General features: G+C 58.9%; 121 protein-coding genes, 1 tRNA gene and 1 other RNA gene (2 of these 123 cut by a window edge). 56 read left to right on the top strand and 67 right to left on the bottom strand.

Annotation, left to right across the window (positions count from 1 at the left end; genetic code table 11):
* Positions 1-293, bottom strand: partial view of an adenylosuccinate lyase gene (locus JNM28_04640; GenBank protein ID MBL8067714.1) — the 5' end (the start) only. The gene continues 985 nt to the left of window position 1, outside the view; the window shows 293 of its 1,278 coding nt (coding positions 1-293); the start codon lies at positions 291-293; its stop codon lies off the left edge, out of view.
* An 85-nt stretch (positions 294-378) separates the two neighbouring features.
* Between JNM28_04640 and JNM28_04635 the strand changes: the two genes are divergently transcribed.
* Positions 379-813, top strand: coding sequence for a DUF4870 domain-containing protein (locus tag JNM28_04635; protein MBL8067713.1), 435 nt, complete (start codon positions 379-381; stop codon positions 811-813).
* On the opposite strand, the gene purD is transcribed toward JNM28_04635, so the two are convergent.
* The 11 genes from purD to trpD form a co-directional block, all read right to left on the bottom strand.
* Entirely contained in the window at positions 810-2,057 is a 1,248-nt protein-coding gene (gene purD, locus JNM28_04630; protein MBL8067712.1) for a phosphoribosylamine--glycine ligase, read from the bottom strand. The two genes, JNM28_04635 and purD, sit on opposite strands and share 4 nt — an antisense overlap.
* A gap of 5 nt (positions 2,058-2,062) precedes the next feature.
* Complete coding sequence (recR, locus tag JNM28_04625; protein MBL8067711.1) at positions 2,063-2,656, bottom strand: recombination protein RecR; 594 nt, start codon at positions 2,654-2,656, stop codon at positions 2,063-2,065.
* Between the two features lie 3 nt (positions 2,657-2,659).
* On the bottom strand, positions 2,660-2,995 hold the full coding sequence (locus JNM28_04620; GenBank protein ID MBL8067710.1) for a YbaB/EbfC family nucleoid-associated protein: 336 nt from the start codon (positions 2,993-2,995) through the stop codon (positions 2,660-2,662).
* On the bottom strand, positions 2,982-4,652 hold the full coding sequence (gene dnaX, locus JNM28_04615; GenBank protein MBL8067709.1) for a DNA polymerase III subunit gamma/tau: 1,671 nt from the start codon (positions 4,650-4,652) through the stop codon (positions 2,982-2,984). Before dnaX ends, JNM28_04620 begins: the two co-directional genes overlap by 14 nt.
* Positions 4,653-4,723: 71 nt before the next feature.
* Positions 4,724-4,821, bottom strand: an RNA gene (gene ffs / locus JNM28_04610) — signal recognition particle sRNA small type.
* Positions 4,822-4,859: 38 nt separating this feature from the next.
* Complete coding sequence (locus JNM28_04605) at positions 4,860-6,236, bottom strand: tetratricopeptide repeat protein (GenBank protein ID MBL8067708.1); 1,377 nt, start codon at positions 6,234-6,236, stop codon at positions 4,860-4,862.
* A 3-nt stretch (positions 6,237-6,239) separates the two neighbouring features.
* Positions 6,240-7,031, bottom strand: a complete 792-nt coding sequence (locus tag JNM28_04600) for an ABC transporter permease (GenBank protein ID MBL8067707.1) — start codon at positions 7,029-7,031, stop codon at positions 6,240-6,242.
* Positions 7,028-8,047: an ABC transporter ATP-binding protein gene (locus JNM28_04595; protein ID MBL8067706.1), complete on the bottom strand. Its 1,020-nt coding sequence runs from the start codon at positions 8,045-8,047 to the stop codon at positions 7,028-7,030. Before JNM28_04595 ends, JNM28_04600 begins: the two co-directional genes overlap by 4 nt.
* A 145-nt stretch (positions 8,048-8,192) precedes the next feature.
* Complete coding sequence (locus tag JNM28_04590; protein ID MBL8067705.1) at positions 8,193-8,810, bottom strand: phosphoribosylanthranilate isomerase; 618 nt, start codon at positions 8,808-8,810, stop codon at positions 8,193-8,195.
* 5 nt (positions 8,811-8,815) lie between these two features.
* Positions 8,816-9,595, bottom strand: a complete 780-nt coding sequence (gene trpC, locus JNM28_04585) for an indole-3-glycerol phosphate synthase TrpC (protein ID MBL8067704.1) — start codon at positions 9,593-9,595, stop codon at positions 8,816-8,818.
* A complete protein-coding gene (trpD, locus tag JNM28_04580; protein ID MBL8067703.1) occupies positions 9,596-10,597 on the bottom strand; it encodes an anthranilate phosphoribosyltransferase in 1,002 nt (333 codons plus the stop codon).
* A gap of 47 nt (positions 10,598-10,644) precedes the next feature.
* Between trpD and ndhC the strand changes: the two genes are divergently transcribed.
* The 12 genes from ndhC (at position 10,645) to JNM28_04520 (ending at position 19,468) form a co-directional block, all read left to right on the top strand.
* On the top strand, positions 10,645-11,103 hold the full coding sequence (gene ndhC / locus JNM28_04575; protein MBL8067702.1) for an NADH-quinone oxidoreductase subunit A: 459 nt from the start codon (positions 10,645-10,647) through the stop codon (positions 11,101-11,103).
* Positions 11,104-11,108: 5 nt separating this feature from the next.
* Complete coding sequence (locus JNM28_04570) at positions 11,109-11,708, top strand: NADH-quinone oxidoreductase subunit C (protein MBL8067701.1); 600 nt, start codon at positions 11,109-11,111, stop codon at positions 11,706-11,708.
* Positions 11,709-11,920: 212 nt separating this feature from the next.
* Positions 11,921-12,853 (top strand): prepilin-type N-terminal cleavage/methylation domain-containing protein, encoded by a 933-nt coding sequence (locus tag JNM28_04565; GenBank protein ID MBL8067700.1) that lies wholly within the window; start codon positions 11,921-11,923, stop codon positions 12,851-12,853.
* Positions 12,854-12,868: 15 nt separating this feature from the next.
* Complete coding sequence (locus tag JNM28_04560; protein ID MBL8067699.1) at positions 12,869-13,066, top strand: hypothetical protein; 198 nt, start codon at positions 12,869-12,871, stop codon at positions 13,064-13,066.
* A 271-nt stretch (positions 13,067-13,337) separates the two neighbouring features.
* A complete protein-coding gene (locus JNM28_04555) occupies positions 13,338-14,273 on the top strand; it encodes a prepilin-type N-terminal cleavage/methylation domain-containing protein (GenBank protein ID MBL8067698.1) in 936 nt (311 codons plus the stop codon).
* A 22-nt stretch (positions 14,274-14,295) separates the two neighbouring features.
* Positions 14,296-14,499, top strand: coding sequence for a hypothetical protein (locus tag JNM28_04550; protein MBL8067697.1), 204 nt, complete (start codon positions 14,296-14,298; stop codon positions 14,497-14,499).
* 103 nt (positions 14,500-14,602) lie between these two features.
* A complete protein-coding gene (locus tag JNM28_04545; protein ID MBL8067696.1) occupies positions 14,603-15,817 on the top strand; it encodes an NADH-quinone oxidoreductase subunit D in 1,215 nt (404 codons plus the stop codon).
* Positions 15,818-16,078: 261 nt separating this feature from the next.
* Positions 16,079-16,396: a GNAT family N-acetyltransferase gene (locus JNM28_04540; protein MBL8067695.1), complete on the top strand. Its 318-nt coding sequence runs from the start codon at positions 16,079-16,081 to the stop codon at positions 16,394-16,396.
* 63 nt (positions 16,397-16,459) lie between these two features.
* Positions 16,460-17,413 (top strand): PEP-CTERM sorting domain-containing protein, encoded by a 954-nt coding sequence (locus JNM28_04535; protein MBL8067694.1) that lies wholly within the window; start codon positions 16,460-16,462, stop codon positions 17,411-17,413.
* Positions 17,414-17,497: 84 nt separating this feature from the next.
* Positions 17,498-18,109, top strand: a complete 612-nt coding sequence (locus JNM28_04530) for an NAD(P)H-dependent oxidoreductase subunit E (protein MBL8067693.1) — start codon at positions 17,498-17,500, stop codon at positions 18,107-18,109.
* Positions 18,110-18,321: 212 nt separating this feature from the next.
* Entirely contained in the window at positions 18,322-19,245 is a 924-nt protein-coding gene (locus JNM28_04525) for a prepilin-type N-terminal cleavage/methylation domain-containing protein (GenBank protein MBL8067692.1), read from the top strand.
* Between the two features lies 1 nt (position 19,246).
* On the top strand, positions 19,247-19,468 hold the full coding sequence (locus JNM28_04520) for a hypothetical protein (GenBank protein MBL8067691.1): 222 nt from the start codon (positions 19,247-19,249) through the stop codon (positions 19,466-19,468).
* A 44-nt stretch (positions 19,469-19,512) separates the two neighbouring features.
* On the opposite strand, the gene JNM28_04515 is transcribed toward JNM28_04520, so the two are convergent.
* Positions 19,513-19,713, bottom strand: coding sequence for a hypothetical protein (locus JNM28_04515; GenBank protein ID MBL8067690.1), 201 nt, complete (start codon positions 19,711-19,713; stop codon positions 19,513-19,515).
* Positions 19,713-20,606: a prepilin-type N-terminal cleavage/methylation domain-containing protein gene (locus tag JNM28_04510; GenBank protein ID MBL8067689.1), complete on the bottom strand. Its 894-nt coding sequence runs from the start codon at positions 20,604-20,606 to the stop codon at positions 19,713-19,715. Before JNM28_04510 ends, JNM28_04515 begins: the two co-directional genes overlap by 1 nt.
* A gap of 189 nt (positions 20,607-20,795) precedes the next feature.
* Between JNM28_04510 and nuoF the strand changes: the two genes are divergently transcribed.
* Positions 20,796-22,127: an NADH-quinone oxidoreductase subunit NuoF gene (nuoF, locus tag JNM28_04505; protein ID MBL8067688.1), complete on the top strand. Its 1,332-nt coding sequence runs from the start codon at positions 20,796-20,798 to the stop codon at positions 22,125-22,127.
* Between the two features lie 2 nt (positions 22,128-22,129).
* Here the strand turns inward: nuoF and JNM28_04500 are convergent, their stop codons facing one another.
* Positions 22,130-24,496, bottom strand: coding sequence for a beta-galactosidase (locus JNM28_04500; protein ID MBL8067687.1), 2,367 nt, complete (start codon positions 24,494-24,496; stop codon positions 22,130-22,132).
* 306 nt (positions 24,497-24,802) lie between these two features.
* Between JNM28_04500 and JNM28_04495 the strand changes: the two genes are divergently transcribed.
* Together JNM28_04495 and JNM28_04490 are read left to right on the top strand one after the other, a co-directional pair.
* On the top strand, positions 24,803-25,549 hold the full coding sequence (locus tag JNM28_04495; protein ID MBL8067686.1) for a hypothetical protein: 747 nt from the start codon (positions 24,803-24,805) through the stop codon (positions 25,547-25,549).
* Between the two features lie 111 nt (positions 25,550-25,660).
* Positions 25,661-25,736: transfer RNA gene (locus tag JNM28_04490), tRNA-Arg, on the top strand.
* Between the two features lie 5 nt (positions 25,737-25,741).
* Here the strand turns inward: JNM28_04490 and JNM28_04485 are convergent.
* Positions 25,742-26,917 carry a hypothetical protein gene (locus JNM28_04485; protein MBL8067685.1) on the bottom strand — a complete coding sequence of 392 codons (1,176 nt, stop codon included), beginning with the start codon at positions 26,915-26,917 and terminating at the stop codon, positions 25,742-25,744.
* Between the two features lie 75 nt (positions 26,918-26,992).
* On the opposite strand from JNM28_04485, the gene JNM28_04480 reads away from it, so the two are divergent.
* From JNM28_04480 to JNM28_04430, 11 genes are all read left to right on the top strand, one after another.
* A complete protein-coding gene (locus JNM28_04480) occupies positions 26,993-27,616 on the top strand; it encodes a TetR/AcrR family transcriptional regulator (protein MBL8067684.1) in 624 nt (207 codons plus the stop codon).
* Positions 27,606-27,965 carry a biotin/lipoyl-binding protein gene (locus tag JNM28_04475; GenBank protein MBL8067683.1) on the top strand — a complete coding sequence of 120 codons (360 nt, stop codon included), beginning with the start codon at positions 27,606-27,608 and terminating at the stop codon, positions 27,963-27,965. Before JNM28_04480 ends, JNM28_04475 begins: the two co-directional genes overlap by 11 nt.
* A gap of 15 nt (positions 27,966-27,980) precedes the next feature.
* Positions 27,981-29,051: an HlyD family efflux transporter periplasmic adaptor subunit gene (locus JNM28_04470; GenBank protein ID MBL8067682.1), complete on the top strand. Its 1,071-nt coding sequence runs from the start codon at positions 27,981-27,983 to the stop codon at positions 29,049-29,051.
* On the top strand, positions 29,041-29,997 hold the full coding sequence (locus tag JNM28_04465) for an ABC transporter ATP-binding protein (GenBank protein ID MBL8067681.1): 957 nt from the start codon (positions 29,041-29,043) through the stop codon (positions 29,995-29,997). The genes JNM28_04470 and JNM28_04465 overlap by 11 nt, the downstream gene beginning before the upstream one ends.
* On the top strand, positions 29,994-31,073 hold the full coding sequence (locus JNM28_04460; protein ID MBL8067680.1) for an ABC transporter permease: 1,080 nt from the start codon (positions 29,994-29,996) through the stop codon (positions 31,071-31,073). Before JNM28_04465 ends, JNM28_04460 begins: the two co-directional genes overlap by 4 nt.
* Before the next feature lie 21 nt (positions 31,074-31,094).
* Entirely contained in the window at positions 31,095-31,697 is a 603-nt protein-coding gene (locus tag JNM28_04455; protein ID MBL8067679.1) for a DUF1211 domain-containing protein, read from the top strand.
* Between the two features lie 13 nt (positions 31,698-31,710).
* On the top strand, positions 31,711-33,015 hold the full coding sequence (locus JNM28_04450) for an AAA family ATPase (GenBank protein MBL8067678.1): 1,305 nt from the start codon (positions 31,711-31,713) through the stop codon (positions 33,013-33,015).
* Positions 33,016-33,175: 160 nt separating this feature from the next.
* On the top strand, positions 33,176-34,090 hold the full coding sequence (locus JNM28_04445; GenBank protein MBL8067677.1) for a prepilin-type N-terminal cleavage/methylation domain-containing protein: 915 nt from the start codon (positions 33,176-33,178) through the stop codon (positions 34,088-34,090).
* A gap of 1 nt (position 34,091) precedes the next feature.
* Positions 34,092-34,316 carry a hypothetical protein gene (locus JNM28_04440; protein MBL8067676.1) on the top strand — a complete coding sequence of 75 codons (225 nt, stop codon included), beginning with the start codon at positions 34,092-34,094 and terminating at the stop codon, positions 34,314-34,316.
* Positions 34,317-34,406: 90 nt separating this feature from the next.
* On the top strand, positions 34,407-34,598 hold the full coding sequence (locus JNM28_04435; protein ID MBL8067675.1) for a hypothetical protein: 192 nt from the start codon (positions 34,407-34,409) through the stop codon (positions 34,596-34,598).
* Positions 34,599-34,646: 48 nt separating this feature from the next.
* The gene (locus tag JNM28_04430) at positions 34,647-35,834 is read left to right on the top strand and encodes an ABC transporter permease (GenBank protein MBL8067674.1); all 1,188 of its coding nucleotides are present in this window, start codon (positions 34,647-34,649) and stop codon (positions 35,832-35,834) included.
* Positions 35,835-35,837: 3 nt separating this feature from the next.
* Here JNM28_04430 and JNM28_04425 read toward each other — a convergent pair whose 3' ends face one another.
* Entirely contained in the window at positions 35,838-36,182 is a 345-nt protein-coding gene (locus tag JNM28_04425) for a prepilin-type N-terminal cleavage/methylation domain-containing protein (GenBank protein MBL8067673.1), read from the bottom strand.
* Positions 36,183-36,244: 62 nt separating this feature from the next.
* The gene (locus JNM28_04420) at positions 36,245-38,104 is read right to left on the bottom strand and encodes a threonine--tRNA ligase (protein ID MBL8067672.1); all 1,860 of its coding nucleotides are present in this window, start codon (positions 38,102-38,104) and stop codon (positions 36,245-36,247) included.
* A gap of 106 nt (positions 38,105-38,210) precedes the next feature.
* Between JNM28_04420 and JNM28_04415 the strand changes: the two genes are divergently transcribed.
* Positions 38,211-38,993, top strand: a complete 783-nt coding sequence (locus JNM28_04415) for a hypothetical protein (protein MBL8067671.1) — start codon at positions 38,211-38,213, stop codon at positions 38,991-38,993.
* Here JNM28_04415 and JNM28_04410 read toward each other — a convergent pair.
* On the bottom strand, positions 38,968-39,330 hold the full coding sequence (locus JNM28_04410) for a hypothetical protein (protein MBL8067670.1): 363 nt from the start codon (positions 39,328-39,330) through the stop codon (positions 38,968-38,970). The two genes, JNM28_04415 and JNM28_04410, sit on opposite strands and share 26 nt — an antisense overlap.
* Positions 39,330-39,989 carry a TIGR00266 family protein gene (locus JNM28_04405; GenBank protein ID MBL8067669.1) on the bottom strand — a complete coding sequence of 220 codons (660 nt, stop codon included), beginning with the start codon at positions 39,987-39,989 and terminating at the stop codon, positions 39,330-39,332. The genes JNM28_04410 and JNM28_04405 overlap by 1 nt, the downstream gene beginning before the upstream one ends.
* Positions 39,990-40,087: 98 nt before the next feature.
* Here JNM28_04405 and JNM28_04400 point away from each other — a divergent pair, with 98 nt between their 5' ends.
* Together JNM28_04400 and JNM28_04395 are read left to right on the top strand one after the other, a co-directional pair.
* Positions 40,088-41,512: an MATE family efflux transporter gene (locus JNM28_04400; GenBank protein MBL8067668.1), complete on the top strand. Its 1,425-nt coding sequence runs from the start codon at positions 40,088-40,090 to the stop codon at positions 41,510-41,512.
* 90 nt (positions 41,513-41,602) lie between these two features.
* Positions 41,603-42,292: a DUF3800 domain-containing protein gene (locus JNM28_04395; GenBank protein MBL8067667.1), complete on the top strand. Its 690-nt coding sequence runs from the start codon at positions 41,603-41,605 to the stop codon at positions 42,290-42,292.
* Positions 42,293-42,472: 180 nt separating this feature from the next.
* Here the strand turns inward: JNM28_04395 and JNM28_04390 are convergent, their stop codons facing one another.
* From JNM28_04390 to JNM28_04380, 3 genes are all read right to left on the bottom strand, one after another.
* Positions 42,473-43,666, bottom strand: coding sequence for a glycosyltransferase family 4 protein (locus tag JNM28_04390; GenBank protein ID MBL8067666.1), 1,194 nt, complete (start codon positions 43,664-43,666; stop codon positions 42,473-42,475).
* Between the two features lie 32 nt (positions 43,667-43,698).
* Positions 43,699-44,688, bottom strand: a complete 990-nt coding sequence (locus tag JNM28_04385; GenBank protein ID MBL8067665.1) for an NAD-dependent epimerase/dehydratase family protein — start codon at positions 44,686-44,688, stop codon at positions 43,699-43,701.
* Positions 44,689-44,879: 191 nt separating this feature from the next.
* Complete coding sequence (locus JNM28_04380; protein MBL8067664.1) at positions 44,880-46,145, bottom strand: Gfo/Idh/MocA family oxidoreductase; 1,266 nt, start codon at positions 46,143-46,145, stop codon at positions 44,880-44,882.
* A 55-nt stretch (positions 46,146-46,200) separates the two neighbouring features.
* Here JNM28_04380 and JNM28_04375 point away from each other — a divergent pair, with 55 nt between their 5' ends.
* From JNM28_04375 to JNM28_04365, 3 genes are read left to right on the top strand one after another with little or no spacing between them, the layout of a single operon-like run.
* A complete protein-coding gene (locus JNM28_04375; GenBank protein ID MBL8067663.1) occupies positions 46,201-46,593 on the top strand; it encodes a hypothetical protein in 393 nt (130 codons plus the stop codon).
* Positions 46,594-46,644: 51 nt separating this feature from the next.
* Complete coding sequence (locus JNM28_04370) at positions 46,645-47,316, top strand: response regulator transcription factor (GenBank protein MBL8067662.1); 672 nt, start codon at positions 46,645-46,647, stop codon at positions 47,314-47,316.
* Positions 47,317-47,321: 5 nt separating this feature from the next.
* On the top strand, positions 47,322-48,827 hold the full coding sequence (locus tag JNM28_04365) for a HAMP domain-containing protein (GenBank protein ID MBL8067661.1): 1,506 nt from the start codon (positions 47,322-47,324) through the stop codon (positions 48,825-48,827).
* Between the two features lie 62 nt (positions 48,828-48,889).
* Here JNM28_04365 and JNM28_04360 read toward each other — a convergent pair whose 3' ends face one another.
* On the bottom strand, positions 48,890-49,645 hold the full coding sequence (locus JNM28_04360; protein ID MBL8067660.1) for an SUMF1/EgtB/PvdO family nonheme iron enzyme: 756 nt from the start codon (positions 49,643-49,645) through the stop codon (positions 48,890-48,892).
* Positions 49,646-49,687: 42 nt separating this feature from the next.
* On the opposite strand from JNM28_04360, the gene JNM28_04355 reads away from it, so the two are divergent.
* Positions 49,688-50,560: an FAD:protein FMN transferase gene (locus JNM28_04355; protein ID MBL8067659.1), complete on the top strand. Its 873-nt coding sequence runs from the start codon at positions 49,688-49,690 to the stop codon at positions 50,558-50,560.
* Between the two features lie 25 nt (positions 50,561-50,585).
* Here JNM28_04355 and JNM28_04350 read toward each other — a convergent pair whose 3' ends face one another.
* A complete protein-coding gene (locus JNM28_04350) occupies positions 50,586-51,848 on the bottom strand; it encodes an adenosylhomocysteinase (GenBank protein ID MBL8067658.1) in 1,263 nt (420 codons plus the stop codon).
* Positions 51,849-51,890: 42 nt separating this feature from the next.
* Positions 51,891-52,985, bottom strand: coding sequence for an exo-alpha-sialidase (locus tag JNM28_04345; GenBank protein MBL8067657.1), 1,095 nt, complete (start codon positions 52,983-52,985; stop codon positions 51,891-51,893).
* A 65-nt stretch (positions 52,986-53,050) separates the two neighbouring features.
* Here JNM28_04345 and rfbB point away from each other — a divergent pair, with 65 nt between their 5' ends.
* From rfbB to rfbC, 3 genes are read left to right on the top strand one after another with little or no spacing between them, the layout of a single operon-like run.
* A complete protein-coding gene (gene rfbB, locus JNM28_04340) occupies positions 53,051-54,109 on the top strand; it encodes a dTDP-glucose 4,6-dehydratase (GenBank protein ID MBL8067656.1) in 1,059 nt (352 codons plus the stop codon).
* The gene (rfbA, locus tag JNM28_04335) at positions 54,106-54,975 is read left to right on the top strand and encodes a glucose-1-phosphate thymidylyltransferase RfbA (GenBank protein MBL8067655.1); all 870 of its coding nucleotides are present in this window, start codon (positions 54,106-54,108) and stop codon (positions 54,973-54,975) included. Before rfbB ends, rfbA begins: the two co-directional genes overlap by 4 nt.
* Positions 54,972-55,529 carry a dTDP-4-dehydrorhamnose 3,5-epimerase gene (gene rfbC / locus JNM28_04330; GenBank protein MBL8067654.1) on the top strand — a complete coding sequence of 186 codons (558 nt, stop codon included), beginning with the start codon at positions 54,972-54,974 and terminating at the stop codon, positions 55,527-55,529. The genes rfbA and rfbC overlap by 4 nt, the downstream gene beginning before the upstream one ends.
* On the opposite strand, the gene JNM28_04325 is transcribed toward rfbC, so the two are convergent.
* Positions 55,513-56,229, bottom strand: a complete 717-nt coding sequence (locus tag JNM28_04325) for a hypothetical protein (GenBank protein ID MBL8067653.1) — start codon at positions 56,227-56,229, stop codon at positions 55,513-55,515. The genes rfbC and JNM28_04325 overlap by 17 nt on opposite strands.
* A gap of 71 nt (positions 56,230-56,300) precedes the next feature.
* On the opposite strand from JNM28_04325, the gene eno reads away from it, so the two are divergent.
* The 3 genes from eno to JNM28_04310 all read left to right on the top strand — a co-directional run bounded on the left by eno (position 56,301) and on the right by JNM28_04310 (position 59,162).
* Positions 56,301-57,593, top strand: coding sequence for a phosphopyruvate hydratase (gene eno, locus JNM28_04320; GenBank protein ID MBL8067652.1), 1,293 nt, complete (start codon positions 56,301-56,303; stop codon positions 57,591-57,593).
* Positions 57,594-57,816: 223 nt separating this feature from the next.
* Positions 57,817-58,473 (top strand): PEP-CTERM sorting domain-containing protein, encoded by a 657-nt coding sequence (locus tag JNM28_04315; protein MBL8067651.1) that lies wholly within the window; start codon positions 57,817-57,819, stop codon positions 58,471-58,473.
* Between the two features lie 14 nt (positions 58,474-58,487).
* The gene (locus tag JNM28_04310; protein MBL8067650.1) at positions 58,488-59,162 is read left to right on the top strand and encodes a PEP-CTERM sorting domain-containing protein; all 675 of its coding nucleotides are present in this window, start codon (positions 58,488-58,490) and stop codon (positions 59,160-59,162) included.
* Positions 59,163-59,235: 73 nt separating this feature from the next.
* Here the strand turns inward: JNM28_04310 and JNM28_04305 are convergent, their stop codons facing one another.
* A complete protein-coding gene (locus JNM28_04305) occupies positions 59,236-59,709 on the bottom strand; it encodes a DinB family protein (GenBank protein ID MBL8067649.1) in 474 nt (157 codons plus the stop codon).
* A gap of 162 nt (positions 59,710-59,871) precedes the next feature.
* On the opposite strand from JNM28_04305, the gene JNM28_04300 reads away from it, so the two are divergent.
* The 5 genes from JNM28_04300 (at position 59,872) to msrB (ending at position 63,422) form a co-directional block, all read left to right on the top strand.
* The gene (locus JNM28_04300; protein MBL8067648.1) at positions 59,872-60,477 is read left to right on the top strand and encodes a superoxide dismutase; all 606 of its coding nucleotides are present in this window, start codon (positions 59,872-59,874) and stop codon (positions 60,475-60,477) included.
* Positions 60,478-60,587: 110 nt separating this feature from the next.
* On the top strand, positions 60,588-61,076 hold the full coding sequence (locus JNM28_04295) for an RNA polymerase sigma factor (GenBank protein MBL8067647.1): 489 nt from the start codon (positions 60,588-60,590) through the stop codon (positions 61,074-61,076).
* Positions 61,073-61,234, top strand: a complete 162-nt coding sequence (locus tag JNM28_04290) for a hypothetical protein (protein MBL8067646.1) — start codon at positions 61,073-61,075, stop codon at positions 61,232-61,234. Before JNM28_04295 ends, JNM28_04290 begins: the two co-directional genes overlap by 4 nt.
* A gap of 14 nt (positions 61,235-61,248) precedes the next feature.
* On the top strand, positions 61,249-63,015 hold the full coding sequence (locus tag JNM28_04285; protein ID MBL8067645.1) for a hypothetical protein: 1,767 nt from the start codon (positions 61,249-61,251) through the stop codon (positions 63,013-63,015).
* Positions 63,012-63,422 carry a peptide-methionine (R)-S-oxide reductase MsrB gene (gene msrB, locus JNM28_04280; GenBank protein ID MBL8067644.1) on the top strand — a complete coding sequence of 137 codons (411 nt, stop codon included), beginning with the start codon at positions 63,012-63,014 and terminating at the stop codon, positions 63,420-63,422. The genes JNM28_04285 and msrB overlap by 4 nt, the downstream gene beginning before the upstream one ends.
* Before the next feature lie 45 nt (positions 63,423-63,467).
* On the opposite strand, the gene JNM28_04275 is transcribed toward msrB, so the two are convergent.
* The 12 genes from JNM28_04275 to JNM28_04220 form a co-directional block, all read right to left on the bottom strand.
* Positions 63,468-63,956: a hypothetical protein gene (locus JNM28_04275; protein ID MBL8067643.1), complete on the bottom strand. Its 489-nt coding sequence runs from the start codon at positions 63,954-63,956 to the stop codon at positions 63,468-63,470.
* 102 nt (positions 63,957-64,058) lie between these two features.
* Positions 64,059-64,853, bottom strand: a complete 795-nt coding sequence (locus tag JNM28_04270) for a triose-phosphate isomerase (protein ID MBL8067642.1) — start codon at positions 64,851-64,853, stop codon at positions 64,059-64,061.
* A gap of 23 nt (positions 64,854-64,876) precedes the next feature.
* Positions 64,877-65,332, bottom strand: a complete 456-nt coding sequence (locus JNM28_04265; protein ID MBL8067641.1) for an OsmC family protein — start codon at positions 65,330-65,332, stop codon at positions 64,877-64,879.
* Between the two features lie 38 nt (positions 65,333-65,370).
* Complete coding sequence (locus JNM28_04260) at positions 65,371-66,015, bottom strand: polysaccharide deacetylase family protein (protein MBL8067640.1); 645 nt, start codon at positions 66,013-66,015, stop codon at positions 65,371-65,373.
* A 32-nt stretch (positions 66,016-66,047) separates the two neighbouring features.
* Positions 66,048-66,437 (bottom strand): hypothetical protein, encoded by a 390-nt coding sequence (locus tag JNM28_04255; GenBank protein MBL8067639.1) that lies wholly within the window; start codon positions 66,435-66,437, stop codon positions 66,048-66,050.
* A 49-nt stretch (positions 66,438-66,486) separates the two neighbouring features.
* Positions 66,487-68,688 carry a DNA translocase FtsK 4TM domain-containing protein gene (locus tag JNM28_04250; protein ID MBL8067638.1) on the bottom strand — a complete coding sequence of 734 codons (2,202 nt, stop codon included), beginning with the start codon at positions 68,686-68,688 and terminating at the stop codon, positions 66,487-66,489.
* Between the two features lie 52 nt (positions 68,689-68,740).
* Positions 68,741-69,859 (bottom strand): rod shape-determining protein RodA, encoded by a 1,119-nt coding sequence (locus JNM28_04245; GenBank protein MBL8067637.1) that lies wholly within the window; start codon positions 69,857-69,859, stop codon positions 68,741-68,743.
* Positions 69,856-70,542 carry a hypothetical protein gene (locus JNM28_04240; GenBank protein MBL8067636.1) on the bottom strand — a complete coding sequence of 229 codons (687 nt, stop codon included), beginning with the start codon at positions 70,540-70,542 and terminating at the stop codon, positions 69,856-69,858. The genes JNM28_04245 and JNM28_04240 overlap by 4 nt, the downstream gene beginning before the upstream one ends.
* Before the next feature lie 17 nt (positions 70,543-70,559).
* A complete protein-coding gene (locus tag JNM28_04235) occupies positions 70,560-71,237 on the bottom strand; it encodes a hypothetical protein (GenBank protein MBL8067635.1) in 678 nt (225 codons plus the stop codon).
* Between the two features lie 26 nt (positions 71,238-71,263).
* Complete coding sequence (locus JNM28_04230) at positions 71,264-71,992, bottom strand: hypothetical protein (GenBank protein MBL8067634.1); 729 nt, start codon at positions 71,990-71,992, stop codon at positions 71,264-71,266.
* A 14-nt stretch (positions 71,993-72,006) separates the two neighbouring features.
* Positions 72,007-72,711, bottom strand: a complete 705-nt coding sequence (locus JNM28_04225; GenBank protein ID MBL8067633.1) for a hypothetical protein — start codon at positions 72,709-72,711, stop codon at positions 72,007-72,009.
* A gap of 10 nt (positions 72,712-72,721) precedes the next feature.
* Positions 72,722-73,828, bottom strand: a complete 1,107-nt coding sequence (locus JNM28_04220) for a hypothetical protein (GenBank protein ID MBL8067632.1) — start codon at positions 73,826-73,828, stop codon at positions 72,722-72,724.
* 97 nt (positions 73,829-73,925) lie between these two features.
* Here JNM28_04220 and JNM28_04215 point away from each other — a divergent pair, with 97 nt between their 5' ends.
* Together JNM28_04215 and JNM28_04210 are read left to right on the top strand one after the other, a co-directional pair.
* Entirely contained in the window at positions 73,926-74,873 is a 948-nt protein-coding gene (locus JNM28_04215; GenBank protein MBL8067631.1) for a MoxR family ATPase, read from the top strand.
* A 4-nt stretch (positions 74,874-74,877) separates the two neighbouring features.
* Complete coding sequence (locus JNM28_04210) at positions 74,878-75,864, top strand: hypothetical protein (protein ID MBL8067630.1); 987 nt, start codon at positions 74,878-74,880, stop codon at positions 75,862-75,864.
* An 88-nt stretch (positions 75,865-75,952) separates the two neighbouring features.
* Here the strand turns inward: JNM28_04210 and JNM28_04205 are convergent, their stop codons facing one another.
* The 12 genes from JNM28_04205 to JNM28_04150 all read right to left on the bottom strand — a co-directional run bounded on the left by JNM28_04205 (position 75,953) and on the right by JNM28_04150 (position 88,145).
* Complete coding sequence (locus JNM28_04205; protein ID MBL8067629.1) at positions 75,953-76,906, bottom strand: GDP-L-fucose synthase; 954 nt, start codon at positions 76,904-76,906, stop codon at positions 75,953-75,955.
* 106 nt (positions 76,907-77,012) lie between these two features.
* Positions 77,013-78,362, bottom strand: a complete 1,350-nt coding sequence (locus JNM28_04200) for an aspartate kinase (GenBank protein MBL8067628.1) — start codon at positions 78,360-78,362, stop codon at positions 77,013-77,015.
* Positions 78,359-78,910 carry a hypothetical protein gene (locus JNM28_04195; GenBank protein MBL8067627.1) on the bottom strand — a complete coding sequence of 184 codons (552 nt, stop codon included), beginning with the start codon at positions 78,908-78,910 and terminating at the stop codon, positions 78,359-78,361. Before JNM28_04195 ends, JNM28_04200 begins: the two co-directional genes overlap by 4 nt.
* 78 nt (positions 78,911-78,988) lie before the next feature.
* Positions 78,989-79,936, bottom strand: a complete 948-nt coding sequence (locus tag JNM28_04190) for an aldo/keto reductase family protein (protein MBL8067626.1) — start codon at positions 79,934-79,936, stop codon at positions 78,989-78,991.
* A gap of 5 nt (positions 79,937-79,941) precedes the next feature.
* Positions 79,942-80,955 (bottom strand): hypothetical protein, encoded by a 1,014-nt coding sequence (locus JNM28_04185; GenBank protein ID MBL8067625.1) that lies wholly within the window; start codon positions 80,953-80,955, stop codon positions 79,942-79,944.
* A 36-nt stretch (positions 80,956-80,991) separates the two neighbouring features.
* On the bottom strand, positions 80,992-83,013 hold the full coding sequence (gene ligA, locus JNM28_04180) for an NAD-dependent DNA ligase LigA (GenBank protein ID MBL8067624.1): 2,022 nt from the start codon (positions 83,011-83,013) through the stop codon (positions 80,992-80,994).
* A 17-nt stretch (positions 83,014-83,030) separates the two neighbouring features.
* Complete coding sequence (locus JNM28_04175) at positions 83,031-84,032, bottom strand: hypothetical protein (GenBank protein MBL8067623.1); 1,002 nt, start codon at positions 84,030-84,032, stop codon at positions 83,031-83,033.
* 37 nt (positions 84,033-84,069) lie between these two features.
* Positions 84,070-85,281, bottom strand: a complete 1,212-nt coding sequence (locus JNM28_04170; GenBank protein MBL8067622.1) for an AI-2E family transporter — start codon at positions 85,279-85,281, stop codon at positions 84,070-84,072.
* A 20-nt stretch (positions 85,282-85,301) separates the two neighbouring features.
* Entirely contained in the window at positions 85,302-85,538 is a 237-nt protein-coding gene (locus tag JNM28_04165; GenBank protein MBL8067621.1) for a YtxH domain-containing protein, read from the bottom strand.
* Positions 85,535-85,903: a hypothetical protein gene (locus tag JNM28_04160; GenBank protein MBL8067620.1), complete on the bottom strand. Its 369-nt coding sequence runs from the start codon at positions 85,901-85,903 to the stop codon at positions 85,535-85,537. The genes JNM28_04165 and JNM28_04160 overlap by 4 nt, the downstream gene beginning before the upstream one ends.
* Positions 85,904-86,980: a tRNA 2-thiouridine(34) synthase MnmA gene (gene mnmA, locus JNM28_04155; protein MBL8067619.1), complete on the bottom strand. Its 1,077-nt coding sequence runs from the start codon at positions 86,978-86,980 to the stop codon at positions 85,904-85,906.
* Between the two features lie 4 nt (positions 86,981-86,984).
* Positions 86,985-88,145 carry a vitamin K epoxide reductase family protein gene (locus JNM28_04150; GenBank protein ID MBL8067618.1) on the bottom strand — a complete coding sequence of 387 codons (1,161 nt, stop codon included), beginning with the start codon at positions 88,143-88,145 and terminating at the stop codon, positions 86,985-86,987.
* Positions 88,146-88,241: 96 nt separating this feature from the next.
* Here JNM28_04150 and miaB point away from each other — a divergent pair, with 96 nt between their 5' ends.
* A complete protein-coding gene (gene miaB / locus JNM28_04145; protein ID MBL8067617.1) occupies positions 88,242-89,624 on the top strand; it encodes a tRNA (N6-isopentenyl adenosine(37)-C2)-methylthiotransferase MiaB in 1,383 nt (460 codons plus the stop codon).
* Between the two features lie 59 nt (positions 89,625-89,683).
* Here the strand turns inward: miaB and JNM28_04140 are convergent, their stop codons facing one another.
* The 9 genes from JNM28_04140 to JNM28_04100 form a co-directional block, all read right to left on the bottom strand.
* Complete coding sequence (locus JNM28_04140; GenBank protein ID MBL8067616.1) at positions 89,684-90,547, bottom strand: PEP-CTERM sorting domain-containing protein; 864 nt, start codon at positions 90,545-90,547, stop codon at positions 89,684-89,686.
* 140 nt (positions 90,548-90,687) lie between these two features.
* A complete protein-coding gene (locus JNM28_04135; GenBank protein MBL8067615.1) occupies positions 90,688-91,401 on the bottom strand; it encodes a hypothetical protein in 714 nt (237 codons plus the stop codon).
* A gap of 41 nt (positions 91,402-91,442) precedes the next feature.
* Entirely contained in the window at positions 91,443-92,324 is an 882-nt protein-coding gene (locus tag JNM28_04130; protein MBL8067614.1) for a hypothetical protein, read from the bottom strand.
* A 35-nt stretch (positions 92,325-92,359) separates the two neighbouring features.
* Positions 92,360-93,691: a hypothetical protein gene (locus tag JNM28_04125; GenBank protein MBL8067613.1), complete on the bottom strand. Its 1,332-nt coding sequence runs from the start codon at positions 93,689-93,691 to the stop codon at positions 92,360-92,362.
* Between the two features lie 34 nt (positions 93,692-93,725).
* The gene (locus tag JNM28_04120) at positions 93,726-94,238 is read right to left on the bottom strand and encodes an inorganic diphosphatase (GenBank protein MBL8067612.1); all 513 of its coding nucleotides are present in this window, start codon (positions 94,236-94,238) and stop codon (positions 93,726-93,728) included.
* A 52-nt stretch (positions 94,239-94,290) separates the two neighbouring features.
* Positions 94,291-95,421 (bottom strand): tRNA guanosine(34) transglycosylase Tgt, encoded by a 1,131-nt coding sequence (gene tgt, locus JNM28_04115; GenBank protein MBL8067611.1) that lies wholly within the window; start codon positions 95,419-95,421, stop codon positions 94,291-94,293.
* A gap of 60 nt (positions 95,422-95,481) precedes the next feature.
* A complete protein-coding gene (locus JNM28_04110) occupies positions 95,482-96,165 on the bottom strand; it encodes a PEP-CTERM sorting domain-containing protein (protein ID MBL8067610.1) in 684 nt (227 codons plus the stop codon).
* Between the two features lie 217 nt (positions 96,166-96,382).
* Complete coding sequence (locus JNM28_04105) at positions 96,383-96,910, bottom strand: PepSY domain-containing protein (GenBank protein MBL8067609.1); 528 nt, start codon at positions 96,908-96,910, stop codon at positions 96,383-96,385.
* 4 nt (positions 96,911-96,914) lie between these two features.
* Positions 96,915-98,324 (bottom strand): Sapep family Mn(2+)-dependent dipeptidase, encoded by a 1,410-nt coding sequence (locus JNM28_04100; protein MBL8067608.1) that lies wholly within the window; start codon positions 98,322-98,324, stop codon positions 96,915-96,917.
* 139 nt (positions 98,325-98,463) lie between these two features.
* On the opposite strand from JNM28_04100, the gene galK reads away from it, so the two are divergent.
* The 3 genes from galK to JNM28_04085 all read left to right on the top strand — a co-directional run bounded on the left by galK (position 98,464) and on the right by JNM28_04085 (position 100,694).
* The gene (galK, locus tag JNM28_04095; protein MBL8067607.1) at positions 98,464-99,615 is read left to right on the top strand and encodes a galactokinase; all 1,152 of its coding nucleotides are present in this window, start codon (positions 98,464-98,466) and stop codon (positions 99,613-99,615) included.
* Between the two features lie 92 nt (positions 99,616-99,707).
* Positions 99,708-99,974, top strand: a complete 267-nt coding sequence (locus tag JNM28_04090; GenBank protein ID MBL8067606.1) for a response regulator transcription factor — start codon at positions 99,708-99,710, stop codon at positions 99,972-99,974.
* 333 nt (positions 99,975-100,307) lie between these two features.
* Complete coding sequence (locus JNM28_04085) at positions 100,308-100,694, top strand: ComF family protein (protein ID MBL8067605.1); 387 nt, start codon at positions 100,308-100,310, stop codon at positions 100,692-100,694.
* Here the strand turns inward: JNM28_04085 and raiA are convergent.
* The 4 genes from raiA to JNM28_04065 are packed head-to-tail and all read right to left on the bottom strand — an operon-like array spanning position 100,691 to position 105,138.
* Complete coding sequence (raiA, locus tag JNM28_04080; GenBank protein MBL8067604.1) at positions 100,691-101,203, bottom strand: ribosome-associated translation inhibitor RaiA; 513 nt, start codon at positions 101,201-101,203, stop codon at positions 100,691-100,693. The genes JNM28_04085 and raiA overlap by 4 nt on opposite strands.
* 56 nt (positions 101,204-101,259) lie before the next feature.
* Positions 101,260-102,360, bottom strand: a complete 1,101-nt coding sequence (locus JNM28_04075; protein MBL8067603.1) for a 2-C-methyl-D-erythritol 2,4-cyclodiphosphate synthase — start codon at positions 102,358-102,360, stop codon at positions 101,260-101,262.
* A complete protein-coding gene (locus JNM28_04070; GenBank protein MBL8067602.1) occupies positions 102,347-103,717 on the bottom strand; it encodes a hypothetical protein in 1,371 nt (456 codons plus the stop codon). Before JNM28_04070 ends, JNM28_04075 begins: the two co-directional genes overlap by 14 nt.
* A gap of 8 nt (positions 103,718-103,725) precedes the next feature.
* On the bottom strand, positions 103,726-105,138 hold the full coding sequence (locus JNM28_04065; protein MBL8067601.1) for a transglutaminase domain-containing protein: 1,413 nt from the start codon (positions 105,136-105,138) through the stop codon (positions 103,726-103,728).
* A gap of 197 nt (positions 105,139-105,335) precedes the next feature.
* Between JNM28_04065 and topA the strand changes: the two genes are divergently transcribed.
* The gene (gene topA, locus JNM28_04060; GenBank protein MBL8067600.1) at positions 105,336-107,996 is read left to right on the top strand and encodes a type I DNA topoisomerase; all 2,661 of its coding nucleotides are present in this window, start codon (positions 105,336-105,338) and stop codon (positions 107,994-107,996) included.
* A 1-nt stretch (position 107,997) separates the two neighbouring features.
* On the opposite strand, the gene JNM28_04055 is transcribed toward topA, so the two are convergent.
* Both JNM28_04055 and recG read right to left on the bottom strand, forming a co-directional pair.
* The gene (locus JNM28_04055) at positions 107,998-108,321 is read right to left on the bottom strand and encodes a rhodanese-like domain-containing protein (protein ID MBL8067599.1); all 324 of its coding nucleotides are present in this window, start codon (positions 108,319-108,321) and stop codon (positions 107,998-108,000) included.
* A gap of 66 nt (positions 108,322-108,387) precedes the next feature.
* A complete protein-coding gene (gene recG, locus JNM28_04050; protein ID MBL8067598.1) occupies positions 108,388-110,541 on the bottom strand; it encodes an ATP-dependent DNA helicase RecG in 2,154 nt (717 codons plus the stop codon).
* A 70-nt stretch (positions 110,542-110,611) separates the two neighbouring features.
* On the opposite strand from recG, the gene JNM28_04045 reads away from it, so the two are divergent.
* The 4 genes from JNM28_04045 to atpF form a co-directional block, all read left to right on the top strand.
* Positions 110,612-111,013, top strand: a complete 402-nt coding sequence (locus JNM28_04045; protein MBL8067597.1) for a hypothetical protein — start codon at positions 110,612-110,614, stop codon at positions 111,011-111,013.
* 297 nt (positions 111,014-111,310) lie between these two features.
* Positions 111,311-112,096, top strand: a complete 786-nt coding sequence (locus JNM28_04040; GenBank protein ID MBL8067596.1) for a F0F1 ATP synthase subunit A — start codon at positions 111,311-111,313, stop codon at positions 112,094-112,096.
* Positions 112,097-112,149: 53 nt separating this feature from the next.
* Positions 112,150-112,350 carry an ATP synthase F0 subunit C gene (atpE, locus tag JNM28_04035; protein MBL8067595.1) on the top strand — a complete coding sequence of 67 codons (201 nt, stop codon included), beginning with the start codon at positions 112,150-112,152 and terminating at the stop codon, positions 112,348-112,350.
* An 82-nt stretch (positions 112,351-112,432) separates the two neighbouring features.
* Positions 112,433-112,879, top strand: the 5' portion of a protein-coding gene (atpF, locus tag JNM28_04030) for a F0F1 ATP synthase subunit B (GenBank protein MBL8067594.1). Its footprint extends 186 nt past the window's final position; only the first 447 of its 633 coding nucleotides appear in the window; it begins with the start codon at positions 112,433-112,435; its stop codon lies off the right edge, out of view.

Here is a 112,879-nt window from a genome sequence, read left to right as displayed (position 1 = left end):
ATCACGTCATAGCTGGTCACACCAAAGTGCACCCACTTGCCGGCCGGGCCGATGTTCTCTTCCAAGTTCCGGACAAATGCCGCCAAATCGTGGCGGGTTTCCTTTTCGATCTCGTCGCAACGGGCAATGTCAAAGGCTGCCCGCTCCCTGATTTGCGACATGTCGTCAGGGGGGATCGTCCCCGCCGCACAGTGGGCCTCGCAAATCGCCACTTCCACCTCCATCCACCGCCGGTATTTGGATTCGCGATCCCAAATCGCGGTCATGGATGGCGTTGTGTAGCGGTCGATCACGGGTTCAATTTACCTGCCTCCCAAGCACGGCCCGTTTGGGTCCGTGCAACCCGGGCCCCCTGACCGGTGTCAAACATCACAACCCATGGCCCAGCAGCCCAATGGCCCGGAAACCACGGCACACGAGCGGAGTGCCGCCGCCGCAATCCACCTCGCCGGGATTTTTGCCCCGCTGTGGGTGCCCGCGCTCTGTTGGATCGCTTTCCGCAAGTCCTCACGGTTCATCGCCTCCCATGCATGGCAAGAGGTCGTTGACGGGATTCTGTGGAAGGCCCTGTTGCTGGTTGCCATGCTGGGCAGCCTGGCTTGGACGCTCATCCGGTTAGCCCACCACATCCAGACCAACTGGAAGGAATTCACGTGGCAAGAGCTGGCCCTCAAAGTTGGCGTGAGCTTGGCCCTGATGGCCACGCTCTTTGTCTGGAACCTCGTCCAGGCCGTGGTGCAAGCCAAGAAGGCCCATGCCGGCCAGTGGCCCAAGCGGGAACTGAAAAAAATCGCCAAACGGGCCGGGGCTTAAAGCCCGATGTCCCGGCGGTAGTGCATGCCGGCAAAGCGGACGGCCCCGACCCCCGCATAGGCTTTGGCCCGGGCTTCTTCTGCCGTGGAGCCCGTTGCCGAAACCGCGGCCACGCGTCCCCCATTGGTCACAAGCCCGTCATTGACCACTTTGGTGCCCGCGTGGAAGATTTCAACGCCGTCCAAAACCTCGCCGATTTCCAGAGGGCAGCCCTTTTCGTAAGGGCCTGGATAGCCTTCGCTAGCCACCACCACAGAGCAAGCCGCCACATCGAGGACGGGCACCGGTGGGATCGGTTCCCCATTCGCGCAGGCCAAAAGGGCTTCGGCGAAGCCGTCCCCCAAACGCCGGACGATGCTTTGGATTTCCGGATCGCCAAACCGGACGTTGTATTCCAAACAGAACGGCATGCCGTCCTGCACCAGGATCCCACTGAACAGCACGCCGCGAAAATCGATGTCCAAGTCGCTGAGCGAATTCAGAATTGGCCGGACAATGTCGCGCTCCACTTGGGCCACTATGTCGCTGCCAACCCAATCGACCGGCGAATAGGAGCCCATCCCACCCGTGTTTGGACCGTCATCGCCATCTAAGATTCTCTTGTAGTCTTGGGCCACCGGCAAACTGTGAATCGATTGGCCGCTGACCAGGGTCATCAACGAGAATTCACGGCCAGAAAGCCGCTCTTCCACAACCACCGTCCGCCCGGCTTCGCCGTGGCTAAGATCGACAAGCATGGACTCGATCGCCGCATGCGCCTCCTCCACCGAATCACACACGACCACCCCTTTGCCAAGGGCCGCCCCGCTCGCCTTGACGACCACCGCCCGCCCCTGGTTAAACTCGTCCTCGGCGTACTGTTTTGCAGCAGAAGCATCGCTGAACGTCTGGTGGCGAGCCGTTGGGATTCCCGCCCGTTTCATCAGGTCTTTGCTAAAGGCTTTGCTGCCCTCCAGCCGGGCGGCATCCTGTCCGGGCCCGAACACGGCAATTCCATGTTCGCGAAACATGTCGGCCATACCGGCGATGAGGGGATCTTCTGGGCCGACGACGACCAAATCCGGGGCGACGCCGGTCACCCAATCCAAAACGGCCTTGCGATTGTTGGCCTCGTGCGGGACCGTTTCGGCGACTTCACCGATCCCCGGGTTGCCCGGGGCACAAAAGACTTCATGGCCCTCTTGGGCGAACTTCCAACACAGGGCATGCTCGCGGCCGCCCCCGCCGATAACACAAATTCGCATGATGGCTATATCTCCCTCCGGTATTCCAGCGCGCTGAGCAACGTGGCCGTGTCGGCGTAATCCAATTCGCCGCCAACCGGCATGCCGTGGGCCAGCCGGGTCACGCGAACTCCCAGCGGCTTGATGAGTTTGGCCAAATAAAAAGCGGTGGTGTCGCCTTCCACGGTCGGATTGGTGGCCACGATAACTTCTTTGACGGAATCGCCGAGTCGGTGGATCAATTCCCGGACTTTGAGTTGCTCGGGCCCGATGCCGTCGACCGGATTCAACAGGCCATGCAAAACGTGGTATTTGCCCCGGAACTCGTTGAGTCGCTCCATGGCGGTGATGTCCCTGGCTTCACCCACAACGCAAATCACGTCTTCTGTCCGCCGCGGGTCGGAGCAGATTTCGCAGCGTTCCCCCTCACTGATGTTTTGGCAAACGTCGCAAAGCCGCAACGACCGCTTGGCCGTCATCAAGCTCTCACCCAGCCTGCGGACATCGTCTTCGGGCATGCGCAAAATGTGGAACGCCAACCGCTGTGCCGATTTGGGACCGACACCCGGCAACTTCTCCAGATGCAGGATGAGGTCTGCCAACGGCCGGGCGAACTGCATGCTTTAAAGGCCCAGCTTGTCCAAGCCGGGAACGTTGGGCATGATCTCTTGGACTTTAGAATCCCGGGTTTCCGTTGCTTTGGCAAAACCGTCCTTGATTGCCGCCACGATCATGTCCTCCAACATTTCCAAATCGTCTGGATCCACCATTTTCGGGTCGATCTTCAGGGCTTGGAGCTCGCCAAGGCCGTTGAAAGTGCACTTGACGCCGTTCTTGTCGATATCGAACCGCTCATTAGCCAGTTCGGCGTCGAGATTCTTTGCCCGCTCCATGGCCTGCTGTGCCTGGGCCATCATCCCGGACATGCTTTGCCCGCCAAAATTCTTAGGGAGTTTCATTCTGTTGGTCCGATGCGCCACCTGGGCCGAAAATGCGCTTGGCGGCTTCGGCGAGGCGGTCGCCTTGCAGTGGGGATTCTACCGAAACGCCCTCCATCTGGGGGGCCGCTTTCTCGCGTTTGCCATTCCCGGCAAACTCGAAATCCAGTTCTTCGCCCGTGTGGTGGTGCCAGCTTGCCCTTATGGCCTGGATCAGCTTGGGTTTGCCCTTCACCCAATCCGCGTTGACTTGGGTCCGGAATGCGATGGTGACCGTGTTACCAGACCGGCCGGACGCGTAGCTCCCGTTCAAGTGGACGCTCGCCGCTTTTGAAAGCTCCATCATTTCTGCGCAAACGGCATTCCACACGGCATCCACCGATGCCTCTGGCCCCACCTTCGCCGTTTTCCGGATCTTGGGGTTGGCTTCTCCGGTGCCGGGAGAGCTTGCCGGGGGTTGGGGTTCTGCTTCCACAACCGGATCCTTTTCGATCACAGCCGTCGGGGCCGGCTTGGGCTGCGCCACCGTTGCGGCTTTTGGCAGCTCTTCGGGCTCGGAGGGCATGACGCGGCGCGTGGTCTGGGCAGAATGGCCGGCCCGCAAGTCTAGCGCGACCTTGATCAATTCCGCCTCCAGCCATACCCGTGGCAACGTCACCTCACGGACAGCCCGGTGCCTTTGGGAGATTTCCGTCCTCAACCGCAGCAACGCCTCTTGCCCAATCCGGTTGGCGGTCGCGGCCAATGCAGCTTCAACGGCCGCATCCCCGGTTCCGCCCGTCGAAACCAAAACCCGTGTCATATCGGCCAAGCGGTACATCAAGCTTTCCAAAATCGCCTGGGGGTCTCGGCCCTGCTGGTAGATCGATTCTAACCCCTCGATGATGGCCGCAATGTCGCCCCGCGCCGCTGCTTGGAGCAATTCGTCCGCCGATTCGTCGCCGACCAAACCCAATTGCGCATAGACATGCTCCAAGGTGATTGCCCCGTCCGCAGTCACGATGGCCTGTTCCAACAGCGTCAAGGCATCGCGATAGCCGCCGTCGCTCATACGGGCAATGGCATTGAGCGCCGCCTGGTCGATTTCGATCCCTTCTTGCCCGGCAACGTAGGACAGCCTCTTCACCAAGTTCGAAACCGTTCCCCGGTGGAACTCGAATTTTTGGCACCGGCTCCGGATTGTGGGCGGCACTTTGTGGAATTCCGTCGTCGCCAGGATGAACACCGCATGGGAGGGCGGCTCCTCGATTGTTTTGAGCAATGCGTCGAAGGCCTTTGCGCTTAAATCATGGACTTCGTCGATGATGAACACGCGGTACCGGCATTCATTGGGGCGGTATTCGCTGGCTTCAACGATATGTTCGCGGACTTTTTCAACCCCCGATTCGCTCGCCGCATCCATTTCCACCACGTCCAGGCAATTGCCGGAGGCGATGTCGGCACAAATCGGGCAGTCCGCCGGCGGTTCGGGGCTCGGCCCCCCGGTGCAATTGAGCGCTTTGGCCAGCAGCCGGGCCGTCGATGTTTTGCCCGTCCCCCGCGGGCCCGTGAACAAGTACACCTGGGCGATCTTGCCTTTGAGGATCGAATTTTTCAGGGTTTGGACGACATGGTCTTGGCCCACCAGATCCTCAAAGGATTGGCTTCGGTATTTGCGGAAGAGGGCCTGGTAGCTCACGTGTGTCCACGCCTGTTTTACTTGAAATCGCCGCCCGGACCAAATCCGGAATCCCCAAAATGGAGCCGGCAAAGCGCCGGGAATACTGCGTCGCCCAGTCCTCTGATTACCGTTGCTGCCTTCCGGCCCTGGCGGGGTTCACCAAATTCCTGCCGCACAGCTCCCGGCGCCGGGGCAAATGCCCCGGCGCCAAAGGCGCTTTGCCTGTTAGTTGCCGGTTGTCTCTTCCCGGTCGCTGCGCAGGGTCGGGATTTTGATGACGTCCGTCGATTGGTTGGTCCCCGTCGTCACAAAGCCGTCGGTTTGAACCACCGGCACTTTAGTCGCCCACTCGCCTTGGCGGAGCAACTGGTCGCGGGTGAGTTCCAGCTTGGCATAAATCACCCGCTGGCCGGGCCGGACTTCGGTGTTCATGTAGCGCGCGTCGGTCATCCCTTCACCGCTATAGCCGAACCGGTCTTGGAGGTGCGGCGGGCCGGAGCGGATGTTGTAATAGAACTCAACCACGTACTTGTCCGTTGTGAACGGGTACATCGTCGGGTCGCGGGACATGTCGATCCGCCGGTAAAACGCTTGGTTCTTGACGAACAAACCGTCTTGCATGAACGTCGCTTCGCGATCGGGGTCAAGGTCGACTTTGTCGCCCCGCTCCCAAACCATCTCGGCCGGGCGTCCGTTCGGGTCGTCGGCATCCCGCAACACAATCCGGATGCGGGTGCCAACCGGCTGGACTCCCCACGTGCCTTCAACCCGCAACACCTTGCTGTCTTCAACCGTCACCCGTGCGGAAAAACCGACGTCATAGGGCGGTTTGGTGTCGTAGTCGCCTTGATCGTAGTAGCCGCCTTTCAGGGCAAAGTTGCCGCGTTGGGCCAAGCGAACCAACACGTTGTCCAAGTTGGTTTCCAAGGTGTCGCGCTGTTGCCGGGCCGCAAAGTCGTTGGGCGTTTTCTGGAAAGCCGTTTCGGCTTCGCCAAGCAACTCTTCGTAGTGGGCGATTGCCTTGTCAAAATCCCCGGATCGGAGATAAGCCATCGAAAGGATGTTCCGCCGCGCCGTTTGGATGTCCTTCTTTGTGCTCGCCTTTTCCCACCAACTGACGGCCTTGTCATAGTCGTCGTCGATCTTGTGGTACCAAAGCCAACCGGTTTCGAAGTACAGCTCGTACGTGTAATCGTTGTTTTGGGATCCTTCCGCCCCCAAGGCCAAGGCACTCGGGATGTACCGGCGGTCAGACCGGTTCTGCTCGTCGGTGAAGTTGTAGGCGATGTGCCACATCCCCGTCGCATACACGTCGATCTGTTTGGGGTCCAGCATGGTCACAAGCCGGATGATCGGCAAGATCGCATCGTAGTTCCCTTCGTCGAAAAACGTGTCCGCCCGAACCCACAGGATCCCCGCCACCATTTCCCGGAAACCGGCGAGGGCGATCAAGAGCTGGTCGCCGCTAAGGCCGCGGAGGTCGCTGTTTTTGCGGGGGGAAAAGTTCACCCGCCACAACGGGTAGGCCCAGCGGTTGATACCGCCCGCCACCGTCAAGCAGGCGACGAGCGCAATCGACATGGCTGTGCGGTTGAGTTTCATGACCTAAACCTCTTTCCGGTCAAAGATCATCATGCCGGCGATCAGGAACACCGCGATGTAGAACACCGCATAGAGCACGATCTGGGCATAGTAGAGCTCAACCGAGCGCAACTCCGGACCTTGGTTGATGATGCCGCCTTGGATGTTGTACTGGGCGAAGTTGGGAACCACTGTGTGGATGAGTGTCGCCGCACCTTTCACCGGGGCCGCCAAAGTCTTGTTCTCGCTGAGATCCTGGAAGACCGGGCTGAACAAAGTTCCCACCAAGTAAACACCACCGGAAAGGAAGAAGTTGACGATCGGCGAAACGAAGGTTGAGAAGAACATCGCAACCGCCGCCAGCAGGCTCATTTGGACGAAGAAGAAGAACGGCGCGGTAGCCAAGCGGCTCACGTCTTCCATCGAGGCCTCACGCTGCATGATCTTGAACACCAAAACCAAAACCGTGGACATCAACAGCATCATCATGCCCAAGGCACCGACGGCACCCAGGTATTTGCCCAACAAGAAGTGCCACCGGTAAACCGGCTTGCTCAAAATGGTGTAGATCGTCCGTCTCTCCACCTCGTTCGGCAGCAGGTAGACGGTCAAAACAATGGCGATGACCGCACTGGTCAACTGGATGACACCCAAAGTGAAGCTCGTCAGAACCGTGTAGTTTTGACGGGCAGACAGGACGCTGAGACCAGGTGCGATAACCAGGAACAAAACCCCGATCAAAAGGATGACCAAAAGCACGCGGCGGCGGATTGCCTCACCGATCGTCGTTTTGGCAATGGAGAAGACGGCGTTCACGAACCCACCTCCTCGCCTTCGGCAGCCTCTGCGGCAGATGAACCGCCTTTGTGGTCGTCGTGGTCGTCAGTCATTTTGCTGAGTTTTCGCCCCTTAGCAACGTTGTCGCCGGCAACCGATTCCAAGAACAAGTCTTCCAGCCGCTTGCGGCGAGGGATCACGCTGACGACTTCGCCGCCCGCCGACCGAATCGTGTCCAAGATCGCGTTGGGGCTCTCGCTGTCGGCAATGTCGGCGATCAAGCGACCAGCCCGGAAGCTAACCGTCGTGTCTCCGGTGCGGAATTTGTCCGCAAGCGATTCGTCCACGTTGTCCGCAGTGACTTCGATGCGGCCACCGCTCAACAATTGATCCAAGCGACCCTGGTGAACCATTTCGCCTTTGTTGATGATGGCCACCCGGTCGCAAATGCGTTCGACATCGCTCAATTCGTGCGAACTGATGAAAACTGTCCGCCCTTCATCTCGGAATTTGAGGATGAGGTCGCGGATCTCGATGTGGGCAATCGGGTCTAGACCGCCCGTCGGTTCGTCGAGGAACAGCAGCTCGGGGTCGTTCAGCAGGCTCTGCGCCAATCCCACCCGCTGTTGCATCCCTTTCGAATATTGGCTGATCGGGCGATTCATGTCGTTGCCAAGGTTCACCCGGTTCAAAAGGCGCTCGCACAGGTCGCGGTCTTTGATGCCGAACAGACTGGCGTAAAACTGGGTGATTTCGAGCCCTGTCATGTGCTCGTAGTAGTACGGCTTTTCGGGAAGGTAGCTGAGCCGGCGGTGGCTTTCGATGTCGCCTGCCGGGTTGCCAAGAACCGTCGCCTCCCCACTTGTGGCTTCGATGATCCCCAAAAGGATCTTGATCGTGGTCGTCTTGCCGGCGCCGTTAGGCCCGAGGAAGCCGAAAATCTCGCCGCGCTCAACCTGCAAATCGAGATCTTTGACCACGCTTTGCGGGCCAGAGCTCGTCTTGTAGGTTTTTGTGAGTTGTTTTGTTTCGATTGCCAGGTTCAAAAGAAGCACGCCTCCGGGAAAAATGCGTTGGCGATTATACCAACGAGTCCAGCAGGGAGGGCCGCCAAGAGCCCGCCCCGCCGGGATACAACGAAAAGCACGGGACTTCCGTGCCCACGAAATTCAAAATTCTGCAGCGGACCGGGGCGGAACCTCACCGGATTCCGGATCCATGAACCCGGAAAAGCGCATCTTTGGCGTTGCGGATATATCCAAAGACTTTAGACTCGTCCTTCTTGCCCGGAAACTCTTCTAGCCCACTGCTGGCATCCACGCCATAGGGCCTGACCCGCTCAACCGCCTCGCCGACATTTTCATCGTTGAGACCACCAGCCAGTATAACTTTGCCGGCAAATTTCTTTACAAAATCAGCAGCCAGATCCCAATCCAACCGAGTCCCCGAACCTCCTTGGGCCACCACGCTGAACGGGTCCAAAGCACACCACTCCCAGCCGGAAGTCGCGGCCAGCCAATCATCGACCGGCTGATTGTCACGGGGCCGGAAGACTGGCATCCACGCCTTGCCCACTTTTTGGTCGGGCCCAAATGCCTGGACCGCGTCAAACACTGTTAGATCGGCAGGGGAATATTCGCCGAAAACCGCAACCGTTTGCGCGCCCAAGAGCTTGTGCGCCTGGTTTAAAAAGGCCCAATCGGCCACAAATCTCGGGCTTTTGGGCTCCAAAACGAACCCGAGGGCGTCTGCCCCCTCTTCCCACGCGAACTCGGCATCTTCCAAATTCGTCAACCCGCAAACTTTGACCCGCCACATCACTATCACCAACCCATGATCGACCTTACCGCCCCGCCGGGGTCGTCGGACCGGCAAAATGCAGTCCCAATCAAAACGCTCCGGGCCCCCGCCGCGGCAACCCGGTGCACATCGGCATTTAATTTGAGCGAACTCTCGCTCACCAACAGGCTTTCCCGGCTCAACCGAGGAAAAATAGACTCTGTCGTTTCCAAATTTTCGACAAAATCATGGAGATTTCTATTGTTGACGCCAATCATTTTTGCGCCGCTCGCCAACGCGATCTCGGCTTCACCTGCCGTGTGGACTTCGACGAGCACATCCATGCCTAACTCCCAGGCCAGGCCCTGAAAACCTGAAAGTTGGCCCAGGGTCAGGCCGGCGACGATCAGGAGGATCGCATCGGCACCCATGGCCCGCGCCGCATAAACGTCGTATTCGTCAACCACAAAGTCCTTGCGGAGCATCGGCAGCGCCACCGTGGGGCGGATCGCCCGGAAAACCTCCTCGCTCCCGCCAAACCACTTTTCATCCGTTAAGACGCTCAAACAGTCCGCACCGACCGACTCGAATGCCGCGGCGATTTCCAACGGCCGGAAATCGGGACAGATGACGCCTTGACTGGGGCTCATTCGTTTGACTTCGGCGATCAGTGAAGGTCGGTGCGCACTCGACAGCAGCGCGGCCGAAAAAGGGCGGACAGGGCCGGCGTCGGCCGCGCGGGCTTTGACATCATCCAGTCCCGAAGGCTTGCAAGAGGCGACCCGCGCCCGCTTTTCGGCAAAGATCTCTTCTAGGATAGACATTCAGCCCGCCAACTTCCCAAGCAGACGGGCCGCGTCGCCCGATGCCACCGCCGCCCGAGCCCGCATGGCGCCGTCGGCCACATCGACCGCAATCCCCGCCAAGACCAGAGTCACAGCGGTGTTGGGGATCAAGGCGGCTGAACGCGGGCTGTCCTTCTCCGTCAGCGCTTCCCTTAAAATGGCGGCGTTTTCGCCAATATCGGCCCCGTGGGCGAGTGCCGGGCCATCCAACGGGAGCATGGCGAAGTCGTTGGGTGACCAAACCCCCGCCGTGACCCGGCCGCCTTTGACCTCCCGGAATTCGGTTTCGGTGCAAGGGCTCACTTCGTCCATCCCGTCGCGGCCGTGGACAACAAATGCGTGCTCAATGTCGAGCTTCGTTAAAGCCTCGGCGACGCGGTCGAGGTCTCGCGGGTCGTAGATGCCAATAAGTTGGCGGTTGGCCCCCGCCGGGTTGCTCAGGGGCCCCAGCAAGTTAAAGAATGTCCGCATTTGCAACGCCTTGCGGACCGGGGCGACATGCCGCATTGCCGGATGGTGGTTGGGGGCGTAAAGAAAAACAAGTCCTGTCTCGTCCAGTCGCCGCCACTGCTCTTCCAAAGTCCCCTCGATCGGGATCCCTAATGCTTCCAAAACGTCGGCGCTGCCGCAAAAGCTCGTCACCGCCCGGTTGCCATGCTTGGCCACTTTGGCCCCGCAAGCCGCCGCCAAAATGGCCGCTCCCGTGCTCAAGTTGAAGCTGGCCCGCCCCCCTCCGGTTCCGCAAGTGTCCACCAGATCCGGTGTATCGAATTCATACCGGACAGCCCTTTTCCGCATCGCCGTTGCAAATCCGGCCAGTTCGGCACCGGTCACCCCTTTGACTTGCATGCCGACCAACAAACCGCCGATCACGCCGTGGTGGACCTCGCCGATCATCAGAGTGCCCATCACTTGCTCGGCTTCTGATGCCGTGAGATCCCCTCCACCAGCAATCCGGTTCAATGCGTCATAGACCGTCATCGGGACAAGTTTACTTCTGACCTCGGACAGGCTGGTAACATCCGGCCATGTTCGGGGAATACCTGCCGATCCTCATGATGATGGCCATTGCCGCCGTCGTCTGCTCGGTCATGGTCGTCGGAAGCTACATCCTTGGCCCAAAAAGGGTGACGAAATACAAACAGTCGCCCTACGAATGCGGGGTTGCACCACTGGGGGACGCCAATGAACGGTTCCCCATCAAGTTCTATCTTATCGCCATCCTGTTCGTCTTGTTCGACATCGAAGTCGTCTTCTTGTGGCCTTGGCTCTCCGTCTTCAAAAACGCCTCGCTGGAATACAAAATCTTCACCGGCGTCGACATCCTCATCTACATGGGAATCTGGATCGTCGGCATGGCCTATGTCATCAAAGTCGGAGCGATCGACTGGGATGAATCCAGTTCGCTGGCTCCCGAAAAACTCGTCGGTTCCGAATCCGCCGCCCCCCTGGCCACCAGCCCGGCCGAGGCCCGCAACCCCATCTAAAAGCCATGTCCGCCGATACTTCCCGCCAAGACATCACCCTGCTGGCCGAAAAATTCGGCCCCAAAATCATCAAACAGTTTGAAAACCGAGGGGATCAATACCTTTGCGTGGCCCCCGCTGACCTGTGCGCCATCGTCGAGGAACTCAAAGAAAACGCCCTCACCCGGTACGACTACTTTGTCGAATGCGTCGGCGTCGACTACTCCGCGTGGAAGCACAGCCGCGACCTCGATGGCCGGTTCGAAGTCGTCTACAACCTTTTTTCGACCCACTTCAACACTAGGCTCTTCATCAAAGTGGCCGTCGACGACGGCCAATCAATCCCCACCCTCAAACACCTCTTCCTCGGGGCCGAATATCCGGAGCGCGAGATCCAAGACCTGTACGGCGTCGTTTTCCAAGGCAACGAGGCGACCCCCGGCGAGCGGTTCCTGCTCCCCGACGACTGGGTCGGGTTCCCACTTCGCAAAGAAGTTCCGCTCGGGGGAGAAGATGTTGTCTTCCATGCCGGGACGGAAGGTCCGGCCGTCGAAGACATACAAATGCCCCACGCCGGAGAGTCGTTCGAAGGAACGACCGGCAGCGGCTCTGTCTCAGGGCGCTGATTTTCCAAAAATCAAGGAACTCTATCCTTAACCGACTTGGTAAGTGTTGAAGGAGACAGTCATCTGCGGCACACCCTGCCCAGAAGAGCTGTCTTTTTTTGTTTGTGCCTGGTCTGGCGGAAGCAAAAAGAGCAGCACCAGAGCCGCCACAGGCTCATGGTATGCCCTTTTCACCCGGCGACCGGGGGCAAACAAATGGAGCAATCATTACCATGAAGAAAGCCTTCACATTGATCGAACTGTTGGTGGTTATCGCAATCATCGCCATCCTTGCCGCCATCTTGTTCCCGGTGTTCGCCCAGGCCAAAGAAGCTGCAAAGAAGACTTCGACCCTGAGCAACGTCAAGCAAATGGGGACCGCCTCGGCCATCTATATGGCCGACTATGACGACACCTTTGCCCTGAGCTACTCCATCCGGGCCAACGGAACCGTGCGCTGGAGCACCATCGTGCCGTTCCCCGCCGATGCCATCACAAGTGGAGGTTGGGACACGCTGGTACCCGAAGTCCAAGTCCACTGGTCAACTTCCATGCTCCCTTATATCAAGAACAAGGAGATGTATGCCAGCCCGTTACAATTGACCCAATCCATCGCCGGCGACACCTACAAGGGGACGGAGGGCGTGAGCGGCCTCACGATGAACGGCCTGCTCAGCACCTACAGCGGCACGGCCATTGAAAACCCTTCCTTGGTGCCAGCGTTCTGGACCGGTATCGGGAACTGGCAATACAAGGGCCGGGCGTTCACCAACCCGTCGCTCCGGTGCAACTCAACAGCCAACGCTCCCGAGTGCCGGTTTAACCCGGGTGGGGCTCCGCAATCGGGGGCCGTTCCCAGCGGGGTCAACTACTCGGCATTCTTCGGTTACGGCGCCGGCTGGCGGCCCTGGACCTATGGCAAGGATGAAAAAGGCGGCGGCGTCCTCATTTCGCGATCCGACACCTCGGCAAAGACAACCCGGGCCGGAACCGTGCTGAGCCCATCCTTCCACACGTCGGCCGTCACCGACATGTATGCCAACGTCAACCCAGCGACCAGCGGGTTCGGCTATTGGAGCACCAGCACCGGCGACTGCACCAACCCTGGCGCCGATACGGGCACAATCATGTATGTGTGCTACTTCCGGCCTGACCGGACGAAATAGGCTGGCTGGACGCCCATGCTGAAAATTGCACCGATCCTCATCGCTGCCCTCCTTCTCGCCGGATGCGCATCTGGCCCTGAGGAGGCAGACGGCGCGGTCAACAAGGACGTCTCGCACGACGCGGCACCCGCCCAACTCCAGAGTTCCGACTCGGCCGGCGGGACAGGCGGCACGCAGGCGACCACCGACAAACCGACGACCTCTCCGGATTAACCGGCTGAGGACAGCCTCCCCGCCTCACAAGAGGGTGGGGAGGCCATTATAGGCCCTTAGTCCTAGTCCCATTGAACTTGAATGCCCTGGCGACTGAACTTCCCGCCGTTTTGCCGGTTGAAAACGCCCACCTTTTTGCGAGTCTCTGAAAATCCGGGAACAAAGGAATAGGTCTTGCGCCATACTGAATGGTGGTTACGGGTCTTTCGGCCCCTAGCCAGCAATCATATGGATCGACATCGATCGAGCCATAGTTGGAGACAGCCATCTAATGAAAAAAGCATTCACTTTGATTGAACTGCTGGTCGTTATCGCGATCATCGCAATCCTTGCGGCCATCCTCTTCCCGGTCTTCGCCCAAGCGAAGGAAGCCGCGAAGAAAACCCAAGCCTTGAGCAACACCAAGCAAATGGGTACCGCCTCCGCCATCTACATGGCCGACTACGACGACAACTTCCCCCTCTCCTACTCGATCCGCGCCGCTGGTACGGTTCGCTGGAACACCATCGTCCCGTTCCCCGCTGACGCCATCACGAGCGGCGGTTGGGACACGGTCATCCCGGAAGTCCAAGTCCACTGGTCGACCTCCATGCTCCCGTACATCAAGAACAAGGAAATGTACTCGAGCAACCTCCAGCTGACCCAAACCGTCGCTGGCGACACCTACAAAGGCACCGAAGGCATCTCCGGTATGGCCATGAACGGCCTCCTGAGCACCTATAGCGGCACCGCGATCGAAAACCCGTCCTTGGTTCCGGCCTTCTGGACCGGTATCGGTAGCTGGCAATACAAAGGCCGCGCGTTCTCCAACCCGTCGCTCCGCTGCGACGCAACGACGAACTCGCCGAGCTGCCGCTTCAACCCGGGTGGCGCTGCCCAAACCGGTAGCTCCGTCGCTGCTGGTGGCAACAACTCCGCGTTCTTCACCTTCGGCACCGCATGGCGCACCTGGACCTACGGCAAGGATGAAAAGGGCGGCGGCGTCCTCATCTCCCGCTCCGACACCTCGGCTAAGACCACCCGCGTCGGCACCGTGTTGAGCCCGGCCTTCCACACCTCCGCTGTCACCGACCCGTATGCCTACGTCGTCGCCAACAGCGGTAGCTTCGCCTACTGGACCACCAGCCAAGGCGACTGTTCCAACCCGGGTGCAGACACCGGAACGTACCAGTACATCTGCTACTTCCGCCCCGACCGCACCCGCTAAGGAATTGGCACAGAAAAGCGACATGAAGAAGCTGATCAGCCTCCTCGTTCTCGGAATCGTGGCCTTCTCGGTCATCGGTTGCGCAGCCGGAGAGTCCGCCGATGACCACAAGGCTAACGCCGACATCGGAAAAGGACCCTTGCCAGAAAAGCTGCAACAACCCGACTCGGCCGGCGGCGGCGGCAGCGCCCCCGCACCGGACACCCCGAACACGTCGCCGGACTAGTCAAAACCTGAGACTAAAAGGGAACAAGCCCCCAGTGCCTGCACTGGGGGCTCTCTTTGTCCCAAACATCACCCCAAATAGCGTAGACTCTTAACTGACGCTCATGAGCCAGACTTTCATCCCCAGTACCGAAACCGTGTTCGAAAAAACCGGCGAGAACACGATGATCGTCAACATGGGGCCCCAACACCCATCCACCCACGGTGTGCTCCGCGTCATTTGCGAACTCGAAGGCGAAACCATCATCCGCGCCAAGTGCGTCATCGGCTACCTGCACACCGGTATGGAAAAGGAGGCCGAATACCAGACCTACCACAAATGCGTCGTGATGACCGACCGCATGGATTACCTCAACGCCAATGGCAATAACCTGGCCCATGCGCTGGCCGTTGAAAAACTCATCGGGTGCGAAGTGCCCAAGCGCGGCCAATACCTGCGCGTCATTCTCGCCGAACTCAGCCGGATCGCCAGCCACTGCATCTGGCTCGGCACCGGTGCCCTCGACCTGGGTGCCATGAGCCCGTTTTTCTACATCGTCCAACAGCGCGAACTCATCCTGGACATGTTCGAAATGTTCAGCGGAGTGCGCATGATGCCCAGCTGGATCGTCCCTGGCGGGCTGCGGGGCGACATGCCCGCCGGGTTCGAAGTCAAACTCCGCAAGTTCCTCAAGGAGTTCCACGGCGAACTCAAAGTCGTTGAAGATTTGCTTGTCGAAAACCCGATCTTCAAGGAACGCACCCAGGACGTCGGCATCCTGACCGGCGCCGAAGCCTTGGCCCTCGGCTGCAGCGGACCCATCGCCCGGGGGAGCGGGGTCGCTTTTGACCTCCGCAAAGCCCAGCCCTATTCCAGTTATGAGGATTTCGATTTCGATATTCCCATCGGCCACGTCGGCGATGTCTACGACCGGTTCCTTGTCCGCATCGCGGAAATGAAGGAATCCTGCCGCATCATCCAACAAGCCATCGACGGGTTGCCAGAAGGGCCGGTCAGCACCCTCGACCGCAAAATCGCCCCCCCGCCCAGGCAAGAACTCGACAACAGCATGGAATCGGTCATCCACCACTTCAAGCTCTACACGGAAGGGTTCCATGCGCCAGCCGGCGAAGCCTACGCCGCGGTCGAAGGATCCAAAGGTGAACTCGGGTTTTATGTGGTGGGCGACGGGACCAACCGCCCCTACCGCTGGCACGAAAGGCCGTCGAGCTTTATGAACCTCAAGGCGCTTGAAGTGCTCGCCGTGGGCCGGCTGATCGCCGACGTGATCGCCATCATCGGTTCGATCGACATCGTGCTTGGCGAAATTGACCGGTGATGGTTCAATTTCCTTCCCCAAATCTGGGAAGGGCTAGGGTGGGGTTGTCATGACGATCCGCCCCGCCACTTCGGATGACGCCCGAGGGATCGCCACGGTCAAAATCGCTTCTTGGCGAGAGGGGTACGCGCACATCCTCCCGGCCGAATATCTGGCCGCCCTCGACCTGGAGAAGCAAGAAAGACGATTTTTTGAGGACATCTTGGCTGGCGGCCACTTCCTGGTGGCAGAGGAGCACGGGGCGGTTGCCGCGTTCTCCTTGTGGCAAGAATTCCTGGCGCCAAACGCGGTTCAAACGGATTGGCCCCACAAAACACGGTGGCCAGCCTTTATGTGCATCCTGATTTCTACCGCCAGGGGTTGGGCACCGCCCTACTGCGGGCCTGCGCCAACAAGGCCCTGGAAAGAGGGCACGAAGGCATGATGATCGGCGTGTTCCGCGATAATGTCCGAGCCAAAAACTTCTACCTGAAACTTGGGGCGGAGCTGTTCAAAGCCGGGTGGTTTGCTGTCGATGGCATCAAATATCCGGAAGAAATCCTCATCTTTACTCGTGGGTCTGAAATCTTTTTGCCTTAGGAGTTGATATACTGGTTTTGCTTTGGGGCGGTTAGCCCCGGCAAATGGAAGGAGCACAAACAAATGAACGTCTACAAAATCGGGGCCCTGTCGGGCCTTGCCACCCTTGCTTTGGCGGCCAACGCCTCGGGCAGTTACTCCACCGGATTCGAAGAATTTACTGCCGGAAACATCGACGGCCAAGGAGGCTGGAGCATCAATTCTAATGCCAACCACCAGGGCATCGTCCAATCCGCAGTCAAGTTCAGCGGCGACCAAGCCCTTGAAATCCGAACCCAAGACAACGAAGCCACGCAAAACAGTTTCATGGGGGTCATCGATGGACTCCGCACCCCCTTGATCGACAAATCAGGCGAATCCACTACGATCAACGGGCCCGCGCTCAACAACCAATGGACATGCAGTTTCTGGTTCCGGACGCCCGATGCGGCCATTGCCAACAACACCTCCTCAAACTTCGAAGATCCCTACGGCGGCATTTTGGAACTCAACCCCAGCTTCAGCAACGGGTCCAGTGGAAGCCGATATGCCAACCTTGGCCTGTATGATGCTGCCCTGGACACCCAGAATTATTGGAACGGCGATTTCGGGTATTCGTCGGGCCTGATCCTCGACATCTATTCGATCAGTAGCCCCGGCAATAGCTTCGATTCGATCGCGGCGGCCAACCTGAGCTATGCCACCTGGTACCGCATCGACATGTCGGTGCTGTTCGCCGATGGCGAAAACGGGGATGGAACCAACAACGACATCTTTACCGTCAGCGTTTCGGACGCCTCCAACACCCCGCTGGGAACCGCAGTCGGTTCCACATGGGAGTACGGATTCCGCAACGCGAGTTGGGGTACCGGCGGCCCGATGTCGATCGACAACTTCTCCGTCCGGTCGATGCGAGACACCGGAAATCGCAATCTCGGATACATCGACGACCTGACGATGGAATCCGTCCCCGAGCCGGGAACGATTGCCTTGTTCGCCCTTGGTGCAACGGCCGCACTCAAGCGACGCAAAAAGTAACCGGGCAACTATCCAATTGTGGCCGTCCCGACCCAATCGGGGCGGCCCTTCCCTATACGAATTTCCAGTACACTACGCCAACCGATGAGCGACCTCATCCAACTCGGAGCCGTCAACGAAAGGCCAAAGGCACCCAAGGCCGACGAACTGGAACTCAAGTTCTCACAGACCGCAATTGACCAGTTGGAGGCCCTCAAATCCCACTATCCCGAGGTCAAGGCGTGCATCTTGCCCGGGTTGTGGATTGCGCAACGGGAGTACGGCGGTTTCCTTTCCGCCAATGCGATCGCCGAAGTGGCCCACAGGCTCAACCGGAGCTATGCCGAAGTGGAAGGGGTCGCCACGTTTTACAGCATGTACAACACCGCCCACGCTGTGGGCAAACACATGATCGAGGTCTGCACCTGCCTGACCTGCCACATGTGCGGCGCCTACCGGATTGGGGACTACCTCAAAGAAAAGCTCGGCATCGGATACGGCGAAACAACGGCCGATGGGCTTTTCACCTTGCATGAAGTCGAATGTCTGAACGCCTGCGATCGGGCGCCCCTACTGCAAGTTGGAGACCAATACCATGGCCCCGTCGACAAGACTTATGTTGATAAGCTGATCGAAGACCTCAAATCTCAGGAGCCGACCGTCACCCAACTGGCCGATTCCATCGTCAAAGTGCACTTGCGTGATGGGAAGCTGTAAGATCCATCCCCGCTCTTAAGCACGTGGCCCCTTGCCAACGAAATTCTGATTTGAATTCCGTGCAATATCGGCAAGCGGCAAATGCCTTTTGTTGAAGCTTGCTTCGGCAAATTTGATTTTGCCTCTGGCAAAGCCGGCAAGTTTGCTGTAAAGTAGATCATTCCTGGGTGGTCTTCTGTGTAGGGTGGCTTCCCTTGAATGGGGATCGTTTAATGAAACGCCATGCCTTTACACTGATCGAGCTGCTGGTGGTCATCGCCATCATCGCAATCCTTGCCGCTATCCTGTTCCCTGTCTTTGCCCAAGCCAAAAGCGCGGCCAAAAAGACCTCGTCGCTCTCCAACGTGAAGCAACTCAACACGGGAACCCAGATCTACCTTTCCGACTACGACGACACCTTCCCGCTGGCCTACGGCAAGGTCCCCGGTGGGGGATGGGCGTGGAATGCTTGGTTGGAAGTGCCCCAAAACTGGTCTACTTACAGCGCGAGCTTGACGGCCTACTCGAGCGGCTCGTGGCACAACGAGATCGACCCGTATGTCAAAAACCGCCAGATCGCCGAGTCCCCGGACGGCATTAAACTGAACATCGCGTTCTACTCAACACTTTTGCCCGGCAAAGTCAAAGAGCCCGGCATCACCGGCTACGGCTATAACGGGATGCTCCACGGATACAACGCCACCGCGGTCACCAGTCCGGTCACGACCCCGCTGGCCACCCAAGTTGGCGGTAAAGACAACGTCGTCGGGTTTGACACCGGCCCGTTCCCTGCCCTGTATTGCGGGGTCACCAGCGACCCATCCTGCCAATACCGGCCGACGGCCTCCGGTTGCAGCGGTTATGGCAACGGGACATACAGCTATTGGTTCGGCCCCTACAACACGCAGTGGATGTACGGCAACACCCAAACGTGGAGCTATGTCGATGGCCATGCCAAAGCGGTCAAACTCGGCATGAACTATGGCCCGGGCACCCGCACCGATTACCGCAACGACCCGTTTGCTAACTACCTGAAGGCAGACGGCCGGGCCAACTACCTCTACAGTTGGTATGACGAATACTACTGCCACGCCCTGATGTTCCGGCCCGACTGGGATGGCCAAACCATCACCGGAACCCCATATGCGGCCTACTAACATGAAGCAAGCGCTGGCCGTGCTCCTGTTGGCCGCCTCGCTCGGTGCCGCCCTCTGCGGATGCGCCCAGGCGGAAGAAGCCCCGCAAAACAAGTCGGCCGATGTGGCTAAAGACATCCCCGCAGACCAGCCGTTGCCCCCGGGGGCGGCGGAACGCACAGCGGCCAAACAGGCCGAAACCGGTGTCGACCCGAACGATCCAAGTTCACGCGGAAGGCGATAAAAAATAACGGGGCTGCGGGTTCTTCCCGCAGCCCCGTTTGCCGGCTATCTGCTTTCGGTGCGCGCGCCCGCTGATTCCGAACCGCCGGCCTCGGCCTTGGTGCGGCCCTCCCGCCCCGGGACTTGGTCAGCCTGCTTGTACGTCCCTTCCGCCGGTGGTTTGTAGTCGCCTTCTGGTTCAGATGGGGCGCATCCACCCATCAATGCGAGGGCGATCAGCCCCAATAGTGCCGTTGATACCCGCATCAGAAGAACACCGGAGTCCCAAAATTCTGGAAGTCAAAGTCCGGCATGAACAGCAATGTGTGGCAGAAATTGGTGTCTTGCCACTCGTTCCACCGCGCGACCCCGTTGGCGTTGTAGGCCGCCCAGAAATCATTTCGGAAATCGCTGGCCGTCGTCGGTCCACCAGCCACCCGGGTGAATTTGGCGTGGCTATCGGCATAGGTTGCGTTCATCCCCTGACCAAACATCCACATGGAAGCCCCATTCGGGTTACTGAGTTCGCTCCACTCGCCGTTGCGGGCCGCCCCATTGCAACTCGGCGAGCTCGGCACGTATTGGCAAGGGCCGGGAAGCCTGCAATTGAGGCGGGAGCCCGGACGTGTCAAACCCTTGAAATTCCGATTGCCATACGGGTTGGTGATGACCCGCAGCTTCGCAACATCCGTAACCGCCGTCGATGAATATTGCGTCAACAGGGTGTTGAAGGAGTAGCCGACATCCGAAGTTGGCCTGACCGCGGTGCCATAGATGTTGCCAAACGGGCTGAATTGGCTGGATCCCGGTGAGGCCAAGATCTGGTCATTTTTGATGTAGGGCCGGACGTTGTTTGGCCAGGCCGCCCCCATTGCAGCGAAATAGGCCGCATTGCCAGAACCGTCCCAGTCTTGGGGAGTGTCGACATAGCTCAACCACTGGAACTGGCCGCTGATGTACGGGTAAGCCAGGGGGAACAGGTCGTCGTAATCGCTCAAATAGATTTGGATGGCCGTCCCCATGTTTTTTTGATTGCTCAAGTCTTGAGTCTTCTTGGCCGCAACCTTCGCCTGCGCAAAGACAGGGAAGAGGATTGCCGCGAGGATCGCGATAATGGCGATCACAACGAGCAGCTCGATCAATGTAAAGGCTTTTTTCATAAGTGCTCCCAACCAGATTTCCATCCGGCTGAACTCAAGAAGCCCGGCGGGCCCATTCGGCCAGCCAGGCTGTCTCCACGCTTCTGTACCATGCCGGCAGGATCCCGGGTTCCCGGATTTGTCCGGATACCCCGCCGAACCGACGTGCCGTATCCCGCGTTTCCAGCCGAGTAGAATGGGATCAACGCGATGGCCGAATACAAGCTGCTGTTCGAACACACCGATGACCCCCAGTTCAAGACCCTGAAGGGGTACCTCGCCAAAGGCGGATACAAAGGGCTGGCAAAAGCCTTGAAAATGGAGCGGCAAGCCATCATCGATGAGATCAAGACTAGCGGGCTCCGGGGACGCGGTGGGGCCGGGTTTCCCACCTGGATCAAATGGAACGGCATCGCTAAAGAAAAAACCGCCGCCCACCACTTTGTGCTCTGCAACGCCGACGAAGGCGAACCCGGCACATTCAAAGACAAGCAGATCATGGAGACCATCCCCTTCACGTTGATCGAAGGGATGACCATTGCGGCATTTGCCACCCAAGCCGATGCCGGATACATCTACATCCGCGGGGAATTCGTCGATTCCGCCAAAGCCTTGCGCAACGCCATTGACGAAGCCTATGCCAACGGGTACCTCGGCAAAAACATCCAAGGCAGCGGGTTCGATTTCGACCTCTACATCCACTTAGGTGCTGGCTCTTATGAATGCGGTGAAGAGTCTGCCCTCATGAGCTCGCTGATGGGAGAACGCGGGATGCCCCGGCTCAAGTTCCCCCATGCCCCGTTGCCAACCGTGGCCGGATTGTGGGATTACCCGACCGTCATCAACAACGTCGAAAGCTACGCCTGCGCCCCTTATATCATTGACCGGGGCGGGGAGTGGTACGCGACTCTGGGGGCATCCACCAAAAATTCCCGGGGAACCAAGCTCTTCTCAGTCAGCGGCCACGTCAACAAGCCAGGCAACTACGAAATCGAATTCGGCACGACCCTCATGGAGTTGCTGGAAATGTCCGGCGGAATGAAAGGAGGCAAACTCAAAGCCTGCGTCCCCGGAGGTTCGTCAGTCCCCATCATCAATGCGGAGGCCGTCGGCCAAGCAATCATCGGTTACGAAGAAATGGCCGAGGTCAAATCCATGGTCGGTTCGGGGGCTTGTATGTTCCTCAATGAACACACCTGTATCGTCAGCTTCATCTGGAGGACGGCACTGTTTTATGCCAACGAATCTTGTGGCAAATGCACCCCATGCCGCGAAGGAACCAAGTGGATGGAACAGATCCTGCGGAGAATTGTGATGGGCAACGGCCAACCGGGAGACATGGATCTGTTGATGCAGATCACCGAGCAGATCGACGGTCGGTCGTTCTGCGGGCTTGGCGATGCCGCGGCATGGCCAGTGGCCGCCGCCTTGCGCGTTTTCCCGGAAGAGTTTGAGTACTACATTCGGCACGGCAAGTCCATGGTGGATTCGCCGGAGGCATTTGCTCTCGCCCCGGCCTGGCAGCAACCGGTCTTGGCCTAGGCTCAACCAGCAAACCGGATTCGCGCCGGTTCCGTTCCGGGCAAAACCTGGCACGCCCATTGGTCGCCGAGCTTTGTGGTTTGAATCCCCTCGTCCATTTCCACGACGGATCCGGCGATCGCCACCCGTTCCGGCAACGTGCCACGACGGAACCAAACTTCGTTCCCTGCTCGGCGGACGATCTCTGCCGTGGACCAGATGATTCGGCCCCGGCCGATCACGGCATTTGATGGCAAGAGCTTAGCGGTGCGGCCGGCCAAGTGAACCGCCCCCATCTCTGGCTGGATCAGATCCCCCTGGAGTCGGATTTCCTTGGAATGGTCGTCGAGGTTGACCAGGCTGACCAAATCCCCTAGGTCCGAACGGAAACGCCCCAACATCAACCCGCCCGAATGGTCATCGTGGCTAACCGCAGGTTTGACGCCATGCCAGGCAAAGAATTTCTGCCAAAAATCCAGGTGCTGGGGCGGTTGCACGGTCAGCAACGTCACAGTTCCTTCCCCAACCCGGATTCTTGCGCCCAGCAGATCCGGCGACTGGGCCATGCGGAAAATCGGTTCGGCATCGGCGCATCGGAACGGGAACCCCTCGTAAAAACGGGACTCCGCCATCTCCGCAGCCGGGCCAAACCCCCGCATGCTTGGGAAATAGCCAACCGAACCCCGGGCTGTCTCCCCGAGCGTGACCCCGAGCCGGCCCGCAATCGGGAGCCCGGAGTTGCCAAGCAAATCCAATTGCGGAATCGCCCCGAACAAGATCGCCTTCCCCCCGCCTTCAGCAAATGCAATGATCCTCTCAGCGACCCTGCGGTTCATGTGGGGTGACGTTGCCACAACCAATACCTGCTGCTCGATCCGGGCGTCCGATTCCAGGTTGACGGCGGGAAACCCCAATCCACATTGCCACATCGCCCGGATGATCCGGTCTTGCCAACCCCGCGCCGATTCCAAACTTGATGCTAACTCCCGCATTGGCCCCGGCGGCTTCAGGTCAGTTTGGTAGGCACTTGGCATGAACCCAATGGCGATGTCATCCCATTCTTCCTTTCCGGTGGCCAAAATCGCGGCGTTCGCGGCAAGCACCCCGTTCGTATCCTTCAAATTGAAGTAGACAGGGTCGAGTTGTCCTTCTGGTCCGATTGGGGCGGCAAATCCATGCCGGCCACCGGTGGTGCCCAGCCGGCCGTTGCCATCGTTGGGAGGGTTATCCAGCCGGGGGTTATGCCCTCCGGCGATCAGATAGTGGTTGAGCAGACGGTTGCCCTGAATAACGCTTACCCTGGCTTTGAAGTCTGTTGCTTTGCCGGAGTAGCGGTTGCCGCCGGTTTCGCCGTAATCCCCCGTTCCCGCCTCAAACTCCACGCTGCTCAAAGGTTGGTTTGGCAAATTTGTGTAAGCCATGAATGCATTCAACATATATAAATCCCCGGCATTCTCGCGAGTGATATCGCCCAGGTAATGATCGCTCGACCCCCAAAATTGTCCCTCTTGCGCATAACTTTCATAAACTTGAGCGATCCCGATAGGAAAGGTGGTGGCCCGGCCGCCCCCGCTGCCATGGATGTTCACCAGGAAGGGAACTCCCTGCACGCCGCCCTGCTCGGCGAATCGACGCAATGCCGCGACATACCGCGCAAACTCGCCACGGATGAACTGGTGGTAATCGTTCCAAAATCGGAGGGCGGACGGTTGGTTGGGCTCACGGAGCATCTTCGCCCGCATCTCGGGGTCGCCGAGGTCGAACGGGTAATCGTCCGAACGCCCCTGCGACTGGACGAACCGCGCGAATTCGCAGAGGGTGTCGTCGCTCAAGTCGGGGTCTTCGCTCCAACACTGCAGCATGCCGATCTCGTTATCCAGTTGGACGGCGATGACATTCCCCCCGGTGGGTTCCAACCGCTTTGCCAAAACCGGCATCACCGCGCCATACCACCGTTCGACCCGCTGCAAAAAGGCGGCGTCGTTGTACCGCACCACCCGGCTCTTGGCGGCAGACCCATTCCAATTCACCGTCACGGCATCGGGGCATTCCTCAAACACCCAGTAAGGCAAGCCCTCGTTTTTCACCTCGGCCATCACATAGGGGCCGGGCCGGGCGATAAACCAGAGCCCCATTTGCCGGCAGAGGTCGATGAACAAACCCAAATCGCGCTCGGGCCGGGTCCGCCCGTCCACATCGGCTTCCCCGCTCCGCTCCTCGTGCCACAGCCAGGGGATGTAGCTGGCAATGCAGTTGCACCCAGCTTCTTTAGCTTTGCGGATCCGGTCTTCCCATTCGGCCTTTTGAAGCCGAAAGTAGTGCACCTCGCCTGAAAGAATCAATGACGGTTTGCCATCGACAATGAACTGTCGGTTGAGCAGTTGGGCCATTGCCACGGATTCTACAATGCGGTGCAACTCTGAAAACTCAGTGGCGCCATGCCACGCACAAAGCCAGTCGAATGCCGACGCCAGCCATCGCCATCATCTCCAAAAGTTGGGCATCAGCCAATGGAATAGGGTATTGGCTGCATTCGAGGGGCAGGCTTACATTTCAGAAAAGCAACTTGAGAGCGAGCGATCTCAATTTTAACCCTGAAGTGAGACCATCACGCCTTGATATCGCGACACTTTTACGCTTCGAACTTATGATAGGGCGTCCTCACTGATTTAGGACATTGAAAGGAGCGAAAACTTATGAAACACTTCCTTGCCTTCGCAGCCATAGTGCTTGCTTCGGCGGTCCACGCCGACTTCGTTTACAACAACTTCACAGCCCCCACCGACCTCCAGCTCAACGGGAGCGCCATTCTCAGCGGCCCTGTCCTCCGCCTAACCGTGGCCGATGTCAGCGGACAAGCCGGAACCGCCTGGCACACCAATGCTCAAGATTTGTCCAACGGGTTTGCCGTCGCGGCGGTCTTTAATGGCAACGGCACCTCCGATCTCGGCCAATGGGGGCCGAACAACGGTGCCGACGGGGTCGCCTTTGCCTTCCAAGGCGATGGGGTCAACGCCCTCGGCGACGGCGGAGGAGATAACGGCATCGGCGGCGTGCCCAACATGGTAGCCCTCTCATTCCGCACCTTTTGGGACGATATCCACCTCATCACAACCGATTCCAACGGCATGATCGTCGATGACATGTCAGTTGGCTTTGCCTTTAACGACAACACCGACTACGCCCTGAGCGCCACCTACAACGCTGCGACCTCCGACTGGAACGTTTTTGTCGATAACAACTTCGTCGCCAACTTCAACCTTAATGCCTCCGGCATCTTGAATGCCCCCGTCTATGCGGGCTTGGCATCCGGCACCGGGGGTGCCGACAACAACAACGATATCAAAGCATGGGCCGTCTTCGCCAAGCCAGTCCCCGAGCCCGGTTCAATAGCGGCCGTAGCAGCTTTTGCGCTGGCGGCGTTCAAACGAAAAAAGCAGTAGCATCCCGATAGTGCCTCGGTTGCCGTGCCCGAACTGAACTCGAAAACGGCCGGCAACCGAAAGCTAAAGCCCCTGGTGATGTCACAAGATTCGGCTACAATCTATCTCCGGCCGGCCGTAGCTCAGTGGATAGAGCGCTTCCCTCCGGAGGAAGAAGTCGGAGGTTCGAATCCTCTCGGCCGGGCCAAAGTTTTAATAGCCGCCAGGCGGCACCGCCCCTGGCTCTTGCCAGGGCGATTTTTGCAGGCAGTCGATCGGCCCGGTTCGGTTCACCACATCCACAAACGGACGCCAATTCGCCTGCATGGAGATTTTCAAGCCGTTCCCGGCAAAGACATGGTGGAACTGGTGGCCGATCATCCCGATCGTCATCCGCTGGTCGCTGGCCCGCGTGCCCGCAAGGTTCCGCTCGACAAGGCCGTTGCGGCACTGTTCAAAACCGATCGCGTAATCATCCGTGGTGCCGGTCACAAAATTTTCCGAAACATTGAACCCAGCGGTGTAATAAAACGAAACACCCGCCACCCGGCAATCGGTGAACCGGTTGCCCAAAACCTGAAGGTTCCGCAAGTCCTCGGCCGGATTGTAAGTGTAGAGGTAGTACGTCTTGCCCTTTTGCCACACATCGGGGGAAACCAGCGTCACGTCGTTCCCCATTTCCGCTGTGCACCGGACGCTCCGCATCCCAGTTGCATACCAAGCGTTTTGTGTTAGGGGCAAATAATCTAACTTGTACGGAACGCGGCCATATTGTGTCTTCTCACCGGTTTGCAGGCGGAATACCACCGAATTCGTCCCGTTCCCGACCACCGTCAACGGCTTGTTGTGGCTTTCCAGCCCCCCGTTGATGTTGACCCCTCCCACAAACTGGTCACCGTCTTTCCACCAGCTGTCGATCCCCCGCGCGCGTGCCTTGTCTTTGAACGTCCACGGGTGCCCCGGCATCGCCTCGATCCCGATCCTGAATCCGGTCAAAGAGCAGTTCTTGACAGTGACGTTGCTGCTGCCGATAATCCAGATCCCGACCCCTTGGCCAGCCTCCAGACCCCGGCTGCCCCCCGGGAGTTCGAGATCGCACCCTTCGATCCTGGCCGCCGAAACCCGTGAGAGCCGGATGCCCCTCGCCTTCACGTTCTGCAGGGTGAACGTCGCAGAACCGAGCCATATCTCGCCGTCAACGGTGAAATTGGAAAGGAGACCGCTCTTGCCCTCGATTCGCAAGGGTTTCCCTCCCGTGCGGTAAGACTTCCCGCCGCCATCAAAGACGCCGGTTTGGGCAACCGCCCGGGAAATCTCTGCTGCCGAGCCGATCTCGGCAGATTCCCCGTTCCATGCAAACAGGAAAGCGGCGAGAATCGAGATTGCCATCACTCCCATAGACGCACAATCCGGGCCGGGGAAAACGTCCCGGCATGTTTTGACCGATCGGTCAAACTATTGACCGTGCGGTCAACACGGACAAAGCCCGCTCTCGACCCGGCCGCCACCCGGTTGGCTATCCTCAATTCGGCAACCAAGCTCTTTGCCGAATCCGGGTTTGCCGCAACCTCGCTCAACCGCATCGCCCAGGCGGCCGGAGTCCCAAAATCGTTGGTGCTCTACCATTTCGAATCAAAGGAGGGGCTTTGGAATGGCGTTTTCCAGGCCAAAGGTCAGTTGATCCACCAGGTTGCCCAGGCCATCATCGACGGCGACCCCTCCGTCACCATCCTCGATCTCGTCAGGGCCAAGTTCCACACCCTCCAGCAAAACCCCGACCTTGTGCGGCTCATGGGCTGGATGTCGCTCGAAAACCGGGAGCCAAACCCCGAAATTGCCAAACGGGCCAAAAAGGTGCGGGAGGTCATCCGCTCGCAACCCGAGCGGTTCCAATCGCCACCCGGCTTGGAGCCTGACAAGTACGTCGTCATCCTCATGACCGCCGTGGACGGATTTTTCCGCTTCCGCAACGTTTATGAGCGCATCATGGCCTGCCCGATGACCTCAACAGAGAGTGAAGAAGAATTCCTGGCCAACCTCCTTGCCCTATCGGGCCCGACCACCCAAAACCCAGCCTATGGCCTTTAATCCCAAACGCCTTATCCCCCTTGTCGTCATTGCCGCCCTCGCCGGGGGCGGGATCTGGCTGGACCGGGTTCGGTCGGCCAACCACGCCAGCCTCTCTGGAGTCTGGGAAGCCCAGCCTGCCACCCTCAGCTCCCGGGTCGGAGGACGGGTCAAGGCATGGCTCGTTGAAGAAGGGCAGTTCGTTAAAGCAGGGACGCCGATTGCCGTCATCGACGCCGGGCCAGACCAAGCCCAAGCCGATGCCGCCGAAGCCCAAGCCGATTCCTCGCGGGCCCAAGCGTCGTTGACCGAAGCCGGGCCGAGGCCCGAGGAAATCACGCGACAAACAGCCGTGGTCGCCGAGGCCTAGGCGGTTCTGAACTCCTTGGAGCGCGGCCCCCGGAAGGAAGAAATCGCCGCCGCCCGAGAGGCCCGCAACCGGGCCGCCGCCCGGCTACAAGAACTCCGGAACGGCCCCCGAGCCCAGGATTTGGAAGCCGCCCGGGCCGCCATGCTCCGGGCCCAGGCCGTTTACGAAGCGGCTCAAAGGGGTCCCACTGCCGAGCAACGGAACCAAGCCCAAGCCGCCTATGATGCGGCAAAGAACCAAGCCGACCAAGCCCAACGCGATGCCGACCGATCCCAGGCACTCTACGACAAGGGAGTCATCTCGGGAGCCCAGAACGAAGCCGACCACACCCGGGCAAGAACGGCCGCACTCCAGGCGGAGCAAGCCCGCCAAGCCTTGGATAACCTCCGAACCCCGCCCGAGGAGCTGGCCCAATCCCGACTGGGTTTTGAACAAGCCAAGGCACAATATGAATCCTTGGCGGCCGGCACCAGACCAGAGCAGATCCGTCAGGCCCAAGCCGACCTTGGGACTGCCGAAGCTAATCTCCAACTCCTCCAATCAGGATCGCGGCCCGAAGACATTGCGGCCGCCCGCGCCCGGCTGCGACAAGCCCAAGCCATCCTCGCCAGCCTCAAAAACGGATCGCGACCCCAGGAGGTTGCCGCGGCCAAGGCAGCCGCCCATGCCACGGAACTCAACGCCAAGGCCTCGGCCGAAAAGATCGAGGACCGGACGGTCGTCGCCCCCAGGGACGGCGTTGTCGACCGGCACCTGGTTGCCGAAGGGGAGTTGGTCGCGGCTGGAACTCCCGTCGTTCGGTTCAGCGACCCCTCAGATATCTGGCTCAGAGTTTATGTTCCAGAAAACAAACTTGCCGATATCCAAATCGGCACCCCGGCCATCCTGACCATCGACGGTATTGAGGGAGATGTACGGGCCGAAGTCGAATCCATTGCAACGCAAGGGGAATTCACACCAGCCAATTTGCAATCAGCCGAGGAGCGCGGGAAGCAGGTTTTTGCCATCCGGCTGCGGTTGGCAAAGCCCGACCCTCGGGTTAAAGCCGGCATGGCCGCCACCGTCCGGGAGTTCCGTGCCAAGTAGCGATAGTGCCATCAGGACTGAAGGTCTGACCAAGCAGTTCGGCACGTTCACGGCGGTGGATCAATTGAACATCGAGGTTAAAAAGGGGAGCATTTTCGGATTCCTGGGCCCCAACGGGTCGGGAAAATCCACCTGCATCCGCATGCTGGCCGGACTCCTCTCCCCCACAAGGGGAACCGCAGTCGTCAATGGTTTCGACGTCAACCAGGAGCCGGAAAAGATCAAGGAGACCATCGGCTACATGTCGCAGGCCTTTTCCCTTTACAAGGATCTGACCGTTGACGAGAACCTCGAGTTTTTCGGAGGGGTCTACGGGCTCCGGGGCCAACGGCTGAAAGAGCGGAAGGCCGCCGTCACCGAACTCACCCAGATCGGCCCCTACACCGACCGCCGGGCCGGCCAACTTTCGGGCGGGTGGAAGCAACGCCTTGCGCTCGCTGCCGCCCTGATCCACGAACCCCAGCTCATTTTCCTCGACGAACCCACTGCGGGCATCGACCCCGTCGCGCGGCGAGACCTTTGGGATCTGCTCTTTGACCTCGCCGGCCAAGGCAAAACTCTGTTTGTCACAACGCACTACATGGATGAGGCGGAACGGTGCGACGACATCGCGTACATCTATCTTTCAAAACTGATGGTGAGAGGTTCGCCGCCAGAACTTAAACAAATTCCCGAAGTTTCCCCCGCCGGGACGAGACGGGTCGCCCTCGCCGTGCCCACCCCCGCCGTCGGGCTCGCGGCCATCCGGAATCAAAAGTTCGCTTTGGACGCCACCTTGGTCGAGTCCGAAATCCACCTCTTGGTACCGGAATCGGTCAGCGACCAAGACATCGTCGCCGTCGCGGAAAAGGCCGGAATCGGGCCGGTCAATACCCGTCCGATCGAACCTTCGTTGGAAGACGTCTTCGTTACCTTGACCCGGAACTACGAACGAGCGCAAAAATGAACACATTCCGCGGATTCCTCCCCGTTGCCCTCAAGGAGTTCAAGCACCTCATCCGCGACCGGGGCAGCCTCATCCTCGCCGTCGTTTTGCCCATTTTTCAGGTCTGCATGTATGGGTATGCCATCGACCTCAATGTCCGGCACATCAGCACCGTTTTGGTCGATTACGACCGGACGGCCGAATCGAGGGAATACGTCGACAAGCTCCACGCCACCCAATACCTGGATTTCAACTACCGGGCCGACAACAAAGAACAGGCGATTTCGATGCTCAAAGCGAACACCGCCCGGGTTGCCGTCATCATCCCGCCCGACTTTGCGCGGAAAGTCGCCGCCCATGAAAGCGCCCAGGTCGGCGTGCTGCTCGACGGTTCGGATTCCCAAGTTTCCGGCCCTGCCCGGACGGCTTTCCAGGTGGGCGGAGCGGCCCAACCCCTTGTCGAGGCCCGCACAAACGTGCTGTTCAACCCGACATCCAAGACCTCGGTGTTCATGATCCCCGGCATCATCGGGCTCATCCTGCAACTCGTGCTCACATCGCTGACTTCGGGCAGCATCGTCCGCGAGCGGGAACAGGGCTCGTTTGAACAGCTCATGGTCTCCCCCATCGGCAAAATGGGGTTGGTGCTGGGCAAGGTCGCTCCGTTCTTTCTTCTCTCCATCGTCGAGATGTTTTTGATCATGGGATTGGGTTGGCTCTTGTTCGATATGCGCGTGGCGGGCAACTTTGCCCTGCTCGTCCTAATGACGATCCCGTTCATCGTCGCTTCCTTGAGCCTGGGGCTCTTTATCTCTGCCGTAGCCCAAACCCAAGCCCAAGCTTTGCAACTCAGCACGTTCACCCTCATTCCCAATTTTCTGCTTTCGGGGTTTGTGTTCCCCCGCGACACCCTCCCCGGGTTCTTCAGCATCGTCAGCAACTTCTTGCCCCTCACCCACGAGTTGGTGATCCTCCGCGGTGTGATCGTCCGGGGGGCCGGGTTTGGCGAGGTGTGGCCTTCTGTTTTGGCCACGACACTTTTGGCGGCCGGCCTGTTAACCCTGGCGACTTCGCGTTTCAGCAAGCACGTGGCGTAAGCCGCAAGCCACAATTAAGGAGTGACGCGCAACCGCCTCGAAGCCTTTTCAGACGGGGTCTTGGCCATCCTCATCACCATCATGGTGCTCGAGATGAAAGTCCCCCACGAAGCAACATGGGCGGCCCTCTCCCCGGTGTTGCCCACCTTCCTCTCGTACACCTTGAGCTTTGCCTACCTGGCCATCTATTGGAACAACCACCACCACATGATGCATGCCGTCAAACAGGTCGATGGCAGGATCATGTGGGCCAACATGAGGTTGCTGTTTTGGCTCTCTCTGGTGCCGTTCACAACCGGGTGGCTTGGTGAAAACGGATTCGCCAAAGTCCCTTCGGCCCTTTATGGCTTCAACCTCCTGCTCTCGGCCCTAGCCTATTTCAAGCTCCAAAACACCATCATCCGCTCACAAGGGGCAGATTCTGAACTGAAGCGGGCGGTCGGCAACGATTGGAAGGGAAAAGCGTCCCTGACCCTCTACGTCTTGGGGATCGCGATCGGGTTCTACAACCAATGGTTGGCAATGGCGGTCTATGTCGCTGTGGCGATCATTTGGTTTGTCCACGACCAACGCATCGAAAAATGGCTGGCCCAGCAAGGCGGCCACACCCCGGGTACCGAGTAACCTGGCCCAGCCGATGTCCCCCATCCTCCCGGGAGAAATCCAACTTTCAGAAGAACAGCTTTCCGCCTACCGCCAAATCGAAGGGTCGCTCGTCGGTGGGAGGCTGGTCTTTGTCACAGGGCGGGCGGGAACCGGCAAATCCACCCTGCTCCGGCACCTCCGGGCCAACCTCCAGCTCAAGGGCGTCACCCTAGCCCCGACCGGCATCGCTGCCCTCAATGCCGGCGGCCAAACCATCCACAGCTTCTTCAACTTTCCCCTGGGGCCCATGGATCCGGAAACGGCCGAGATTCCTGTGTTCCGGGGCGGCCAACCCAAAAGCCGTCTCATCAACAGCCTCCAAATGGTCTTTTTGGACGAGGTGAGCATGGTGCGCGCCGACCTGATGGACGCCATCCACCTCTCCTTGATGCGGAACCGGAAATCGGGATACGCGTTCGGCGGCGTGCCGATCGTGGCCTTTGGAGACATCTGGCAACTGGAACCGGTGGTCGGGGGACCGGCCGAACAAGAATTCCTGGCCCACCATTTCAACAGCCCGTTCTTCTTTGATTCCAGGGTAGTCAAAGATGTCGGAATCGACGTCATCGAACTCAAAACAGTCCATCGGCAAGCCAACGACCCGGATTTCCTCTACATCCTTGACCAAATCCGGTCTGGCGACCCGCAAGAAGTCCATCTAATCAACGAGAGGGTCGGCGAACCTGCCGAAGGAGCAACCTTGACCCTCACCGTTACCAATGCCCGCGCCAACCTAATCAACAACCGGCACCTGATGGAACTGCCCTACCCCGAGAGGCACTATCCCGCCAAGGTCGAGGGCAACTTTGGGCGTGAACTCCCAGCCGATGAAAACTTGCGGCTGAAACCTGGGGCCCGGGTGATGTTCGTCAAAAATGGCAAAGAGTGGGTCAACGGATCATTGGGAACCGTGGTCGGGACCGACGAATTTTCCGCCCAAGTCCAACTCGATGAAGGAGGGGCCGTCGTAGAAGTCAATCCTGAGGTTTGGGAGAAGAGCCGCTACGGCTGGGATCGGCTCCGGAACCAAATCGTGACCGAACCCATCGGCAGTTTCACTCAGCTCCCTCTCAAACTGGCGTGGGCGGTGACGATCCACAAATCACAGGGGCTCACGTTCGACCGGATCCATATCGACCTGGACAGGCCCGCATTCAGCCACGGCCAAGTGTATGTTGCACTGTCCCGGTGCCGCACCTTGGCCGGGCTTTCCCTCACCAGGCCGGTTAACGAACGCGACCTCATCGTCAATCCGCACGCCTTGGATTTTGCCCAGAGAGCCGGCCTACTCTCCTAATAGGTCTAAAGACCTATCTTGAATTCCTAAGGTCCTAGCCCAGACCTGCGGTGAACCTGGATTTTCTGTTCCCTATTCTAAAAAATCCTTGGATTCCGGCTGTTCCTTGGCATATACTCACTTCAACTCCACGAACCTTTCATGGAGGAAGGAAGAACTTATGAAGCGTGCCTTTACATTGATTGAACTGCTGGTGGTCATTGCCATCATCGCAATCCTGGCCGCCATCTTGTTCCCCGTTTTCGCTCAAGCCAAAGTGGCTGCAAAGAAAGCGAAGAGCTTGGCTGAAATCAAGCAAATGGGGACGGCGACCGTCATCTACCTCAGCGACTACGACGACCTGTTCCCGCAAGGTTACGGCTACTATGCTGGCTGCGCAACCGGTTGGTGCTTGAACTACTACCACGACGTTCCGGGCGACCTCCGCTCCACCAACGCCGCTTGGCTGTCGTTCATGAACGCCACCCCGGTCAACGCCACCAACCCGTACCGCAAGAACTACCAAATGACGGCTATCGACGGTCAAATCCGCAACGTCTACACCGGTACGTTCTTGAAGGAACCGGCAACCGTCGGCTACACCTACAACGGCCTCCTCGCCGGCTACAGCAACACGGCCATCAACCGCGTGAGCAACACGCCGATGTGGCACAGCTACTGGGGCAACCTGAACTTCAAGGGTGCCACCATCACCAGCCCGGCCCTCTACTGCGCCACCGCCACCAACCTGACGTGTAACTACGTGCCGGCCACGCCGACCTGTAGCAGCGCCAACGGCCAATGGACCGTCGTCATCATCTTCGGTGGTGCCAACGGCCAAAGCCAATTCGGTTCGCACCACGTCTTTGGCAACGGTGAAAACTACGTCTACGCTGACAGCTCCGCCAAGTTCAAACGGCTCGGCATGACGCTGAACGGCGCATCTGACTTCCGCAACGACCCGTGGACCCGCTACGACAGCGCGGCCCGCCCGGGTGGCGGCTGGTACGACCAGTACTACTGCCACATCTACTCCTTCACCCCGGACTGGGACGGCACCGTCCCGACCGCTCCGTTCGAAGAGGTGTGGTACTAACGTGAGGAACGTCTGGCTGGTCGGAATCGCAACGATCTTCGCCTGCTCGGCTTTCCTCGCTGGGTGCGGTTCCTCGGAACCCGCTCCGACTGAAGGCGATGCCGCTGTGACCAAAGATATGCCCAAGGGTGAAGCCCCTGCGGCCGCTGGTCAACGCGACGCTGCCGGAACCAAGGCAAGCTCTGAGCCGATGACGCTCGAGCCTCCGCCATCAGACGGCAAGTAACTGCTTGGCGTGAGCTAAGCTGAAAGGGCCGGACGGACTTCCGTCCGGCCCTTTTCTCTTTTTAAGCCAACCGGCCATATAATGAAATCCATGAAACTCCCCTTCTTCCTCCTCGCCGGGGTGGTCTTTGCCGGATTCGCCCTTGCCGCTTGCAATTCGGAGCCCCAACCCACGCAAGGCGACGCCGAAATCGTCAAGAAGACACCAAAAAATACCAACCCTGCCTCCATGGAACGCCGCAAGGCGGCCGGCGCAACTGCCAAAGATATGGCGATCAAGTAACCCGCGTGCCGATTCCCCATCCCATCCGGACGTAGGAACGTTTCGCCAATGGCCTTCCGCGATGCGATCCAGTCCCTGTTCGAAAACATCCGCGGATCGTTACTCAGCACAGTCGGGGTTGCCGTCGCCTCCATTGCCATTCTGCTCCTTGTCAGCATCGGCCTTGGCGTGCAAAAGGACATCACGGGTCAAATCGATGGGCTGGGGGCCGACCTGCTCATCGTGGTGCCAGGGCGGATAGACCTCGGTTCGTTCAACCCCAATATCGGCGGCAAATCGTTCCTCACCCCCCAATCAGCCGACGAAATCGCCCGCTTGGATGGCGTCAAGCACGTGGCCCAACTCAGCTTTGCCGGCGGAGGAATCCAAGCGGAAAAGCTGGAAGCCTATCCAGTCATCATCGCCGCAACCCCGGAATGGCTGGGGATGCAACCCGGCAAACTCAAAGAAGGACGGTACTTCACTCCGCAAGAAGCCAAGGGCCGGTTCTGCGTGATCGGTTCGATCGCCGCCGATGAGCTTTTTCCCAATTCGTCGGCGGTCGGCAAAAACGTCACCGTCAACGGAGAGCCCTACCGAGTGGTCGGCGTCATCCAAGACCAGCACTCAGAATCCAGCCCGTTCTCGGCATTCAGCTTGGTCAATGTCGTCTATATCCCGCTCCCCTACATCCAATCCACCCAACAAAATGTCCAGATCGACCGGATCATGGTGCAGATCGACAACAGTGTGGATCCTAAATTGCTCCTTCCCAAAATCAAGCAGGTTCTGGGGAGGCGGCTCCAGGATTCGCAGTTTTCCGTGCTGACCCAAGAAGATTTGCTCAAGCTTGTTTTTGATGTGTTGGGGATCTTGGGGACTTTGGTTGTGGGGCTGACTTCGATTGCCCTTGCCGTCGGTGGGCTCGGCATCATGACGGTCATGCTGATGTCCGTTGGCGAGCGAACCAGGGAGATCGGAGTCCGGCTCGCGGTCGGGGCCAGCCGTCGTGCAATTTTCCGGCAGTTCCTCCTTGAAAGCGCCCTCATCGGCCTTGCCGGAGTCCTGATGGGGCTCGCGGTTAGTGCCGCCACCATTTACGCCATTGCGGCCACAACCTCCATCAAGCCGCTACTGACCGGGGGCACAGTCGCCATGACTTTGGCAACTGGAGTGGGGTTGGGGATTCTGTTCGGGGTCGCGCCCGCCGCTAAGGCCTCGCGGATGCACCCGGTTGAGTGCCTCCGCCACGAATAGTCGTTAAGGCGTGCCGATCGGAACCGACCGCGTCCCATGGACGCTGCAACTGGCCTCAGTGCTAATGTCGCCGATCGTATAAGTTCCGCTGCCAGGGCACTTGGGGTACTTCTTCAGATAGACCGGTGCCAGGTCGGCCTCGGTCGGCGTGTCGTTTGAGCCCATATTGTTCTCCATGCCCCAGTGGGCTTTGGCTTCGTTGATCACCCGAAGGTTCTCCATGCAGGAGGTGATCTGCGTCTTTTCCCGGATCCGCATCCAGCTCGGGACGGCAATCATCAGGATGATCCCAATGATCATCACCACGATCATGATTTCTACAAGGGTGAAGGCTCGACGACGACGCATAAGGTCAACCTGCAAGGGTTGTTCCACAATTCCCGCCCAATCCCCTCATGACTTTGAAATGATTACTGTTTTTCTTCGGCAAGCCGCGCAAATGTGCCCAAATCCATGGCCCCCAAGTCACCCTCTTCCCGGTTCCGGACCCCAACCGTGCCCGCTTCGGCATCATTGTCGCCGATGATCAGCATGTAGGGGATTTTGAGCCTCTGGGACTCGCGAATTTTCTTTCCTAGGGTTTGCCGGCTGGCATCAATCTCCACCCGGAGCCCGGGCGAGGGGATTTCCGCCGGTTCAAACGGGACTTGATCGCCTTCGGCCACTAATTTGCTTGCATATCCTTGCAACTGCGAGGCGATGTGCTTGGCATAACCGACATGCCGGTCGGCGATGGGCAAAACGGCAACTTGCACTGGGGCCAGCCAAAATGGGAACGCACCGGCATACTGTTCCGTCAACAACCCGATCATCCGTTCCAAACTGCCAAACGGCGCCCGGTGGATCATAATCGGCCGGTGGGGTTTGCTGTCTTCGCCGATGTATTCCAACTCAAACCGCTCTGGCAAGTTGTAATCCACCTGCACAGTCCCCATCTGCCACTCCCGGCCCAGAGCGTCTTTGATAATCAGGTCGAGTTTTGGGCCATAAAAGGCGGCATCTCCCGGAGAAACCTCATATTCTAAGCCGAGTTCGTCGCACGCTTGCATGATGGCCGCTTCGCTCAGTTGCCAGTTTTCGTCATGACCGACATATTTGGCATTTTCGACGTCGCGAGTCCCAACCCTCACCCGGTAGTCGGTCAATCCCAGCTTGGCCAACACGACCATCATCAGATCGACGACGCCCTTGAACTCGTCGAGCAATTGATCCGGGCGGACAAACAAGTGGGCGTCATCCTGTGTGAACCCGCGCACCCTGAGCATTCCGGCAAGCTCGCCGCTCTGCTCATATCGGTAAACCGTCCCGAATTCAGCAAGCCGAACCGGCAGATCGCGATAACTTCTTAGCGCAGAGCTATATATTTCAATGTGGAACGGACAGTTCATCGGCTTTAGGATGAATGTCTCTTTCTCCTCATCTTCCATAAACGGGAACATCTTTTCGCGGTAGGTGAGAATGTGCCCCGATTTCTCATAAAGCCGCTTGCTGGCGATGTTCGGGGTCACCACCCCTTGGTAACCGCGACGGGCTTGTTCCATTTTGAGGAAGTCGCTGAGGACATCGCGTAGCATCGCTCCTTTGGGCAGCCACAGCGGCAATCCTTGCCCCACCTTTTCGCTGAACATGAACAAGCCAAGCTCCCGGCCGAGTTTGCGGTGATCGCGCTTTTTGGCTTCTTCCAGGTTGTGCAAATAGAGTTCGAGCTCTTCTTTGGTTTCGAAAGCCGTGCCATAAATTCGTGTCAGCTGCTTGTTTTTGACGTCGCCACGCCAATAGGCACCCGCCAAAGACATGAGTTTGAAATGCTTGATCGCCCCCGTCGATTCAATATGCGGCCCACGACAAAGGTCGATGAACCGCCGTGTTTTGCCTTGTTTGTCCACAGCCTGTTGGTCGTAAAAACTGACCTCTTCCCCGGCAGGGATCGCGTCCAGGAGTTGGAGTTTGTAAAGGGCCGTTTCTTCCCCTTGCCCCAGCGTGCATTCTTCCAAAATCACCTTCCGCGCGGATTCGACGTCGGGCGCAACTTGCCTAATGATCGGTTGGTTCAGGTTGGCCAACTCGCGCATCCGCTGTTCGATCTTGCCTAGATCATGTTCGCTAATCGGCTCCGGAAAGTCGATGTCGTAATAAAAACCATTTTCGATCGGCGGGCCGATTGCCAGCTTGGAGCCGGGATAAAGTTCCGTGATGGCTTGGGCCATCAGGTGTGCAGCGGAATGCCGCAACTTATAAAGGTGTGAATCTTCGTACTTTTCTTGTGCCATTGGCTTTTCCCTCCCAAACAATGGGAACGTGTTGTCGACGATGAGGATACCGCGGGGCAAACCGTCCGACGGGAACCTAGACCCTGGAATCGTCGTCTAATCAGCCGTGAAGAAGGGCACTCTCCTGGTTTGCGCGGCGTTGGCCGCACCATTTGCACAGGCCGATTTGGCAGGGGCAAAATCCATGATGGGCAACGCCCTGCAAAACCTTGGCGACCAACCCGTTTACACCCTCTACAAGGCTGGTACCGAAGACAACAACGGCACCGTTTCTAACTTGGTTTCGATCCTCGTGGTTCGGGATTTGGATCCCAACCCCGGGGCCTTTGATTACCGGATGGAATACCGGACTTACCGGAACGGCAGCCTTGTCAGGCGGGCAGCGGTGGATGGGGCCCGGATCTGGCACTACACCGTGGCCGGGAATTCCTACTCCTCGTTTACCTATAACCAATTGGCCTACGCCGATCGGGCAACCGCCACATTCCGCACCCTGAGCAAACTGATCGTGGGCGAAGACCAAATCCTTGTCCAAACGGCACAACAGGCCTATGAGGCGTCACTGAACGGCCAAGCCTATGCGGCGAACAAATGGCTGCCTTGGATGCCGGTTAGCCAAATCGTTTCTGAAGTGCCGAACCAGACATACCAATTCCTCTCCCAGGTGCCCAACACGCGATCTGTGACTTACAACGCCACCGAAAACCCCCCGGGATACCTTTCCCTCACCAACATCACCGGTCGGACATCGGCAAACCGTGGCGGAGTGACGTTGAAGAACGACTGGAGCATCTCCGTGGACAGCAACGAATTTGCCGGGACGGACTACACGTTCAGTCCGCCTGCCGGTTCCCGGGCCATCGCTAACTCGCTCGTCCAAGGCGGCTGACCGCCGCCTCGAATTCCTCCCACGCTTCTTCAGTGGGAGGGCCGGCCATCAAAAGCCCGCCGGACACGCAGTATGCGAACTCCCGTGGTTGACCCCAATCAGCACGACCCGGGACAACCCGCCGGAACCGGCTTGGGGCTAGGGCCAGTTCCAAGTCCACTCCGAAACTAAGGATCCGCCAGCCGAGATTCGGAAATTGCCGTTCCAGCAGGCGCATCCAGATTTCCGCATCGGGAACCTGGCCAATGTCAAAAATCCCCAAAACCACCGGCGATGGCAAAGGCTCAGGGGCCATGAACCCGGCTTGGCGGAGCGTGGTGTAAGGCTTGCGGAGCATCAGCCCCGCGATGGCATCATGGCAACCAAGGCGCTTAAAGTCCGCGTCTGCGTGTACACGGTGCCCGGGCCGACCATTTCTGCCACGATCCCTTCCCCACTGGTGACCGTTCCAAGGAGGCTGCGCGTGGCTTTGCGGAGGTTGTAACCCATGCCCGAGTGGAACGCCACCAAGTGGCCGGTATCCACAATGTAGGGTTGGCCGGGGGCCAACTCGATCGGCAAGATCGCCCCGTAGCTGCTGAGCAAAAGCAGGCCCGGACCACTGATTTCTGTCATGAACAAGCCTTCCCCGCCAAAAAACCCTTTCATGCTGGTTTGGGTTTTGAAGTCGAGCCGCACGTCCCCGGCCAAAAAGCACCCGCTGGTTACGATCATGGATCGCTGGCTGACATCGACCACGGCAATGTCTCCGGGAAGACTTGGGGCCAGCAAGACCTCACCCGGGCCATTCTGAGCCGTGTAAGTGGATTGAAAGGCCGATTCCCCGGTCAGCATCCGCCCAAACATTTTGCCCAGGCCGCCCGTGATGCTGGAATCCAGGTGCATGTTTGCCGTCATGCTCATCATGGCCCCGCTTTCTGCCCGGATCGCCTCGCCTGGTTCGAGCATGATCTTGGCCACGGCGAACTCAGGCTGGAAAAGGATTTCGTGTCGCATCCCGCAATCATACTGTCAGAACTGGCGGATTGGGTTAACAATCCCGCAACAGTCACGGGACAAATCCTGACAAAAACGTAGACTCTGCAAAACCCCCTGTGGAGACCGACGAGACACCCGACCTGCACCAAGCCGAAGAGCACCCTCTAAGAACCGTGTGGATGCTTGCCTGGCCGGCGGTGGCGCTCAACGCACTCCAAACCGTCAATTCGCTGCTGGACAGCTACTTTGTCAGCCATCTTGAAGGCGATGCCCTTACCGCCATCGGTTCGGCCACCACCACCCTTTTCCTCCTCATCAGCCTCTCCATGGCCGTTGGGGTTGCCGCCACCGCCATGGTCAGCCGGGCGTTTGGCGAAAGGAACACGGCCAAATACCGCGAATCGCACCAGCGGTGCTTGAGTTTTGCCATTTATTGCAGTCTGCTTCTCACGGTCGCCGCAATCCCCTTATCGGGGCTGGCGGCCAACTTCTTGGTGCCCAAAGATGCCCCCCACGCGGCAAACCTCATGGTCCAGTATTTGCGGATCGTCAGCTTTGTCCTGTTGCCGAGTTTCGTCATCCAAACCTTGGCGGGCTCCCTCCGGGGGATTGGGGACACCAAATCGCCGATGGTGATTTCGGGCATGCAGATCGGCATGCACATCGCATTCAACTACCTGCTGATCTTCCCTCCTCGGCAATTTGGGCCGGTGACGGTGCCCGGTGCGGGGCTGGGACTCAACGGGGCGGCCCTGGCCCTCACCCTTTCGGCCTGGATCTCCGCCGGGATCTACCTGGTCTTTGTGAAACGGACGGAGTTGGGAGAAATCGGTCGGCTGACGCCCCCGCCGGTCGACTGGGCCAAACGCATTTTCAACCTCGCAGCCCCCGCCGGGTTGATGTCGGTGGTGCGGGTGACCTCCCTGATGGCCTTCACCGGGATCCTCACCCAAATCCCAGAAGGCAAATTCGCTATCGGGGCGATCCGGCCCGGGTTTTCCATCGAAGCCCTCGCGTTCATGCCATCGTTCGGCTTGGCCATCGCCGCTTCTGCCTTGGTGGGGCAATCCCTGGGGATGGGCCGGCCCGACCGGGCAAGCCGGCTCGGCTGGATGGCCGCCCACCAGGCCGGAATCGTCAGCACCGTGGCGGCAATCGGGATCTTCATTTTTGCGGATCCGATCGCCAACAGCGTCTTGCAGGGCAAGCCAGAATATGCCGCCCAAGCCGCAAGCTATCTCCGCCATGTCTGCACGACAGAGACCCTCTTCGGCTATGCCATGGTGCTGCTGAGCGCCATGCAAGGGGCGGGCGACACCAAACGCCCGTTTTGGGTGACCCTGCTGGCCATGTGGGCGCTCCGGGTTCCATTGGCCGCATTCCTTGCCCTGGGGGCCGTCAACTTTGGGATTGTTTCGTTCCCGGGCCTTGGCATGGGGTCTGCCGGGGCGTGGTCGTCCTTGGCCATCACCCAAGCGGTCCAGGGGTTGGCTTGTATTTGGTTGTGGCACCTCGGAAGGTGGAAAACAGCGAGGGTTTAACGTACAATACTGCCTGTGGAGTCCAATTTCCGTCAGTGTGACATCTTTAGCGACTACATTGTTTATGTAGATGAGAGTGGGGATCACGGAATGGCATCGATAGATCCACAGTACCCAGTGTTCGTACTTGTCTTCGTAATTTTTCATAAGGATAGCTATATTGATGCGGCAGTACCGGCTATTCAACGCTTGAAGTTTCGTTGGTGGGGCCACGATAACGTCGTTCTTCACACGAGCGACATAAAGCGCAATCGAGGCCCATTCGCTTTCCTATTTGACAGTGCTAAGAGAGAAGTTTTCCTTAGCGATTTGGACAAAACCGTTGACTCACTAGATTTTACGCTCATTGCAGCAGTCATTGACAAAAACAAACATAAACAGCGGTACAGTACCCCGCACAACCCTTATGAAATTGCTTTAAAGTTTTGCATGGAACGACTATCCATGCATCTTAAAGACCTTAGTGCAGTTGACAAGAAGACATTTTTGATCGTTGAGCATCGTGGACAAAAAGAAGATAAAGACTTGGAGCTCGCATTTAGACGCATCTGTGACGGCGAAAATGCCATGAATCAACAAATGTGCAATTTTGACATTACTTTCATGAACAAAAAATGTAATTCCACCGGCCTTCAAATCGCTGACTTGTGCGCAACTCCAATCGGCACAAGACACCTTAATCCAAGTAGTCAAAGTCGAAGCTACCAAACAGTAAGTTCGAAGTTCCGAAAATCACCAGCGGGCGTACCTGATGGATATGGGATGAAAGTCTTTCCATAAACAAAAGGCCTCGGAATCTTCCGAGGCCAATTGCCGACCGGGATCTCCCAATCCAAAAATATTATTACTCATTTTGTAGACGCTTGTAGCCAGTATTTTTACCTGTTTCTAAAATAGCTCATATCGTGATTTACCTATGCTCAAATTGATCCAAACTAAAATTTGCCATATTTGAAGGGCTTAGACCCTCACCCCTGCCAGGCTAAACACATCCAAAAACCGAGCCGCGATGGCATCGATGTCGAACGTGCGCTCCGCATAGGCCCGGGCGGCAGACCCATAGCCGGAAAGATCCCCGGCCAGCATCTCCCGCGCCGCTGCCACAAAAGCTGGGACATCCGTCGGCGGCACGACCATGCCGGCCCCGTTTTCCGCCACGATCCGCGCGGCGAGGTTTTCCGGTGGCACCGCCAACAAGATCCCCCGCCCGGCGCAGAGGTAGCTCAATACCTTGCTGGGGACACTGAAAACCCCGGCATCCGGCTCCAAAATCGCCACCAACACGTCGGCCGTTGCCATCACGTCGGGCAAATCGGCAAAGTCCTGGAACGGCAACAAAACAAGGTTGCCCAAACCCATTTCGGCCTTAGCCGCGGTCAGATACTCCATCCCCTTGCCTTGAGAGATCACCACCATCCGCACATCGGAAACTTCCTGGAACGCTTTTGCAACCCCCACCAAAAGGTCAGGGTTGTGCTTCATCCCTAAGGTTCCCGAATAGATGAAGTTACGCGTTTCGGCCAATCCGTGCTTGGCCCCCCAAGGATTCACCCGATCCCGAAGCGGCATCTCTTCCAAAGGAGCCCAGTTTTCGATCACTTCTACCGGGCAAGACACTTTGGGGATGTGTCCACGGAAGGCTTCGGCGATCAGCACGATGGCATCACTCTTCTTGAGAAGCCGGTGTTCAAACGCCTGCATGTAGGCGCCGGCAAACGAACCCATGCCACCCCACTTGCCCGCCAGGATGCGTTTGGCTGCTTCCCCAAAAAGATCTTGAACCCAAAAAACGAACTTGGCATTGTGCCGCCAACAATGCTCCTGGAGCGCGGCATTGATCCTCAAAGGGGTGTTGGCCGCCATGACCACATCCGGTTGGAACCGCTCAACCTGCTCCACGGCCAGAGCGGCGTGCTTCACATCGTCCTGAAAATAGACCTGAAAGAACTTCGTCTTGTCGATGGTATAGCCCAGGCTGATGCCGTGGGCCTCGAATCCAGCCGGGTCGCCCGGCTGGCGGGTGAGCGCCCCCTGGGGCGTCCCGCTGATCGAGGAGGAATATATGTGGAGCACATCGTGCCCCAATCCGGCCAAATATCGACTCAGTTGAACCTGAAACGGGTGGCCCGCATAATCGTGGATCACAATCCTCATGTGCGTGCCACCCGTCCTTTGAACCGATCCGGTTAGACCGCGGCCTTTGCCGTCATCTGGTCGTAAATCCAGGCGTACGTTTTTGCCATGCCGTCTTTCAACGCAATTGATGGCGCCCAGTCCAGTTCCTTCTTGATCAAGGTGTTATCGCTGCTGCGACCTCGCACGCCCTTGGGGGCATCAAGGTTGTAGCTTCGCTCCATCTTGATCCCGGCGATCTCTTCGACGATGTCAACCAATTGGTTGATGGATACCATTTCGTCGCTGCCCAGGTTGATTGGGTACTCGATGTGGCTATCCATGATTCGGTCGATGCCGTACGTGCAATCGTCAATGTACATGAAGCTCCGGGTTTGCTCGCCGTCACCCCAAATCTCCATGGCGTGGTTGCCGCTCAGTTTGGCGGCGATCACTTTGCGGCACATGGCGGCCGGTGCCTTTTCCCGGCCACCATCGTAGGTGCCAAAGGGGCCATAGACATTGTGGAAACGCGCAACCCGGGTCGTGATCCCGAAATCTTCCATAAAGTGCCGGCACATGCGCTCGCTGAACAGCTTTTCCCAGCCGTAACCGTCTTCAGCCAGGGCGGGGTAGGCATCTTCTTCCTTAAGGCCAGGGTTGTTGGTGTCTTGCTGCTTTTCGCCATTGTAGACACAGGCCGAGCTGGCATAGAAGAACCGGTTGACCTTGCCCTGGTGCCGAGCCGCTTCCAACAGGTGCGTGTTGATGAGCACGCTCAACATGCACAGGGCTTTGTTGTTTTCGATGAACCCCATCCCGCCCATATCGGCGGCGAGGTTGTAAACGGTGGTGACCCCGCCTTCCAACGATTTTTCGCAGGCATCCAAGTACTGCAGGTCCAGCACTTTGTTTTCGGCGTAATCGTGGACTTGGTACCACTCCGAATACGGCTTTTTATCGACCGCGACGATGTTTGAAACCCCTTTGTTTTTGAGGTATTCAACCAGGTGTCCGCCGATGAACCCACCGGCACCTGCAACGAGAACTTTTCCTTCCGACATGATCTTGTTAGCAGTCTACCAGTGCAGGATTTGTGCCACCCTCCCTCATTTGTTAAGGAGCTTAACCGCGCAATCCGGATAGACCGACCATTACAGACAATCGGCAACCGGTAGCGGTTCCCTTGCAAAAACCGGTAAAAGAGCCCCCTCGCAAGGGAGGGGGCTGCGCCCTCGTCAAGGCCGGAGCGGCCTTACATGAAGTCTTCGATCTTTGTCCGGCCCGGGTGGCACGGTTCGGGCACGCTCAGGCTCATGTCCCAGTGGTATTCCTTGGGAACCAAACCCTTGGTTTTCAACGCCTGTTCGCGGGTCACCACTTGGCCAGTGTAGGCGGCAAGCCGGCCCATGATGGCGGCCAAAACAGATTCGGCCACTTGGCGCCCTTCGTTGAGCGGGTTGCCCGACCGGATGCTGGCAATCAAGTCGCGGTGTTCAACCATGTAGGGGTTTTCTTTGTTCTCCGCGTCGTAGCGGTAAGCGTTTTCACCCATGATCCGCCCGTTCGGGTTGCTTTTGCCCTTTGTGCCCACCACAAACTCGCTCACGTTGCCGGCCGTGCCGTCTTGCTGGCGGCAATAGCTGTGGATCTTGACGTCATCGCCCATGTCGAATTCCACGGCAAAGTGGTCGAAGATGTGCCCGAATGCCGGCGACGTCCTCACCTCGCGGCCGCCCAGGGCAACCGCTGAAAGCGGCGTTTTTTGGCAGGCCCAAAGACAAACGTCGATGTTGTGGATGTGTTGCTCCACGATGTGGTCTCCGCTGAGCCAGGTGAAGTAGAGCCAGTTGCGCATCTGCCATTCCAGATCCGACATCTCAGGCGTCCGGTTCACGTTCCACAGACCGCCTTGGTTCCAATAGGCGCGCATGCTCACCACATCACCAATGGCCCCATCGTGGATGCGCTTCATCGTTTCCCGGTAGGAATCTTCGTGACGGCGCTGGGTGCCCGCAACAATCGCAAGACCTTTCTTTTTGGCCAAATCGGCGGCGTCGAAGACTTGGAGGATCCCTTCGCCATCCACGGCAACCGGTTTTTCCATAAACACGTGCTTCCCGGCATTGATGGCGGCCGTGAGGTGCTGCGCCCGGAAGGCCGGCGGCGTCGTCAGGATCACAAGATCCACGTCGCACTGCAACACTTTTTCGTAGGCGTCAAGACCGACGAACAACTGTTCTTTGGGTGCCGTCAGGTTCTTGGGGCGATACTGTTTGAGAGTGTCGACCCCCTGTTGCAGGTGGTCGGCGAACGCATCCCCGATTGCGACGATCTCGACCCCTTCGCTAGAGTCGATGCAGTTGATGGCGGCGTCGCGCCCGCGACCACCGCACCCGATCAATCCGACTTTCATTGTTTCTTTGGCCTCGGCAAATGCAAAGTTGGGCATCATCGCCGTGGCCCCCAAGGCCGCAGACCCTGCCATAAAGTCGCGCCGGGTCAAGCCGTGCTTCGCCATAGTCCGCATAGTTTAGCCCGATAGGGCACGAAAATGGGTTGTAGAATCATGTGTGGTGCAAACGAGCCCCGCTGAATCGGAATGGCGCAACGCCGTCATCGCCCGCATCTTGCAAGACATCAAGGCCGGAGTCACGATCAAGCTGCCCGATTTCGACCCCGGGGTCTCCAGGCCGTCAGATGAATTCGCTTTGCTCAGCGTCGGCATCGAACCCAACCCGTACGGAGGCACCGTGGCGGGGTACCGGTACCAGTTCGAAGGTGAAGAAGACCTGCTGCACCTCATCGTGGTGCGATGCGATGGATCGGCTTTGACGGCCGCCGAAGCGCAAGCGGTTGTGGATTTCCTCTATCCCGGAGTTCCCCCCGCCCTCATGTGGTTCAAAGCGGGGGAATATAGCGGCCACTTCTACCTTGGCCACGACGTGCTCCTCGAGTACTTGGCGTGAGTCACCGCCTTTCCTCACAACTTGCAAACAGCTGTTGCCCAAAATAGCAGGATGCGCATCCTGATCGTGGAAGACGACCTCGTCATCGCGAGCGAACTCGAACGCGCCCTCCGCAAAGCCGGAAACACCCCCGATGTCGCCCGGGATGGTGAAACGGCCCTCCGATTGGTCGGCGAAAACGCCTATGCCGCCATCGTGCTCGACATCATGATCCCCGCCCCTAGCGGACTTGAAGTCTGCCGGGCGATTAGGGCCGGCGGAAACCCAACCCCGATCTTGATGCTGACGGCCAAAGATGCCATAGAAGACCGGGTCGCCGGGCTCGACGCCGGGGCCGACGACTACCTTGTCAAGCCGTTTGCATTCCAAGAACTCACGGCCCGGTTGCGCGCCATCACTCGCCGGGACACCCAGCTCAAAGGCAAACTCATCGAAATAGCCGACCTGACCATCGACCCCCTGCACCACACGGCCTCGCGGGCGGGCCAAGACCTGAACCTGACAAAAAGAGAATTCACCTTGCTAGAAGCCCTGGCGCGCCGGTCCGGGCAAGTCCTCACCCGCGATGCCATTTTGGAACGGGTCTGGAACAATCTCGACACCTTGCCAAACACCGTCAACTTCCACGTTTCATCGCTCCGGAAAAAGGTCGACCCGCCCGGAGCCCCGGCATTGATCCACACTGTCCATGGCGTCGGATACGTCCTGCGGCCCCCCGATTGACGGCTATGTCTGCCAGTTTCAAAACCCGCCTGACCCTGTGGAACGTCGCCACCTTGGCGTTGGCGATGCTTGCCTTGGGAGGCTTGATGGCTTTCGCCTCCCAACGGCTGGTGTTGCAGTCCATCGACGGCGAACTCAGCATCCGGGCCGGGCAGATCGCGCAAGAATTTCGCGGTCCGCCGAATCAGAACCAACCGGGGGCGACCGGCATGGGCGACCCGCAAGGGATAGGCCAGCCCATCCAACCGGGGCAATTGGGGCAACCGGGGCAACCTGGGTTCCGGCGCGGCCCATTTGAACGGTTCCGGCAAATGCCCATCCCCGAAGGTCTCGATGAAGGCTCGATCGAACTCATCACCATCCGGCGACCAAGGTTTGTCAACCGCCAAGGGCAGTCTGTCCTCGATCCCAGCATCAAGGAGCCGTGGGATGCCCCGGCCGCGAAGAAGGCGATGGCGGGCAAGCCAATCTATTCCGAAGCAGAGTTCCAGGGCCGCCAAGTGAGGGTGCTTTCGGTTCCGCTCCGCAACGGGGGCCAGGTTGTCGGGGCCGTCCAAGTCGCGGCCGACCTGGCACCTCTCCGGGCCCTCCAGTCGTCCCAACTGGTCGTCTTCGGCATCCTCGCCCCTGCCACCATCCTGTTGGCATCGCTGGGCGCGGCATTCCTGACCAGGCGCGCGCTCAAGCCGGTCGAAGAACTCACGGCGGCCGCCCATATGATCAGCGCCAACGACCTCAGCCAAAGGATCTCCACCAAAGGCGACGACGAGTTTGCCCAGCTAGCCGAGGAGTTCAATGGGATGGTCTCCCGGCTGCAGACGTCGTTCACTCAAAAGGAAGAGGTGCTGAAAGCCCAAAAGCAGTTCACTGCGGATGCCAGCCACGAACTCCGGACCCCGCTCACCCGGATCAAGATCGTGACAAGCGCCGCCGAAGAAGACCAAACGGTCGACCCGGATTCCCGGGCCCGATTCCAAACGATCCAAGCCGCAACCGACCACATGGCCGCACTAGTCGATCAGATGTTGACTTTGGCCCGGACCGAAAACCTCAAAGAAAACCCCGCCCTTGAATCCACCTCGCTCACGGCCGCCATCGCGAACGCAGTCCAAATCGCAGGGCTCGACCGCGACCCGCGCCTGAAACTGGAAATCAAAGACAAAAAGGTTTTGGCCAATCCCCAGATGTTAGAGCGCGCCCTGGTCAACCTCCTCACCAATGCGGCCCGCCACACCCCACCCGACGGCACGGTCAAGGTGTCGGTCGAAGAAGTGGATGGGGTTGTCGAGACCTCCGTGTCCGATACTGGCGAAGGCATTCCACCCGAGCACCTTTCAAAAGTCACCCAGCGGTTCTACCGGGTCGATTCTGCTCGCACCCAATCCGCGGGCGGCACTGGGCTCGGCCTTAGCATCGTCGAATCCATCGTGGGCGCCCACGGGGGAAAGTTTACGATTCAAAGCAGCCCCGGACAGGGCACCCGGGCCACGATCACCTTTCGAAAGGCATAACCGTCAATTGCCTTGTTTGGGCTTTGTACCAACTCGCCGCCCAATTCTCTGGTCAACTGCCGTCAGGGTTCGCAGACCACGCGGAACCCGACGAATTCGCCGTCGCTCAGCCACCATCGGCTTTTGGGGGTGTGGGCGTCACGCATCTGCCAATCCGCCCGGTAATCCTCGGCCATGGTGTACGCAAACGACTTCGGCTTGTTGTAAAAGTGACCGCCTTTTGTCGTTGATTTCCCGTCCGCGAGAGTGACCCACTCGCTGGCGTTTCCAAGCATGTCGAACAGCCCAAAGGCATTCGGCTTCAGCGAACCGCAGGGGTGGGTTTTGTCATCGGCGTTATCCCAAGTCCAGGCATAGCCGTCCAGCGGATCTGGCAAATTCGGGTTGCCCGCCATGGCCGCATATTCCCATTCGGCTTCGGTCGGCAACCGGAATTTTTTACCTGTCTTTGCGCTCAACCACTGGCAGAACGCTTCGGCGGCCAGAACATGCACCCCGATGGCCGGATACCCCTGGTGCCCGTACCCGCGGTCCGGCTCGCCATAGGGCTTGCTGGGGCGGCTTTTGATGACCTCTTCCTTCACGGCCTCTTCTTGGCTCAGATCCAGGCGGTAGGCAAAGATGTCGTAGAGATCCCAGGTGACCTCGGTCGTCCCGATCCAAAAGGGTTTCAAACGCGCGACTTCTTTGCGATAGTTGAATTCCCCTCCCGGAAGCTTGACCATCTTGTATTCCGCCAAGTGGCCCTCCAACTTCACGGTCATGGTTTCCAAATCCATTTGTTGCATCGCCAAACCGAGCGCCGTCGCCAGCAGCATTTCCCCATTGTACAACCGGCCGGTGGACTAAACTCTGGTGAGATGCTCAGCGCGGTGCTGACGGCCCTATTGGGGAGCCAAAATCAAGCCATCCAAAAATTTGCATTCACCGAAATCCACATGGGCGTGGAATTCCGGCTGGCCTTTTACGCAACGGACCGCGAACAAGCCGAACAGGCAGCCGCTGCCGCCTATGCCAGGGTGGAACAGCTTGAGCAGGAAATGAGCGATTACCGCCCTTCCAGCGAAATCAGACAGATCAAGCCACTCCAGCAAACAAGCGTCTCTAAAGATCTCTGGATCGTCCTTGAACAAGCCCAGCAGGTCAGCGAACAAACCGGCGGCGCCTTTGACGTCACCGCTGGCCCCGCCGTCAAATTGTGGCGGAACGCCCGACAAACCGGGCGGATGCCCGGCCCGATCGAACTCCGGCAAGCCGTTTCCCACGTCGGGTACCGGTTTTTGAAGCTTGATCCGGTCAACCAATCTGTCACCATCCTCAAAGAAGGTATCGGCATCGACCTCGGCGGCATTGCCAAAGGGTACGCCTGCGATGCCGCTCTTGAGTGCCTGGCCAGGGCCGGGTTCGGCCGCGCCATTGTCCAATCGGGCGGTGACATCGCCGCGGGCGCCGCCCCACCCGGTTCCGAAGGATGGCCTATCCAAATTCCCGGCGAATCTGCCCCCCGGGCCTTGGCGCAATGCGCCGTCAGCACGTCCGGCGATTCTGAACAGTACGTCGAAATCGGCGGCATCCGCTATTCCCACATCGTGGATCCGCGAACCGGCATGGGCGTAACGAACCGCGTGACCGCCACGGTCATCGCGGACAAGGGATTGCAGTCGGACCCGCTCGCCACCGCCTTTTGCGTGATGGGGAAAGGCGGGGTCACGGACATCCGCACCTCGCGGTGAACAAGCGAGTGGTCGGGGCCGTTGCTTAGGTGCCTTCCGTCCAGCTGTTCAGGTACTTGTCCTGCTCCGGGGTCAGGACATCGATTTGGATTCCCATGGCCTGGAGTTTGAGCCGCGCAACCTGCTTGTCGATCTCTTCTGGCACCGTGTACACGTTTTTGGATAAAGAGGAGGCGTGCGACACCATGTATTCGGCGCACAAAGCCTGGTTGGCAAAGCTCATGTCCATCACACTTGCCGGGTGGCCTTCGGCCGCCGCCAAGTTAATCAACCGCCCATCGCCGAGCAGGAAGACCCGCTTGCCGCCCACGGTGAACTCTTCCACAAACGGCCGCACTTCCCGCCGCGAAGCGCTCATTGCGTCCAGTTGCGGAATGTTGATCTCCACATTGAAGTGACCGCTGTTGCAAATTACAGCCCCGTCCTTCATCAATTTGAAATGACGGTCATCCAAGACATCCTTGCACCCGGTTACCGTGATGAACAGATCCCCGTGCGGGGCCGCTTCGTGCATGGGCATGACCTGGAAGCCATCCATGGCGGCTTCAATGGCCTTGGTCGGGTCGATTTCTGTGACGACGACATTGGCGCCCATCCCTTTGGCCCGCATTGCAACACCCCGGCCGCACCAGCCATAACCGGCCACCACGACGGTTTTTCCCGCAAGCAGGATGTTTGTGGCCCGCAGGATCCCATCCAACGTGGATTGCCCCGTGCCGTAGCGGTTGTCGAACAGGTGTTTGGTATCCGCATCGTTGACGGCGACGATCGGGTAAGCCAACACGCCGTCTTTGGCCATGGCACGCAGCCGGATGACCCCCGTCGTCGTCTCCTCCGTTCCACCGATGATTGAATCGATCAAGTTTTTGCGTTCGCTGTGGATGATGCCCACAGTGTCGGCCCCGTCGTCCATCGTCAGGGTCGGCTCAATGTCCAGCGCCTGGTTCATGTGCCGGTAATAGGTGGCGTGGTCTTCGCCTTTGATCGAGTAGGTCTGGATACCGTACAGTTCCACCAAGGCGGCTGCCACGTCGTCTTGCGTGCTGAGCGGGTTGCTGGCGCAAATGGCCACTTCGGCCCCGCCCGCTTTGAGCGTGCGCAACAGGTTTGCGGTTTCGGTGGTGACATGCAGGCAGGCGGTCACGCGCTGGCCGGCCAGCGGCCGCTCTTTTTCAAACCGCTCGCGGATCAGCCGGAGAACCGGCATATCCTTTTCTGCCCATTCGATGCGGTTCTTGCCCGCTTCCGCCAAGCCGGAGTCGGCGATGTGGCTGGGGATGGTCGACATACTGGTGTGATTATGAGGCCACAGCCCACGGGCAGGCAGGGCTCAGCCCGAAACTTTGAGGCGCAAAAACCTGATCCCAAGCTGGGGGTCTGAGCCTCCACGAGGGGCATATTCATAAACGAGCCCGACCTCCCCGTTTTCCAAGTTTGCCAGGGCCGAATAGCCGAAGTAGCCTTTGGCAACCTCGAACGAGCCTGGCCATGTACGCCCATCGTCTGTGCTGACCCGAACCAAGCCGTCGATGCGACCGGCTGGGCTCGGCATTGATAGCAGGAGAACTCCCGGTTGCGCCACCCCTTCGAACCGGTGCCGCAGGATCCCGGCATGGCAGACCGAGTCCGGAAGGTCTGACTTGACCTCGAACCCCGACCAAGTCGCCCCGCCATCACCAGAAACCGCTTGCACGCGTTTGCCGATCCCGCCCGCCGCCCGGGCATTAAAGACCAAGCTGCCATCTTCCAACTCCGCCAAGCCGGATTCGTTTGGAAAAACGCCGTCTGGGGCTTCAACGGTGGCACCGCTTTGCCAACTGTTGCCGCCGTCGTCGCTCCAAACCGCCCCGCTGGCCGCCGCGCCGCCGACCCGCGTGTGCATTGGGACAACGATCCTCCCCTTGTAATGACCGCGTTGGAGCACGATCCCCCGGCCAGGGCCAAAATTGACGGATTGCACTCCTTCACGCCGGATGGCACGGGTTGTCTCCACCGGGGGAATCCAGGTCGTCCCTCCATCCCGGCTCACGGAAACATAGGTTTTCTGGCCCTTTGCCCCGAAACCCGTGTCCAAATGGTAAGAATCGGTCCCCGCCGGGAAGACCGCAAAGTGCACAAAGACCTTTTCCCCCGAGGCCACGATGACAGGTGACTGCGCGCTTTCAGACCCATTGCCAGCGAGCGTGACCCCATTGCCCCAAGTCCGGCCGCCATCCCCGCTCGACTTGACCAGGATCTTGTTACCACTTTCATCCGCAAGGGATTCCTGCGAAGCCGCGACGACCAGAATCCGCCCGTTTGGCAAAACGGCAATCCCTGGCGTCCGAGTATAGGGGTGCTCCCCGCTGGCGAAAACCTCGACCGGCCGCCCAATCGGGTCGACCCGTGGCATGGCCAGCGAGCAAATCAACACGGCTGCGCACATGGGCATGAATGTCTGACGAAACGAACCGCCTCTGGTGTCGCCCGCACGGGTAACCTTGGCACCCGATGAGGATCCTGGTCACCGGCGGTTGCGGATTTATCGGCGCCAATTTCCTTCTCCGTTATGTGCCGGGGCTTCCAGATTCACAGTTCCTCAACATCGATGCGCTGACCTACGCGGCGAACCCCCTCTCCCTCGCGGCGTTGGAGGATTTGGAGAACTATGCCTTTGCTCGGGTCGACCTGGCCAATGCCGAAGCAACCCACCAAGCCGTGGATTCGTTCGATCCCACGCACATCGTCCACTTTGCCGCGGAAACCCATGTCGACCGCAGCATCCGCTACCCCCGAGATTTCCTGAATGCCAACATCGTCGGCACATTCAACCTTTTGGAGGCGGCCAGGTCAAAATGGGGCACAGACCTGGATGGCAAGGTCTTCCACCATGTCAGCACTGACGAGGTCTTTGGCGAATTGGGGGAGACGGGCAGCTTCCGTGAAGACACGCCCTATTCCCCCAACAGTCCCTATAGCGCGTCAAAGGCCGCATCTGACCATTTGGTTAGGGCCTGGCATCACACCTATGGATTGCCGGTAAAAGTTACCAACTGCAGCAACAACTATGGGCCCTTGCAATTTCCCGAAAAGCTGATCCCCGTCATGGCCCTCAACGCATTGGCCGGCAAGCCCTTGCCTGTATACGGCAAAGGGGCCAATATCCGGGACTGGCTCTATGTCGGCGACCATGCCGAAGCCATCTATACCGTGATGACCGAGGGGCGGGTTGGCGAGACTTACAACATCGGCGGCAAGGCAGAACGGACCAACATCGACGTCGTCCGGGCCATCTGCGCCGCCGTCGCGGAAATTACCCACCAAAAGGTTGATACGGTCGAATCGCTCATCACATTTGTCGCCGACCGACCCGGGCACGATTTCCGATACGCCATCGACACATCGAAAATCGAACGGGAACTTGGTTGGCGGCCCAAGCAATCTTTTGAAGAAGGCCTCCGCCAAACGGTTAAATGGTATGCCGACAATCCAGCATGGACCGAATCCGTCCGATCGGGATCCTACTTGAAGTGGATCGACGAGCATTACGCGGGGGTCTCGGACAAATGAGGCGCAAGGGGATCATCCTGGCGGGCGGTTCTGGCTCCCGGCTCCACCCCATCACGCGGGGGGTCAGCAAACAGCTCATTCCCGTCTATAGCAAGCCGATGGTCTATTACCCTTTGAGCGTCTTGCTCCTTGCCGGGATCAGAGATATCCTCGTCATCACCACGCCCCACGAACAGGAATCTTTCATCCGTTTGATGGGCGACGGGTCGCAGTGGGGGATCAACCTCTCATACGCCGCACAACCCAGCCCAGAGGGGCTCGCCCAGGCGTTCTTGATCGGCGAGCAGTTCATTGCGGGCGACCCCAGCGCCCTTGTCCTGGGCGACAACATCTTCTACGGACAAAACCTTACCGGGCTCGTCCGGGAAGCCCACGACCGGAAAGAAGGGGCCACCGTTTTCGCCACCCAGGTCGACCACCCAGAGGCTTATGGCGTCGTCAGTTTTGATGCGGTGGGCCGCGCCGAATCGCTCGAAGAGAAACCGGAGAATCCGAAGTCGGACTTTGCCGTGACCGGGCTCTATTTTTACGATCCCCAGGTCGTCGGATTCGCCAAGTCGCTCCGCCCATCGGCACGCGGTGAACTTGAAATCACCGACCTTAACCGGATCTACCTGGAACAAGGCTCCCTCCATGTCACCCGGTTTGGCCGGGGGTTTGCCTGGTTGGACACCGGCACGGCCGAATCCATGCTCCAGGCCGCCAATTTCGTCCAAGCCGTCGAAACGCGCCAGGGCCTCATGGTCGCCAACATCGAAGAGATCTGCTACCGCATGGGCTGGATCGACAGCGCCCAGTTGCACGCCCTTGCCGAGCCGATGGCCAAAAACGCCTACGGCCAATACCTCCTCAAAATCCTGAAATGAAGGTCTTGACCACCGACATCCCCGGCGTCGCCGTCATCGAACCCCAGGTGTTTGGCGATGAGCGCGGCTATTTCCTAGAAACGTTTAATGACGAAAAGTTGACCGACCTCGGGTTCAGCCACGTTTTTGTCCAGGACAACCTCAGTTTTTCCCGGCATGGCGTTTTGCGGGGGCTGCACTTTCAATATCCGCTCACCCAGGGCAAGCTGGTTCAGTGCGTCCAAGGTGAGATCTGGGATGTGGCGCTGGACATCCGCGAAGGGTCGCCGACATTTGGCCGATGGCACGCCGAACACCTCAGCGAGGGCAACCACCGTTCCCTGTTCATCCCTGAAGGTTTTGCCCACGGATTCTGTGTGCTGAGCGAAACGGCACTAGTGGCCTACAAGTGCACGGCCCCCTACCGCCACCACCAAGACTCTGGGATCCGGTTCGATGACCCCCAATTTGCTATCCCATGGCCCATCGGGAGCCCGCAGCTGAGCCCCAAAGATGAAGGGCTCCCCCTTTACAAAGACCTCAAACCGGAAAACCGGCCTACTTTTGAAGGTTGACGGGACGGGAAACCGCAGATTTTTCCAGAGACGCTTGGTGCTTGGCCCCGCCAAACACGGGGAAGAAGAAACCGAGCAGTGCCAAGATCCCGATGGCGCTCACCGCGACGAATAGCGCTTGGCTCAGCTTAGCCGTTTTCTGCTGGGCCGATTCGCTGATCGTGATGCCCCAGCGGATGCAGAAGTTCCAAATCCCGTAGGCAAAGTGGTAACTGCTGGCCAGCACACCGGCCACGTAAAAAAGCAACACCAGGTGCGTGCCAAATGGGGCCGATAGCCGCTCGGCCCAGGTGGCGTATTCAATCGCCGATTCGCCTTTGATCTGGCCCAAAACCGAGGTTGATGCCATGTGGTAGGCCAAAAAGACAAATGCAAAAATGCCCGTCCACCGCTGAAAGGTGTAGTACCGATTCTCGCGGAACTTCAACGACGGCTGGCTATAGTTGCCTTCGGACCGGGACACGATGAACAGGCCGTAAACCGCGTGGAATATCAACGCCGGCCACACAACCCCGAACTTCAAGAAGTACAGGAAATGCAGCGGCAGATTTCCAAAAAAATGGATGATCGAGTCGAACGCGGGAGCCCCGGCCAAAGAGAAGGAATTGAGGGTCAGGTGCTGGACTAAATAGAACCCCGTTGGGATGATTCCCGTCAGAGAATGGAGTTTGTGCCAGAAGTAGCTCTCGCGGCCGGCCATGTCGGTGAGCCCTATCTTACCTACCGTGGGCTACGGGCCCGTACCGGCTCCCCTGTAAAATCACCGGAGCCATGTCTGCCATTGTTGAAATCACCGCGCGGGAAATCATCGACTCCCGGGGAAACCCCACCGTCGAAGTCGATGTCGTCTTAGAAGACGGGGCCATGGGGCGGGCAGCCGTCCCGAGCGGGGCCAGCACCGGAGCTTTTGAAGCCGTCGAGTTGCGCGACGGAGACAAATCCCGGTTTATGGGCAAGGGTGTCCTCAATGCCATCGAAAACGTCAACGAGCGCATTGCCCCCGCCCTGATGGAGTTTGAGGCGATCGACCAAGAAGGCGTCGACACCCTGCTGTGCAGTTTGGATGGGACGGACAACAAGAGCCAACTGGGGGCAAACGCCATCCTTGGGGTCTCACTGGCCGTCGCCAAAGCCGCCGCCATGTCGGCCGAATTGCCCCTTTACAAATATGTCGGCGGGGTTGCCGCCAAGACCCTGCCCGTGCCGATGCTCAACATCCTCAATGGCGGGCAGCATGCAGATTCCAACGTCGATTTCCAAGAATTCATGGTTTTGCCCATCGGGTTCGAAACGTTCTCCGACGCATTGCAAGCCGGATGCGAAATCTTCCACAGCCTCAAGGCCGTGCTTAAATCCAAAGGACTCGGCACCGGCTACGGCGACGAGGGCGGGTTTGCCCCCAACCTCGAATCGCAGGAGCTTGCCTTCGATTACATCCTGGACGCCATCCAAAAGGCCGGCTACGAGCCCGGAAAACAGATCTGGTTGGGAATCGATGCCGCCGCCACCGAGTTTTACGAAGGGGGCACCTACAACTACAAAAACGGCAAGAAACTGTCCGGTCCGCAGCAGGTCGAATACCTGGCCGGGCTCGCGGAAAAGTACCCCCTCATCAGCATCGAAGATGGAATCTCTGAAGACGATTGGGACAGCTGGAAAGGGGTGACCGATGCCATCGGCGACAAAGTTCAGCTCGTTGGCGACGACCTGTTCGTCACTAACGTCACCCGGCTCAGCCGCGGGATTGCCAGCGGCACCGCCAACAGTATCCTCATCAAGGTCAACCAGATCGGATCGCTCAGCGAAACCCTCGCCGCCGTCCGCATGGCCGACCGCGCCGGTTACACCAGCGTGATGAGCCACCGGTCCGGGGAGACCGAAGATGTCACCATCGCTCACCTGGCGGTTGCCACCAACTGCGGACAGATTAAGACCGGCGCCCCCAACCGCACCGACCGGGTTGCCAAATACAACGAGTTGCTCCGGATCGAAGAAGAGCTCGGCATGTCCGCCATTTATGCGGGTGCAAACGCCTTTGGCAAGCTCTCTGGCCGGCTGAGTTGATTTTGTAAACAACTATCAATCGGCAAAGCAATAAGAACACATTAAGGATACGTCCATACGGCCCCAGTTGGGCGTATCCATTTTGATCCTGGTCTCCCCGTAAACTTACTTGTTCTGGCCAGAAGGCCAAACATTGCCCAACCTTCGGCAATCGAACCGTCTATACTAGTGATGGCTCGAGGGGCATTTGGCTCCCGGCCGATTCGCAGAGGAAAAAACCAGGATGAAAACTTTTGCCTTATTTGGCCTATTGGGCTTCGGATGTATGGCCCATGCCTTGATGATCGATGACTTTTCCACCGGGAACATCAACGATCAAATCAACACCGGTAGCAATTCCACCTACACCGCGGCTTCGGTGCCCGGCGGCAACCGCTGGGTATATCACAGCATTTCCGCTAACCCTCTCGGCCTGACCCACTCCAACGTGGTCATCAACGGAATTTTTGCCTCGGATAGCAAAACGTCCGTCGATGCCGGATCCATCATCGGTTACGGATCCGATTCGGCTGGGAGCTTTACCGTCGGAACGGATCTCAACCTCGATCTGTCCACCCAAAACGCCTTCAATATCAACGTCCTCAGCAACGACTTGGCAGCAACCATTCAAATCGCCATCCGCACCAACGGGGGCAACTTGGCCTTTTCCAGCCTCCACAACCTCACACCCGGCATGGTCATGACCCCGCAGGTCGTGACGATCTCGTTTGCGGAATTCGGTGCCCAAAACTTTGCCGATGTCGATTCCATCGGGATCTACCTCGACACCACCGCGAGCGGGGACACCGTCATCGATTCCTTTGAAGCCGTCCCCGAGCCGGCTTCCCTGATTGCCCTTGGCCTTGGCGCGGCAGCACTGGTTGCCCGCAAGCGCAAATAAACGGAGAGTCTCAAATGAAAGCCCAGTTCACGTTCATCACAACCTTAACCGCACTCCTCGCGGCGGCTTCGGCCCATGCCCTCGTCATGATCGACGACTTCAGCACCGGGGCGGCCACGAGCTCGCTCACCAGCGGCAGCCAGTACTTCATGCAAAACGGCTCGATGGTCGGCGGCACTCGTGTCGTCTACATCGCCGTCACCAACAACGCCTTCGGCCTGAGCCTTGATGTCGACACCAACTCCGGTGCCCTCAGCATCAACTCTCAGTCGGGTGTCGATGGCCTCGGCGCAGTGGGCTATGGCTTGACCATGACCGGCCCCAACAGCACCAGCTACAACGACCTCAACCTCAATCTCTCCGCCGAAAACCGGTTTGAAATCCGCACTCTTTCCCGCGATGGCGACCTGACGATCCGGATGAACGTCCGCAACGGGAACGGCACCAACTTCACCGTGTCGCAAACCCTGTTCGGTAGCGCGATCAACACTCCTGAGCTCACGACGTTCTTGTTCAGCAGCTTCACCGGTGTCAACTTTGCCGATGTCGACCAAATTCAAGTTGACTTCGATACGGCCAATTCCGGCGACGTGGCCGTGGACTATGTCCAAGCCGTCCCCGAACCCGCCACCATGGCCGTCCTCGGCATGGCGGCCGCCATTGCCGCCGCACGCCGCAAACGCAAGTAATAGGAACTCAACAAAAAGAGTCCGCCCCCAGGATCCTGGCCTGGGGGCGGACTCTTTTTACTTTGGCAACCGATCAGGTGATCGTAGCGACTTCCGTCGCCAAGTAGTGCGACATCTGCTCCAAGTGGTTCAGGTCGTGCCGCAGGATATGGCAGAGATAATCTGAAATCGAAAACACCCGACCGTCGGGAAGGGTGAACGTTTTGGCATAGTCTTCTGCGGTCAGGCCCTGCAGGTATTCGATCGTCACACCGCGTCTGCTTTCGTAAACCTCGGCTTCATGGAACACGTCCTTCTCGCCAAAGTGGTGTTCGGCGGCATTAGCGTCCGGATCATAGGCCGGGACTTCCCTTCCCGGCTTGGAGTTCGCCGCGCGGATGCGGTCGAGGACCGTCTGCTCGTAGTCCGCCAAGTGGGCAACGACCTCCCGGGCGGTAAACCGGTCGGTGTCGAACCTGTCGTCCAATCGGTCGTGCGGAAAAACCCTGAGAACCCGTTCGACAACTTTCGGAGCGGACTGAAGTGCGTGGAGTGCAAAATCATCCATAGCTCCAGGTTACACACACTCAAGCCGCGAAAGAAGGGGATGAATCTGGATTTTTTGGTTTTTTCTTCCCCAATCCAGGGGCAGGGGCCTTCCGACTCCTGCCGGACACACCCAGGATCGCGGAGGAGTACGCAAAACCCAAGGTAAAACCAGATGACAGCCATGGAAACAAAGCTAGTAACCGTCCCAGAAGCGTTGCCCGAAAAGGTCTACTCGACCGCCGCGGCCGGCATCTCAAAAGCCACCCACGACGCCCACCTCGGGCTTTGGAAAGGCTACGCGAACAAGACCAACGAAATCCGCAAACTCCTGGCCGAAGCCGATGTTGATCCCACAAAGGCAAACCAAGTCTATAGCCAAATGAGGGCGCTCAAAGTCAACTACGCTTTCGCCTACGGCGGCTACATCAACCACAAAGTTTATTTCGAAACCCTCGGCGGGGCCGGCGGCCACGCCACCGGTGACGTGGCCACACTCATCAAGGAAGCCTATGGCAGTTTTGAACATTGGGAAGCCGACTGGAAATCCACCGGAATGGCCGGAAGGGGATGGGTCTTTTTGGGATTTGACCACGAGGAGCAAAGGATCCACACTTACATCGGGGACAGCCAAGACACATTCCCGACTTGGAACCACACTCTCCTCCTGGCCATGGATGTCTATGAGCACGCCTACTACCTGGACTTCCAAACCGCCCGCATGAAGTACATCGAAGCCTACATGCAGTGTATCGATTGGGATGCCGTGAACGCAAAACTCCCCCGCTGAATAAGCGAACAACCTCTCAACAAAGGTGCCCGGCCCTCGTGAGCCGGGCACTTTTGTTGAGCAGATTGAAGAAATTAGCAATAGAATCAGTTATCCAGGGTGAACGGCCCATGACTGAACGACTCTCCCCTACCCAGGCCACCCTGATCAACCGGGCCGCCATACTGGAATCGCATCGGGCAGATTCCCTCCGGATGGCGCGCCGGATCACCGGCAACCAAGCCAGTGCCGAAGACGCTGTGCAAAACGCTTTCCTGCGGCTGTTGGATTCACCGCAATTCCCCACCCTCTCACCTGATCTCATCCGGTATGTCCGGCGCACGGTTGCCAATTGCGCCATCGACGTCCTGAGATCTGCCAAGCCGGTTTCAGAACTTCCCGAAAGCCTGCCAAACACCGAAAACCCCCAACTGGATATGGAGATCGAACAGACCTTGGGCCGGCTCTCGCCCGACCATCGGGCAGTCATCGCCCTCCACCTGGGTGAAGGCTACAGCTACCGGGAAATCGCCGATGCCCTCCAAATCCCCATGGGCACGGTCGCCAGCAGGCTGAACCAGGCCCGGGTCGAATTCAAAAAAATCTGGGGTGAATCATGACCGACGCCCAAATCGACAGCCTTCTCCGCGACCACTTCGACCGGATGGATCACCCGCCCAAACCTGAGCCGATCATCTGGAAAGCCCTCGCCAGCTGGTTGTGCCAACTCGGCCGCAAAAAGGCGCCGCCCGCCGAGGAAGCCACCCCCCAATCCTAACTAAGGATCCAACTATGGAATCCCTCAACCCTCTCAAGTGGATGGGGGGCTTGGCCTTGCTGTGCCTTGCCCTTTATCTGGCTGTCCCTGATGGACGGCTCAACTCCTTTGCCGCCCTGCGTGCGATGGGCTTCCCGCGGTACTCGCCGCAAACCATGTACAAGGGGGAACTCGCTGAGTTTCACCGGCTTGGGGCAGACACCGAAATCATTGCCGATGGACGCCATGCCGACCAGTTCTTTCGCCGCGAAGCCTATGTCCAAGCGGCCATCGATTCTGGCGAGGTCGATGTCATCGGGGTTGCCGTCCGCAATGGCACGCCAGCGACTTTCCAAGGGACCACATCCGGTATCCCAAAGGGGGATCAGGCGAGGATCAGATCCCTTTACGGCAAGTGTCAAGAAGCCGCCGAACTCGGTCGAGCCAAAGACCCCGGCAACTCATTCTTCCCGCTGATGCTGGCCGTGATCGCCGACGCCCAAGGGGAGAGCGGGAAGGCGGAAGACTATCTCCTTACCGCCGCAAAGTGTGAAAGGTACGAAAACTACGCCCAACAAGAGGTGGATAGGCGCATGGGATCCCTTGTTTACGAGCCCTCGGCAATGGAGCGGCTGAGCAACCTTGCCATGGTCCTGTTCAAGGATCTTTCGCCCATAAGGACTCTTTGCCGCAAGTGGATCGCCGGCGACCGGGAGAAGACGGTCAAACAACGCCTGGCCGTCATCGCGATCGGCAAAACGATGCTGGAACCCGGAGGGTTCACCATCACCCAAGTGGTCGGCAAATCCCTCATCGCCGAAGCCGTTTCCAAGTCGGTGTCCGAATCGATCTATAAGAGCAAACTGCTCTCGCTGGAACAGGTTTCTGACCTCACCCGAGCCGCCGAAGGGCAAGGATTGCACCCCGGCAACCAATTTGAGCAGGCGTTGCACCTCTCCCAATACAGTTACTCGATCGACGGGAATGATGCCCTCGACTTTGACGTCCTGTACCTCGCTTCTCCGTTGCTTTGCGGACTGCCGTTGCCGGTGCTCCTGGTCACGGCCACCGTGGTCACCCTCCTGCTGGCCACCCAGCGGTTCGCGGATCGTGCCTGGGTCAAACCCATCCGCTACCTGGCGCTCGTGCCGCTTTCGGTTAGCTTGGCGGCAACTCCCACGGCGTTTTCGTTCCATGTGCCCACCGTGGTGACGATCCTCCTTGTGAGCCTGCCCATTGCGCTCATCAGCATCACCGAACGGTTCGTCCCCGTGATCCATGTCACCATCGTCGCAATCGCCCTTTACTTTTTTGAACGCAACACCGCACTCGAAGAGGTGTTGGGCCAAGTCGCGCTGATGGCGGCCCTGGTCATTCTTGCCTGGCACAAGAACCGCAAGCCAGAAACCAAGTTCAGTCGGTTCCTTTCCATTGCTTTGCTGCTGGCCAGTTTGGGGCTTGCCATGGCGTGGATGCCCGCCGCCCTTGGTGGCGCCTATTCCGGGCAAACGGGTATTGCTTCCCTCCCATTGATCTTGGCTTGCCTCTGCCTTTCCACCTTGGCAATTGTGGATGCGGATCGGCAATTGGCCCGGCGCCAGGCCCTTGTTGCCGCTTCGCTCGGACTCGCCTTGTTTGCCGGAGCCTGCTATGCCAGCCTCCAGGCGTCTAACCGGCTCGCCGGCTACCAAAAGCACGAGACCGCCTATTCGCAATTGCTGCACGAAGACTGCCTCACCGCCCTTAACGGAGGGAAACCCGCTAACAAGACGCTCATTCCCAGCGTCGAATCAAACAGATGAGTGGAGACTACAAAGTCGAAAAGACAGAGGCAGAATGGCGCGAACAACTCAACGAAGACGAATTCCACGTGCTCAGGGAACACGGTACCGAGCGGCCATTCACCGGCGAGTATTGGGATTTTAAGGGTGAGGGCGAATACCGGTGCCGCGCCTGCGACACGTTGCTCTTTGGCAGTGACGCCAAATTTGACTCAGGTTGCGGATGGCCGAGCTTTTTCCGATCTTTCACCGACACCATCGAATACATCGAAGACACTTCTCACGGCATGCACCGGATCGAGGTCCGGTGCAAGAACTGCGGGTCGCATCTCGGCCATGTTTTCGATGACGCGCCCCAAACCCCCACGGGCCAGAGGTATTGCATCAACAGCCTGAGCATCCGGTTCAAAGAGACTCCAAAGGAATAGGCGGCCCAGGGCAACCCGGGCCGCCATTTTCCAAGGGACGGGAGATCAGTTGGGAGAAATCTTCACAAGCCGCTTGAGCAGCTCAAGTGCGCTTGGTTCACTCACAAGGCCGCCAGCAAAGGCCAAGTCGGTGTCGGCGCGTTTGAGGGTGGCCACCGTGTCATGGGGGCTCGGGCTGCCCTCAAAACTGCCCGAACCGAGCAACCAGGCCATATGTTTGGCTGCATTGACCGACCCGGAGCTCTTTACTTCATAGATATCAAAGGCGGTCGCGGTGCCCTTGTTGACAAACCTCATCCGAACGGCCGGACGGCGGCCGAGGCCGAACGGGTCGGTTCCTTCCAACATCACCGATTCGATCGAGGCCATAGCAAAACCTCGTGCGGTTTTGTCTGGGGCAAACAGCGTCATGCCAAGCTTTGCCGCCATCGAAGCGACCAATACATGTTGGGCCTGTGGGCCGTCGTCTTTGATGTTGCTGACGCCTTCGCCATCGGCCAACAAGAGCATCGCAGCAAGGGTGGTTAATGCCATGGTCTCAATCCCCGAAAGGTTTGGTCTCTAATTAAGGACGCCGGAACCCACCCAATTATCGGCAATACCACCGGGTTGCGGCCAAGCCCGCAACTATCCCGGTCAGCCCACGGCGCGGATGATTTCCAAGAACCCCGCCGCCTTCAGGCTTGCCCCGCCAACTAATCCGCCGTCGATATCCGCTTGGGCAAACAATTCGGCCGCATTTTCGGGCTTCACTGAACCGCCATAAAGGATGCGAACACTTTGGGCAACTTCGGCATCCGCAATCGCTTCGATCTCGGAACGGATCACCGAGCAAACCCGGTTGGCCTCGGCAGCATCGCAGGTTCGGCCCGTGCCGATGGCCCACACCGGCTCATAGGCCACAACCAATCCGAACAACTCGGAAGCGTCGATCCCGTCAAGAGCCCCTTTGAGCTGGGCGGCGATCACCGGGTCGGTTTGGCCAGATTCCCGCTCGGCCAAAGTCTCACCCACGCACAAAATCGGCGTGATGCCATGGAAGAACAGGGCCTTGATTTTGAGGTTGACCGTTTCATCCGATTCGGAAAAAAGGCTGGCCGCAGATTCGGGAATCTCCAATTGGCCAAACCGGCCCCGCGTTTCGCTGTGTCCAACAATGCAATAGTCCACATGGAATTCGGCTAACTGGGTTGGGCTCACTTGGCCGGTGAACGCGCCGCTATCCTTCCAAAAACAATCTTGCGCCCCAAGCTTCACCCGTGAACGGCGGCACACGTCTGCAATTTTGGGGATGGCCAAAAACGGCGGGCAAACCACGACGTCGACATCGAACTGTTCACCCGCCAAGTGCACGATCTCGTTTACAAGCGCCTCCCCTTCGGCAGAAGTGAGGTTCATTTTCCAGTTGCCGGCAACAAGGGGGCTCCGCATTGTCGGAGGTTACTCCAATCGGGCTAGCCGCGGATGATCGTCGGTTCAACCGAGATCGACACCTTGTCGCGGATCGCGTTGGTGATGATGCAGTAAAGGTCGGCTTTGTGGGACATCTGTTCAGCCAGGGCTACCTGCTCGTCCGTCGCATCCGCCGACAACGTGATCGTGGGGCGGATGGTGATGGACTGGTAGGTGAACTGCGGCCCGTTTTCTTCCACAACCCCGGTGGCATGGGTTTCAACGCCCACCAGGGGGATCCTGCGGGTTTCGGCGATAATGCCAAATGTGATGCTGTAACAGCCCGCGACCGCCTTGGCCAAAAGCTCTTCTGGGTTTGTGCCATTGCCGGATCCGCCGAATTCTGGGGGCGTAGCCAGGGGGCTTGCCGTCCCCGACCGATCTCCTGATGCTTGTCCCGAACCACCCCGCCCGCCTTGCCAGCGAACCGTCACCGGGTACTCATGCATTTTTGCCATACCACCTGATTCTACGCGTTTGATTCGGCGCGATAGGCTCAGGTGCCCGCTGGCGGGGCCAACCGAATCAATTCGGGCAAGGTCACAAAACGGTATCCCCGGCCTCCAAGTTCTTCCAAAATTTTGGGCACGGCTTCAGCCGTGTGCGGCTTCACGTCGTGCATCAGCACGATCTCGCCGTTGCCCGGGGTAAAGCAGACATTCCGGAATACGACTTCAGGATCCTTGGTCGCCGTATCTGCAGATGAAATCGACCAGAAGAACGACACCCAACCGCGCGAACGGGCATCCTGGTTCAGCGCACTATCCCGCATCCCATATGGCGGCCGGAATAGCGGAGTGCGCATCCCCGTCGCCTGGTACACGATCTGTGAGGTCAGGGAGTTCTCAGCCGATGCGACCCCCAGTCCGAGCCGGGCGGCATGGGAAAAGGAGTGGGTACCGATGGCGTGGCCATCCAAAACGATTTGGCGCAACAGCCACGGGTATTGCCGGGCATTGCGCCCCAACACAAAAAATGTCGCGTGGGCGTGGTTTGCCTGCAGGGCCGCCAAAATTTTCGGCGTCGTCACCGGATCTGGACCATCGTCGAAGGTCAGGGCGATCACCTTTTGAGTTGTGGGGATGCGGGCCGCGACAAATCGGCCCGCGAACCCGGGCGGGATCGGATACTGCCGAGGCATCAGCAAGGCCTGCAACAACAAAGCCGCCCCGGTCACCGGCGGTCCACCGCCGAATCCACCACGCGGTAGTCGCCTCCCTCTTTGACCAATGCCAAGGTTGCCACCCCGGCGCCCTTATCCCCTTTTAGATCTAGAGTGACGAAAACCTTGGCGGGCGGGCCCTTTTCAATCCCGATTTTCACAACCCGCTTCGAATCGACTTTCCCCACCATTTGGTCGAACATTGAGCCGGGGAGGGACTCGCGATCCACATAAAGCTCGGCCGCCTTCACGGCGCCTTTCTCTGCCATCCGGATCGGGTCGCCAACCAGGGTTCGCGAGATCGGCAACGCGATAACGAAGAGGATTGCCACTGCGGCCAATACTCCAAGCGGGATCCAGCAACTTGCTGTTTCTGGGGGCTTGGGCATCTCGTCGGCCATATTCCGAGTGTGCCCGGTCCGGGCGAATGGCTTTCAGGCAGGCCCGGATTCAATCCTCATCCAAATAGGCGCCGTCCGGCATCGGGGATTCATATGCCGCGTTCCCCAAGATCGATTCGACCTGCATCACGTCCACAAGGACCTCGCGCGGGCGCGGGCCGTCGCGCGGGCCAACAATCCCCCGTTCCTCCATCATGTCCAGCAAACGGGAAGCCCGCTGGAACCCGATCGAAAACCGCCGTTGCAGCATCGACGTGCTGGCCGATCCCCGTTCCACCACCCACCGCACCGCATCGTCCCAATGCTCGTCCGCATCGGACTGTTCCCGCATCTGGTCTTCTTTGTCCCGGATCGCCACTTCGACCGGGTTGATCGTGTAACTCGGCTTTTCTTGGTCGCTCCAGAACTTACAAACGTCCTCGATCTCCTTTTCGCTGACATAGCATCCCTGGACGCGGATCGGCTTTGTCGCATCGATCGGTAAAAAGAGCATGTCCCCCTTGCCGATCAAATCCTCGGCGCCGACTTGGTCGAGGATCGTGCGGCTATCTGTCCCGCTTGAAACGGCAAACGCAATCCGGCTAGAGATGTTGTTTTTGATCGTGCCGGTAATGACATCCACGCTGGGGCGCTGGGTGGCGATGATGAGGTGGATGCCGGTCGCGCGGGCGAGCTGGGCCAGGCGGGCGATGCTGGTTTCGACCTCGTTGCGGCATTGGATCATGAGATCGGCAAGCTCGTCCACAATCACTACGATGTAGGGCAGGCGGTCGGCAAAATTGGCCTTGGCGTTCCAACCGTCGATGTTGCGCACGCCGGCTTCAGAAAACATATCGTACCGGCGATCCATTTCGCGCACCACTGCCCGCAAAACCCCGGCCGCCTCCTTCACATCTTTGACCACAGGGCACATCAAGTGGGGCAAGGCTTCAAACAAGGTGAGTTCCACCCGTTTGGGGTCGATCATCACCAGTCGGAGATCTTTCGGGGTCATCCGCAAGATCAGCGACATGATGATGGTAGCCAGGCAGATGGATTTGCCCGAGTTGGTTGCCCCGCCAACCAACAAGTGCGGCATGCGGGTGAGGTCGGTGTACTTTGCGATCCCCGCAACATCTTGGCCCAAGGCGACCGTCAGCTTGCTTGCGGTGTCGTGGAACTCCAGGCTGTCTACCATCTCGCGCAGGTAGACCATCTGGCGCTGGGCGGTCGGAATCTCAAACCCGATCGCGCTTTTGCCCGGGATCGGCGCTTCGACCCGGACGCTTTGCGCGGCAAGTGACAGCGCGACATTGTCGGCCAGGTTTTTAATTTTGTTGACCCTGATCCCGGCGCCGAGTGCCACCTCGTACCGCGTGATCGTCGGGCCGTTGGCAACCTCCATCACGTTGGCTTGGACACCGAACTGCTCCAAAGTGTCTTCCAAAATCTCGATGTTCCGCTGGACTTCCTTGGGGTCGCGCTTCTTCTTAGATGACGGGGTGACGAGCAAATCAAGCGGCGGCAAAACATAGCCGTCTTTGGGGCCGTGGTTTGTGGAATCGAGTTCAAAATCCGGCTGCTTGGCTCGCGGCTTGGACTCGGTGATGACGGGTGCCGCCCGGCGGGTCGGCTCCGGCTCCGGTTCTTCCTCGCCAGGTTGGTTGCCCAGCATCCTCAGGGTTTTGTCACGCAAGGATTCCTTTCCGGCTTCTTCCTCCCGCGATTGCACAACCGCCTTGCGCTTCGGCTTTTGGTCTTCCGGTTCGCGCAACGTTGGGGTGATTTTGCCAATGAGCTCCTTAACCGGCTGGTCGACGCACAAGGTGATGCCGATCACAACCATCGATACGATTGCAACAACCTTGCCCGCCCCCAACAAGGAGGTGAGGGTCCACCCCACCACCGCCCCGATGTAGCCCCCGGAGCCCGCCATGGCGCCATCGGTGAAAAAGTCGCCACCGACCGGGGAGGCAAGTCCGCCCAAGATGCCCAAAAAGATCAATGAGGCACCCCAGACCAGGTGGGTTGCCGCCACCTTCGAATGGCCGCGGATTAGGCCGATGCCGACCCCCCCAAGTGTCAGTGGAACTATCCAGGCCCCCCGTCCGAAAATCAGGCTGAAAAAGCTGGCCAAAGAATCTCCAACCAGACCGCCTTGCCTCATGCCCAGACCGATGAGCACAATAAAACCCAGGGCCAATAAAATGATCCCGGCGATATCTGGAACGCGGTGCGAGGGCGCGTCCTTGGTCTTGCGGCTCCGTGCCATGGAATCTGTTTGTGGTTTGCCCATCCTTAGGCTGAACTTAGTATAGCAGGGATCATTCGCATTGGTCCAGCAAACCCAATGCACCCATGCACATCCACAAAGACGTTCCACCGTGGCTCATGAAAGGCAACCAAAGTCCAACAACCGGTCCAAAGCCGATCACCATGGCAAGGTTTGCCACCGTGTGGAATCCCAAAACCGCCATCAGGCCGACCGCAACCGAGCGACCCATCAAGGTCTGAGCCATGAACCCGCGCCGCCACACAAAAAAGAAGAACGCGCCGTACAGCGACAACACCAGGCAGGAGCCAAAGAACCCTCCTTCTTCGCCGATCACTGAAAAAATGAAGTCCGCCTCCTGCACTGGAATCACTCCCGCCGCCTTTTGCTCACCACGGAAAAACCCTTCTCCCGTGGCACCGCCGGAACCGATCGCCATTTTGGACTGCCATTGCTGGTAGTCCTTGCCGCGGGGATCGTGGTCGCCACCCACAAACTTGTCGATCTGGGCCTCCACCCGGGCGCGCATATATGGCGGCATTACCTTGGGCGTGAACCAGGCAATACCCCCGACCGCCACAAGGATGGCCAATGTGGCCGGAAAGTACTTCCAAGGGACACCGGCGGCAATTGCAACCGAAAGGAGGAGGAACAAAAGGGCCACAGTCGCCCCCAAGTGGGGCTGTAACAAGATGAGGGCAAGGATCGGGGCCGCATGCAAGAGCGCCCCCAGATAGGTTCCCAACTCGTCCATCTTGTCTTCCCGGTTGGCGAAATAAGTCGCAAGGGTCAAGGCCAAAAGGAGCTTGCTGATTTCGCTCGGTTGGAACTGGAACGGTCCGATATCGATCCAGCGCGATGTCACGCCGCGGCTCTTGCCGACCAAAAGCGTGGCAACCAAAACCAGGATGTTGGCCCCGTAAAGGACCGGGGCCATCGCCCGAAAGGTCGCCAATTTGATCCGGTTGAAGATGAAGAAAACAACCATACCCAGGGCGGCAAAAATCATTTGGCGGCTGGCAAAAACCGTTCCCCGGGCATTGTCTATGCTCGCAAGCGAGAAAATCCCCACCGCCAGCAACAGCGCCGCCGTCAGCAGCATCCCCCAATCGTGGCCGCGGGATTCTTTCCGTTCAATCACCAGCGGGTCGTGGCTGGCGTTGAGCGTCACTGGCCCTCTTTTTCCCGAGTGGTGTCGGCAGAAGTACGGGGAGTCCGGGTCGAGCTTGCCCAAAGCTCACGCCGGATGAGGCCCTTGCCCGGCTCAAACCAAAACTTGAGCTCCCGCTTGTTCGGCGACGAGATCCCGTCGTAGGCCAGTTCCACAACCACCATCAGTGCCGAAACTTTGCCCGTTGACAGATTCAGGGTGTCTGATTTTGAGGAGACCGAAGCCTTGGCTTTGGCCTTGGACTTGCCGGTGATGACCTCCCCGGCCCACTCCCACCCTTTTCCAACCGTCATCGGATATTGGATGAGGCTGATGGGGGGGTCATATTTTTCTTGTGCAGTCGCCGCGAATGAGAAGAGATCCGTCGTATCGAAGTATTTTTCGCTCTCCACTTCCACCGGTTCGCCCGATTCACCGGCGGGATCGACGATCCAGGAATAAACGATGAAGTTGGAATCGCGCTTTTCCTTCAAGACGACGGGGATTTCGGTGCCGTTCAGGATGAGGTTCGCCTCGCGCGGGGGCGATGCTCCTGGTTTGAGGGCATCGCGGTTGGCGAACTCTTGCGGGATCGAAACCGGTTCGGGTTCGGGCGTCGGGTTTGGCTTTGCAGCCGGCGGAGTGCATCCGACCAACAAGGCGACCAGGAGCAGGGGCAGGGCAAAGGTCGTCTTGGGTCGCATCGTCGGAAACGGTGCGGCTATCCGTTCCGCACCTTCACTAGTTTACGCTTGCGGGTGGTCGTGTTGCTCCCTTGTTTCCCCTTTTCCTCAAACTCCACCAGCCCAAGTCCCTTGGCATAGACTGATCGTTGCACGGAATCGGCATCAAGGTCGCCCCCGAAACTGATGTGGGTGTGCAAAGTTGTTTCAACCGCCGGATAATCTTTGCCCTCAAAGCGGTAATCCTTGCGCACCCTCGTTTCGCCTTCGATCGTCGCAAGGGCCGGCGCACCCATGACCGGAATTTCCCCCGAATAAGACCATTGCTCCGGATTCCTCCCGATGGCGAAAATCGGATAGACCTTCTCCATCAAGACGCCGGTTTCAACGCCGACGATGAACACCCGGTTGTCGCGGTATTCGTAGTAGGTCGGGATCCCTTTGCGGCCATCGACCGAAGTCAAAACCTCAATGCCCATCCCTTCGACTGGGCGGTACTTTTGTGGATTCTCTTTGTCGTCCGGATCTGTATACGGCTCGAACCGCTTGAGCGCGGTTTCCGAACCGACGGTCTCCACAACCGAAAGGGTGAACTTTTTGCCGTTGGCAACGACTTCTTCCTCGTAAGTGCGAACCGAACCAGCGGCAAGCGGGAAATAGTCTTGGACGTCCGATGTGCCGATGGCCAAGGCAGCGGCGAGAATCGTTGCAACCATAACCGTTATGACGTGCCAGCGAGCCTTTACTGTTTGACCAAAGTGATCGTATAAGCGACTGGTTTGTCTTTGCCCGACTGCGAGGTCACTTGAAGTTTGACTGTGCCGATGCCGGCCGCAAACCAGGTTTTTCCGCTCACCGTTTGCTTCTTGCCGTTGGAATCCAGGGTGCCGGTCATGGAAACCACCATACAGTCGAACTCGCCGGCGGCCGTTTTGAGCTTTTCCGGTCCGTCGATCTTGTTGGTCGCCTTCATTTTCACATCGTTGCCCAGGTCATCTTTGACGTCCTCGGTGATATCCCATGTTTTGCCGACTTCCAACTTGGCCGGCAACGCCATCATGGCCGTCTTGAGGGCCTGCATCCGGTCTGTCGAAACAATGTAGACGCCATCCTCGCGCACTTCAACATTCTCGGTGCCAATCTGTTGCAGCGCGCCAGACCGTTCGATGGTGAATTGCGGCTTGCCGTCCTTTAGCCCCTTATACGTGAGCTTTTGGCTGCCTTCCCGCTTCGAGCCGTTCATATCAAACTCGTAGCTCTGCTCGTTCGTAGCCTCCAAGCCGTAATACTTGAACCCTTCATGCTTCAGGGCATCTGGTACCGGCTCCGTGGCGGCCGTCTCCGGCTTGGAAGAGCCGCTGGCCCCGGTTGTGCCGGTTTCCTCTTTCGGCTTATCCGTGGCGGGCGGGGTGCACGCGGCAAGGCCGAGCGCGAGGGCGAACAGGATGGCGGGATACAGGGACCAACGCATGGCTTTCAGCGACTCTATTTGCTCCGGAAACTCGTGAGTTTCATCGAAAACGATTGGGTTTGACCGTCGCTCCTCTGGGTTTGCTGGAGCATCCGGACGATACCGTATTTGGGTGCAAACCAAGTGACGTTTGAGACCCGGTACGTGTTCTTCCCGGCGGAATATTGGTAGATGCTCTCCACGGCCAATGCCTCGATCTGCCCCATGCCGGTGTCCACGACTTCGATCCCGCGATTTCGCAAAATGCCTTTCAACGGACCAGAAACAGGTTCGTCCTTGTTAACTGATGGATACGGGCCGTTGCCGTTGTAGTCGACCTGCTTCGTATCCTTAACTGCCGGGCCGACAACCGGCTGCGGTGGGTTGTACGGCTTGCCATTGCGGGCCGTTTCTTGGAAAATCCCTTCATCCGAAACCCGCCATTTGATCGTGTCGGATTTGTCCCCGTTTTGGAAAACATCCACCGTCACCGACTTGGTACCCCCCATATCCTGCACGTCGGTGACCTTCAAAGTCATTTCGCCGGTGCCGGTTGTGGGCTTAAACGCGGACTGGGCCCCGACCGTCGTGGGGAACAAATCTGAAATCTTGGTGGATTCCGGGAATTTTTCGATTTTGGGGGCCGGGCCGGCAACGGACTTGTCGTCCGATTTCCCACATCCCGCCAAGGAGAGCGCCGCGGCCAGCGCGGCAATGCATCCGATTGTGAGCAACTTCATGGTCTACCTGTTATTTTGCCTGTTTCAACGATTTGATCTGCGACACGGCATCTTCGACGAGCCGACGGTCCTTCAGGTCGGTCAAGTCCAAAGAGTGGCCGGCCAATTCTGTCGTCACCCGCGGCGCGGCAATCGCCACCCCGTTCACCACCACCAGCAAGTGCGAGCCCTTGCGTTTGCGGCTGTACTTCCAAAGGCGCAAACGGCCCTCGTCCGTCATCTGCAGGTGGATGGTGTAGATGTTGTTCCCTTTCTCATCCTTGCGGACACTGGTCGAGGCACCGCTGATCATCGTTTCGTTGACAAGCACTGCTGCCCCCCGCAAGACTTGTTCCGGTTTTTCCGCCAGCAACGATTTTTTCTCTTCGGAGATCAGTTGGGACAGCTTTTGGCGCACATCTTCCTGAATTTTGCCCGGGCCGTACTTCTTGGCAACTTCACGGTAATTCCCGACAATGAACTCTTTTGTTGGGTTGAATCGCTTCTCGATGATCTGGGCCAGGTCTTTGGCCATTTGGGGCTGGTAGGCCTGCGGGATCCGGGCAATCATCACCCTCTCTTCGCCCGAAACATTTACATGGACCGGAACGGGAACCATGACAACGATGCCGTTCAAGATGCTCTTGGGGCGGACTTCGGCCGGGGGGTTCCCGTCTAGCGACATGTTCAGGTCTTGCTCGAGCTTGGTCTTCAGAACGGTGTCGCCACCAATGGCTTTTTCGATGTCCTCGGCATTCCACACCACATCGGTTGGCTGGAGGTCATCGGGATTCATGCGGTTCAAAACCATAGTCAGTCGCGAAAGGGCGGCCTCATCGCCCTGCAAGGATTGCAACAACTCCCGCATGGGGATGCGGCGGGCATCTTCTTCCGAACCCTCCTTTTGCGGCGCATCGAATCCGACGGCCTTATCGACCTGGACAAGGTGCGCCACATTGTTCGCCACCCGGATGGCAAATCCCAAATCGGTGTTCACGGCCACCAGCGAGACTTTGCCGGGGCTGATCGGCTTTGGCTGGAAGCTTCCGACTTGCCACTCACCAAAACCCCAGAACCCGCCGTAAATGGCGGCGGCAACCCCAGTAGCAAACAGCAAAACTTTGGTCGATTGTTTCATCGTTGTGGGATGGCGGGCCCCGCCCGCAAAGAGGAACAGTCTACCGGCCCGTATCGTTCCCAATCCGGTGCCGGCCCCCCGATGGTACGATGCACCCATGCACGTTGCCGAGGTCGCAACCAGGATCTATGCCGAAGTGGGTAAGGCGATAGTCGGGCAGTCGCGGGCGGTGGAACAGGCCCTTGTCGCCCTTTTTGCCGACGGGCACTGCCTGCTCCAGGGTGTCCCAGGCCTGGGCAAAACCCTGATGGTCAGGAGCTTCTCCCAAGCCCTCAACCTCGAATTCAAGCGGATCCAATTCACCCCCGACCTCATGCCGAGCGATGTCATCGGCACCAACATCTTCGATCAAAGGACCGGTGAGTTCTCCCTCCGGCAAGGGCCAATCTTCACCTCTGTCCTCCTTGCCGACGAAATCAACCGGACACCCCCCAAAACTCAAGCCGCTCTCTTGGAAGCCATGGAGGAACGGACAGCCACTATCGACGGCGTCCGATACACGCTGCCCAAGCCCTTCATGGTTTTTGCAACACAAAACCCCATCGAATACGAAGGCACGTATCCCCTCCCCGAAGCCCAGCAAGACCGGTTCCTCTTCAAAATCGTGATGGACTACCCCGGCGACGAGCAAGAAGTGGATGTCCTCCGCCGATTCCACGCTGGGTTCCGCGCCCAAAACCTGGAAGCCGCCCAAATCCAACCCGTCATCGACATCGCAGGCCTCAACGCCGTTCGGTCCCAAGTCCGCGCGGTGAAAATGGAAGACCGCATGTTCCGCTACATCTACGACATCGTCCGCGCGACGCGGTCCAGCGGAGACCTGATGGTCGGTGGATCGCCGCGGGCCGGGCTCGCCTTGGTTGCCGCCTCCCAGGCATTGGCGGCCATCCGGGGCCGAGACTTCGTCATCCCCGATGACATCAAAGAACTCGCCATGCCTGTCCTCCGCCACCGCGTCATCATGAGGCCAGAAGCCGAAATCGAAGGATTCGGCGTGGAGCAAGTCCTCCAACGCATTTTGGACGCCCAGGTCGTCCCCCGCTGACCCGATGCTGCGCGCCCTCTTCCTCACCCGGCAGAAGTTTGGCGGAGCCGCCAGCCTAGCCCGGTCGCTGGTTCCGGGCTTGGAATCAAATGGAATAGAAGCCGTCATCGATGTCGCTGACGATTGGATCCCCGAAAAAACCGGCTGGGCCGTCGACCGCAAAGTCAGCCGGCAAGTCCGCGACGCCGGCAAAGGATTCGATTTCATCCTCGCCTGGGGATACCGGTGCGCGTGGGCTTGCAGCGAAGCGTTCTACCTCAAGAAGCCTTGGGGATACGTTGCCTACGACACCCCCAAAACCACCCACGACCAGTTGATCGGCCGGCTTGGGGCGGCCCGGATCGGAATCTGCTGCAGCCGCGCCGGGAAGCGAATTCTGGACGACGCCGACGCCGTGAACCTGGAAGTCATTGTCCCGGGGGTCGCCGTCCCCGCAGGACTGCCATCAAAGGAAGTCGCCCGCGACATGCTGGGCGTTGACCAAAACGCGCGCCTGGTAGTGGGAGTGGGGCGGGCCGTCACCGATTCCGCCATCGACGTCTTCGACGAAATTTCGGGACAACTTGCCGAAGAAGTCCCCCGGCTCGCCGCGCGCTTCCAAATCCTCGGCGGGAACCGCAAACTCGCCACCGCCGAACCGGTCGATCCCGGATTCGATACATGGACCCTCATCCAAGCGGCAGACCTCGTTTTTTGTCCAGATCGACGCTCCGGGTTCAAAATGGCCGCCGCTATGGGCATGGCCCTCGGCAAGTCTGTCGTTTTGAGGGAACTCTCTTCCTTGCGCGAAATCGGAGTCCCCGAAATCAGCCTCGAATTTTTTGACGGCGACGACGATGCGTATTACCGGATCATCGACCTCCTTGCCACCCCCCAATCGATGGAAGCCATCGGGAACGCGGCCCGGGCACGGGCCGAGGATTACCTATCGCTGGAACGGTGCGTAGGGCAGTTCGCCCACGCCATCAAAGAATCAGTGGGCCGTCGGTGACATCCAGTCAGATCTGGCGTTAGAATGGGGTGGCGGGTGTCACCAGGGCTGGTGGTAACGGAGGACGGGGCACGGAAGCTCCCCCCGCTCAATAACTCCTCACCGTTCCGTTTTCCAGCTCCGCCAAAAATTCGCGGTACGCCAACTCGATTCCTGTCTCCAGGTCGATTTCCGGTTTCCACCCCAACCCCCGCAAAACCGACGAATCCATTAGCTTCCGTGGGGTGCCGTCGGGCTTTGTCCCATCCTGCACAATCGTCCCGGTGAAGCCCACGATGCCGGCAACCACTTCCGCCAGGCCCCGGATCGAGATTTCGATGCCGCTGCCGATATTCACCCACCCCGGCGGCTCTTCCATTTCCAAAAGGAACAAAAGCGCTCTCGCGCAATCGTCCGTGTGGAGGAACTCGCGCAATGGGGTGCCGGAACCCCAAATCACAACCTCCGGCAATTCGGCCTCCTTGGCTTCATGGAACCGGCGGATCATTGCCGGCAGGACATGTGAATTTTCGGGATGGTAGTTGTCCCCCGTCCCGTAAAGGTTTGTCGGCATCGCAGAATGAAAGGTGACCCCGTATTGCCGCCGATACGATTCGCATAATTTCAATCCGGCAATCTTGGCGATTGCATAGGGCTCGTTGGTTTTCTCCAACGGGGCGGTGAGCAGGGCATCCTCACGCATTGGCTGTGGGACGTCGCGCGGGTAGATGCACGCGCTGCCCAGGTAAAGCAACCGCTCCGTGCCGGCGGCAAACGCCCCTTCAATGACATTGGCGGTCATGGCGAGATTGTCATAGAGGAATTCGGCCGGGTAGTTCGAGTTCGCCAGGATCCCGCCCACCCGCGCCGCCGCCATGACGACCACATCTGGCTGGGTTTCTTTCAGAAATTCGTGGGTCGCCTTTTGGTCGCGAAGGTCAAGCCGCTCGCGCCTTGCCGTCAGAATCCGGTCGAACCCGCGGGCGCGGAATTCGCGCACCACCGCCGAGCCCACCATCCCCCGGTGGCCCGCCACGTAGATCAGGGAATCGGGCTCAAGCACTGCCCTAGTCTAACTGATGTCAGCGGGTTGCGGGCCCGGCCCCCGATAGGGATCTCATCAAACCTGTCCCTGCGACCCGCCTCCCTCTCGCCAGTGGCCAGATGGCTCAGCTGATCGCCGAGAGCCCGAATTCTTCGTGCAACACCGCCACCGCCCGGCGCAATTCGCTTTCCGGAATCAACACGCTCAGCGAATAATCGCTGTCGTTGGTCTGCAAAATCGGGATGCCCTCGCCATGCATCAAACTCATGACCCGGTAGAAAACGCCCGGCTGTTGCAAAAAGTCGTAGGCGACCAGACTCACCATCGTGCACCCTTCATTCACCGCAAATTTCAGCTCCCGCACTTCGCCCAGGGGCTCCAGCAGTTTGCGCTGGGTTTCCAAGGCTTTGGTCGGTTCGTTGCTGCTCTGCACCAAATAAACAACCCGATCTTGGCCCGCCGCCGGCAAGACCAACGCATCCAGCATGTCTTGTACTTCTGGCGACATCTCTCGCTCTACGGCGAACCCGATGCTCGTCGGGCCCAGGTTCGTCATGAACACGTTCACCTCGTACCGTGCCAAAGCGTCGTAGATCCGCGATTGGAGTTCTTTCACGTGCCCGGGTTCCGCCTCGTTGAGGTCGACTTGGTAATACACCAGCTTCCCCGAATGGGTGACCCCCGTCACGCGCCGACCCGGGAGCTCCCGACTTGGGACGATTTCCGTCCCCGGCTCCTCGCTGAATGTGCTCTTCACCCAAAGCGGGATGTCGAACTTCATGGCGATCTCCGCCGCCCTCGGATGCAACACCTTGGCCCCCAAGTGGGCGATCTCGGCCACTTCGTCGTAGGTCACGCGCCGGAGCGTCGGGGCGTCCTTCACAAAGTCCGGGTCGGCCGTCTTGACGCCGTCAACATCCGTGTAAATTTCGACCGCTTCCGCCCGCAGTGCCGCGCCCAAAGCCGCCGCCGACGTGTCGCTTCCCCCGCGGCCGAGAGTAGTTAGCTCGGCGCCCGGAAGCCCCCCTTGAACCCACACGCCCTGGAATCCGCAGACCACCGGCACGTAACCTCGTTCCACCGCTTCGATGACGCCGAGCGGTTGGATTCCAAGGATGCGCGAGTTGCCATAAACCCCGTCCGTCCGGATCCCGGCTTGGCCGCCCCGGAGGCTCATGGCCGGGCACCCTAACCCTTTGAGCAATGTGGCGAAAACACTTGCGCTCACGATTTCCCCGCACGCCATGACGAGATCCATTTCGCGGGCATCGGGAACCGTGGTCGGGTCGGCTTCTTCCAAAAAAGCCTTCAGCGTGTCGGTGGCATAAGGTTCGCCGCGCCGGCCAATCGCGCTCACGACGACAACCGGGGCAAACCCTTGCTCTTTGGCGGAAATCACTTTGAGGGCGGCCAAATGCCGGGCTTCCGCCGTCCGGACGCTCGTCCCCCCAAATTTTAAGACTTTGAATTTCAAGCGGCCGCCCCCGGGTAGGCCGCAAGGAGCATGGCCTTGGCATCGTTTGCCCCGGTTTCGCCCATCAACATCAACAAGCGGTCGTGCATTTCGCCTAAGTGTTCAATTGTCGCTCCGCTGTCGATCACTTGGCTCACCACCTTGGCCACCAGCCCGGCTTCGTCTCTCATGTTAACGGCATGCACGATGAGGACGGCCCGGCCCCCCCGGACTTCAAACTCCAAGCCGGTTGAGGCCAAGACCGATTCCAGCGTCCCGCGGACCTCCTCTTTCACGACAAAGCTCATCCCGTCGGCCGCGAATTTCAGGAAGTCGAAACTGATTTCCGCATCATAAACGGCCCGCAACACGGCCAGCCTTTGGGACGGCACATCTCCAGCGAGCCCGCCAACCCGCGCGCTGGCAAACCCGGGACGGATCTCCACCCGGTTGACGCCGCGCGCCTTTTCAAAACCGGTTTCGGCATGGGTCAGGGGGATTTGCGAGGGGTCGGCCAATTGTTTGGCGAATGGCTGGCTGCCCAGATCGGCGTTCGGCTCTTGGGTCACTGCGTTACGTTCAACTCAAAAAGGATTTGCGGCGCCGTTGCCCCAACCTGCGATTATACGGAGGCGGCCGCAACGGGCCTAAGCAAGGATCGCCTCACACCGATCCCAAACATCTTGGCCAAATTCAAGGCCCGAAGACTGGGCATTCTCCTCGATCTGCGCGGTCGACGTCGCCCCGACGATCACCGAACTCACATTCGGCATGCGCAAGCACCACGCCAGGGCCAACTGGCCCACCGTGCATCCCAATCCCTCCGCATAGCCGGCCAGCTCCTGGACCTTCGTCAGGCAGTCATCTTGCAGGTCGCGGCCCATGAACATGTTGCTCGTCTCGTCGGCCCCGCGGGAGCCTTCTGGCGCCGGGTGGCCGGGCCGGTATTTGCCCGTCAAAATGCCTTGGGCGAGAGGCGAAAACACGACCTGTCCCAACCCGTACTGCTCGCATGTCGGGATCACATGTTGCTCGATCTGCCGGTAGAGCATGTTGTAACACGGCTGGTTGCTCACTGGCAGGCAGCACCCCCACTCCTTGGCCACGTGGCAGGCCCGCGCGATCTGGGCCGCCGGCCACTCGCTCACCCCCCAATAGAGCACCTTTCCCTGGCGGATCAGGTCGTCGATGGCCCGCACCGTCTCTTCCATTGGCGTCTCCGGATCGAACCGATGGAATTGCATGACGTCGATGTAGTCCATCCGCAACCGCCGCAACGAGTGGTTCACCGACTCCATAATATGCTTGCGACCCAAGCCCCGGTCGTTCACACCGTCCGAAAATGGGAAGAAGCACTTGGTGCCGATCACCAGGTCGTCTCGCCGGAAACCTTTGACCGCTTTTGCCAGGCTGATCTCCGCCTCGCCCTTGTTGTAAACGTCGGCCGTGTCAAAGAAATTGATCCCGAGGTCGAACGCCTTCTTGACGATTTGCTCGGTGGTTTCATCTTGCAACGACCGGCCGTGGGTCAGCCACCCACCCAAGCCCACTTCGCTGACGCGGATCCCGTACTTGCCCAGCTTCCGGTAATTCATCATGTTCAGGTTACCTTCGCGGCGGTGGCCGCCCTCCCCCGCCGGGCTGGGCAGCCGCGCCCCGCCGAGGGATTGGCGTCGGGACGGGCGGGGCTGGCTTTCCGTCGGTTCCGCCAATTCTTCAACTCATCCACAAATAACACCAAATGCGCCAAACCTGCCTCCGAACCAAATCTCTCTCGCAGGTGGTCGCCGACGAGTTTTCGGCGGACAGGGGTCAGGCCCAGTCCCCGCATATCTGGAAAGTAGCGACGGCAAACCGCATTCCAGATGTGGGTGTCGATCGGCACCACGTCGCCATGCCCCAGCCCAAAAAGTGCGACGCACTCGGCCACTTTTGGCCCCACCCCCGGCAACGCCTGCAGTTCCTGCACCGCCACTACGGATTCAAGGGATTTCAACCCATCCAACCAATCCCGGCCGCCCAGCCGGATCACGGCGGAGGCAGCGGCCGGGATTCGTTCTGCCCGATACCCGAAACCTACCTTCCTCAAGTCCCCACTATTGATCCCCGCCAGCGCCTCCAAACTGGGAAATCCCGGCTCCGGCCCGTATCCCGCCAGGCGCCTCACCATCGCCTCGATCCGGCTGACGTGGTTATTGGCCGAACAGATGAACGAGAACAGCGTTTCCACCGGGTCGTCCTGTTGGATCAAACGTAGCCCCCGGCAGCATTCCAGGGCAACTGCCAAGTCAGGGTCACGGCTAAGAACTTCGCCAAACCACTGCCCGTCAGTGCGGTCGGTGCCGAAGATGCGGACAAATTCGCCTTGAGGCACATTCGAGCGAACGCTGAGGCCCCCGGCGGGTCCGTCTGATCCCGCTGATGGATCCAATCCCACTTCTGTCACTTCGAACCCGGCCGAGCCGATCGATCCACGCCAAATCCCGTTCTGGAATTGCCAACGGAAAACCTGGCCCGAACTCACGCAGAGCCCAAAATCGATGCCGTTCCCAGCGATCGTGTACTCAAACAATGTGGATGGCACCATCGGGTTGGCGACCCACGCCCAGGACAAGGCAAACGGCCCGACCCCCATTGGCAATGTCCGGGATCACCGAGAAAAAACTCCTTCTGGCAGCATGGCGACAAACTCCTCCTCCGTCAGCACCCGGATACCGAGTTGATTTGCTTTGGCCAGCTTGCTTCCCGCTCCAGGGCCGGCCACCACATAGGTTGTCTGTTTGCTCACACTCCCGGCAGCCTTGCCCCCCAGTTCCAACACCCAAGCCTCCGCTTGCTCGCGCGTGAATTGCTCCAACTTGCCGGTGAACACAAAGGTCTGGCCGGCAAACTGGTCGCCCTTTGGGGCTTGCCCCTCCTCCGGTGACACGCCGGCTTCCAGCAATGCCTCGATCAGGGCGGAGTTCTCAGGGTCGATGAACCAGTCGTGGATCTCTTCGGCCGTCCGGGAGCCGATGTCCGGGACATCGTCCAGTTCTTCAGCGCTGGCGCTGCGGATCTTTTCCAAGGTACGAAACTCTCGGGCCAGGTCCGCCGCTGTCCGCTCCCCAACCAATGGGATCCCCAAGGCAAACACGAATCGGGCCAACGGACATGTCTTGCTCGCCTCGATCGCGGCCAGCAGGTTTGCCACGCTTTGCTCCCCCATGCGATCCAAGCCGAGTAACTCCTGCTTTCTGGACGCCAAGCCGTAAATGCTTGGCACATCGGTCAGCAAGGGATTCTCGGCCGGCTCGGCCAGATAGCGGGTTATCTGTTTCTCGCCCAGCCCTTCAATGTCCATGGCTTTGCGGGAGACGAAATGGACGAGCTTGCTGGCGATTTGCGCCGGGCACTGCCGTTTGTTGGGGCAACGGAGAGCCACAAAGCCTTCCTGCCGCTCCAGAGGAGTTTTGCACTCAGGGCAAACCGTCGGCGGTTGAAAAGGCATTGCGTCCCCGACCCGCTTTTCCAAGACCGGGCCGACAACTTCTGGGATTACGTCCCCCGCCCTTTGCACAATCACCGTGTCGCCGATCCGGACATCCTTTTTGGCCAGTTCGCCATAGTTGTGCAACGTAGCCCGGCTGACCGTGACCCCGCCGACAAACACAGGTTCTAAATGCGCTACTGGGGTCACGACGCCCGTGCGTCCCACCTGGGCCCCAATATCTTCCAGTTTTGTAAAAGCCTGCTCACTCGGGAACTTGTACGCAACCGCCCACCTTGGGCCTCGGGAAGTATTCCCCAGCTCGTTTTGAAGGGCGATCGGGTTCACCTTCACCACGCAGCCATCGATTCCAAAGTCGAGGCCAGCCCTTTTGGATAAGATTTCTTGTGTGACTTTTACTAATTCTTCGACATTGTGGCAAATCCAATGCTCGCTCTGGTGCCCAAACCCCAATCTTCCCAGCCAGGCCATGACTTCCCGCTGGGTTCCCGGGAGCGGCCCGTCGTAAGCCCCAAGCCCATAAGCGAAAAACGAAAGGCGGCGCTCGGCGACGGCCTGCGGGTCAAGTTGCCGCATGCCCCCGCTTGCCGCATTTCGCGGATTTGCAAAGGCCGTTTGCCCCTTGGCGGCCCGGTCCGCGTTAAGTGCCGCAAAAACCGATTTGAACATGATGACCTCACCCCGAACCTCTCCGGTGAACGGCTCGGATAAGCGCAAAGGGATATCCCGGATGGTTTTGGCGTTCGCCGTCACGATTTCTCCAGTTGAGCCGTCGCCCCGGGTCACCGCGCGAATCAAATTGCCACTTTCATAGGACAAACTCAGACTTAACCCGTCATATTTCAGCTCGACGAGGTAATCGATCGGATCTTCGCGGCCCAAAAAGCGCTTCAACCGGGCATCGAAATCGGCAAGCTCGTCAGCCCCAAAGGCATTATCCAGGCTCAGCATCGGCACTCCATGCCGGTATTGCTCAAACCCTTCTGCAGGCCCGGCACCCACACGCTGAGTCACAGAATCCGCAGACGCCCATTCCGGATGGGATTTTTCCAGTTCGACAAGCTCACGGAAGAGGAGGTCATACTCCGTGTCGCTGATTTCCGGCGATTCAAACCGGTAATACAAGTCCGCGTGTTTTTGCAGCTCCCGCTGCAAAAATGCCATCCGCTCCCGGGGATCCATCGACCCGATTCTATCCGTTACCCGCCGAACAGAAAGCGGAAGAACTGTCCCCCGCCTGGGATTTGCGAGAGGAACACGCCCATTGCCATACGCGCCAAGGTCGCGTAGCCAACGCCTTGGTTCCACAGATCCTGTCCGGCATTCCAAGCCCCCTGAAACCAGCCAGCCACCGTTTGTATCGGAGTGGTGGGGCCAGTTGCGGGAGCCGCCGCGGAACCCGCGCCTGGCATCTCAAAACCTTTCAGCTTGACCGAGAGCTTGGAGTCCAGTTTCCTGGTCGATTGTTTGCCCGACTTGATGTCCGTGACCACGCTGGTCGAACTGTTGGCCATGTCCACTTTGACCGCGGCTCCGCGCTTGGTGTCGAACAGGACTGTCCCCGTCCCCCGCAGAGTCGTTTTCACCCGGCTGGTTGCCCCCTTCAGTTCGGGCACAATCTCCAGGGTCTCATCCTCCAACACCTCGTAATCCTGCGAGACCTTCACCGAAATCTCCGTCAGCGTCCCGCCGGTTTCCTTGACCGCCACACACTCGTAATGCATCGGGGTGTCGCCAAACATCCGGTCAAACGACCACGTGCTGCCAACCTCCAATCCCTTGGGATCGAATTCGACCGGAAGATAAGTGATATCCGGGAACCGGCGGACATCCAAGCCCGGCAGCCGAACCGGCAACGAAACCTCCGGAGCCGAATTCTTGAGAACTTTGCCTTGCGCGGTCGAAAGCACTTCCGCTTTGGGGAAGTAGGCACGGGCGGATTCTACGTCCAGCATGGGGATCTTGCCCCCATTGAAGCTCAGCTCAAAGGCTGTGAGTTCGATGGTCGACCGGAGCCCCCCGTCCTTCGGCTCTAATCCATTCACCTGAACCCCAAACTTGACATCGGCAACGCCCTCGTTACCGCCCATCAACGGTAAAAAACCATCGAACACGACATTGACGTCGTAGTCGAGCTTGGTGGCCGGGGTGAATTGGTAGGCGCCCGACGCGATCGCCGCCACAAAGATGAAACCGGTCATAGACACTCTATTTTGACGCCTCTATGGGTTCAGCGGATCAGACCGACGCGTCGTCACGGTGCCGCAAAGGCACCGCCGGCAGTTCGGAGTTGGGGCCAGAAGGGTTGTTGGTCACGTGCAAAACCCGCTCCAACATCAGCTTGACAACCCCGGCCGCCGGATAGGCCAACATCATCCCGACAACGCCGAACAGCGCCCCGCCGCAAAACACGACGAACATCCCGACAAATGGGTGCAGTTTGACGGCGCTCCCAACAACCCTCGGGGTGATCACCATATCCCAGGTGGTGGTGATGACAAAAAATGCGGCCCCGAGCACGGCGGCAAAGGCCCAACTGTTTGGCATCGCGACCAAGGGGCCCCGGCTGACCCCGCTCAACCCCGTCATCAAAATCAAAACCGCCACGCTAAACAAACCGCCGATATTCGGGATGAGATAGAACAGCCCCGCCACCACCGCAAAGATGATGGAATAGGGTGCCCCAAGCAAGGTCAGCACCGTCCCTAGAACGAGCACATACAGGGAAATGTTCACAACGATTCCGCGGAGGTAGTTCTGGAAGACATCGCCGACATCCTCCAAAAACTCCATGGTTTCGCGTCGGATCGCCGGAGGTATCCAATTGCGGAAGCGCGATTGGAACGAGGGCAGATCCATCAAAAGAAAAATCGTGAACAAGGGCGTGAAGGCCAGGAGGACGACTTGCGAAACCGCCCCGCCCAAAAACCCGACAACCCCGTTGAAGACCTGCTGCACGGTGCGCGAGATGTTTTCCCGGTAGGGGTCGATGTATTGCGCCGTAAAGGCCCGCCGGGTCGTGGGCAGGCCGAACTGCTCCAAGGTTCCGCGATAAGCGGAAAGCGTCTCGTCCACAGACCCCAAAGGTCCAGCCGGCTTGGCGATCACCGATGGGTTCCAGCGGACGAACGGGTTGTCGTCGGCCGATTCTTCGGCCAGTTTGGAAACCAGCCCCTGAACCGTGACCCGCAGATTATTGGCTTGCTGTCCGATTTGGGGGGCAAGGCCCCAGGCAGCAAGGCCAATCCCCCCAAAAAACACGACGCAAATAACGGTGACGGCAAAGGGCCTGGGGATTCGAGCGCGGCCCATAGCCGCGATCACTGGCTCCAGCAAGACGGCGATGAGCCAAGCCAAGACGAACGGCAACAAAACGCCCCGCACAGCCCAAAGGAATCCCAATACGGCCGCCACCACGGCAACCCACAGTAGGATCCTCCAGCTTTTCATGCGGGGCAACGTCTAACGGGTCAGGCGCCGGCTTCGTCGGATTCGATCGCCATCGATTGCTGGCGCTTGCTCCGCTGCTCGGCAATCCAGTCTTCGGTCTTGCCCTTGGCGTCTTTCAGCTTGTCGGCAAGTTCCCCGCGCATTTCTTCACCCGATTTCGGGGCAAAAAGCAGCCCGGCAACAGCACCGATCAAGGCACCCAGGCCAAAACCGGCCAAAAGATAGATCAAACCATTTTTGTCTTCGTTTGCACTCATTTCTGATCCTTTGATTCTACGCTACGGGGCAACACCCTGGAACGTTTCCCTTTGAAGTATGCCGCAAATAGGCTGGAGCCCAAGGCCACTACGGTTTTCAGGGGCCCGTTCTTGCGCCACCCGGCCAAGTGACCGATCACGGATTGGATGGGATCGGGGGCTTCGGCCACTTGGCGACGCAACTCTTCGACCTGCCTCTGCTGGGCTTCCAAACGCGCATCCAGTTTGTCGATGCGGTCGCCGATCTGCTTGACCCAACGACGCATATCGACCAGCGCACGGAACATCACCCCGACCGCCGCAAGCAGCACGACAGCCAAAACAATGTTGAAGACCAACAGGAAACTGAATGTCGAACCAGGCATTTATTTGATCCGGCCGCCGGCAACCACGGTCTCGCCACGGTAAGCCACCGCGATTTGGCCGGGGGTCACGGCACGAACCGGTTTGTTGAAAACCAAAACCGGCTCGGGGAAAGCATACAGCATTGCGGGCCGCGCATCCATGTTGTAGCGGATTTTCGCCATCACGCGCATCGGCATCTCGTGGCTGCCAAATGCGCTCCACGTCATATCTTCCAACCGGACTTCCCGTTGGAGCAGCTCTTCATTGCTGCCAACAACGACCTGGTTGCGGTCTGGGGACAATCCGATTACATAAAGCGGCTTGCCCGTGGCGACCTTGATGCCCCGGCGCTGGCCAACCGTGAAATCCGCAACCCCCGAATGAGTGCCCACCACATTCCCGGCGGTGTCGACCAATTCCCCGTCCTCAAAGATCTCCGGTTTGTTCTTGCGCATGAACGAGCGGTACCCGCCCGCCTCGCTCACAAAGCAGATTTCTTGGGAATCGGGCTTATTGGCCACCGGCAGGCCGGCTTCCCGGGCGATCTTTCGGCATTCGGCCTTATCACCCAGTTCACCGAGCGGGAACATGACCTTGGCGAGCTGCTCTTGGGTCGTGGCATACAGGACGTAACTCTGATCCTTGTTCCCTCCCTTGCTCCTCATCAGCCGGTAAAGGCCCCGTTTGGAATCGAACCGGATGCGGGCATAGTGCCCGGTTGCAAGTTTGTCGCAGTCCAACTCTTGCATGGTGTTCAAAAGGGCGTCGAACTTGACCTTGCGGTTGCACGTCACGCAAGGGTTGGGAGTGCGCCCCTTTGAATATTCGTCCACAAATTCATCGATGACCGTCGATTTGAACTGATCTTTGAAGTTGATGACGTAATGCGGCATATCCAGCATGCGCGCAACCCGGCGGGCATCTTCCACAGCGCCCAACGAGCAACAACCAGAGTGGCGGGGGTCAGTTTGGCTTTCTTGCCAAATCTGCATGGTGACGCCGACGACCTCGTAGCCCCGTTTCTTCAGCAAGATCGGAACAACGCTGCTATCGACTCCGCCGCTCATGGCGACGCAAACGGTCGGCTTCTTGGACATCCAACTACTTCAACGCCTGTTGGACGCTCGGACTTTCGAGTGCCGTCTTAAGTCCATTCAACTGGTAAGCCCTCAAGGGTTGGCCTTCGACGGCAAGGATGAATGTGGGAGTCCCCGAAACCTTGATTTTCGACGTGCACATGTTGAAGTCGTTGTTCACTTGGTCGACCAAGGCGTCGCCCTTGAGTTCTTCTTTGAACTTTTTGGTGCTCAGGCCGATGTCACCCAAAATCCCAACCACGCCGTCATATGTCTTCACCCGTTCTTCATTGCTCTTTGAAAAGGCCTCGTCCATGAACGGCCAGAATTTGCCTTCGTTGGCGGCAAACTGCGCCGCGGCGGCGGCAACGGCAGAGTTCTCGTGCCCTTGAAGGTTGAACAAGGGGAACAGGACAAAGTAGTGCTTGACTTTGCCGTTGTACTTGTCAAGGAGCTTGTGGTAGTCGTCATACGAAGCGCGGCAAGCAGGGCACAAGATGTCGGCCACTTCGATGATTGCCACCTTGGCATCAGGGTTGCCTCCCACGCGGTTCGGGTCGGTCATGATGTCGGCGGCGGTCACGCCGGCAAGCTTCATGCCCGGGATTTCAGCATTCATTTCCTTCGTCATGCCGCTCGCCGTGAACCCGAACGCAGCCAAGGCCATTACGGCCCCGACGGCCACAACAGTCATATCGTTCTTTGTCCTAAAGAACCGAACCTTCACCTCATCCTTGTCTTCCGGTACCGGCTCTTCGCCGAATTGGTTGACCATCCCGTGCAAGATGAACAGGATCAACATGGTGCAGGCCGAAGTCAAACACCATTCGCAAATTTCGCGGAGCTGTGTCACCGAAATGGTCTGGAGGTAAATGCTGAAAGCGAGCCCGATGCCCGTCATCCAAAAACCGGCCGTCGCAGCCTTCTTCCACAAACCGCCTGAATTGCGCGAGCGGATGATTGCCAGAGTCAGAATCCCGGCGTAGACGGCAAAGCCGATGTACGCCACCGAAACCCCAAACAGTTTGCTGGCCTCGCTGGTGGTGACTCCGGCGCAGTTCACGATCCCGTCGGCGCGGCAAGGGACGTCAACCCGCATGGCGGCCGAATAGCTCAGCACGCCCGCAACGAACATCCCCAAGAACGAAAGGGCGATGATTACCCGGTTCAATAGCGTCGAAGTCACCCTGCGATTATACGCCCCCCGCCCTGAACCCTTCCCGGACTCAACTTGAACCTGACCGCCTGGTACCATGTAAGCCTTTCTCCGCAACCTGCACCTATGGGTAACGTCACTCTCCTGCATCCTGGTTCCCGGCCCACTCCGCCAAAAACGCGGACAGGGACTTACTTTGTCCAAACCTGGGGGTGCCAAATGAACGAGGAGGACAGCGAGCAAATCGCGCTCTATCTCCAGGGGCTCGGACTCAAACCCGCCGCAAGTTGGAGGGAGGCCCAAGTTGTCATCCTGAACACGTGCAGCGTCCGGAAAAAGCCGGAAGACAAGGCGTTTTCCCTCTTGGGGGAACTCAGCCTCATCAAAGCCGGCCGACCCGAGGTGATCATCGGAGTCGCCGGATGCATGGCACAAATCCGCGCCGATGAAATAAAGCAACGTAACCCCCTTGTCGATTTCGTTATCGGCACGGCCCAAGTTAGCCAAATCCAAGGGCTGGTGGAAGAAGCCTTGCAAGGCAAACGGTTCCAAACCCGGTTGGAGTTGCCCGAGCGCAAAGGCGCGGTCGTCACCCAAATCCCCCAAAGGAACGTCGGGCGGCAAGCCAAGCTCAAAGCTTTTGTGCCCATCCAATACGGGTGCGATAAATTCTGCACTTTCTGCATCGTCCCCACCACTCGGGGCCGCGAACGCAGCCGCCCCACCCAAGACATCATCCAAGAAGTCCGAAGGCTTGCCGAACTGGGAACCAAAGAAGTCACCCTCCTGGGGCAAACCGTCAACAGCTACGGCAAAAACCTCGCCGAAGGCCAAGTGCCGTTCAGCCGGCTCCTGCAACTGGTCTCGGGCATTCCCGGCATCGAACGCATCCGCTATACGTCGCCCTATCCGCGCGATTTCCGTACCGATCTCATCGACACCATCCACCGGGTGCCGCAAGTCATGGAGCATTGCCATATGCCACTTCAAGCCGGCAACGATGACTTGCTCAAACGAATGAAGCGGCTTTACACGGTTGAATCTTTTGCCGCGATCGTCCAGGAACTTCGGGGGAAAATGCCCGAGATCGGCCTCACAACCGATATCATCGTCGGATTCCCCGGTGAGACCGAAGAGGAATTCGAAGGCACCCTTCTGGCCATGGAGAGGTTCCAATTTGACAACGCCTACATGTTCCGGTATTCGCCACGCCCCGGCACCCCGGCGGCCGGCATGGAACAGGTTCCCACCCAGACCGGAAAAGACCGCCTGAACAAACTGATCGCCGTACAGCGGGAAATCACCCTTGCCAAAAACCTTGCCTGCGTCGGCAACACCTACGAGGTGTTGGTTGAAGGCCCTTCCCCCAAGAATCCTTCTCTGCTCCAAGGGTACTCCCGGTGTTTCCGCATGGTGCACTTCCCCGGCGAAGCCAACTTGCGGGGAGAAACGGTTCCGGTTCACATCGACCGCTCCCACCTTTGGGGGCTCAGCGGAAAGATGGTCTGAAGACAACAGTCCCCTCCCGGCTTTGGCCGGGAGGGGACTGATTTATGTCTGTGACCGATTTACTTCTTGGCCCGCTTCCGCAGACCAGCCAGAGCGACAAGTCCCAGCAAGGCCATCGAACCCGGCTCGGGCACGGCACCAAAAGCCGAATCGGCGAAGGCGCCGTTCAAGTTCCCGCCTTGGGCGTATGCCCAGCTTCCCACATTTAGATTCCCGTTAAAGACATAGAACCCGTTGTATTGGGTGTCTGTGGTGTTCGTGTTCTCAAAAATGCCGCTGATCGAGCCGGTCACCGCGTCGGGATGGTCGTAAGCGGCGTAAAGCCCGTGGGTGTTGTCCCAATCGGCCGTGAGCCCGGTCGCGGAATATTGGAAGTTCCAACTGTGGAAAATCCCCCGCGTGAGCGATCCCGCGCCGCCGGTTGCCCCATGCCACAGGCGGGCAAAGTCGCTCGTGTAATCAGCACCCGCGCCTTGGGCAGACAAGGTGAACGTGGATCCATCGACCACTCCGGCATTCAAAACGCTCCATTGGGCATCCCAACTCGTCACCGTAGAGGCATCGCCATCGTACATTTGGATGAACCCCGTGTTGGTATTGTTCGGGTTCCCCCATCCGCTGTACTGACCGTTGTTCGGGTCGGTGGTGTACCACCACGCGGTCAAGAAGATGGCCTGGTCGGTGTCGAAGGTGGCCACGTCGCGGACGAAGTACGTGCCCATGTCACGACGGTCGTTGGTTGCCCCATCCGTCAAGGTGTAAGAGCCCAGAGCATTGGTCGCGTTTTGGGCGTCGCTGAGCGTCGCGTATTTGGTCATGGTCATGTCGTAAGACATCAAATCGGTCGACATGAAGAATCGTTGCCCAAAGGACATCGCCGAAACGGCGGCCATGGCCGCCAAAAGCGTGTAACGTGTTTTCATTTAGCTCCTCTCGAGTTGGATCCCAACGGGGATCGAGACTCAATAAAAAATATATACGATTTTCCCGCCGAACTATTAAAAACACGCAAAAATACTGGGGTATCTGTAGCCGAACTAGATTGCGGCAGAGCCGGTCGCCGTCACTCTTCTAGAACCGTTTGTGATTGAGTTTGCGACGAAAGTTCCCGCGATGCTCCCAGCCTTTCCCGCAAAGCATCAACTTCCTGGAGTTTTTTGCGGATGATTTCGCTAGCCAACCGGATGCGCAATTCAGGGAGCGCCTTTTTTGCGGCCGCCCGAATTGCCTTCGAATCTCTGCGGAGATACGGTGACGGTTGTTCGGCCGCAAGAGACTCCAACACGGGAATCGACTCGGGTCGGCCGATCTTTGCCAAACTCTCTACAAAAAGCGCTGCCAGGTCCTCCGATTCCTGTGGCAGGCGCTCAACCAGAACTCGGAATTGAACTTGATCGAGGGGCACTGCCCCTTGGCCAAGATCCGGCAAGAGTGACTTTAGGGCATTCCTTGCCGCGTCGACAACCGCCGCGTCTCCACAATCCATCGATTCAATCAAAAGGCCAACGATCTCAGGATTTCCCGACTGGGCCATCGTCAAAAGTGCCGACTTCCCTTGGGGTGTCATACCCATCGAAATTCCTCCGAGCAGAACAGCCACCGGAAAAAAGGCGATGGCCGCGTTGCCCAAGGTCTCTTTGCCTTGCAGAATCAGCAACAGCAACAGCAACGCGTGAATGCCTAAAGCGATGGAAAAGAATATGCGGAGCCTTTTGGTTCCGCGACGTCTTTGGGTAGCTTCGACCCTCAATACCTTGAGCGTTTCTTGGTAATCCATCCACACCTTAGTACGGTATTCGCAGCTTTTGATTGCAGGGCCTAGTAGCCTAATTCCAAGTTCACTTGAGAGGAGCTGAAGTCCCCACTTTGCAGCTGATCAAGAATTGAACGCACCGCCCGCCACCGGTTGATTTCGCCGACTCCCGTTCCGCCCCGGTGCGGGGTCATTACAACGTTGGGGAGCGAACGCCAATCGCATTCCCCCGGTTCGACCCATTCCGATTCGGTGGACGGATAGTTCCACCAAACGTCGATTCCTGCCCCAAACAAATGCCCTGACCGCAACGCCTCGTACAACGGCTGTTCTTCAAAAACCGCCCCGCGGCCAACATTGACCACTACCGAACCCGCCGGCAGCAGCCCGATTTTCCGGGAGTCGATCAACCCCCGGGTTTCCTCTGTGAGAGGCAACGAAACGATCAGGACATCGGCTGATGGCAAAAGACCTTCCAGTTCGCTAATTCCCCAAATGCCGTTGCGGGCCGTGCGTGCCACCCCGATAGGCTGCATGCCCAAAGCCTCGCACGCCCGGGCTATGTGCTGCCCAATCGACCCCACCGGCAAAACCACTGCCGTCTTGCCGGTCAGGTCCATCGTCCGGGCCCCGCTGAACCGCGCAGACCAGGAACCGGCCCGGAACTGCCGATCCATTCCGGCAATATCCCGGGTCACCGCCAGCAAAAGGGCGATCGCCGTCTGAGCGGTGGCCCCGGAATTGTGGTGGAGGTTGAAAACCGGGACATCGTGGCGCATGGCGTATTCACGCACGCCCTCCGGCACCCCGGCCCACGGCACGATGATGGCCTTGACGTTATCGTGACGGTCATCTCCGCTGACTCCACCGTGCACAAGGATCTCAGTATCTTCCGGAACATGTTCACCAAACGTCGCCTCAAATCCGGCAAAGACCTCGCGCTCCACCGGAGGTAAATCGCCAAAAACATGCACCCGCATGGCTACTTGACCCGCACGACCCAATCTTTGGCGTCGTCGCGGTGGGATTCTGGCGGGTCTTGGCCGCCATCATCCTGGCCATCTGGACCGGTGCTCCAGGCAATCCCCCGATCCGGGTCGTATTGGTATGCCTTGCCAGTGTAAGGGTCGCTGACATCGCTCGGCAATCCAAAAGCCTTGAGGTCACCATAGGTGGCCGGCAACTTGCCGGTCTCGGCCCAACCCCGGCGGGCGGCCATGGCGACCTCAGTCAGACCCCGGATAGCCTCATTGCGGATCGCCGCCTGCCGGGCCTGACCAATCGCAGGCATCGTAACCGACAGCAGGTATCGTCCAAAAGCATTCGGCTTGGTTTTGCACCAGGTGAGCATGGCCCGTTCGTCGGCCTCTTCGGTGGGAACGTCACCCACCGCCTCTTCCCAGAATTTGGCCGAAGCACGGCCATCCAAAGGGTTCGTTTGCAACTCCCCTATCGAAAGTTGAACATATTTCCGCGCCATCTCGGCAGTTTGGGCTTGGTCGAACGGATGCGGGTTCTGTTCCATGAACGACAGCACCTCCTCATCGGTGCCCTGCAACCAAGGTTGCTTTTCGCGGTCGCGGACAGGGAACGTGGATCGGCCGATGATGGGCAGGACGGAGTTTTCAAATTCGGATTCCAGCGACTTCCCGAGCGATACAGCGGCGGAAAAACGGCCCGCGCCCTGACCTTGAACAGACTTGATTTCCCCAGCGCCCCAATTGCCCCGCAAGATGGCGGTGCGAATCCCTTTATCGGCAATGGCATCGACGGCGATGCCGACAAAACTCACAATCAAAGACCGGCTGTCCTCCATCACCCGCATGCCCAGTTGCCGGCACGTGAGCAAGGCCCTTGCGCCGAGCTCGGGGTTGCCGCCTTCTTCGACAGTCTCGGCATAGGCGTAAAGTAGCTTCGCCGCGATCTTCACTTTGCCCAAGTCGGAAATTTCGCCCCCGCTCTGATCTTCAGAACCAATGCCCGCTGCGGCCGGTAATTGCCAAGGATGCGAATCCGTGAGTTTGCGCACAGCAGGTTCGAACTCCATCCCAACCGCGACAAGCATCGCTTTTTGACCTGCGACTCGTTGGGGCATGGGAGTGTCCACCGCTTTAAGCGTTTCTGGCGAAAGTCCGTCGACCAATTTCAACAAATCGTGGTAGGCAGAATCACTTGCGGATACCGTCCGGCTCTCCGCCAGCGATCCCTGCGCGGGGGCCCCATCCGTCAATCGCGCCCGTGGGCCAGAACCGGCCATAGGCCCGCACCCTATCGCCACGGTTAAAAACGAGCAGAGGGCGATGATCGGTTTCACACCGGCATTCTACAGCCCACCGGCGGTGAACAACTTATTCGCCTTCGTGTTTAAACTTCTCAATGATCTCGTAGGCGAATTCGCGCTTTTTCCACCCTTTGATCTCGACGGCTTTGTTCTCCAACTGCTTGTAAATCTCAAAAAAGTGGACGACTTCGTCCAATGTGTGTTGGTGGATGTCTTTCATCCGCTCCCGGTTTCCAAACCGCGGATCCTTGCTGGCCACACAAAGGAGCTTTTCATCCGGCATGCCTTGGTCGATCATCTCCAAAACCCCGATGGGTTTGGCTTCGACGACGATGCCCGGATAGGTAGGGTGGCTAACCAGCACCAAAGCGTCGATCGGGTCGCCGTCCAAATAGGTTGTGCGGGGCAAGAACCCGTAATCCCAAGGATAGAAAAGCGGTGAATACAGCACCCGATCCAACTTCATGGCATCCATGTCCGGGTCGTATTCATATTTGTTCGTGCTAAAGCGCGGGATCTCGATGATCACGTTCACTTCTTCGGGGGCGTTTTTCCCCAGCGGCACGTCGCGCAAACCCATGGCTTGGCGGGATGGTACCAACCCCGCCCTCCAGGTCACTGAGCCGCCCAGATCACGCCTGGGCGTAACGGGCCATTAGGCTGGGCCACGTCCCACACTCGATGGCGCTCCGAACCTCCGCCATCATGCGGGCATAAAACGAGAGGTTGTGCAGACTCGCAAGCCGGGCACCGTACGGTTCGCCAGCCTTGAACAAATGGCGGAGATAGGCGGCCGAGTACCGCTCTGCCACTGGGAAGACACTGCCTTCATCAAACCAACCCTTGTGTTCTGCCCACCTTTGGTTGAGCGCGTTTACCCTTCCCTGCAGCGTATAAAGGCAGTGGTGGCGGGCCATCCGGGTTGGCAAGACGCAGTCGAACATGTCCACTCCACACGAAACGGCATGAAGGATGTCTTGCGGGTGCCCAACGCCCATCAAGTACCGGGGTTTGTCTTTTGGAAGCAGAGGGGCCGTAAACTGCACGACCGGGTACTGCATCTCTGTGGGCTCGCCCACGCTCACGCCTCCGATGGCCACACCGTCGAAGTCGAGGCCACTGACCACCTCGGCGCTTTCCCGGCGGAGGTCTTCGTGGACTCCCCCCTGCACGATGCCAAACAGGTTGGTTCGCCCGCCCTTGGCGGCCAAATTGCGCGGAAGCCATTTGTGGGTGCGCGCCATGGCCCTGGCCGCTTCATCTCGGGAGCAAGGGTAAGGCGGGCATTGGTCCAAACACATGGCAATATCCACGCCGAGTTTGGATTGGATCTCCATACTGCGCTCCGGGGTCAGGTGGATCTCGCGGCCGTCCAAATGGCTCTTGAAGGTCACGCCGTCGTCATCGATCAGGTTCCGGTCGCTGAGACTCATCACCTGGTAGCCGCCGCTGTCCGTCAGAATTGCGCCCCGCCAACCCATGAAATCGTGGAGGCCGCCGAAACGGTGGACAAGGTCTTCGCCCGGCCGGAGGCTCAAATGGTAGGTGTTGGAAAGAACCAGTTCAAAACCCATCGGCTCCAAATCCTCGCTGCCGACGGTCTTGACGTTGCCCTGAGTCCCAACCGGCATGAAGCACGGCGTTTCCACCGTGCCATGCGCGGTGTGGATGCGGCCCCGCCGCGCCCCCGTGTGCGGACAGGTCGCCAACAACTGAAAGCGGAGCCTCACGAAAGAAGTCTCTCCTAATGCGGGCCAGGTCAGCCGGGACTCACAAGAAAGCAGGCCCCATGGGGGCCTGCCTCACATCAATACCGGACTGGATCAGTTCTTTCGGCGCCGGGCAATGGCCGCAAGGGTAATTCCGGCAAGCAGGGTCATCGTAGCCGGTTCAGGAACGGCGTCGCCCAGAACGGTCACCATGTCATATCGCAGTGTCCCGGTTGCCGCATAGGTGCTTGCTGGGTTAGAAGCCGAATACTGTCCAGCTGTCACGATGTTCGGGTCGAAAACGGTGACCACCTTGAAGCCGAAGTTGGCATTGTTGGCCGATCCGGCAACGCCGCTCACATCGAAAAAGTTGTTGTTGAACCAAGTGTCACCTTGGTTTTGATCCAACGTGCCAAGGGTGGTGAAATTGGTGCCGTCGAGCGTGTAAAACACTTCGACGAAACGGGACGACGTGTTGCTTTTGCGGATGTCGAATTGGAACCGGATGTTCGTGAATCCAACTGTCGAGGCATTGAACTGCACGCCGCGAAGGCCGCTTTCCGTCCCCTGCGCTGCATAGGTCGTGGTTTGGAAGCCAAGGTTGCCCGAAGCGGCCGGGTCAGAAGAGCCGACTCCGCTGTTGTAACCCGGGTTGGTCACACCGCCGAGCAAGGCAATCGAACCCGTACCGATTTCCGGAACGGTGTTGGAGTCGTTGAAGTCCCAAAGGGCCACGGTGGCAGCATGGGAAGTGGCGGCAACAACGGCAATAACCGTCACGAGCATGGATTTTTTCATGTTGATTCTCCAATAGCATCCAGAGAGCCCCGGATGATGTCCGCCTAGTTAACAAAGCGAGAGTTAAGAGTGAGTTAAGGCATGTCTTTGTACCCTGGCTACAAGTTTGGCTATCTGGATGATGTCTTGAAAGATTCTTTCACGGAACCCAAAAATTCCTCGCCGCCCCCGAATGACCCGCACGTATCAGGGAAAGCCCTAAACCTGATCCAGAGATTCAATCCTTTGCGGCAGACCGCTTGTGTTTCCACCGTCTGAGTACCGGTACAAAGAACATGGCGACCCCGCTCAGACTCAAAAAGAAGAGCCCGAATGCAACCGCCGGCAAACCCCATTCGTGCAAGAAGTCGGCAAGCAGGCTGAAATCGTGGATGTCCTCGAAAATCTGGTCGTTACGCTGTCCACGGCTCAGGATCTGGCCCGTTACCGCATCGATTTGCACCTCGCGATAGCCGGATTTGCTGAGTACCTTCCAGATCCTGTCCTCGGCATGGAACTCCATTCGGTCGATGTCATCCAGGGTCTTCAACTCCCCATATCCGGCGCCGAACGCCGCGTCCATCACTTGGCCGACGGGGATCAACTCGCTGGGATTTGCGTAACGGGATCCAAGCTGTGTTTTCGGCCTCATCCAGTCGACCTTGCCTTTCACCGAAAGGAAAAATCCTGAGACCGAGATAACCATCAAAAACAGGCAGCCGGCCAAGCCGGCCCATTTGTGCAGGTTCCTCAGGCCCTTGTACATGGGATCAAACCAGCTTCGCGGCTTCCCTGGCCAGCCTCACCAGCAGATGGCCATAGATTTGGGCCATCTTGTTCAGACTGGATATCGCCAACCGCTCGTCGGTCTCGTGCGCCGGGCCATCGCCATCCCAACCGGTGCCGATGGCCACGCAATTCGGGATCGCCCGGGCATAGGTTCCACCGCCCATTGTTCCTGGCTTTTTATCTTCCCCAGTCTCCGCTGAATAGACTTCGGTGACAGCTTTGACCAAGGGGTGGTCGAGCGGGAAATAAAGGGGTTTGCTGTCCGAAAATTCAGCCAAGCGGAACCCGCCGGGCAAGGAGCCGAGGTGCTTTTCTGCCCGGGCTTTCAATTCTGATCCGTCCCATGTCACCGGGTATCTGACGTTGAGAGTGAACAAAGCCTCGCCAGCGGCGGTCTCCACCACCCCGCAGTTCAAGGTGAGGGGTCCGCTGGGCTCATCTGAACCCGAAATGCCAACCCCGTCCCCGCCAATATGGAGCAGTTCGTGCATGGCTTCAAATTCGCGTTGTTGGGCGAGCGGCGCATGTTCCTTAAGGAACCTCAGCACCCGGATCGCGGCGCTGTCCCCGGCAAAGGGATTTGCCCCGTGCGCCGCCTTTCCGGTGCCCCGGATGGCGATCACGTCTCCCTCCCAACCAAACGAGAGGTTCTTGTCCCACGATTCAGCCACGGCCATTTCCATCGCTGGCCGGCACCCGGCGGCGACCCTGACCCGCGCCAGAAACGAATCAATGACGATGTTAGGGCGTTGCCCCCCCGACAATTCAAGAACGGTGAGATCCCCGGTGGGGAGGGGTTTGGCAACGATCAGGTTGGAGATCCCTTTCTCCCCATGGATGCAAGGCCAACCGGCGTCTGGCGCGACACCCAGTGTCGGGTGCTCGCCTGTTTTCATATAGTGCGCGACGCATTGGAACCCGCTCTCCTCGTTGCACCCAAACAAGCTCCGGATCCGGACTGGGACATCCGGCCAACACTCTTTGACCGCCCGCGCCGCATAAAACATGGCCACCGTTGGGCCCTTGTCGTCGTTGGCTCCCCGGGCATAAACGTAGCCATCGTCAACCTCTGCCCCAAACGGCTCGTGCTTCCAGCCTGGGCCTACGGGAACTACGTCCAAGTGGCCAAGGGTCATCACCAAACCGCGCCCCGACCCAAAATCCGCGTACCCGCAATAACCCTCCATGTCGGTGGTCTCCATGCCTGCCCGCCTTGCCCAATCAAGGGCCAGGTCAAGGGCTCGCCGGTTTTCGGCACCAAAGGGGGCGTTTGGCTGCGGAGCGTCTTCTAGTGAAGGGATTTGGAGCATCGCCCGGTAGTCGGCGAGCATCTCGGATTCGTGGGCTCGGAGCCAGGCCTGAACCTGGCTCACGATTTCCTGCTGGGACATGCCGCCATCTTACTGAATAACGGGTGCGGGCAGCCCTAATAGGCGGCAAGGGCCACCCCGCACCACAACCTGTATTCCCAGTATCATTAAGAAGGAGCCACGTACGGTTACCAGGTCGTGGGTGGGTTTTTTCAAAGACATGGCCACCATTTCCGACGACGCCGCCTCGCTTTACCGAAGGCGGTTCGGCACCGAGCCCCAAACAACCGTCTTCGCCCCGGGCCGTGTCAACCTCATCGGCGAACACATTGACTACAACAACGGGCCGGTCTTCCCGGCTGCCATCAACCTGGGGATCACCCTTTGTGCCGGCCCATCGGCTGATAGCCAAACCCACGCGATTTCCGCCGAACTCGGCGAAGGAGGGCCCTTCAGTCTGCCGCCAGAGCTTCCGGCAAACAGTTCCTGGAGCCGGTATCCCGCCGCTGCTGCTTGGGCCATTGGTGCCAAATCCCCGCTCAACATCGCCGTTTCATCCACTTTGCCCGCCGCCGGGTGCGGTCTTTCTTCTTCGGCAGCCCTGCTGTTGGCTGCCGCCACTGCCTGGAACCACGTTGACCGGCTTGGGCATACCCCCACCAAGCTTGCCCAGCTTTGCCAGCTCGGGGAAAACCATTACGTCGGCGTCAATTGCGGCATCATGGATCAAATGGCTTCGGCCTGCGGGGTGGAAGGCCATGCCCTCCTCATCGACATCCCCACATTAGAGATCACCCCGGTTCCCGTCCCGGAAGGCATTTCCGTCGCCGTCTTGGACACGGGCGTGCCGCGCTCCCTCGCCGAGTCGGGCTACAACGAACGGCGGGCCCAATGCGAAGAAGCCTGCCGCATCCTCGACCTCCCCAGCCTGCGCGAAGCCAATCTCCCCCTCCTAGATCTGATCTTTGACCCGACCGTCAAGCGGCGAGCCCGCCATGTCGTAACAGAAATCCAAAGGGTGTGGGATTTCCGGGACGCCCTGGCTGCCGGCGACGCGGATCGGATCGGTTCACTCATGGCTGCCAGCCACGCTTCACTCCGCGACGACTACGAAGTCAGCTGCCCCGAACTTGATGAAATCGTCTCCGCGGCCTATGCCGCGCCCGGTTGCATCGGGGCCCGGATGACGGGCGCCGGATTCGGCGGCGCCGCCGTCGCACTCGTTGAAACCGAACACGTCACCCGCTTTTTGCATTCCGTAGAACAATATCCGGCCCCGGGAGTCAAAGGAGTTAACCGAACATTTTTCGCGTGCCAGGCTTCCCAGGGGGCCCACATCGTTGCAATGGATAGGCCAAAGGTGAATTTGTGAGAATTCCGTCCCAGCCATCTCAAAAAAAATCTGCCGTGTGGAAAGAGATCAACAGGCGGCAAACACTACTGCGAGGAATGGGTTAAATGGCAATGCCTGGAACATCACGAAGCGAATCTCCCCGGGGCGTCAGACTGACGCCGACCGAAGTCAAAGTCTTGAGCCTGATTGCGCAAGGACACAGCAGCCAGGAAGCGGCCGACAAAATGGTCGTCTCCAAGCGCACTGTGGACTTCCATCTGGCCAACATCTACCAAAAACTGCAGGTCAACAACCGAGTTCAAGCGCTCCGCGCGGCAACCCGGCTCGGCCTCATCCCGTTTGAGCCGTTCTTCGGCCACACCCAAGGCGAATCCTAACGCCGTGCCGCATTCGGCCAGGGGCACCGGCGCCCCCGGTCCTAAGCCGCCTTCCACGGATGGAAGGCGGCTTTTGGCATTTGAGGGGATAAAATCTCCCGCATCCTCGACGCCCTGCTCGACCTGGTCTACCCCCCTAAATGTGGAATTTGCGGCAAGCTCGGTCCCCGCGGGCTTTGCGACGGATGCCGGTCAAAGTTCATCCCGGCGCCCCAACAGATCGCCTCACCCAATCCGATCTCGGCGATCGACGCGGCCTATCTCTATGAATCACAGGCTGCGCTCGCCGTGCGGTTGCTGAAGTTCGAACGAGTTACCCCATTGGCGGGGCCCATGGCCACCATCCTTGCCCAAAAAGCTAAGGCCATCCCTTTTGATGTCGTCGTCCCCGTGCCCATTGCCCGGGCAAGGCGCGCCGAAAGGGGATTCAACCAAGCCGAACTGCTGGCGGAAGGGTTCCCCAAACATATCGTCCACCGCGACTATCTCAAACGGATCAGATACACCAAGCCGCAAGTAGGCCTAAGCGCTCCCGACCGGCTGATAAACCTGCGCGGCGCATTTGTTGCCCCGCACCCCCTTGACGGGGCCAAGGTGCTGCTGGTTGATGACGTCACCACGACCGGGGGAACCGCCATTGCCTGCACCCAGGCCTTGTTGGATGCCGGAGCATCCGAAGTCCGACTGCTGGCGTTTGCCTACCAAGAAAAGCCAGACTAGCTGGCCGGGGCCATCACCCCGAACCCCCCTTTGCCCCGCCGGTAAAGCACTTCGATGGCATTCGACTTCTCGTTCCGGAACACAAAAAAGTTGTGGTCAGTGAGCTCCAACTGGAGCGTTGCCTCTTCAAGGCTCATCGGTTTTAGCGAATATGACCGGTGCTCCGCAATGTGCCCGCTCATTTCGGGCAGGTCAGGCTCGGAATCTGGCCAATCGGCCAATCCGGCCGGGATCTGTGACCCACTGCCGCGGTGGCGCTTGACCAGCTTGGACTTGAACTTCCTCAGCCGGGATTCCAATTTGTCGGCAACCTTGTCGATCGCGGCATTCAAATCGGAGTCGTTTTCTGTGCCGTGCAGCATCACCCCGTCCGCAAAAACCGTGACCTCTATCTTGTGCAGGCCGCGTTTATCTTCCGTGTGGGCAAGTTCCACCCGGCTGGCCGCATTGAAATAGCGATCCAGTTTCCCGAGCTTCTTTGAAGCGTAGTCGCGGTTCTTTATGGACAAATTCCCGTTTGCGTTCCGTACCAAGAGTTCCAGCATGGATTGTTACCGTCCTAGAATCATCGGCGGATCGTTGCCACGGCATATCCGGCAATTCCCTCAGAATTTCCGATTGCCCCAAGGCCTTCGTTCGTGGTCGCTTTGACGCTGACGCGCGAAACTTCGATTCTCAGGGCATCGGCGATGGTCTGCCGGATTTCCGCCGCCCTGGGCATCACCCGCGGGCGTTCTGCAACCACCGTCGCGTCTATATTTGATATACGCCAACCGGCCCGTGAAAGCAAAATTCCGGTTTCGGTCAAAAAGCGAATCGACGGGCAGTTTTTCCACTGCGGGTCGCTCGGTGGGTAGTGCACTCCGATGTCGCCAAGCGAGGCCGCCCCCAGCAATGCGTCGACCACCGCGTGGAGCAACGCATCGGCGTCGCTATGCCCCTCCAACCCGGGACGGTCGTCGAACTCCACCCCGCCCAGCCACATCGGGCGCGCCGGGTCGGTGCTGAACCGGTGGATGTCATAGCCGAATCCGGTGCGGGTTTCATGTTCCATCACGGTGTCGCTTGGGTATGTGATTTTCTTGTTGGCCGGATCGCCGGCAACCGGTTCGACGGGGCGTCCCGCCGCTTGGAGGTAGGCAGCCTCATCGGTTAGGCTGGACGGAGACTGCATGGCTGCCCTGAGCCAGTCTAAGCGGGAGCCCTGCGGGGTCTGGGCGGCCAAAAGCCGGCTCCGGTCTAGCAGTTCACCATCCAACCTCACCGTGTCGGTGACGGGGATCGCCGGGTAGGCGGCCCCAGTCCGCCGGATTGCCTCGACAACGCGCCCAATCACCTCTTCGCTCAAACTCGGGCGGGCGGCATCGTGGACGAGTACAAATTCGTACCCTTCCGGAACAGCATCTAGGCCGTGGCGCACACTCTCATCGCGGGTCGCCCCGCCCGTCACGACGAACATCGCACCGGGAGCTTGTGCAAGCACGCGGGCCACCTTGGGGGCCTGCGTGACCACCCCCACGGCGTCGATGTACCGCGATTCCGCGAGCGCCCGGTAAGACTTCAACCACACGGGCTCGCTGGAGCTGTCCAGCTCCAGCTTGTCGGCCCCAAACCGGCTGGAACCCCCCGATGCCGCCAGAATCGCAAAAACCCTACCGGTTCCCACGGACCACACGCCTCCGCGACTGGGGATCGGGCGGGTATGCGTCTCCGCTTGCGTCGGCAAAAATCATCTTGCCCCGCTCGGTTTGAATGACCTGGGTGACGATGACTTCGGCCGGTCCTTGGCCGATCAGCGCCTGGCCGCTTTCCACAACAACCATCGTTCCGTCATCCAAATAGCCGACGCCCTGGCCAACTTGGTTGCCATCTTTGATCACCTGGACTTCCATGGTCTCGCCCGGCAAGACGTTGGGCCGGAGGGCAAGGGCCAAGTCGTTGATGTTGAGAACCTTGATCTCTTGGATGGTCGCCGTGCGGTTCAAATTGAAATCGTTGCTCACCAGGTCGGCCCCAGTAGCTTTGCAAAGCTTCATCAACCGAGTGTCCACCTGGTCGCGTTCCGTGCCAGCATAGCGGTCGCGCGTGCCCACTTCCAACGAAAACTCGCTGCGGATGCGGTTGAGCACTTCCAACCCCCGGCGGCCCCGTTGGCGTTTCAACCCGTCCGACGAATCGGCAATGTGCTGCAGCTCTAGCAACACGAATTGCGGGACATAAAGGTCGCCATCCAAGAACCCCGTGCGGATCAGGTCATAGACCCGGCCATCGATCAAGACGTTGGTGTCCAACACTTTTAGGCCAGTGCGCCGGCTCGGCGAGGCGGTTTCCCAAGGCAAGTAGGGGCCGATCGACCGCAAAAGGTAGATCATGGCCGCGCTGCACCCCAGAACCATCCCCAAGGTCAGCAAGGCCCCCTCCGGACGCCCCTGGAGCGAGATCAAGAACGGCATGCTCACCAAGATCCCGGCAAACGCCCCGGCCAACGTGCCGAGGATGAGGGTGACCTTGTTCCCGGTCGGGGATTTTTCCCACTTGTCGCCTAACCGCTCGCCTTGCCGCTGGACAAAACTGCCAATGGCCATTCCCACGATGAATCCGAATAGGGCCAGGGCAAACGGGTTTGCGGCGAACCGGGTCGAAGCCACCGATTCATCCAAAATCGCCTGAGTCGATTGCAGCGGGAAACGGTCGGCGGCACTTTCTGACTTGGCCGGCTGGTTTGGAGCGTTTGGCGATTGGGAGGATCCGGGGATTGAAACCGGAGGCAATTGGCCCGTCTCGGCCGAGGCATCAGGAGATGCCTGCCCCGCCGATCCGCCAGTAACCGCCGTGTTCCGGTCATTTTTGGGTTTGACTGGCCCGGGGATCGTGGGATCCACCTTTGAAGGAACCGGTTGGGACATGTTGCGGGCCAGCCGCTGGCCAAAATCGTTGACCACCGGGGGCAACAGCCAAAGGCTCAGCACGGCACCCACAATGCCGAACATGAGGATGAAAGCCAGTTTCCCGCGATGGTTCATGAAAATCCTCAGTGCGTCACAACACGGACGGTCGCCCCTTCCAAGAGGAATCCCTGCAAAGCTTGTCCCACCGTCCCTTGGGACGTTTTGATGTATCCGGTGCCCAAAGTCAACGCCGGGCGCGTGGTATCGAGGCCGACCCAACCGTCGCCATCCCAATATTCAACCCAAGCGTGGTAGTAATACGACCCAGCGTAAAGAACCAGACCGTTGGCAAACCGGGTCGGTACACCCGCCGCACGCAGGAGCGTTCCCGCCAAAATCGCGTGGTCTCGGCACACGCCTTCTTTGGTTTTGAGGATCTCTCGGGCATCCCGCATCACCCCGATTCCGGCATTCACCCCCATATGGCCAAACACATAGGCATGAACCCGTTTGGCGACACCGGCAACGGTTTTCTCTCCCCCCGCGATCTCTGCTGCCAAACTAAGGATGGCCGGGTCGTTGACCGGCACGCGGGTATCGGCCTTAACCCATTCAGGCTGCGCGAGCCGGGCCGCCGCCACGGTTGTCCCTGGGTTGGCTGCCCGGTCCGGAGTCAAGGTCACCAGCCAGTTCCCGCCAGATTTGGCAACTTTTTGCCGACCGTCGGACGGCATTTGCGAGAGATCGATTCCCGAAAACTCCAAAACCACCTTTTGATCGTCCCAAGAAACTTGCTTGTCTGGCGTGAGACGGCTTGCTGCCGCCAAATCAATCTCGGCCGACCCGCTGAACTTTTTGGCTTCTTCCTCGGTCTCCGGCACCATCTCGATGCCCAGCGGACCGGTCATTTTGATTAGGTCGCCCTTTGCGGAAAGGTATAGGGTGCTCGGCGCGCGCGGATCATCAACAAAAACAACCTGGGCCTGCACTTTGCGGCCCTGGACCATCACCTCTTGTGAAGGACGAACTTCTACCGTCGCGCTCACCAAGTCCAGGCTCTCGGGGCTGAACAACAAGACTTCCAATTTTTTGCCCGGCGGCGGGAGGCGGCCAGAAACCAATAAGTCCGTGGGATCGGTCAAGACCTGCTTGCCCGCCGGAATCGAGATGGTTTTTTGCTCTTCCCCGGATTCGGTGACGAGCGATGCGGCAATCTGTTTGGCTGAATAGACCGCATTGACTTCCATCGTCCTCCCCCCGCTCGCCATTTTGTAATAGCTGCGGGCGATCTTTCCGTTCTCCACCGTCACCGAACTATCCACAATGATCTTCATCTCGCTCCCCAACATCTGGGTGCCGATCACCATTTTGGATTCGGTTGTTTGCACTTCCCGCCCAGGTTTGGAATCGGTAGTGGTCTTGCTGACGCTGTATCCCACCTTTTGGCCTTGCAAATAAATGCCGAGCCATTCGGTCTGGGCAAACGCCCCAACCGCCAACAAGGCAAATGCCGCGGCAAACCACAGCCGCATCCGGTGCAATGATCCTAAAACCATCTTTCTCTACCTTACAGGTCAGACGCATCAATCCACGCAAATGCCGGGCCGAACTGAACACTCTGACCTAACGATTTTCTCAAATCGCGCTTTTCAATCCGCAATCCGCGTCTGCCAACTGGGGCAACTTGCGAGCCCGGGCTTGATATCCGGCGCACTCCACCGGTAAAACCGCGCCGCCCCTCTGCGCTGGAACCATGGCCAAAACGCTCGTCATCGTCGAATCCCCTGCCAAAGCAAGGACTATCTCCCGCTTCCTCGGCAAGGGGTACGAAGTCAAAGCCAGCTTCGGCCACATCCGCGACCTCCCAGAAAAAGCCGCCGATATCCCCGCTTCGCACAAAGACAAAAAATGGGCCAAGCTCGGCGTCAACGTCGATGGCGCTTTTGAACCCCTTTACATTGTGCCGGCAGAAAAGAAGAGGCATGTCACCGAGCTCAAGGACGCGGCCAAGGGTGCCGACCGGCTCTTGCTGGCAACGGATGAAGACCGGGAAGGCGAATCGATCAGTTACCATATCTTAGAAGTCCTGAAACCCAAGAAAGACGTCCGGATCCAGCGAATCGTCTTCCACGAAATCACCCCCGAGGCGATTGAGGCGGCGATCAAAAACCCCAGGGACCTCGACGAGTCGCTCGTCAAGGCCCAAGAAACCCGCCGAATCCTCGACCGCCTTTATGGGTACACGCTGAGCCCACTTCTTTGGAAAAAGGTCGCCCCCAAACTCAGTGCTGGCCGCGTGCAATCCGTCGCCGTCCGGTTGGTCGTCATGAGGGAGCGCGAACGGCGCGACTTCGTCACCGTCGAATATGCCGGAATCACCGCCCAGTTGGCCAAAGGGGGCACGGCGTTCAAAGCTCGTCTCGAGAAGGTCGATGCCAGCAACATTGCCGATGGCCAATCGTTTTCCAGCGAAGGGCAATTGGTCAAGGCCAAGGACACCTGGCTCACAATCGGCGAGGCCCAACCGCTTGCCGAAAAACTCAAGAAGAACCAACCGTGGACGGTCTCCCAGGTTGAAACCAAACCGGGAATCGAAAATCCGCCCGTACCGTTCATGACCTCCACCCTGCAGCAAGAAGCCAACCGCAAACTCGGCTTTTCAGCCCGGCGAACCATGCAGGTTGCCCAGAACCTTTACGAAGGGATCGACATCGGTGGGGGTTCTACCGGTTTGATCACCTACATGCGAACAGACTCGCTCAGCCTGGCCGACCGGGCCATTGCCGAAGCCCGGCAAGTCATCCAAGACATGTACGGCAAGGAGTATCTGCCGGCCCAACCTAAAGTCTACAAATCCAAAGCCAAAAACGCCCAGGAAGCCCACGAGGCAATCCGGCCCACTGACCTCGGCCGCACTCCGGCCAGCATCAAGTCCAAGCTCACCGACGAGCAATTCAAGCTCTACGACCTCATCTGGAAGCGGACGATCGCCTGCCAAATGAACCCCGCCCAGGTCGAGCGCACTCGCGCCGAGCTCGAAACCCAAGCGGATTCCCGCAAATACACCTTTGCGACGACCGGGAAGCGAATCATCTTCCCCGGATTCCTGCGAGTCTATGTCGAGGGATTCGATGACCCCGATGCCGAACTCGGAGACAAAGAAACGCTCCTGCCCGAACTCACGGTCGGCGAGCAAACACAAGTCTCTACGGTCGCTCAAACTCATGAGCAAGGCTTATCCGTCCAAGGCGTCCAGGCCACCGAACACAGCACCAAACCGCCGGCCCGGTACACCGAGGCGTCGCTCGTCCAAAAACTGGAGGCCGAAGGGATCGGCAGGCCATCCACTTATGCCAGCATCATCGGCACCATCCAAGACCGGGGGTACGTGTTCAAATCCGGCAACCAACTGGTTCCCACTTTCACCGCTTTTGCCGTTACCCAGTTGTTGGAAGGCAGTTTCCCCGACTTGGTCGATATTGGGTTCACAGCCGAAATGGAGGACGAATTGGACGAGATCGCCAGCGGCAAACGCGACATGGTCGCCCACCTCAAAGAATTCTATTTCGGCGACAAAACTCCTGGAATCCTGGAGAAAGTCGAAAAGAAGGGGCCTGAGATCCCGTTCCCCCACATCCCGTTGGATGAGGGGCTTGTGGTCCGTATTGGCCGGAACGGGCCCTTTGTGCAGCGGGGCGAAGGTGGACCGGGCAATACGGCTTCCATCCCCGAAGACCTGGCCCCTGCCGACTTGAACGCCGCCAAGGCCGCCGAGCTCTTGGAACAAAAGGCAAAGGGGCCAGAAGCCATCGGCACCGACCCCAAAACCGGACGGGCCATATTGAGCAAATCTGGACGGTTCGGTCCTTACCTTGAACTGGAGCAAACCCCAGAAGAGGTGGCCGCCGGAACCAAGCCGACCCGGGTCGGGCTCCCACCCGGGGTTTCCCCCGCCCAGTTGGCAGCCGGGGATCTGGAAATCCTCACCAGCTACCCCAAAGTGCTTGGCAACCATCCCCAAACCGGCGAGCCCATCACCCTGCTGCTGGGGCGATATGGGCCTTACCTACAATCTGGAGGGCAGAATGCGAATGCCGGCGATTGGCGGGAAGCTATCGGCATGACCGTCGAAATGGCAGTAGCCATGCTGGCCGAAGGGGGGAAAGGGCGGAAATCCGGCGCCCCAGAACCGCTCAAAGAACTCGGCGAGGCAGATGGCCTGGCCGGGCCGGTCAAAGTCATGAGCGGGCGCTACGGCCCCTACGTGACCGACGGCAGCACCAACGCGACGATCCCCAAAGGCACAGATCCCGAATCCATCACGTTGGCTCAAGCCGCCGAATTGATCAAAGCCCGTGCCGCGGCCGGTCCGGCCAAGAAAAAGCCCAAGCGCCGGGTTACCCGCAAAAAGTAATTCAATAGATCCGGTAGCCGTCGCCGATCACTTCCGCCCAACCGTTCATGCCTTCGGTGAGGTTGGCCACATTCGAAAATCCTTGGCGGGCCAGGTATTCGGCAACCTTCCGACTGCGGTTCCCCGTGCGGCAGACGATCACGGTTTCCGCCGATGGGTCAAGCTCGCCGATCCGATCCATGATGTCTCCCATCGGGATATGGACGATGCCTGGCAATGCGCCGTTCTCCAACTCTTCGGCCTCGCGCACGTCCACCAGGACCACCTTTTCCCCGGAGTCCAATTTGCGCTTCACGGTATGGATCGATGTTTCGGGAACAGCCATCACCAGATAAAGTGCCTCCTTTCGCAAAATCGGATTCAGGACGGCTGGGACCGCGTTCCCGCCAAGTCAGCTGACCGAGACCATCGCCTCGTCGCTCCGCCGCTTGCGGATCTCTTCCAAAATCAAGCGGTGCCGGGGTTGCGAAAGATCCGGATCTGTTTCCAAAATGGCGATCGCCCCCTGCCGGGCCTGCTCCAAAACTGACCCATCCCGCAACAAATCCGCCACTTTGAATTCCAGCATCCCGCTTTGGCGCGTCCCCAACATGTCTCCCGGCCCCCTGATCTTCAAATCTTCTTCGGCGATGCGGAAACCATCGGATGTTTGCTGCAAAACGGCAAGTCTCCTTTCGCTTTCTGGGTTGGTGGCGTCGGCGATCAAGATGCAGTAACTTTGGTGCGCGCCCCGGCCGACCCGGCCCCGCAGCTGGTGCAACTGGGAAAGCCCAAACCGGTTGGCATCCTCCACCACCATGACCGAGGCGTTGGGCACATCCACCCCCACTTCGATGGCGACTGTGCTCACCAGAACATCCGTTTCCCCGGATCGGAATTGGTCCATTGCCGACTCTTTCTCCGGGGCCTTCATCTGCCCGTGGAGCAACCCGACCTTCAACTCGGGGTAAGTCTGAGAGCTCAACCGGTAGTGGAGGTCTTCGGCCGCTTGGGTCTGCATCTTGTCGCTCTCGGCGATCATCGGGCAGACGAAGTAGGCTTGTCGGCCTTGCCTCACCAAGTCGCGGACCGTTTCGTAAACTTGATCGCGGTGGGCCGGCGATTTCCAGTGGGTTTTGACCGGTTTGCGTCCCGGCGGCAACTCGTCGATCACGCTCAAGTCCAAATCGCCATAGAGGCTCATGGTCAGCGTCCGCGGGATGGGGGTCGCCGTCATCACCAGGACATCCGGGTTTTCAACGGCCTTTTGCCGCAAACTCAGCCGCTGCATGACGCCGAACCGGTGTTGCTCATCAATGACGACCAATCCCAGCCGGGCAAAGGCCACCCCGTCGCTGATTAGGGCATGGGTTCCCACTGTGAGCTGGGCCGTTCCGGATGCCGCCCTTTCCAAAGCCCTCCGCTTGTCCCTTGCCCCCAGCTTCCCCACCAAAAGGTTCACCGCTATCCCCATTGGTTCGAACAGCCGCCGCAGGTTGATGTAGTGCTGCTCGGCCAAGATCTCCGTCGGGGCCATCAGCGCGGCCTGGTACCCGCAACGCACAGCCCCCAAGATGGCGCAAGCCGCCACCGCCGTCTTGCCGCTCCCCACATCGCCTTGAACCAAACGGTTCATTGGGAACGGCCGTTCCATGTCGCGCCAAATTTCATCCACAACCCGCTGCTGGGCCCCGGTCAATTCGAACGGCAACAGCGCCGCGCATTGTTCGCGCAATGGGCGTCGGTCGGGTTCACCTTGGGCAAAGAGCCCTCCCCCGCCCGTAACGTCCAAGCTGCCGATTCGGCTGAGAGGGAATCCGATGCCTACCTCTTGCTGGACGGCATTCCGGCGCATCTGCAAAACCAACTGCAGATAGAGGAACTCGTCATAGACCAAACGGTGCCGAGCCCTCTCCAAACGGTCGAGGCTTTCCGGGCGGTGCATCTCCTTCAACGCTGCCCGGAGCGGGATCAACCGGTTCGCCCGCAAAAATTCTTCCGGCAATGGGTCTTCAACCATATGGCCGAAAAATTCGACCGCGCTGGCTGCCGCCTTGCGCACAGTGCGCTGCGGGATACCCTCGCTGAGCGCATAAACGGGGACGATGCGGGCAAAATCCGCCGAATCGTCGTCCTCGTCTACCTCTTCCCATTCGGGACTAGCAATTTCAAGGCGCCGGTTCAGTCCTTCCTTCACCGCGCCATAAGCCATCACCTCCCCCTCCACCTTTTGCAGTTGGCGCGCTATCCAAGGTTGGTTGAACCACGTGAGCACAACTTGCCCGGTGCCGTCGTCCAGGATCGCTTGGATCATAACTTTGCCGCCCCGCAACTGGCGCGTTTGCACCCCGCGCAGCCGGCCGCGGACGCTTTGGGATTCGCCGGGCCGGAGGGCAACCAGCTTGGGGAGGTTGGTTCGGTCGTCGTAACGGCGGGGCAGATACCACAAGACGTCGGCCACCGTGTGCAAGCCCAGCTTGGCCAGCAACATGGCTTGCTTGGGGCCGACCCCTTTCAGAAACTGGGCCTCCATGTGCAAACCCTGTCCGCCTTCCACACCCGCCATGTCCAAATCCTAAAGACTCCCGGCGGGGCCCGGTCGGAGCGTGGGGCCAGGGCCGGATACACTACGGTTTGTGGAAAACAACGGCCCCGGAGACAGCCTGAAAAGCCAAACCGAGGAGATCGCCCAATCTGCCAGGGAGAAAATGGCCGAGATCGACCGCGACTTCGAAGGCAAACTCGCCGATTTGGGCGACCGAGTTAAAACCGCCAGGGGCCGCGCCAAACAGTTCGAGCCCGAAGCCAACAACATCGCTGGGATGAACCCCGAAGAAGCGAGAGGGATGGGCTACGGGTTCACCGTCGGTTATGCCGTCATCGGCATGCCCATCGCTATGTATGTTGTCGGCCTGGCCGTTGACCGGTTCGCCAAACCGATCCCAGGCGGCATGACCTGGGCCGGGCTTTTGGCCATGGTGGGCGGATGCCTCGGCATTGGGTTCGCGATTTTTGCCACGGCAAAACAAAACCGGTGAGTCTTCTAGCCCTATTCGTCGGAGTCGTTTCCGGAGCGGTCAGCTTTGTCGGCCTGTGGGGGATCTCGTACCTTTTGGCCAAACGATTTGAACCTGAAACGCAACCCCCGATCCATCCTGGCGTATTCCTAATTGCACTGGTATTGAAAGTTCCGGCCCTGCTCATGGGCTGGTGGTTTTGCGCGGCATTAGGGACCCCAGGCCTGCGGTCTTTCGGTCTTGGGATTGTGTTGGTATACTCCCTCGCGGTCGCCCTCCTGGCCATCCGGGGCGGGCGCCGATGACCACGAATCTCCCATGGACGCCATCTTACGCCTGAGCACCCTGCTGGCCGCCGAATCCGAATCGGGCGGGGCACATGAAGGGCTCTCTTACATTGGGCTGATGGCTTACATCTTTTTCATCGTCGCCGTAATCTGCGGATTCCTCGCCATCGCAAAATCTGGCCTCAACACCCGGTTCTTCAAAAAACCGGCGACCCAGCTGATCGAGCAACTCTTCATCTTCATTGAAGGGATGGCGGTCGGGATCGTCGGCCCCCACGGCCGCAAATACATCCCGATGCTGATGACCTTTTGGATGGTCATCTTTGTCGGCAACCTCACGGCCCTTTTCCTGCACGCCTCGCCTACTGCCGACCTGGGGTTTAACCTCGGTATGGCACTCATCGCGGTAGGGTATGTCCAGTTCGAAGGGATGCGGGCCAACGGTGTGGTCGGCCACTTCCGGCACTTTGCCGGGCCGAAACTTCCCATCTTCATGATTCCGATCACCTTGATGATCTTTGTGATCGAAATCATCTCTGAGACCATGAAAAACGTCTCGCTGAGCCTGCGGCTTTACGGGAACATGCACGGCGGGCACGAAGCCGTTGTTTCCATGAACAAGCTCACCGAAGGCACCCCCATGGCCTGGCTCCCGATTGGCGACTTCCTTTTGCCGATCAAACTGCTCACCTGTGTTGTGCAAGCGCTCATCTTCTGCTTGCTGCTCGCCGTCTACCTGTCCCTGGTCACCCATCATGAAGACCACGGCGACGGGCACGACCATGGGCACGAAGGAAGCCACGCGCCGGCACACTAAACCACGGTTTAACCAACCCCGCAAGGAACACACTGGAGGAAACTAGAAAAATCATGCTCCCATTCGCACTCGGTCTCTCCGCACTTGGCTGCGGCATCGGTCTCGGCCTCATCGGATACGGCGCTATGCAAGGCATGGCCCGACAACCGGAAGCCATCGGCAAACTGCAAACCGCAATGCTGATCGCCCTCGCGTTCGTCGAGCTCGTCTTCCTGCTCACCGTCTTCGTCGGCGCTGGCCAGTTCAAGGGCTAAGTCCAGGCCCCGCAATTTCTCGGGTGCCCGACCCCAATCGGGCACCCGACCTGACACTCCCGCATCAGTCAAAGCTTTCTCAATGAGTCAACCCGAAGGCAACAAAAAGCCGTCGATCGCAGAAATCGCCGTTCTCGCGGTGGTCGGCGCCATCGTCATGTACGTCGGCTACTGGATCGATTCCAACCACGCACTCGCCTCTGTCGAAGGGCCGCTCAACAAAATGGGCATCCCCCTCGAACTCGGAAAAACCGTGGGCACCATCGGGATGTTCATCGCCCTCTTCAAAGTCATCCACGGCTTCTTCCTCGTCCCCCTGTTCGATGCCATCAACGGCCGCACAAACGAACTAGAGAGCACCTTTGGAGAAGCGGAAAACCTTCGCGCCGAAATGACGCAACTCAAGAGCGATTACGAAAAGCGTATCGCCGAAACCGAAGCCAGCGCCCGCGAACAGATCCAAGCCCAGATCCGCGAAGCGCAAGACCTGAAAAAGGAACTCATGGCCGATGCCGCGCGCAAGGCTGAT

This window comes from Armatimonadota bacterium (genome assembly GCA_016789105.1).
Lineage (GTDB): Bacteria > Armatimonadota > Fimbriimonadia > Fimbriimonadales > Fimbriimonadaceae > UphvI-Ar2.
Note: the sequence above shows the minus strand (reverse complement) of the source record. Positions and strands in the feature narration are given on the sequence as shown.

Bases quoted from the DNA above. Each gene is read 5' to 3' on its own strand.
- JNM28_04515 (MBL8067690.1), bottom strand. From the start codon at position 19,713: ATGCGGGTATCAACGGCACTATTGGGGCTGATCGCCCTCGCATTGATG.
- JNM28_04065 (MBL8067601.1), bottom strand. From the start codon at position 105,138: ATGGTTTTAGGATCATTGCACCGGATGCGGCTGTGGTTTGCCGCGGCA.
- trpD (MBL8067703.1), bottom strand. From the start codon at position 10,597: ATGACGGTCTATGACGCATTGAACCGGATTGCTGGTGGAGGGGATCTC.
- JNM28_04260 (MBL8067640.1), bottom strand. From the start codon at position 66,015: ATGCCTCGGCAGTATCCGATCCCGCCCGGGTTCGCGGGCCGATTTGTC.
- JNM28_04140 (MBL8067616.1), bottom strand. From the start codon at position 90,547: ATGAAAACACGTTACACGCTTTTGGCGGCCATGGCCGCCGTTTCGGCG.
- JNM28_04265 (MBL8067641.1), bottom strand. From the start codon at position 65,332: ATGGCAAAAATGCATGAGTACCCGGTGACGGTTCGCTGGCAAGGCGGG.
- JNM28_04545 (MBL8067696.1), top strand. From the start codon at position 14,603: ATGAGCCAGACTTTCATCCCCAGTACCGAAACCGTGTTCGAAAAAACC.
- msrB (MBL8067644.1), top strand. From the start codon at position 63,012: ATGAGTGGAGACTACAAAGTCGAAAAGACAGAGGCAGAATGGCGCGAA.
- recG (MBL8067598.1), bottom strand. From the start codon at position 110,541: ATGGCGGGTGTGGAAGGCGGACAGGGTTTGCACATGGAGGCCCAGTTT.
- JNM28_04285 (MBL8067645.1), top strand. From the start codon at position 61,249: ATGGAATCCCTCAACCCTCTCAAGTGGATGGGGGGCTTGGCCTTGCTG.
- JNM28_04215 (MBL8067631.1), top strand. From the start codon at position 73,926: ATGCACGTTGCCGAGGTCGCAACCAGGATCTATGCCGAAGTGGGTAAG.
- JNM28_04105 (MBL8067609.1), bottom strand. From the start codon at position 96,910: ATGTACAAGGGCCTGAGGAACCTGCACAAATGGGCCGGCTTGGCCGGC.
- JNM28_04435 (MBL8067675.1), top strand. From the start codon at position 34,407: ATGAAACTCCCCTTCTTCCTCCTCGCCGGGGTGGTCTTTGCCGGATTC.
- JNM28_04445 (MBL8067677.1), top strand. From the start codon at position 33,176: ATGAAGCGTGCCTTTACATTGATTGAACTGCTGGTGGTCATTGCCATC.
- JNM28_04290 (MBL8067646.1), top strand. From the start codon at position 61,073: ATGACCGACGCCCAAATCGACAGCCTTCTCCGCGACCACTTCGACCGG.
- JNM28_04395 (MBL8067667.1), top strand. From the start codon at position 41,603: ATGGCATCGATAGATCCACAGTACCCAGTGTTCGTACTTGTCTTCGTA.
- JNM28_04165 (MBL8067621.1), bottom strand. From the start codon at position 85,538: ATGAGTGCAAACGAAGACAAAAATGGTTTGATCTATCTTTTGGCCGGT.
- JNM28_04225 (MBL8067633.1), bottom strand. From the start codon at position 72,711: ATGAAGTTGCTCACAATCGGATGCATTGCCGCGCTGGCCGCGGCGCTC.
- JNM28_04550 (MBL8067697.1), top strand. From the start codon at position 14,296: ATGAAGAAGCTGATCAGCCTCCTCGTTCTCGGAATCGTGGCCTTCTCG.
- JNM28_04475 (MBL8067683.1), top strand. From the start codon at position 27,606: ATGGCCTTTAATCCCAAACGCCTTATCCCCCTTGTCGTCATTGCCGCC.
- JNM28_04070 (MBL8067602.1), bottom strand. From the start codon at position 103,717: ATGAACCATCGCGGGAAACTGGCTTTCATCCTCATGTTCGGCATTGTG.
- nuoF (MBL8067688.1), top strand. From the start codon at position 20,796: ATGGCCGAATACAAGCTGCTGTTCGAACACACCGATGACCCCCAGTTC.
- galK (MBL8067607.1), top strand. From the start codon at position 98,464: ATGGCCACCATTTCCGACGACGCCGCCTCGCTTTACCGAAGGCGGTTC.
- JNM28_04275 (MBL8067643.1), bottom strand. From the start codon at position 63,956: ATGGCATTAACCACCCTTGCTGCGATGCTCTTGTTGGCCGATGGCGAA.
- JNM28_04135 (MBL8067615.1), bottom strand. From the start codon at position 91,401: ATGGATTACCAAGAAACGCTCAAGGTATTGAGGGTCGAAGCTACCCAA.
- JNM28_04120 (MBL8067612.1), bottom strand. From the start codon at position 94,238: ATGGGTTTGCGCGACGTGCCGCTGGGGAAAAACGCCCCCGAAGAAGTG.
- JNM28_04365 (MBL8067661.1), top strand. From the start codon at position 47,322: ATGTCTGCCAGTTTCAAAACCCGCCTGACCCTGTGGAACGTCGCCACC.
- ligA (MBL8067624.1), bottom strand. From the start codon at position 83,013: ATGGATCCCCGGGAGCGGATGGCATTTTTGCAGCGGGAGCTGCAAAAA.
- JNM28_04590 (MBL8067705.1), bottom strand. From the start codon at position 8,810: ATGTGGCGGGTCAAAGTTTGCGGGTTGACGAATTTGGAAGATGCCGAG.
- eno (MBL8067652.1), top strand. From the start codon at position 56,301: ATGTCTGCCATTGTTGAAATCACCGCGCGGGAAATCATCGACTCCCGG.
- JNM28_04380 (MBL8067664.1), bottom strand. From the start codon at position 46,145: ATGGCGAAGCACGGCTTGACCCGGCGCGACTTTATGGCAGGGTCTGCG.
- JNM28_04055 (MBL8067599.1), bottom strand. From the start codon at position 108,321: ATGGCTGTTCCCGAAACATCGATCCATACCGTGAAGCGCAAATTGGAC.
- JNM28_04160 (MBL8067620.1), bottom strand. From the start codon at position 85,903: ATGCCTGGTTCGACATTCAGTTTCCTGTTGGTCTTCAACATTGTTTTG.
- JNM28_04520 (MBL8067691.1), top strand. From the start codon at position 19,247: ATGAAGCAAGCGCTGGCCGTGCTCCTGTTGGCCGCCTCGCTCGGTGCC.
- JNM28_04390 (MBL8067666.1), bottom strand. From the start codon at position 43,666: ATGAGGATTGTGATCCACGATTATGCGGGCCACCCGTTTCAGGTTCAA.
- JNM28_04565 (MBL8067700.1), top strand. From the start codon at position 11,921: ATGAAGAAAGCCTTCACATTGATCGAACTGTTGGTGGTTATCGCAATC.
- JNM28_04175 (MBL8067623.1), bottom strand. From the start codon at position 84,032: ATGACCGGTTTCATCTTTGTGGCGGCGATCGCGTCGGGCGCCTACCAA.
- JNM28_04555 (MBL8067698.1), top strand. From the start codon at position 13,338: ATGAAAAAAGCATTCACTTTGATTGAACTGCTGGTCGTTATCGCGATC.
- JNM28_04405 (MBL8067669.1), bottom strand. From the start codon at position 39,989: ATGCGACACGAAATCCTTTTCCAGCCTGAGTTCGCCGTGGCCAAGATC.
- JNM28_04635 (MBL8067713.1), top strand. From the start codon at position 379: ATGGCCCAGCAGCCCAATGGCCCGGAAACCACGGCACACGAGCGGAGT.
- JNM28_04100 (MBL8067608.1), bottom strand. From the start codon at position 98,324: ATGTCCCAGCAGGAAATCGTGAGCCAGGTTCAGGCCTGGCTCCGAGCC.
- JNM28_04190 (MBL8067626.1), bottom strand. From the start codon at position 79,936: ATGAATTACCGGAAGCTGGGCAAGTACGGGATCCGCGTCAGCGAAGTG.
- JNM28_04450 (MBL8067678.1), top strand. From the start codon at position 31,711: ATGTCCCCCATCCTCCCGGGAGAAATCCAACTTTCAGAAGAACAGCTT.
- JNM28_04110 (MBL8067610.1), bottom strand. From the start codon at position 96,165: ATGAAAAAATCCATGCTCGTGACGGTTATTGCCGTTGTTGCCGCCACT.
- JNM28_04620 (MBL8067710.1), bottom strand. From the start codon at position 2,995: ATGAAACTCCCTAAGAATTTTGGCGGGCAAAGCATGTCCGGGATGATG.
- JNM28_04090 (MBL8067606.1), top strand. From the start codon at position 99,708: ATGCCTGGAACATCACGAAGCGAATCTCCCCGGGGCGTCAGACTGACG.
- JNM28_04570 (MBL8067701.1), top strand. From the start codon at position 11,109: ATGTCCGCCGATACTTCCCGCCAAGACATCACCCTGCTGGCCGAAAAA.
- JNM28_04270 (MBL8067642.1), bottom strand. From the start codon at position 64,853: ATGCGGAGCCCCCTTGTTGCCGGCAACTGGAAAATGAACCTCACTTCT.
- rfbC (MBL8067654.1), top strand. From the start codon at position 54,972: ATGAAGGTCTTGACCACCGACATCCCCGGCGTCGCCGTCATCGAACCC.
- topA (MBL8067600.1), top strand. From the start codon at position 105,336: ATGGCCAAAACGCTCGTCATCGTCGAATCCCCTGCCAAAGCAAGGACT.
- JNM28_04605 (MBL8067708.1), bottom strand. From the start codon at position 6,236: ATGAAACTCAACCGCACAGCCATGTCGATTGCGCTCGTCGCCTGCTTG.
- JNM28_04085 (MBL8067605.1), top strand. From the start codon at position 100,308: ATGGCCACCATCCTTGCCCAAAAAGCTAAGGCCATCCCTTTTGATGTC.
- recR (MBL8067711.1), bottom strand. From the start codon at position 2,656: ATGCAGTTCGCCCGGCCGTTGGCAGACCTCATCCTGCATCTGGAGAAG.
- JNM28_04420 (MBL8067672.1), bottom strand. From the start codon at position 38,104: ATGGCACAAGAAAAGTACGAAGATTCACACCTTTATAAGTTGCGGCAT.
- JNM28_04385 (MBL8067665.1), bottom strand. From the start codon at position 44,688: ATGTCGGAAGGAAAAGTTCTCGTTGCAGGTGCCGGTGGGTTCATCGGC.
- JNM28_04325 (MBL8067653.1), bottom strand. From the start codon at position 56,229: ATGGCCGGCCGCGAGAGCTACTTCTGGCACAAACTCCATTCTCTGACG.
- JNM28_04240 (MBL8067636.1), bottom strand. From the start codon at position 70,542: ATGCGACCCAAGACGACCTTTGCCCTGCCCCTGCTCCTGGTCGCCTTG.
- trpC (MBL8067704.1), bottom strand. From the start codon at position 9,595: ATGTCTATCCTAGAAGAGATCTTTGCCGAAAAGCGGGCGCGGGTCGCC.
- JNM28_04460 (MBL8067680.1), top strand. From the start codon at position 29,994: ATGAACACATTCCGCGGATTCCTCCCCGTTGCCCTCAAGGAGTTCAAG.
- JNM28_04235 (MBL8067635.1), bottom strand. From the start codon at position 71,237: ATGGTTGCAACGATTCTCGCCGCTGCCTTGGCCATCGGCACATCGGAC.
- JNM28_04535 (MBL8067694.1), top strand. From the start codon at position 16,460: ATGAACGTCTACAAAATCGGGGCCCTGTCGGGCCTTGCCACCCTTGCT.
- JNM28_04370 (MBL8067662.1), top strand. From the start codon at position 46,645: ATGCGCATCCTGATCGTGGAAGACGACCTCGTCATCGCGAGCGAACTC.
- JNM28_04525 (MBL8067692.1), top strand. From the start codon at position 18,322: ATGAAACGCCATGCCTTTACACTGATCGAGCTGCTGGTGGTCATCGCC.
- miaB (MBL8067617.1), top strand. From the start codon at position 88,242: ATGGGTAACGTCACTCTCCTGCATCCTGGTTCCCGGCCCACTCCGCCA.
- ndhC (MBL8067702.1), top strand. From the start codon at position 10,645: ATGTTCGGGGAATACCTGCCGATCCTCATGATGATGGCCATTGCCGCC.
- JNM28_04295 (MBL8067647.1), top strand. From the start codon at position 60,588: ATGACTGAACGACTCTCCCCTACCCAGGCCACCCTGATCAACCGGGCC.
- JNM28_04040 (MBL8067596.1), top strand. From the start codon at position 111,311: ATGGACGCCATCTTACGCCTGAGCACCCTGCTGGCCGCCGAATCCGAA.
- JNM28_04310 (MBL8067650.1), top strand. From the start codon at position 58,488: ATGAAAGCCCAGTTCACGTTCATCACAACCTTAACCGCACTCCTCGCG.
- JNM28_04170 (MBL8067622.1), bottom strand. From the start codon at position 85,281: ATGAAAAGCTGGAGGATCCTACTGTGGGTTGCCGTGGTGGCGGCCGTA.
- atpE (MBL8067595.1), top strand. From the start codon at position 112,150: ATGCTCCCATTCGCACTCGGTCTCTCCGCACTTGGCTGCGGCATCGGT.
- JNM28_04230 (MBL8067634.1), bottom strand. From the start codon at position 71,992: ATGCGTTGGTCCCTGTATCCCGCCATCCTGTTCGCCCTCGCGCTCGGC.
- JNM28_04530 (MBL8067693.1), top strand. From the start codon at position 17,498: ATGAGCGACCTCATCCAACTCGGAGCCGTCAACGAAAGGCCAAAGGCA.
- JNM28_04410 (MBL8067670.1), bottom strand. From the start codon at position 39,330: ATGCTCCGCAAGCCTTACACCACGCTCCGCCAAGCCGGGTTCATGGCC.
- JNM28_04355 (MBL8067659.1), top strand. From the start codon at position 49,688: ATGCTCAGCGCGGTGCTGACGGCCCTATTGGGGAGCCAAAATCAAGCC.
- JNM28_04495 (MBL8067686.1), top strand. From the start codon at position 24,803: ATGAAACACTTCCTTGCCTTCGCAGCCATAGTGCTTGCTTCGGCGGTC.
- JNM28_04220 (MBL8067632.1), bottom strand. From the start codon at position 73,828: ATGAAACAATCGACCAAAGTTTTGCTGTTTGCTACTGGGGTTGCCGCC.
- JNM28_04500 (MBL8067687.1), bottom strand. From the start codon at position 24,496: ATGGCCCAACTGCTCAACCGACAGTTCATTGTCGATGGCAAACCGTCA.
- JNM28_04345 (MBL8067657.1), bottom strand. From the start codon at position 52,985: ATGTGCGCAGCCGTGTTGATTTGCTCGCTGGCCATGCCACGGGTCGAC.
- JNM28_04210 (MBL8067630.1), top strand. From the start codon at position 74,878: ATGCTGCGCGCCCTCTTCCTCACCCGGCAGAAGTTTGGCGGAGCCGCC.
- JNM28_04485 (MBL8067685.1), bottom strand. From the start codon at position 26,917: ATGGCAATCTCGATTCTCGCCGCTTTCCTGTTTGCATGGAACGGGGAA.
- JNM28_04510 (MBL8067689.1), bottom strand. From the start codon at position 20,606: ATGAAAAAAGCCTTTACATTGATCGAGCTGCTCGTTGTGATCGCCATT.
- JNM28_04425 (MBL8067673.1), bottom strand. From the start codon at position 36,182: ATGCGTCGTCGTCGAGCCTTCACCCTTGTAGAAATCATGATCGTGGTG.
- JNM28_04255 (MBL8067639.1), bottom strand. From the start codon at position 66,437: ATGGCCGACGAGATGCCCAAGCCCCCAGAAACAGCAAGTTGCTGGATC.
- JNM28_04350 (MBL8067658.1), bottom strand. From the start codon at position 51,848: ATGTCGACCATCCCCAGCCACATCGCCGACTCCGGCTTGGCGGAAGCG.
- JNM28_04305 (MBL8067649.1), bottom strand. From the start codon at position 59,709: ATGGATGATTTTGCACTCCACGCACTTCAGTCCGCTCCGAAAGTTGTC.
- mnmA (MBL8067619.1), bottom strand. From the start codon at position 86,980: ATGTCCAAGAAGCCGACCGTTTGCGTCGCCATGAGCGGCGGAGTCGAT.
- JNM28_04430 (MBL8067674.1), top strand. From the start codon at position 34,647: ATGGCCTTCCGCGATGCGATCCAGTCCCTGTTCGAAAACATCCGCGGA.
- JNM28_04300 (MBL8067648.1), top strand. From the start codon at position 59,872: ATGGAAACAAAGCTAGTAACCGTCCCAGAAGCGTTGCCCGAAAAGGTC.
- JNM28_04360 (MBL8067660.1), bottom strand. From the start codon at position 49,645: ATGCTGCTGGCGACGGCGCTCGGTTTGGCGATGCAACAAATGGATTTG.
- purD (MBL8067712.1), bottom strand. From the start codon at position 2,057: ATGCGAATTTGTGTTATCGGCGGGGGCGGCCGCGAGCATGCCCTGTGT.
- JNM28_04560 (MBL8067699.1), top strand. From the start codon at position 12,869: ATGCTGAAAATTGCACCGATCCTCATCGCTGCCCTCCTTCTCGCCGGA.
- rfbA (MBL8067655.1), top strand. From the start codon at position 54,106: ATGAGGCGCAAGGGGATCATCCTGGCGGGCGGTTCTGGCTCCCGGCTC.
- JNM28_04315 (MBL8067651.1), top strand. From the start codon at position 57,817: ATGAAAACTTTTGCCTTATTTGGCCTATTGGGCTTCGGATGTATGGCC.
- JNM28_04250 (MBL8067638.1), bottom strand. From the start codon at position 68,688: ATGGCACGGAGCCGCAAGACCAAGGACGCGCCCTCGCACCGCGTTCCA.
- rfbB (MBL8067656.1), top strand. From the start codon at position 53,051: ATGAGGATCCTGGTCACCGGCGGTTGCGGATTTATCGGCGCCAATTTC.